The sequence below is a fragment of the Corallococcus sp. AS-1-6 genome (assembly GCF_020037015.1).
In the GTDB taxonomy this organism is placed as follows: Bacteria; Myxococcota; Myxococcia; order Myxococcales; family Myxococcaceae; genus Corallococcus.
On record NZ_JAIQDE010000014.1, the window covers coordinates 1 to 114002 of the forward strand.

99 protein-coding genes and 2 tRNA genes (1 of these 101 running past the window's edge) are annotated in these 114002 nt (G+C 71.0%); 27 read left to right on the top strand and 74 right to left on the bottom strand.

Annotation, left to right across the window (positions count from 1 at the left end; translation table 11 throughout):
• Both K8612_RS39600 and K8612_RS20220 read right to left on the bottom strand, forming a co-directional pair.
• The coding region (locus K8612_RS39600; protein ID WP_223763488.1) for an AMP-binding protein at positions 1–332 on the bottom strand (332 nt) is incomplete at its 3' end.
• Between the two features lie 137 nt (positions 333–469).
• Positions 470–2713: a TIGR02266 family protein gene (locus K8612_RS20220; protein ID WP_223763489.1), complete on the bottom strand. Its 2244-nt coding sequence runs from the start codon at positions 2711–2713 to the stop codon at positions 470–472.
• A 164-nt stretch (positions 2714–2877) separates the two neighbouring features.
• Here K8612_RS20220 and guaB point away from each other — a divergent pair, with 164 nt between their 5' ends.
• Positions 2878–4335, top strand: coding sequence for an IMP dehydrogenase (gene guaB / locus K8612_RS20225; protein WP_223738381.1), 1458 nt, complete (start codon positions 2878–2880; stop codon positions 4333–4335).
• Positions 4336–4432: 97 nt separating this feature from the next.
• Here guaB and K8612_RS20230 read toward each other — a convergent pair whose 3' ends face one another.
• Positions 4433–5020 (bottom strand): hypothetical protein, encoded by a 588-nt coding sequence (locus K8612_RS20230; RefSeq protein WP_223738380.1) that lies wholly within the window; start codon positions 5018–5020, stop codon positions 4433–4435.
• A gap of 124 nt (positions 5021–5144) precedes the next feature.
• On the opposite strand from K8612_RS20230, the gene guaA reads away from it, so the two are divergent.
• On the top strand, positions 5145–6698 hold the full coding sequence (gene guaA, locus K8612_RS20235) for a glutamine-hydrolyzing GMP synthase (protein ID WP_223763490.1): 1554 nt from the start codon (positions 5145–5147) through the stop codon (positions 6696–6698).
• 18 nt (positions 6699–6716) lie between these two features.
• Here the strand turns inward: guaA and K8612_RS20240 are convergent, their stop codons facing one another.
• The 3 genes from K8612_RS20240 to K8612_RS20250 all read right to left on the bottom strand — a co-directional run bounded on the left by K8612_RS20240 (position 6717) and on the right by K8612_RS20250 (position 10650).
• Positions 6717–7499: a phytanoyl-CoA dioxygenase gene (locus tag K8612_RS20240; RefSeq protein WP_223763491.1), complete on the bottom strand. Its 783-nt coding sequence runs from the start codon at positions 7497–7499 to the stop codon at positions 6717–6719.
• An 80-nt stretch (positions 7500–7579) separates the two neighbouring features.
• Positions 7580–9673, bottom strand: coding sequence for a S46 family peptidase (locus K8612_RS20245; protein WP_223738375.1), 2094 nt, complete (start codon positions 9671–9673; stop codon positions 7580–7582).
• A 200-nt stretch (positions 9674–9873) separates the two neighbouring features.
• Positions 9874–10650, bottom strand: coding sequence for an AraC family transcriptional regulator (locus tag K8612_RS20250; protein ID WP_223763492.1), 777 nt, complete (start codon positions 10648–10650; stop codon positions 9874–9876).
• A gap of 104 nt (positions 10651–10754) precedes the next feature.
• Between K8612_RS20250 and K8612_RS20255 the strand changes: the two genes are divergently transcribed.
• Entirely contained in the window at positions 10755–11594 is an 840-nt protein-coding gene (locus K8612_RS20255) for an MBL fold metallo-hydrolase (protein ID WP_223763493.1), read from the top strand.
• Positions 11595–11606: 12 nt separating this feature from the next.
• On the top strand, positions 11607–12929 hold the full coding sequence (locus K8612_RS20260; RefSeq protein WP_223763494.1) for an amidohydrolase family protein: 1323 nt from the start codon (positions 11607–11609) through the stop codon (positions 12927–12929).
• A 209-nt stretch (positions 12930–13138) separates the two neighbouring features.
• On the opposite strand, the gene K8612_RS20265 is transcribed toward K8612_RS20260, so the two are convergent.
• The 5 genes from K8612_RS20265 to K8612_RS20285 all read right to left on the bottom strand — a co-directional run bounded on the left by K8612_RS20265 (position 13139) and on the right by K8612_RS20285 (position 24687).
• Positions 13139–14884, bottom strand: coding sequence for an acyl-CoA dehydrogenase family protein (locus K8612_RS20265; RefSeq protein ID WP_223763495.1), 1746 nt, complete (start codon positions 14882–14884; stop codon positions 13139–13141).
• Positions 14881–15636 carry a thioesterase II family protein gene (locus tag K8612_RS20270; RefSeq protein ID WP_223763496.1) on the bottom strand — a complete coding sequence of 252 codons (756 nt, stop codon included), beginning with the start codon at positions 15634–15636 and terminating at the stop codon, positions 14881–14883. The genes K8612_RS20265 and K8612_RS20270 overlap by 4 nt, the downstream gene beginning before the upstream one ends.
• Positions 15633–18611, bottom strand: a complete 2979-nt coding sequence (locus K8612_RS20275) for a type I polyketide synthase (RefSeq protein ID WP_223763497.1) — start codon at positions 18609–18611, stop codon at positions 15633–15635. The genes K8612_RS20270 and K8612_RS20275 overlap by 4 nt, the downstream gene beginning before the upstream one ends.
• Positions 18608–23686, bottom strand: coding sequence for a non-ribosomal peptide synthetase (locus tag K8612_RS20280; protein ID WP_223763498.1), 5079 nt, complete (start codon positions 23684–23686; stop codon positions 18608–18610). The genes K8612_RS20275 and K8612_RS20280 overlap by 4 nt, the downstream gene beginning before the upstream one ends.
• A gap of 227 nt (positions 23687–23913) precedes the next feature.
• Positions 23914–24687, bottom strand: coding sequence for a DsbA family protein (locus tag K8612_RS20285; RefSeq protein WP_223763499.1), 774 nt, complete (start codon positions 24685–24687; stop codon positions 23914–23916).
• Between the two features lie 95 nt (positions 24688–24782).
• Between K8612_RS20285 and K8612_RS20290 the strand changes: the two genes are divergently transcribed.
• Entirely contained in the window at positions 24783–25622 is an 840-nt protein-coding gene (locus tag K8612_RS20290; protein ID WP_223763500.1) for a LysR family transcriptional regulator, read from the top strand.
• Positions 25623–25667: 45 nt separating this feature from the next.
• Here K8612_RS20290 and K8612_RS20295 read toward each other — a convergent pair whose 3' ends face one another.
• Both K8612_RS20295 and chrA read right to left on the bottom strand, forming a co-directional pair.
• Complete coding sequence (locus K8612_RS20295) at positions 25668–25967, bottom strand: hypothetical protein (protein WP_223763501.1); 300 nt, start codon at positions 25965–25967, stop codon at positions 25668–25670.
• Between the two features lie 122 nt (positions 25968–26089).
• Complete coding sequence (chrA, locus tag K8612_RS20300; RefSeq protein ID WP_223763502.1) at positions 26090–27253, bottom strand: chromate efflux transporter; 1164 nt, start codon at positions 27251–27253, stop codon at positions 26090–26092.
• A 310-nt stretch (positions 27254–27563) separates the two neighbouring features.
• Here chrA and K8612_RS20305 point away from each other — a divergent pair, with 310 nt between their 5' ends.
• Positions 27564–28121, top strand: coding sequence for a hypothetical protein (locus K8612_RS20305; protein ID WP_223763503.1), 558 nt, complete (start codon positions 27564–27566; stop codon positions 28119–28121).
• A 3-nt stretch (positions 28122–28124) separates the two neighbouring features.
• Here the strand turns inward: K8612_RS20305 and K8612_RS20310 are convergent, their stop codons facing one another.
• The 14 genes from K8612_RS20310 to K8612_RS20375 all read right to left on the bottom strand — a co-directional run bounded on the left by K8612_RS20310 (position 28125) and on the right by K8612_RS20375 (position 41732).
• Entirely contained in the window at positions 28125–29006 is an 882-nt protein-coding gene (locus tag K8612_RS20310; RefSeq protein ID WP_223763504.1) for a DUF3014 domain-containing protein, read from the bottom strand.
• 69 nt (positions 29007–29075) lie between these two features.
• A complete protein-coding gene (locus tag K8612_RS20315) occupies positions 29076–30140 on the bottom strand; it encodes a hypothetical protein (protein ID WP_223738361.1) in 1065 nt (354 codons plus the stop codon).
• Between the two features lie 11 nt (positions 30141–30151).
• Positions 30152–31027 carry a ribonuclease H-like domain-containing protein gene (locus tag K8612_RS20320; RefSeq protein WP_223763603.1) on the bottom strand — a complete coding sequence of 292 codons (876 nt, stop codon included), beginning with the start codon at positions 31025–31027 and terminating at the stop codon, positions 30152–30154.
• A complete protein-coding gene (locus tag K8612_RS20325; RefSeq protein WP_370639874.1) occupies positions 31027–31452 on the bottom strand; it encodes a (deoxy)nucleoside triphosphate pyrophosphohydrolase in 426 nt (141 codons plus the stop codon). The genes K8612_RS20320 and K8612_RS20325 overlap by 1 nt, the downstream gene beginning before the upstream one ends.
• 8 nt (positions 31453–31460) lie before the next feature.
• Entirely contained in the window at positions 31461–32600 is a 1140-nt protein-coding gene (locus K8612_RS20330) for a PQQ-binding-like beta-propeller repeat protein (protein ID WP_223738359.1), read from the bottom strand.
• 46 nt (positions 32601–32646) lie between these two features.
• Positions 32647–33456 carry a tol-pal system YbgF family protein gene (locus tag K8612_RS20335; RefSeq protein WP_373692121.1) on the bottom strand — a complete coding sequence of 270 codons (810 nt, stop codon included), beginning with the start codon at positions 33454–33456 and terminating at the stop codon, positions 32647–32649.
• A 98-nt stretch (positions 33457–33554) separates the two neighbouring features.
• A complete protein-coding gene (gene der / locus K8612_RS20340; RefSeq protein ID WP_223738357.1) occupies positions 33555–34964 on the bottom strand; it encodes a ribosome biogenesis GTPase Der in 1410 nt (469 codons plus the stop codon).
• Positions 34965–35034: 70 nt separating this feature from the next.
• Entirely contained in the window at positions 35035–35988 is a 954-nt protein-coding gene (gene era / locus K8612_RS20345) for a GTPase Era (protein ID WP_223763506.1), read from the bottom strand.
• A gap of 84 nt (positions 35989–36072) precedes the next feature.
• A complete protein-coding gene (locus tag K8612_RS20350; protein ID WP_223738355.1) occupies positions 36073–36630 on the bottom strand; it encodes a peptidylprolyl isomerase in 558 nt (185 codons plus the stop codon).
• Positions 36627–37295, bottom strand: coding sequence for a peptidylprolyl isomerase (locus tag K8612_RS20355; protein ID WP_223763507.1), 669 nt, complete (start codon positions 37293–37295; stop codon positions 36627–36629). Before K8612_RS20355 ends, K8612_RS20350 begins: the two co-directional genes overlap by 4 nt.
• A gap of 67 nt (positions 37296–37362) precedes the next feature.
• Positions 37363–38136 (bottom strand): ribonuclease III, encoded by a 774-nt coding sequence (rnc, locus tag K8612_RS20360; protein ID WP_223738397.1) that lies wholly within the window; start codon positions 38134–38136, stop codon positions 37363–37365.
• Positions 38137–38150: 14 nt separating this feature from the next.
• Positions 38151–39014 (bottom strand): hypothetical protein, encoded by an 864-nt coding sequence (locus K8612_RS20365; protein ID WP_223738353.1) that lies wholly within the window; start codon positions 39012–39014, stop codon positions 38151–38153.
• Positions 39014–40159 (bottom strand): acyl-CoA dehydrogenase family protein, encoded by a 1146-nt coding sequence (locus K8612_RS20370; protein ID WP_223763508.1) that lies wholly within the window; start codon positions 40157–40159, stop codon positions 39014–39016. Before K8612_RS20370 ends, K8612_RS20365 begins: the two co-directional genes overlap by 1 nt.
• A 43-nt stretch (positions 40160–40202) precedes the next feature.
• A complete protein-coding gene (locus tag K8612_RS20375; RefSeq protein WP_223738351.1) occupies positions 40203–41732 on the bottom strand; it encodes an acyl-CoA carboxylase subunit beta in 1530 nt (509 codons plus the stop codon).
• Positions 41733–41949: 217 nt separating this feature from the next.
• Here K8612_RS20375 and K8612_RS20380 point away from each other — a divergent pair, with 217 nt between their 5' ends.
• Positions 41950–42330 carry a YtxH domain-containing protein gene (locus tag K8612_RS20380; protein ID WP_223763509.1) on the top strand — a complete coding sequence of 127 codons (381 nt, stop codon included), beginning with the start codon at positions 41950–41952 and terminating at the stop codon, positions 42328–42330.
• An 85-nt stretch (positions 42331–42415) separates the two neighbouring features.
• Here the strand turns inward: K8612_RS20380 and K8612_RS20385 are convergent, their stop codons facing one another.
• Positions 42416–43192 carry an enoyl-CoA hydratase-related protein gene (locus K8612_RS20385; protein ID WP_223738349.1) on the bottom strand — a complete coding sequence of 259 codons (777 nt, stop codon included), beginning with the start codon at positions 43190–43192 and terminating at the stop codon, positions 42416–42418.
• Positions 43193–43296: 104 nt separating this feature from the next.
• Here K8612_RS20385 and K8612_RS20390 point away from each other — a divergent pair, with 104 nt between their 5' ends.
• A complete protein-coding gene (locus K8612_RS20390; protein ID WP_223763510.1) occupies positions 43297–45285 on the top strand; it encodes a TIM44-like domain-containing protein in 1989 nt (662 codons plus the stop codon).
• A gap of 3 nt (positions 45286–45288) precedes the next feature.
• On the opposite strand, the gene K8612_RS20395 is transcribed toward K8612_RS20390, so the two are convergent.
• The 5 genes from K8612_RS20395 to K8612_RS20415 all read right to left on the bottom strand — a co-directional run bounded on the left by K8612_RS20395 (position 45289) and on the right by K8612_RS20415 (position 51718).
• Positions 45289–46263: a hydroxymethylglutaryl-CoA lyase gene (locus tag K8612_RS20395; RefSeq protein ID WP_223738347.1), complete on the bottom strand. Its 975-nt coding sequence runs from the start codon at positions 46261–46263 to the stop codon at positions 45289–45291.
• A gap of 20 nt (positions 46264–46283) precedes the next feature.
• Positions 46284–47003, bottom strand: coding sequence for a class I SAM-dependent methyltransferase (locus tag K8612_RS20400; protein WP_223763511.1), 720 nt, complete (start codon positions 47001–47003; stop codon positions 46284–46286).
• Between the two features lie 13 nt (positions 47004–47016).
• On the bottom strand, positions 47017–48216 hold the full coding sequence (locus K8612_RS20405) for an aminotransferase class I/II-fold pyridoxal phosphate-dependent enzyme (RefSeq protein WP_223763512.1): 1200 nt from the start codon (positions 48214–48216) through the stop codon (positions 47017–47019).
• Positions 48217–48278: 62 nt separating this feature from the next.
• Entirely contained in the window at positions 48279–49259 is a 981-nt protein-coding gene (locus K8612_RS20410) for a phosphatase PAP2 family protein (RefSeq protein WP_223763513.1), read from the bottom strand.
• Positions 49256–51718 carry an RND family transporter gene (locus K8612_RS20415; protein ID WP_223763604.1) on the bottom strand — a complete coding sequence of 821 codons (2463 nt, stop codon included), beginning with the start codon at positions 51716–51718 and terminating at the stop codon, positions 49256–49258. The genes K8612_RS20410 and K8612_RS20415 overlap by 4 nt, the downstream gene beginning before the upstream one ends.
• Before the next feature lie 431 nt (positions 51719–52149).
• On the opposite strand from K8612_RS20415, the gene K8612_RS20420 reads away from it, so the two are divergent.
• Both K8612_RS20420 and K8612_RS20425 read left to right on the top strand, forming a co-directional pair.
• Positions 52150–53703 carry an aminotransferase class I/II-fold pyridoxal phosphate-dependent enzyme gene (locus K8612_RS20420; RefSeq protein WP_223763514.1) on the top strand — a complete coding sequence of 518 codons (1554 nt, stop codon included), beginning with the start codon at positions 52150–52152 and terminating at the stop codon, positions 53701–53703.
• A 9-nt stretch (positions 53704–53712) separates the two neighbouring features.
• Positions 53713–54888: an N-acetyltransferase gene (locus K8612_RS20425; protein ID WP_223738343.1), complete on the top strand. Its 1176-nt coding sequence runs from the start codon at positions 53713–53715 to the stop codon at positions 54886–54888.
• Between the two features lie 81 nt (positions 54889–54969).
• Here the strand turns inward: K8612_RS20425 and K8612_RS20430 are convergent, their stop codons facing one another.
• Positions 54970–55605: a phospholipid-binding protein MlaC gene (locus K8612_RS20430; RefSeq protein WP_223738342.1), complete on the bottom strand. Its 636-nt coding sequence runs from the start codon at positions 55603–55605 to the stop codon at positions 54970–54972.
• A 66-nt stretch (positions 55606–55671) separates the two neighbouring features.
• Complete coding sequence (locus K8612_RS20435) at positions 55672–57471, bottom strand: TolC family protein (RefSeq protein ID WP_223763515.1); 1800 nt, start codon at positions 57469–57471, stop codon at positions 55672–55674.
• A gap of 223 nt (positions 57472–57694) precedes the next feature.
• Here K8612_RS20435 and K8612_RS20440 point away from each other — a divergent pair, with 223 nt between their 5' ends.
• Both K8612_RS20440 and K8612_RS20450 read left to right on the top strand, forming a co-directional pair.
• On the top strand, positions 57695–58615 hold the full coding sequence (locus K8612_RS20440) for a class I fructose-bisphosphate aldolase (RefSeq protein WP_223738340.1): 921 nt from the start codon (positions 57695–57697) through the stop codon (positions 58613–58615).
• Positions 58616–58791: 176 nt separating this feature from the next.
• Entirely contained in the window at positions 58792–62592 is a 3801-nt protein-coding gene (locus tag K8612_RS20450) for an ATP-binding protein (RefSeq protein WP_306799687.1), read from the top strand.
• 85 nt (positions 62593–62677) lie between these two features.
• On the opposite strand, the gene K8612_RS20455 is transcribed toward K8612_RS20450, so the two are convergent.
• The 5 genes from K8612_RS20455 to K8612_RS20475 form a co-directional block, all read right to left on the bottom strand.
• Positions 62678–62750: transfer RNA gene (locus K8612_RS20455), tRNA-Ala, on the bottom strand.
• 67 nt (positions 62751–62817) lie between these two features.
• On the bottom strand, positions 62818–63216 hold the full coding sequence (locus K8612_RS20460) for a hypothetical protein (RefSeq protein ID WP_223738338.1): 399 nt from the start codon (positions 63214–63216) through the stop codon (positions 62818–62820).
• 59 nt (positions 63217–63275) lie between these two features.
• Positions 63276–64655 (bottom strand): RsmB/NOP family class I SAM-dependent RNA methyltransferase, encoded by a 1380-nt coding sequence (locus K8612_RS20465; protein ID WP_223763516.1) that lies wholly within the window; start codon positions 64653–64655, stop codon positions 63276–63278.
• Positions 64656–64664: 9 nt separating this feature from the next.
• Positions 64665–65336 (bottom strand): response regulator, encoded by a 672-nt coding sequence (locus tag K8612_RS20470; protein ID WP_223763517.1) that lies wholly within the window; start codon positions 65334–65336, stop codon positions 64665–64667.
• Positions 65337–65427: 91 nt separating this feature from the next.
• Positions 65428–65513 (bottom strand) — tRNA-Leu (locus tag K8612_RS20475).
• Positions 65514–65612: 99 nt separating this feature from the next.
• Here K8612_RS20475 and K8612_RS20480 point away from each other — a divergent pair.
• From K8612_RS20480 to K8612_RS20495, 4 genes are all read left to right on the top strand, one after another.
• Positions 65613–66359 (top strand): M48 family metallopeptidase, encoded by a 747-nt coding sequence (locus K8612_RS20480; RefSeq protein WP_223763518.1) that lies wholly within the window; start codon positions 65613–65615, stop codon positions 66357–66359.
• 544 nt (positions 66360–66903) lie between these two features.
• Positions 66904–67860: a diguanylate cyclase gene (locus K8612_RS20485; protein ID WP_223738334.1), complete on the top strand. Its 957-nt coding sequence runs from the start codon at positions 66904–66906 to the stop codon at positions 67858–67860.
• A 26-nt stretch (positions 67861–67886) separates the two neighbouring features.
• Positions 67887–69623: a two-component system response regulator gene (locus K8612_RS20490; protein WP_223763519.1), complete on the top strand. Its 1737-nt coding sequence runs from the start codon at positions 67887–67889 to the stop codon at positions 69621–69623.
• A gap of 95 nt (positions 69624–69718) precedes the next feature.
• Complete coding sequence (locus tag K8612_RS20495; RefSeq protein ID WP_223738332.1) at positions 69719–70600, top strand: hypothetical protein; 882 nt, start codon at positions 69719–69721, stop codon at positions 70598–70600.
• Positions 70601–70708: 108 nt separating this feature from the next.
• On the opposite strand, the gene K8612_RS20500 is transcribed toward K8612_RS20495, so the two are convergent.
• The 17 genes from K8612_RS20500 to K8612_RS20575 form a co-directional block, all read right to left on the bottom strand.
• Complete coding sequence (locus tag K8612_RS20500; RefSeq protein ID WP_223763520.1) at positions 70709–71302, bottom strand: HdeD family acid-resistance protein; 594 nt, start codon at positions 71300–71302, stop codon at positions 70709–70711.
• Positions 71303–71483: 181 nt separating this feature from the next.
• Positions 71484–72365, bottom strand: coding sequence for a tRNA (adenosine(37)-N6)-dimethylallyltransferase MiaA (gene miaA / locus K8612_RS20505; protein ID WP_223763606.1), 882 nt, complete (start codon positions 72363–72365; stop codon positions 71484–71486).
• A gap of 72 nt (positions 72366–72437) precedes the next feature.
• On the bottom strand, positions 72438–73274 hold the full coding sequence (locus K8612_RS20510) for a hypothetical protein (protein WP_223763521.1): 837 nt from the start codon (positions 73272–73274) through the stop codon (positions 72438–72440).
• Positions 73271–73396: a hypothetical protein gene (locus K8612_RS38960; RefSeq protein WP_255651269.1), complete on the bottom strand. Its 126-nt coding sequence runs from the start codon at positions 73394–73396 to the stop codon at positions 73271–73273. The genes K8612_RS20510 and K8612_RS38960 overlap by 4 nt, the downstream gene beginning before the upstream one ends.
• A gap of 51 nt (positions 73397–73447) precedes the next feature.
• The gene (locus tag K8612_RS20515; RefSeq protein ID WP_223763522.1) at positions 73448–76474 is read right to left on the bottom strand and encodes a PQQ-binding-like beta-propeller repeat protein; all 3027 of its coding nucleotides are present in this window, start codon (positions 76472–76474) and stop codon (positions 73448–73450) included.
• Between the two features lie 13 nt (positions 76475–76487).
• Positions 76488–77066: a hypothetical protein gene (locus K8612_RS20520; protein ID WP_223763523.1), complete on the bottom strand. Its 579-nt coding sequence runs from the start codon at positions 77064–77066 to the stop codon at positions 76488–76490.
• A complete protein-coding gene (locus K8612_RS20525; protein WP_014397086.1) occupies positions 77063–77377 on the bottom strand; it encodes a PqqD family protein in 315 nt (104 codons plus the stop codon). Before K8612_RS20525 ends, K8612_RS20520 begins: the two co-directional genes overlap by 4 nt.
• Positions 77374–77784, bottom strand: a complete 411-nt coding sequence (locus tag K8612_RS20530) for a S24/S26 family peptidase (protein WP_306799688.1) — start codon at positions 77782–77784, stop codon at positions 77374–77376. Before K8612_RS20530 ends, K8612_RS20525 begins: the two co-directional genes overlap by 4 nt.
• 171 nt (positions 77785–77955) lie before the next feature.
• Positions 77956–79218: a histidine--tRNA ligase gene (hisS, locus tag K8612_RS20535; protein WP_223738393.1), complete on the bottom strand. Its 1263-nt coding sequence runs from the start codon at positions 79216–79218 to the stop codon at positions 77956–77958.
• 26 nt (positions 79219–79244) lie between these two features.
• Positions 79245–80087 (bottom strand): archaetidylserine decarboxylase, encoded by an 843-nt coding sequence (asd, locus tag K8612_RS20540; protein WP_223763524.1) that lies wholly within the window; start codon positions 80085–80087, stop codon positions 79245–79247.
• Between the two features lie 31 nt (positions 80088–80118).
• Positions 80119–80793: a hypothetical protein gene (locus tag K8612_RS20545; RefSeq protein WP_223738326.1), complete on the bottom strand. Its 675-nt coding sequence runs from the start codon at positions 80791–80793 to the stop codon at positions 80119–80121.
• 102 nt (positions 80794–80895) lie between these two features.
• Positions 80896–81627: a metallophosphoesterase gene (locus K8612_RS20550; protein WP_120526312.1), complete on the bottom strand. Its 732-nt coding sequence runs from the start codon at positions 81625–81627 to the stop codon at positions 80896–80898.
• Positions 81628–81634: 7 nt separating this feature from the next.
• Complete coding sequence (locus K8612_RS20555) at positions 81635–81973, bottom strand: TIGR02266 family protein (RefSeq protein ID WP_223738325.1); 339 nt, start codon at positions 81971–81973, stop codon at positions 81635–81637.
• Between the two features lie 163 nt (positions 81974–82136).
• On the bottom strand, positions 82137–83066 hold the full coding sequence (locus K8612_RS20560; protein WP_223738324.1) for a PfkB family carbohydrate kinase: 930 nt from the start codon (positions 83064–83066) through the stop codon (positions 82137–82139).
• A gap of 127 nt (positions 83067–83193) precedes the next feature.
• Positions 83194–84723, bottom strand: coding sequence for an MlaD family protein (locus K8612_RS20565; protein ID WP_223738323.1), 1530 nt, complete (start codon positions 84721–84723; stop codon positions 83194–83196).
• A gap of 119 nt (positions 84724–84842) precedes the next feature.
• Complete coding sequence (locus tag K8612_RS20570) at positions 84843–85580, bottom strand: ABC transporter ATP-binding protein (protein ID WP_304503921.1); 738 nt, start codon at positions 85578–85580, stop codon at positions 84843–84845.
• A 35-nt stretch (positions 85581–85615) separates the two neighbouring features.
• Complete coding sequence (locus K8612_RS20575) at positions 85616–86431, bottom strand: ABC transporter permease (RefSeq protein ID WP_223738321.1); 816 nt, start codon at positions 86429–86431, stop codon at positions 85616–85618.
• 235 nt (positions 86432–86666) lie between these two features.
• Here K8612_RS20575 and K8612_RS20580 point away from each other — a divergent pair, with 235 nt between their 5' ends.
• From K8612_RS20580 to K8612_RS20590, 3 genes are read left to right on the top strand one after another with little or no spacing between them, the layout of a single operon-like run.
• Positions 86667–87236, top strand: coding sequence for a hypothetical protein (locus K8612_RS20580; protein WP_223738320.1), 570 nt, complete (start codon positions 86667–86669; stop codon positions 87234–87236).
• A 45-nt stretch (positions 87237–87281) separates the two neighbouring features.
• Complete coding sequence (locus K8612_RS20585; protein WP_223763526.1) at positions 87282–88685, top strand: hypothetical protein; 1404 nt, start codon at positions 87282–87284, stop codon at positions 88683–88685.
• Complete coding sequence (locus K8612_RS20590) at positions 88682–89521, top strand: hypothetical protein (protein ID WP_223763527.1); 840 nt, start codon at positions 88682–88684, stop codon at positions 89519–89521. The genes K8612_RS20585 and K8612_RS20590 overlap by 4 nt, the downstream gene beginning before the upstream one ends.
• A gap of 9 nt (positions 89522–89530) precedes the next feature.
• On the opposite strand, the gene K8612_RS20595 is transcribed toward K8612_RS20590, so the two are convergent.
• Genes K8612_RS20595 through K8612_RS20620 form a run of 6 tightly spaced genes read right to left on the bottom strand, consistent with a single transcriptional unit; the run spans position 89531 to position 96357 of the window.
• The gene (locus tag K8612_RS20595) at positions 89531–90232 is read right to left on the bottom strand and encodes an RluA family pseudouridine synthase (protein ID WP_223738317.1); all 702 of its coding nucleotides are present in this window, start codon (positions 90230–90232) and stop codon (positions 89531–89533) included.
• Positions 90229–91722, bottom strand: a complete 1494-nt coding sequence (locus K8612_RS20600) for a pitrilysin family protein (RefSeq protein ID WP_223763528.1) — start codon at positions 91720–91722, stop codon at positions 90229–90231. The genes K8612_RS20595 and K8612_RS20600 overlap by 4 nt, the downstream gene beginning before the upstream one ends.
• A gap of 5 nt (positions 91723–91727) precedes the next feature.
• Positions 91728–93068 (bottom strand): pitrilysin family protein, encoded by a 1341-nt coding sequence (locus K8612_RS20605; RefSeq protein ID WP_223763529.1) that lies wholly within the window; start codon positions 93066–93068, stop codon positions 91728–91730.
• Between the two features lie 27 nt (positions 93069–93095).
• Complete coding sequence (locus tag K8612_RS20610; RefSeq protein WP_223763530.1) at positions 93096–93755, bottom strand: response regulator transcription factor; 660 nt, start codon at positions 93753–93755, stop codon at positions 93096–93098.
• 5 nt (positions 93756–93760) lie between these two features.
• Complete coding sequence (locus K8612_RS20615; RefSeq protein ID WP_223763531.1) at positions 93761–96037, bottom strand: serine/threonine-protein kinase; 2277 nt, start codon at positions 96035–96037, stop codon at positions 93761–93763.
• Positions 96034–96357: a hypothetical protein gene (locus K8612_RS20620; RefSeq protein WP_223738312.1), complete on the bottom strand. Its 324-nt coding sequence runs from the start codon at positions 96355–96357 to the stop codon at positions 96034–96036. Before K8612_RS20620 ends, K8612_RS20615 begins: the two co-directional genes overlap by 4 nt.
• 86 nt (positions 96358–96443) lie before the next feature.
• Between K8612_RS20620 and K8612_RS20625 the strand changes: the two genes are divergently transcribed.
• Entirely contained in the window at positions 96444–98138 is a 1695-nt protein-coding gene (locus K8612_RS20625) for an HAD-IG family 5'-nucleotidase (protein WP_223738311.1), read from the top strand.
• A gap of 1 nt (position 98139) precedes the next feature.
• On the opposite strand, the gene K8612_RS20630 is transcribed toward K8612_RS20625, so the two are convergent.
• The 5 genes from K8612_RS20630 to K8612_RS20650 all read right to left on the bottom strand — a co-directional run bounded on the left by K8612_RS20630 (position 98140) and on the right by K8612_RS20650 (position 102477).
• A complete protein-coding gene (locus K8612_RS20630) occupies positions 98140–98922 on the bottom strand; it encodes a class I SAM-dependent methyltransferase (RefSeq protein WP_223763532.1) in 783 nt (260 codons plus the stop codon).
• Positions 98923–98935: 13 nt separating this feature from the next.
• On the bottom strand, positions 98936–101098 hold the full coding sequence (locus K8612_RS20635; protein ID WP_223738307.1) for a diguanylate cyclase: 2163 nt from the start codon (positions 101096–101098) through the stop codon (positions 98936–98938).
• Positions 101095–101376 carry a septum formation initiator family protein gene (locus K8612_RS20640; RefSeq protein ID WP_223738306.1) on the bottom strand — a complete coding sequence of 94 codons (282 nt, stop codon included), beginning with the start codon at positions 101374–101376 and terminating at the stop codon, positions 101095–101097. Before K8612_RS20640 ends, K8612_RS20635 begins: the two co-directional genes overlap by 4 nt.
• Before the next feature lie 82 nt (positions 101377–101458).
• Entirely contained in the window at positions 101459–101986 is a 528-nt protein-coding gene (locus K8612_RS20645; protein WP_223763608.1) for a TlpA disulfide reductase family protein, read from the bottom strand.
• Positions 101983–102477, bottom strand: coding sequence for a Fur family transcriptional regulator (locus K8612_RS20650; RefSeq protein ID WP_223738305.1), 495 nt, complete (start codon positions 102475–102477; stop codon positions 101983–101985). The genes K8612_RS20645 and K8612_RS20650 overlap by 4 nt, the downstream gene beginning before the upstream one ends.
• Positions 102478–102715: 238 nt before the next feature.
• Here K8612_RS20650 and K8612_RS20655 point away from each other — a divergent pair, with 238 nt between their 5' ends.
• The 4 genes from K8612_RS20655 (at position 102716) to K8612_RS20670 (ending at position 105379) form a co-directional block, all read left to right on the top strand.
• Complete coding sequence (locus tag K8612_RS20655; protein ID WP_223763533.1) at positions 102716–103954, top strand: hypothetical protein; 1239 nt, start codon at positions 102716–102718, stop codon at positions 103952–103954.
• A gap of 23 nt (positions 103955–103977) precedes the next feature.
• Positions 103978–104298 (top strand): FmdB family zinc ribbon protein, encoded by a 321-nt coding sequence (locus tag K8612_RS20660; protein ID WP_223763534.1) that lies wholly within the window; start codon positions 103978–103980, stop codon positions 104296–104298.
• Positions 104299–104364: 66 nt separating this feature from the next.
• Positions 104365–104568, top strand: coding sequence for a hypothetical protein (locus K8612_RS20665; protein ID WP_120530714.1), 204 nt, complete (start codon positions 104365–104367; stop codon positions 104566–104568).
• 55 nt (positions 104569–104623) lie between these two features.
• Positions 104624–105379 carry a hypothetical protein gene (locus K8612_RS20670; protein WP_223763535.1) on the top strand — a complete coding sequence of 252 codons (756 nt, stop codon included), beginning with the start codon at positions 104624–104626 and terminating at the stop codon, positions 105377–105379.
• A gap of 4 nt (positions 105380–105383) precedes the next feature.
• On the opposite strand, the gene K8612_RS20675 is transcribed toward K8612_RS20670, so the two are convergent.
• Positions 105384–106115: a PHP domain-containing protein gene (locus tag K8612_RS20675; RefSeq protein WP_223738301.1), complete on the bottom strand. Its 732-nt coding sequence runs from the start codon at positions 106113–106115 to the stop codon at positions 105384–105386.
• Between the two features lie 57 nt (positions 106116–106172).
• Positions 106173–106448 carry a hypothetical protein gene (locus K8612_RS20680; RefSeq protein ID WP_043321624.1) on the bottom strand — a complete coding sequence of 92 codons (276 nt, stop codon included), beginning with the start codon at positions 106446–106448 and terminating at the stop codon, positions 106173–106175.
• A 251-nt stretch (positions 106449–106699) separates the two neighbouring features.
• Here K8612_RS20680 and K8612_RS20685 point away from each other — a divergent pair, with 251 nt between their 5' ends.
• From K8612_RS20685 to K8612_RS20695, 3 genes are all read left to right on the top strand, one after another.
• Positions 106700–106894: a hypothetical protein gene (locus tag K8612_RS20685; protein ID WP_014397120.1), complete on the top strand. Its 195-nt coding sequence runs from the start codon at positions 106700–106702 to the stop codon at positions 106892–106894.
• A gap of 100 nt (positions 106895–106994) precedes the next feature.
• Positions 106995–108383: a sigma 54-interacting transcriptional regulator gene (locus K8612_RS20690; protein ID WP_223763536.1), complete on the top strand. Its 1389-nt coding sequence runs from the start codon at positions 106995–106997 to the stop codon at positions 108381–108383.
• A 138-nt stretch (positions 108384–108521) separates the two neighbouring features.
• On the top strand, positions 108522–108998 hold the full coding sequence (locus tag K8612_RS20695; RefSeq protein ID WP_223738299.1) for a hypothetical protein: 477 nt from the start codon (positions 108522–108524) through the stop codon (positions 108996–108998).
• Positions 108999–109001: 3 nt separating this feature from the next.
• Here K8612_RS20695 and K8612_RS20700 read toward each other — a convergent pair whose 3' ends face one another.
• From K8612_RS20700 to K8612_RS20715, 4 genes are all read right to left on the bottom strand, one after another.
• Positions 109002–109967, bottom strand: coding sequence for a hypothetical protein (locus K8612_RS20700; RefSeq protein ID WP_223763537.1), 966 nt, complete (start codon positions 109965–109967; stop codon positions 109002–109004).
• A gap of 237 nt (positions 109968–110204) precedes the next feature.
• Positions 110205–110891, bottom strand: a complete 687-nt coding sequence (locus K8612_RS20705; protein WP_223763538.1) for a hypothetical protein — start codon at positions 110889–110891, stop codon at positions 110205–110207.
• Positions 110892–110925: 34 nt separating this feature from the next.
• Complete coding sequence (locus tag K8612_RS20710; protein WP_223738296.1) at positions 110926–112740, bottom strand: metallophosphoesterase; 1815 nt, start codon at positions 112738–112740, stop codon at positions 110926–110928.
• On the bottom strand, positions 112716–114002 hold the 3' portion of the coding sequence (locus K8612_RS20715; RefSeq protein WP_223763539.1) for a GMC oxidoreductase. 489 nt of this gene lie beyond the right edge of the window; only the last 1287 of its 1776 coding nucleotides appear in the window; its start codon lies off the right edge, out of view — the gene reads right to left on this strand; the stop codon is at positions 112716–112718. Before K8612_RS20715 ends, K8612_RS20710 begins: the two co-directional genes overlap by 25 nt.

Below are 114002 nucleotides of genomic sequence, written 5' to 3' on the forward strand. Positions count from 1 at the left end.
TGGATGATGGCCCGCAGGCGGGGCAGGGTGCGCTCCAGCCGCATCGGGTCCGGCGGATACGCCGGCACCGCCACCGCCCCCGCGTACAGACACCCGAAGAAGCCCGCGATGTAGTCCAGCCCCGGCGGGTACAGCAGCAGCACGCGCTCGCCTTGCGCTCCACGCTCACGCAGCGCCGAGGCGATCCGCCGTGCGCGCACGTCCAAATCGAACGCGCTCCAGACGACCTCCTCTCCGTCATCTCCCAGGAATGTGTAGAGCGGCGCGCGGCCGGACGGCGTTTGGGCAAGCTTCAGCAGAACGCCAGGAAGGCATTGAGGGAGGTCGGTCACGGGGGGGGCCGTCCAGTGTCGAAAAATTTCGACACTTCATAGCAGCCCGACTCCTCAATTCCTCAGGCACTCCCGGTGATGAATCACAGGAGACCCTCGATGCCAGCCCACTCGGGAGGCAGGGACCCGTCACGCCCTCAAGCGCGTCCGAACAGTCCCTTCAACCACCCCATGAAACCTTTCTGCTTGGACACGACAGCGGCATCCGGCGCCGCCTCCGGAACGACCGGCACGGACGCCGCCACCCTGCGCGCCGCCGCGACCGCGTTCCCCGGAGTCACGACCGGAGGCACCGGCGCCGCGGCCACGGACTCCTCCTGCGCCAGCCGGGCCTTCACCGCCTCCGGCGTATCGCGGGTGGTGAACGTGCTGACGACCTCGCGCCCCGTGGTGCCTTCCTTCGCGGTCACCTTGAGCAGCGATTCGTTGTTCACCTCGAACGTCACCGTCACCTGCACCGCGCCGCGAGGCTTCTTCGGCAGGCCCGCGAGCCGCAGCGTGCCCAGGTACTCGTTGTCCTGCGCGCGCTCGGAGTCACCCTGGAAGACGGTGAGCTCCAGCTCCGTCTGCCCGTCCCGGTGCGTGGAGAGCGTGTAGCTCTTCACCGCCGGCAGCGACACGTTGCGCTCCAGCACCGGCTTGAAGCGCCCACCCGGCAGCCCCACGCCAATGGCCATGGGCAGCACGTCGATGAGCACCACGCCTTCCAACTGCCCCAGGCTGTGCGCCAGCAGCGCCGCGCCCAGCGCCACGGCCTCGTCCGGGTGCACGCCCTTGCTGGGCGGCTGGCCGAAGAACTTCGTGATCTTCTCGTGCACCAGCGGGAAGCGGCTCTGCCCACCCACGAGGATGACCTCGTCGATGTCCTGCGGCTTCAGCCCCTTGGCCTGGAGCACCTCCTCGCAGACCTGGACCGTGCGGTCCACCAGCCCCTCCGTCAGGGCGATCAACTTCTGCCGCGTGAGCGTGACGTCCAGGTCGTACGGCTTGTTGTCGATCATCGTGATGAAGGCCACGTGCACCCGCATCTCCGAGCGCTCGGACAGGGCGCACTTGGCCCGCTCCGCCGCGTCGTTGATGCGCTGCAGGGCCACCCGGTCCCCCTGGAAGGCGCGGCCCGTCTGCCGCTCGAACTCCTGCAGGAGGTACTCCACGATGGCGTTGTCGAAGTCGATGCCCCCCAGGAACGTGTCGCCGCCGGTGGAGATGACCTCGTAGACGGTGTCGTTCAGCTCCAGCACCGACGCGTCGAACGTGCCGCCGCCCAGGTCGTACACCAGCACGCGCTGGTTCAGCTTCTTGCCGTAGCCGTACGCCAGCGCCGCCGCCGTGGGCTCGTTGAGGATGCGCTCCACGTACAGGCCGGCCAGCTTCCCCGCCTCGCGCACCGCGTGCCGCTGGTTGTCGTTGTAGTAGGCGGGCACCGTGATGACCGCCCGGGAGATGGGCTGGCCCAACTGGTTCTGCGCCACCTCGCGCACCTCGCGGAGGATCAGCGCGGAGATCTGCTGGAGCGAATAGATGCGGTCACCCAGCCGCACCGCCGCCTCGCCGTTCTGGCCCGCGGCGATCTCGTAATGGAAGCGGCCCTTGATCTGCCCCACGATGGGCGACGCGTACGGCCGGCCCACCAGCCGCTTGGCGCCGTACACCGTCTGGCGCGGGTTGGTGAGCATCTGCCCCTTCGCGGGGTGGCCCACCACCAGCTTGCCGCGCTGGTTGAACGCGAGGATGGAGGGCACCGTGTTGTGGCCCTCGCGGCTGGGCAGCACCCCGGGCTTGTTGCCGCGCACGAACGCGGCGCACGAGTTCGTCGTCCCCAGGTCGATGCCGATGACGGGCCCCGTCCGGGGCGGCTCCTCGATGTTCAGCCCCAGGGACGCGTCCGTCACCATCTCCAGCGCGGGCGCGGGGGCCGCGGCCGGGGCGTCCATCCGGGCCGGAGCGCCAGGGTCCGCGGCCACGGTCGGGGGCAGGGCAGGGGCCGCCGCCGGGGCAGGCACGGTGAAGTCCGGGGGGCCCACGCCGTTGGGCACGGGCGGCACGTCCGACTGGGCGTGCGGGAGGATGGCGACCGCGGCGTCCAGGAACCGGCGGGTCGGGGGATCCGCCTCCCCGAACTTCAGCCCCATGCCGGAGATGCCCTGGCCCTGCTGCCCGGTGACGAAGTGGACGATGGCCGCCGTGTAGAGGAGCCGGTCGCCGCTCGCCAGGCGGAGGTCCAGGGTGACGGCCGTGCCCGGGGGGCGCACGGCCTTGGCGCGCAAATAGATGCCGCCCCGGGTGATGTTGCCCCCGTATTTCGCGAGGAACTCCTCGGGGGTGGCGAAGGGCAGCTTCACCACCAGCCCGACCGCCCCCGCTTGATTCAATTCCGCCAAGGCCCGGTCCAAGTCCCAAGAAGTGTTGGTGGGGCGCCGAGTATCACCTGAAGTCCCCGGGAACGGGCGGCAAAAAACCTTCTTCCGTTGCGCGGCAGCCGCGCAAACCGTATGGACACGCACCCGCCGGGCGCTGGTGCCCCGCGGGGCCTCCGGGAGCCCCCATGTTGAACCCCGATATCCGGCTGGCCCTCACCTTCGACGACGTGCTCCTGCTGCCCGGTGAGAGCGCCGTCACCCCGCGTGATGCCGACCTCACCACCCGCCTGACCCGCAACATCCGGCTGAACGTGCCCCTGCTGTCCGCCGCCATGGACACCGTGACGGAGGCGCGGACCGCCATCGCCATGGCGCAGGAGGGCGGCATCGGCGTCATCCACAAGAACATGACGCCCGAGCAGCAGGCCCTGGAAGTCCTCAAGGTCAAGAAGTTCGAGAGCGGCATGGTGGTGGACCCCATCACCATCGACCCGAAGGCGCCGCTCGCCCGCGCGCTGGAGCTGATGAAGGTCCACGGCGTGTCCGGCGTGCCCGTGGTGCAGGGCAAGCGCCTGGTGGGCATCCTCACCAGCCGCGACGTGCGCTTCGAGAAGAACCTGTCCCAGAAGGTCGAGGACGTGATGACGACCAAGCTCGTCACCGGCCGCGAGGGCATCACCCAGGACGACGCCACGAAGCTGCTGCACGAGCACCGCATCGAGAAGCTGCTCGTCGTCAATGAGTCCTACGAGCTCAAGGGCCTCATCACCATCAAGGACATCGAGAAGCGCCGCACCCACCCGTACGCCGCCAAGGACGCCAAGGGCCGCCTGCTCTGCGCCGCCGCCGTGGGCGTGTCCGCGGACCGCGAGGCCCGCATCGACGCGCTGGTGAAGGCGGGCGTGGACGTCATCGTGGTGGACACCGCGCACGGCCACTCGAAGGGCGTCATCGAAGGCGTGCGCGACACGCGCAAGAACTTCAAGGGCTTCGACCTCATCGCCGGCAACGTGGCCACCGCGGAGGGCACGCGCGCCCTGATTGAGGCGGGCGTGGACGCGGTGAAGGTGGGCATCGGCCCGGGCTCCATCTGCACCACCCGCGTGGTGGCCGGCGTGGGCGTGCCCCAGGTGACGGCGGTGGATGACTGCTCCCGCGAGGCGGACAAGCACGGCATCCCCATCATCTCCGACGGCGGCATCAAGTACTCGGGCGACATCGTGAAGGCGCTCGCCGCGGGCGCCAGCTCCGTGATGATCGGCTCGCTGTTCGCCGGCACGGAGGAGTCCCCCGGCGACGTCATCCTGTACCAGGGCCGCAGCTACAAGAGCTACCGGGGCATGGGCAGCCTGGGCGCCATGAAGCAGGGCGCCAAGGACCGCTACTTCCAGTCCGACGTGGAGGCGGTGAAGCTGGTGCCGGAGGGCATCGAGGGCCGCGTCCCGTACAAGGGCACCCTCTCCATGAACGTGCACCAGATGCTGGGCGGCATCCGCAGCGGCATGGGCTACGTGGGCTGCGCCACCATCGAGGAGCTGCGCACGAAGGCCAACTTCGTCCGCATCACGTCCGCCGGGCTCAAGGAGAGCCACGTGCACGACGTCATCATCACCGAGGAAGCGCCCAACTACCGGATGGAGTAGGGCCTCCACCGCCCCCAGGCCTCACCGTCACCGGGAGGCTTCGGGGGGCAGGGGTGTCTCCCCCGGCCAGCGCGCCGGGGGAGGGGACCGCGGGCGGCTACTTGCCGCGACGCTTGCCGCCGCCCGTGGACGAGTCCTCGGCGGGGGCGGCCGTGGTGGACACGCGCTTCTCCGCCGCGTTGACGCGCTGGAGGAGCGACTCGCGGTCGTCCGGGTCCAGCGTCTCGATGGCCTTCTTCAGGGTGCCGAAGTCCAGGCGGGCCACCGTGACGGTGTTGCCCCCCTTGATCTCCTGCACCGTGGGCACGTCCACCAGCTCGCGCAGGTAGGTCTCGAACTCCACCCGGACGTCCGCGGTCTGCTGGATGCAGGTGTCCTTGGCGTTGACCAGGCTCTGGCTGCCCTCGCGGTAGCTCAGGTCCGGGTTGCGGGCCATGGCCTCCTCGAAGGTGTGGGTGCGGTCCTTCAGGGACGAGTACAGGTTGACGTAGTCCACCAGCCGGTCGGACTCAGGCCGGTTCACGTCCCGGGCCTTGTTCAGGGGCGCGGTGGTGTCGTCGCAGGTGAGCTTGGAGAGCTGTTCGACCCCGGGCGCGTCCTTCACCGCGACGCTGCGGGTGTCCCGCTCCAGGCGTTCGTCGGAGGTGATCTCCTTCACGCACCCCGCGGAGGACAGGAGGAGCATGGCTGCTGCAGTGGAAGCGGACAGGCGGCGCACGAACAATTGACGGCCTTTCAGCGTTGATTTCCCGAAGTTTGTAGCGATAAGGGCCCCCACCCGTCAACGACGCCCCCTGGGAGAATCGCCGGTGGACCTGCACTCCGAGAAGATCCTGATCCTTGATTTCGGGAGCCAGTACACCCAGCTCATCGCCCGCCGGGTGCGCGAGCTGGGCGTCTACTGCGAGATCCACCGCCCGGACCTCCCCGCCGCCGACATCCGGCAGTTCGCGCCGAAGGGCATCATCCTCTCCGGCGGGCCGGCGTCCGTGGAAGCGCCCGGCTCCCCGCGCTGCGACCCGTACGTCTTCGAGGCCGGCGTCCCGGTGCTGGGCATCTGCTACGGCCTCCAACTGATCTCCAAGCTCCTGGGAGGCCGCATCGACCGGAGCGCCCACCGCGAGTTCGGCAGCGCGGCGGTGGAGGTGCTCGCCGCGCGGGGCCCCTTCGCGGAGTTCCGCCCGGGCGACCAGGTGCAGGTGTGGATGAGCCACGGCGACCGGGTGGACGAGCTGCCGCCCGGCTTCGAGGCCATCGGCCGCAGCGGCAACTCGCCCTTCGCGGCGGCGGCCCACAAGACGAACCCCTGGTACGGCTTCCAGTTCCACCCGGAGGTGGTCCACACGCCGCAGGGCAAGGCCATGCTGCGCGCCTTCCTCTTCAACGACTGCAAGGTCACCGGCTCGTGGACGATGAAGGGCTTCATCGACGAGGCGGTGGAGACCATCCGCAAGCAGGTCGGCGAAGAGGGCCGCGTCATCTGCGGCCTGTCCGGCGGCGTGGACAGCTCCGTGGCGGCGCTGCTGCTGCACCGGGCCATCGGCCCCCGGCTCCAGTGCATCTTCGTGGACAACGGCGTGCTGCGTCAGGGCGAGCGGGCGCAGGTGGAGGCGCTCTTCGTGGACCGCTTCCACGTGCCGCTCAAGACGGTGGACGCGCGCGAGCGCTTCCTGTCGAAGCTGGCCGGCGTTACGGATCCGGAGCAGAAGCGGAAGATCATCGGGCGGGAGTTCATCGCCGTCTTCGAGGAGGCCTCGCGCGACGTGCAGGACGCGGGCTTCCTGGCGCAGGGCACGCTGTACCCGGACGTCATCGAGTCCGTGTCGTGGAAGGGCCCGTCCGTCACCATCAAGAGCCACCACAACGTGGGCGGCCTGCCGGAGCAGATGAAGCTCAAGCTGGTGGAGCCCCTGCGCGAGCTCTTCAAGGACGAGGTCCGCGCGCTGGGCCGCGAGCTGGGCCTGCCGGACGAGATGGTCTCCCGCCAGCCGTTCCCGGGCCCGGGCCTGGCCATCCGCGTGCTGGGCGAGGTGAACGAGAAGCGCCTGGACCTGGTGCGCCGCGCGGACACCATCGTGCAGGAGGAGATCCACAAGGCCGGCCTGTACAAGGAAGTGTGGCAGGCCTTCGCCGTCCTGCTGCCGGTGCAGAGCGTGGGCGTGATGGGCGACGAGCGCACCTACGAGTCCACCTGCGTGCTGCGCGCCGTCACCAGCGTGGACGGCATGACGGCGGACTGGGCGCGCATCCCGTTCCCCATCCTGGAGAAGATCTCCTCGCGCATCACCAACGAGGTGCGCGGCATCAACCGCGTCGTCTACGACATCTCCTCCAAACCGCCCGCCACCATCGAGTGGGAGTGAGGCGGTAGGGCAGGGGGCTCACGTCACCGCGCGCCGGATGGCCTCCTCCACCGGCGACGTGTCCTCCGGGAGCCGGGCCAGGCTCAGGGGCTCCCGGGGCAGCAGCGGCGGCTGCGCCATGAAGCGCGGCCGTGTTCCCCAGTGCGGCTGGGCCGAGTGCACGAGGAAGGGGTGGCACAGGTACACCGTGCCCGCCTCGCCCGTGGCCAGGACCTCCCGCCGGTGGGCGGACTCCGCGAAGCCGTTGGCCGCGAGCTGACGCAGCGTCAGGCCCGCCTCGCCGGCCGGGCCCAGCAGCCGGGCGATGTCCTGGTGCGAGCCCACGCGGATGCGGGTGGGCGCGTCGTCGTCGCCCACGTCGGAGAAGAGGAAGAGCATGAGCAGCGCCCGGCCCCTGGAGGCGACGTTGGCGCGCCAGTCCATGAAGTCCGGCTTGTCGAAGTCGAAGCTCACGTCGACGTGCCACCCCGCGTCGCCCGGGTCGGCCCCCGGGTTGTCGGGGGTCGGGAAGCGCACGGGGAAGGTGCCCAGGGCCCCGGGCGGCAGCCACCGGCCGGCGCCCACGAGCGCGTCGTAGGCCGCGTGCAGCACGGGCGTGTTCGCGGCATCCACGAAGGGCTTCTGGGCGTACATGCCCAGGCGGATGACGGGGCGGGTCCAGGTGGCGGGCCGGTCCGGCTCACACCCCGTGTCCCGCCAGAGAATGGCCCGGGCCTCGTCCGCGACCTGGCGGGGGAAGGCCCCGTCGAGGCGGAGGAACCCGTCCCGCATGAACTGCTCGGCGCGCGTGTCGTACGGCATGGGCGCACGCTACCAAGAACAAGAGGCTGCCCGGTTCGCACCGGACAGCCTCTGGGGACTTCAGGACTCCGGCGGGAGGACTACCCCGCCGGGTTCGCCTTCACCGGCGCGACCTTGGTGCTGCCGGGGCGCAGCTCTTCCAGGACGCGGTTGGCGCCGTAGATCTTCTGGAGCGCCTCGATGATGGCCTCCGAGTGCACGGCCACCGTGCGGTTCACGGACTCGTCGAAGCCGTACTCACCGCCCAGCGACTGGATGTTGCCGTCGAACACCAGGCCGACGACCTCGTGGTTCTTGTTCACCACGGGCGAGCCGGAGTTGCCGCCGATGATGTCGTTGGTGGTGACGAAGTTCATCGGCGTGGTGCCGGTGATGACCTTCTCCGACTTCAGCCACGACTTGGGCAGCGCGTACGGATCCTGGCCCGTGGCGTGCTCGAAGGTGCCGGACATCTGGGTGATGGGGGCGACCTGCTGGCCCTCGTCCATGTAGCCCTTCACGGAGCCGAAGGACACGCGCGGGGAGAAGGTCGCGTCCGGGTACTGGCTGGTGCCGTAGATGTCGAACTTCGCCTTGGCGACGAGCTCGCTGTTCTTCTTGATGACGGACTCGACGTCGTCCTCGAACTTCTTGCGGATGGCGCGGGCGTCCGCGTCCGTCAGGACGGCGAGCTGGACCATCGGGTCCTTGGACGCGTCCACGGCCTTCTTGCCGCCGTCCCAGAGCGCCTTGCGCGCCTTCGGGTCGAAGAGCTTCGTGCCCTTCACCACGCGGGTGGCGACCTGCTCCGGGGACTCCTTGCCCAGCACCTTCTTCACGAACGGGTGCTTGGCGCCCAGCTCCTCACGCATCTTGGTGAGGCCGAACGTCAGGCGGGCGATCTCCAGATCCGCGTAGATGGGCGCGGGGCTGAAGAGCTGCGCCTTGAGGGCGGGCAGGTTGGCGTCGTTGAACTCGCGCAGCCGCTGGCCGTTGTCCTTGGGCAGCTCGTCGCCGGCGCGCACCAGCGCCCGGGCGGTGTGGAACAGGCTGGCGGACAGGCCCTGCCCCTGCTCGATGAAGTTCAGGTCCTTGCGGATCGTGAGCAACTGGGCCTCCGCCTTGGCGATCTCATCCCAGGCGGCGGCGTACTTCTTCTTCAGCTCGGGGTTCGCGTCGACCTTCTTGCGCAGCTCCTGCTCCGCGGCGACCTTGGAGGCGAAGAACTTCTTGTCGAGCAGCGCCTCGTGGCGGCCCTTGGACGCCTTCAGGCCGTTCTCCACGCCGAACAGCAGGTTGCTGGAGATGCGCTTCTGCTCGGGGCCCCGCTTCTGGAACTCGGTGAGCATGCCGCGCAGCTCGGAGAGGTACATGAGCGTCTTGGGCATGGACACGTCGCGGGTGTACTCCAGCTCCGCGATGGTCAGCGCGCGCGAGGTGCGGCCCGGGTTGCCGGCCACGAACGTGAGGTCGTTCTCCTTGGCGCCGCCCTCCGACCACTTGAAGTAGTCCGGCGTCTTCACCGGCTGCTTGTCCTGGTAGACGCGCACGAACGTCACGTCCAGGTCGTAGCGGGGGAACTCGAAGTTGTCCGGGTCACCGCCGAAGAAGGCGATGGCGTGCTCCGGGGCGAACACCAGGCGCACGTCCTGGAAGCGGCGGTACTTGTACAGGTTGTACTTGCCGCCCTGGTACAGCGTGACGACGTCACAGCGCACCTTGTCGTCGCCGTTGGAGCAGGCCTTCTCCGCCTTGGACATCTCCGCCTTCAGCGTGTCCGAGTACTGCTTGCCGGTCAGCGACGCGGTGGCCTTGTTGAGCTGCTCGGTGATGTCGGTGATCTCGACGAGCTGGTTCACCTCCATCGCCGGGCACTGCTTCTCCTCGCCCTGCGTCTTGGCGTAGAAGCCGTTGGCCAGGTAGTCCTGCTTCGCGGTGGAGAGCTGCTCGATGCAGCCGCGCGCGCAGTGGTGATTGGTCATCACCAGGCCGTCCGGCGACACGAAGCTGGCCGAGCAGCCGCCGGCCAGACGCACCGCGCCCAGCCGCAGCTTGTCCAGCCACTGCTGATCCGGCTGGAAGCCGTACTTCTCCTTCACCTTGGCGGCGGGGAAGTTGTTGTACGTCCACATGCCTTCATCGGCGAGCGCCGGGGCGGCACCCACGAGGGCGGCGATGACGACCAATCGCTTCATGAATGGGATCCTTTCGGGCCGCGGGACGGACACCCGCGGGGACGGGGGCGTTTGTGAGGGATGGCCTGACAACGGTCAAGCTGGGAAAACGCCCGCGATAGCCGCAGAACGTCCGAGCGCCCGAACGATTCCCTGGGACCCCCACCGGGCAGGCGCTTTTCCCACCCGCCCCATCCCGACGCAGCGCGTCCGGGCCCGCCTCAGGCCGCCCGTGCGCGCAGCCACGCGCCCGGCGTGGTGCCCAGCACGGCCCGGAAGTCCGCGATCAAGTGGGCCTGATCATAGTAGCCAGTACCCGCGGCGATGCCCCCCCAGTCCGGCCGGGCGCCCTGGACCCTGGAGGCCTGGAGCGCGCGCTGGAGGCGCACGAGCCGGGCGTAGGCCTTGGGACCCATGCCCAGCACGTCGTCGAAGGCGCGGCGCAGGTGCCGTTCGCTCACGCCGAGCGTGCGGGCCAGCTCCGCGACGCGGGGGAGCTCCCCGGCGCCGGTGAGCAGGCGGATTCCGCGCCGCACGAGGTGCGCGGCGGCGGGTTCGTAGACGTCGTCCCGGTGGAGCCGGTCCACGAGCGCGGCCTCGAGCGTGCGCAGGCGGGCCTGGGAGGAGGGGGCCTCCGCGAGCGCTTCGCGGAGCCGGGCGCCGTCCGCCTTGCCCCAGAGCGTGTCGATGGAGAGCGCGCGGTGGGCCAGCTTCGACATGGGCAGGCCGAAGAAGGGGTAGGCGCCGCCGGGCTTGAACTGGATGCCCAACGTGTCAGGCGGGACCTCCGAGGGTGCCTTGCGCACCACCTGCTCCCGGGGCCCCAGGGCGTGCACGTCACAGGTGGTGGAGGTGACGCGGACCACCAGCTCCACGGTGCCGTCCGGCATGCGGACGTAGTCGCCCGGGGACGGGCCGCGCCACAGCACGCGCGCGCGCTGGATGAAGCGGGACAGGTCGGCCCGGGGGGCCAGCGCGGTGTCAGCCGGAGCGGCCATGCGGGGAAGCATGGGGTGGACGGCGCCTGGCTTCAACCCGGGCCCGGGCCGGATGGCCGATTCCTCCAATCGGGCGCCGCGTCCGGTCCGTAGCTTGCCGGGCCATGCGAATCCATCACCTCAACTGTGGAACCCTGTGTCCCGCCAGCGCCCGGTTCGTCACGGGCTCGGGCGGCCTGTTCGAGCGGGCCCGGATGGTCTGTCACTGCCTGCTGCTGGAGACGTCCCGGGGGCTGGTGCTCGTGGACACGGGCCTGGGGACCCGGGATGTGGGGGACGCGGCAGCGCGGCTGGGACAGCGCTTCGTGAGACGGAACACGCCCCGGTTGGATCCGGCGGAGACGGCGCTGGCCCAGGTGGAGCGGCTGGGCTTCCGGCGCGAGGACGTCCGGCACATCGTGCCCACGCACATGGACCTGGATCACGTCGGCGGGCTGGCGGACTTCCCGGACGCGCAGGTCCATGTCTTCGCGGACGAGCACGCCGCCGCCATGACGCCGCCCCAGGCCGGCGCGAAGTTCGGGTACCGGCCGCTCCAGTGGGCGCACGGACCGAAGTGGCACCCCTACGCGGTGGACGGTGAGCGCTGGTTCGGCTTCGAGGCGGTGCGGGTGATTCCGGGCCTGGACGCGGAGGTGCTGCTGGTGCCGCTGACGGGCCACACTGCGGGCCACTGCGGCGTCGCGGTGAAGGGGGCCGAGGGCTGGGTGCTGCACGCGGGGGACGCGTACTTCAGCCACCGTGAGGTGGACCCGGTGGCGCCGCGGAGCCCGTGGGGGGTGGCGCTGTTCCAGCGGCTGAGGTCCGTGGACAACGCCGTGCGGCTCCAGAACCAGGAGCGGCTGCGGGCCCTGGTGCGAGCGCACGGACACGAGGTGAAGGTGTTCTCCGCGCACTGCGCGGTGGAGTTCGACCGGATGCGAGCGGGAGGAGGCACGGCGTAGCATGGCGGGACCTTGCGACGCGTTCTGCTCTTCGGCTCCCTCCTGTGGTCGCTGTCCTCCGCCTCCGCCGCCGAACCCGCCCGGGTCCAGGTGTTGAAGGCCGCCCGCCTGTTCGACGCGAAGGCGGGGAGGGTCGTCACCCCGGGGGTTGTGGTGGTGTCGGAGGGCCGGGTGGTGGGGGTGGGCCCGAAGGCGCCGGTGCCGGAGGGCGCGAGCGTCGTGGACCTGGGCGACGCCACGTTGCTGCCGGGCTTCATGGACGCGCACACGCACCTGACGGTGGAGCCCGGCCCGGACTGGAGGAAGGACCTCATCGACAGCTTCCAGCGCACCATCCCCGAGCAGACCCTGGACACGCTGCCGTGGGCCCGGGCGACGCTGATGGCCGGCTTCACCACCGTGCGCAACCTGGGCGCGGAGGACTTCATCGACGTGGGGCTGCGCAACGCCATCGCGCGAGGCATCGTGCTGGGGCCTCGCATCCTCGCGGCGACCTCCAGCCTGAGCTCCACGGGCGGGCACTGTGACTACGGCAACTCGTTCCGCAAGGGGCTGCTGGCCCACGACGCGAGTCCCGGCGTGGCGGATGGTCCGGACGCGCTGCGCGCCAGGGTGCGCGAGAACGTCAAGTATGGCGCGGACGTGATCAAGGTCTGCGCCACGGGAGGCGTGATGAGCCTCAACGCGGACCCGGACGCGCCGCAGTTCACCCAGGCGGAGCTGGACGCGGTGGTGGACGAAGCCCACGCGCACCGGCGCAAGGTGGCCGCGCACGCGCACGGCGCGGAGGGAGCGAAGCGAGCCATCCGGGCGGGAGTGGACTCCATCGAGCACGGCACGCTGATGGACGATGAAGGGGTGGCGCTGATGAAGCAGAAGGGCACCTGGTACGTGCCCACGGCCTTCGCGTTCTTCGGAGTGAAGGAGCTGGCGGACCAGGGCAAGCTCCCGCCGGACACGGTCGCCAAGTTGCGCGCGGTGGACCGGAGGCGGGAGCACGTGTTGCGCAAGGCGATCTCCCTGGGCGTGCGCATCGCCTTCGGCACGGACGCGGGCGTGTTCGCCCACGGGCGCAACGCGGCGGAGTTCGCGCAGTTGGTGGAAGCAGGGCTCACGCCAGCGGAAGCCCTGCGCACCGCCACGGTGAACACGGCGGAGCTGCTCGGAGTGGCGGACAAGCTGGGAACATTGGAGCCGGGGAAGCTGGCGGACGTCGTCGCGGTGCCGGGCGACCCGGTGAAGGACATCCGGGTCACGCAGAAGGTCTTCTTCGTGGCGAAGGAGGGCGTCATCCACCGCAACGACACCGCGACCGGAGCAAGCGCCGCGCCGTAAGGTTCACGGTCCCAATCACCGGGCCAACCGTTCGCGTCACGTGCTGAGCCAGCAAGGCCCCGGGCCGAGGGCACCGCGAACCTGTCCGACTGTCGGACAGGTTTTGGCGCAGGGTGCTCCCAGCGGGCGGGCTGGCCCGTGTGGGGTCAAAGAAGCTTGTCCTCCACTGAGGGCGACATGGCGGCTGTTTGCGCAGCGCGCCATGGGGCTCACTTTGGGATGAGGACGTCGCTCAGCAGGAAGTCGAGCGTGTCCCCGGACAGCCAGCGTCCGCTCACGCTCGCGAAGTCCGGCTCCGCTTCGGCGTCGGCCTGGCGCCAGAGATCCTCCAGGCGGTAGCGCGCGGCGGTGCAGTAGATGTCCGCCAGTGCGTCGGCTTGAGGTTGGCTGCGTGAAGCCAGGGCCGACGCGAGGGCCAGCGTGACGGACATCGTGAACAGCTCGTTGCAGAGCTGGTTCATCAGGATGAGCGTCCGCTGCTTCGCGTGCAGGACTCCCACGTCAGGGTAGCGTCGCGACAGGTCCAGACTTCGCTTCGCGAGCCGATGCACCTCCCGGGCCGTGTGCTGGAGGTGGTCGCGGTTGCGCGGGGACAGGTGCTCCTCCACGGGCATCGGGACCGGGGGCGACTCCAGCTCCGCCGCGTGCGAGGCCGACGGGTAGTAGAGGGAGAACAGGCCTTCTCGCGCGGCCTTGTGATCCACCAGGAAGTCCACGCCTCCCGCGACCCGGAACGCACGGGCATCGCGCAGCGTGCGCTCCAGGGGAACGGGCGTGGCTCCACGAGCGGCCTTGCTCTCGGACGTCTCGTAGCCTTCGGCGGCGAGCAGCGACATCGTCCGGTCCGTGATCCGCGCGCAGCTCAGCGACGCGATGTTCTTGGCCGCCACCTGTTCGAACCAGCGCAGGGGCAGCGTGTCCGCCGTCACGCCCGTGAGGCTCCAGCGGGCCACGCTCTCCATGGCGAAGACCTCCGCCGCCGTGGCGGACACCTGCCGCTGGATCTCGTCGAAGTCACCGAGCCTGCGCCCCTGCGCGAGCCGCCGGTGGAGGAACCCCCGCGACCACTCGAGGCACTTCTTGGAGAGCGCCAGCGACGCGGCCACGATGATGTACATGCGGCCCAGGGCGCTGAGCGGCTCCAGCAGCGGCGTGTTCCGCCAGTGCTCCTGCGACATCGCGAGCATCCGCTCCTTCGGCACTCGCACGTTGTCGAAGCTCAGCGCGGCGATGGGCAGTCCTCGCAGGCCCATCAGGCTGTGCTCGGCCCGGACGTGGAAGCCGGGGCTGGTGGTCTCCACGAAGAAGAGGCTGATCTGCTCCCGGCCGTCCTCCTGGAGCGTCGCGGTGACGTTCAGCAGATCCGCGATGGACCCGTTGCCGATGAAGACCTTCTCCCCGTTGAGCACATAGGCCGCTCCGTCCTCCGTGGGCACGGCGGTGGTGGACGCTCGCCGCACGGAGGCGCCGATGGGCTCGGTGTCGGCCCAGCCGGAGATGACCCCGTCGGCGACGCGGCCCCGGACGTAGTCCTTGAGGGGACCGTCCTGCACGGCCTCGATGATGGCGCCCGCTCCCAGGCCACTGTGGATGGCCAGCGTGTAGCCCACCGGCAGGCACACGCTCATCACGGCCTCGATGACCCGGAAGGTGTTCAGCATGGAGAGCCCCCGGCCGCCCAGCTCGCGATCCACCGGGAGCTTGTAGTAGCCGCGTGAACGCAGGGCCTCACGCAGCTCCGGCGGAATGCGGCCCGTGCGTTCGATCTCGTCCGGATCCACGTGCTCGCGGAGGAACTGCTCCACCTCCGCGATGACGGCGTCGCCCTGCCGGCGCTCCTCGGCGTCCTGGTCGGGGAATGCGCGGACGAGATCCCACCGGAGCTTCCCAGCGAAGAGCTGGCCCAGGAAGCCCTCGCGGCTGCGGGTGGCGGGGTGCAGTGGCTCGTGGCTCATGGGTTCGGCGTCCTTTGGGAGAGGGGCTCCGCGATGAGGCCCAGGAGGGTGGACTTCGGTTCAGGGTCCCGAAGGTAGAAGTGCCCACCGGGCAGCAGGTGGAGCGCGAAGGGCCCGGAGGTGTGGAGGCTCCACGGCTCCAGCTCGGCGCGGCTCAGGTCGTCCTGGGTTCCGCCCGTCACGGTCATCACGCAGGGGAGCGGGGCGCGGGCCTCGTGCCGGTGGGACTCCACGAGCAGCAGGTCGGCTCGCAGCCCGGGGAGGATGAGCTCGCGCAGCTCTTCGTCCTCGCGCAGCTCGTGGATCAGCTCGCCGTAGGTGGGCTCCAGGGCGGCGAGGAGTCCGGCCTCGTCCAGGTGGCTCGCGGGGATGCCTCGCGGAGGGAGCTGTGGGGCTGGGGCCGCGGAGAGGAACAGCGCCGCGGGAAGCGCGCGGCCCAGGTCTCGCAGACGACGGGCCGTCTCGAAGGCCACGAACGCGCCCAGGCTGTGCCCGAAGAACGCGAAGGAGGATCCGAAGTCCACGGCATGCACCAGCGCGTCCACCAGTTCGTCCAGCCGGGTGAACGGCGCTTCCTCCGCCCGAGCCCCACGGCCGGGCAACTGAACGCCCCAGACCTCGATGTCCGGGAGCAGGTCCGCCCAGCGGACGTACTCGCCCACGGAGCCGCCGCTGTGCGGGAAGCAGTAGAGGCGCACGGTGGCTTCCGGACGCCGGATGCGGCAGGCGAGCCACGGAGAGGTCGAGGTCATGCCGGGGACGACTCCGCGATGAAGCGGGTCAGACGCGCCACGGTGGGCGCGCGGAAGAGGGCCTTCACCTTGAGGGGCGCGGCGACATGCGGGCGCAGCCGCGCGATGACCTGCGCCGCCATCAACGAGTCGCCACCCAGCGCGAAGAAGTTGTCGTGGAGCCCGACCCGCGCCAGCCCCAGGACCTCCGCGAACGCGATGGCGACACGGCGCCCGAGCTCGTCCTCTGGCAGCTCCGGCACCTCCAGGGCTCCAGTGTCGGGCGGAGGTGCCACCGTGGAGTGGATGGCCGGGCTCACCCCGGTCGCAATGGTGGTGGGCGCTTCGACGAGGTAGCGCTGACGTTCGAACGGATAGGTGGGCAGAGGCACCCGGCGACGAGGAGCGCCCCCATGAAGTCCCTGCCAGGAGATCGCGACGCCCGCGCTCCACAGGCGCCCCGCGGCGGTGAGCGCGCTGACCGCATCGGATGTGTTGTCCGAGGGATGGGGGAGGGTGGCCACCGTGAGGTGCGGCCCCGAGCCCGGGTTCTGGCGCGCCAGCGTCGCCAGGGTTCGTCCGGGTCCGATCTCCAGGAACACGGCGGGCGGACCCGCGAACAACGTGTCCAGCGCGTCGCCAAAGCGCACGGTGTGACGCAGGTGCGCGGCCCAGTAGGCCGGGTCCACGGCCTCCTCCGCGGTGACCGCCACACCCGTCCGGTCGGAGATCCACGGGAGCTGGGGAGGACGCCGTTCGACGCGCTGAACGCAGGCGGTGAACTCGGCCAGTGACGGCTCGACGAGCGGCGAATGCCCCGCGCCCGGAATGCGCAGCAGCCTGGACTCCACACCGCGCGCCGTCAGCCGCGCCTGAAGCGCTTCGATCTCCGCCACCGGGCCCGAAACCGCGCACTGCGCGGGCCCGTTCACGGCCGCCAGCGCGAGTCCTCCGTGCAGCAGGGGCGCCAGCTCCGACTCGGGCAACGGCACGGCCAGCATGGCCCCCGCGGGCAGGCTCGCGAGGATGCGCGAGCGCTCCAGGACCAACCGCAGCGCGTCCTCCAGACGGAACACCCCGGCCACCGTGGCCGCCGCATAGGCCCCCAGGCTGTGCCCCACGACCGCCGCGGGCTGCACACCCCAGCGCTTCCACAGCCGCGCCACCGCGTACTCGATGACGAACACGGAGAGCTGACCGGTGACGAACTCGCCCATCCGGGCGGACGCCTGTTCCAACGCGGCGGCATCCGTGGGCTCCGGATGCAGCACCGTCCCCAGGTCGAACCCGAGGAGCGGCGTCAGGTGCGCACGGCATGCGTCCACGGCCTCGCGGAACGCGGGCTGGGAACCGTACAGCTCCCGCCCCATGCCCACGTGCTGCCCGCCGTGGCCAGGGAACATGAACACCACCTGGCGCTCACGGGCCTCGGCGTTCGGGGTGCCGTCCTGTTCCGACAGGGCGCGAAGGACCTCCGAGGTGTCCTGGCCCACCGCGAACGTCCGGTGCTTGTGCGCGGTGCGTCCCATCTGGAGCGTCCAGGCGACGTCCCCCAGCTCCACCTCCGGATGCGCGCGCAGGTGACCTCCGAGCCGCTCCACGGCACGGGTCAGAGAAGCGGGACCGTGGGCCGACAGCACCAGGAGCTGCGGCGTGCGCGACCGCTCGGGGGCGGGCAGGGTGGGTGCCTCTTCCAGCACGGCGTGCGCGTTGGTTCCGCCGATGCCCAGCGAGCTGACGCCGGCCCTTCGCGGGTGGCCGCCGGTGTCCCAGTCCCGCAGCTCCGTGTTCACGCGGAAGGGGCCGTGCTCGAAGTCGATCTCCGGGTTGGGCCGGTCGAAGTTCAGGCTCGGTGGCAGCTTCCCGTGCTCCAGCGCGAGGACCGCCTTGATGAAGCCCGCCACGCCCGCAGCCGCGTCCGTGTGGCCGATGTTCGTCTTCACCGAGCCCAGCCAGCAGGACCGGGGCTCGCGTGCGCCGAAGGCCTTCGTCAGCGCGGCGACCTCGATGGGATCTCCCAGCCGCGTGCCGGTGCCATGCGCCTCCAGGTAGCTGATGCTCGCGGGGTCCACGCCCGCGGCATGCAGGGCGGTCTCGATGACGCGGGACTGGCCCTCCACGCTCGGCGCGGTGAAGCCGATCTTCCCGGCGGCGTCGTTGTTGACGGCGGTGCCCCGGAGGACGGCGCGGATGGTGTCCCCATCCTCCAGCGCATCCGCGAGCCGCTTGAGCACCACGATCCCCGCGCCGTTGCTGCCCACCGTGCCCTGAGCCCGGGCGTCGAACGCGCGGCAGCGGCCGTCCGGGGACAGCGGCCCGCCCTCGCTGAAGTGGCCGAACCGGGGCGGAACATGCACTGACGCGCCTCCCGCCAACGCGAGGTCGCAGTCCCCCGCGAGCAGCGCCTGCGCGGCCAGGTGGATCGCGACCAGGGACGTGGAGCACGCGGTCTGCACCGTGACGGCCGGCCCGCGCAGGCCCAGCTTGTAGGCCACGCGGCTGGTGAGGAAGTCCACGCCCGTGGCCAGCCGGAGCTGCCAGTCACTGGCGCCCGCCAGCAGGTCCCTCCGGGCCCGCAGCGCGGACAGGTAGTCCGTCTCGCTGCCGCCCGCGTAGACGCCAATGGCGCCCCGGTAGCGGGCCGGATCATACCCCGCGTCCTCCAGCGCCTCCCGCGCGCACTCGAGGAACACCCGGTGCTGCGGATCCAGCATCAGCGCTTCCTGCGGTGAGACGCCGAAGGCCTCCGCGTCGAACCGGTCCGCGTCCGTGACCAGACCGAACGCGGGCACCGCCTCGCCCACGGCGCGCTCGGTGGGGGGTTCGGCGCAGTGCTGACCGTCCGGACCGAAGAAGGTGATGGACTCGACGCCGCCGGCCAGGTTGGACCAGAACTCCGCCGCGTTGGCCGCACCGGGAAGTCTGCACGCAAGCCCCACCACCGCGAGGTGCGCCGAGCGGTCCTCATCCTCCATCGCATCGAGGGACGCGCTCACTCCACTTCCTCCCGCGAGCGGTCCGACGACAGCCGGCCCTGACGGCCCAGCAGGCGCGCACGTCCACTGCGCCGTTGCTCCTGGCGCTGCGCCTGCGCGGCCTCGGCCTCTCCGCCATCGTCGCGGCCCTGGAGGTGACCCGCGAGCGCGCGGACGGTGGGGAACTCGAACAGCGTCACCATGGGCACGTCATGGCCCATGCGGTGCTTCAGCAGGTACTGCACCTGGGCCAGCAGCAGCGAGTGGCCCCCGAGGTCGAAGAAGTTGTCCTCCGCGCCCACGTGCTCCAGGCGCAGCGTCTCGCACCAGATGCCGGCGATCCGCCGTTCGTACTCGTTCGCGAGCGGGACCCGAGGCGCCTGGGTGCCGGGCGTGGGTTCGGGCAGCGCCCGTTCATCCACCTTGCCGCCGTGGGTGAGGGGCAGCGCCTTCAGCTCCACGTAGGCGGCAGGGATCATGTACGCCGGCAGCTCGCGCGACAGGTGCTCACGCAGCCGCGCCGGTGTGGGCAGGGGCTGACCCGCGTGGGGCACCAGGTAGCCGACCAGTTGGGGTGCGCCACCGGGAGGGCTCCACGCGCGGACGTGCGCCTGCGCGAGCCCCGGATGCGTGCGCAGGCGGACCGCGACCTCCGCGGGCTCCACGCGGAAGCCCCGGATCTTGAGCTGCGCGTCCATGCGCCCCAGGAACTCGAGCCTCCCGTCCGGACGGAGCAGGACCCGGTCGCCCGTGCGGTACATGCGCGCGCCCGGGTGTGCCGCGTAGGGGTCGGGGAGGAAGCTCGCGGCGGTGAGGTCCGGCCGGTTCAGGTAGCCGCGCGCCACACCGGCCCCGCCGATGAAGAGCTCTCCCATGACGCCCGTGGGGACAGGTTGCAGCTCCGCGTCCAGGACGTAGGCCGTGGTCCCGTCGATGGGCTGGCCGATCGCGGGCAGAGACCCGCCGGGCTCCTCGAGCAGCACCTCGCAGGAGGTGGCCGTCACGGTCGTCTCGGTGGGGCCGTACTGATTGAACAGCCGCCACGGCAACCCGGGCACGGGACGCGCGTGGAGCCGATCACCTCCCGCGAGCACCGTGCGCAGTTCGCACGACGCCGGCCATGGCAGGGCCAGGAGCCGCTCCGCCAGGGCGGTGGGCAGGTCCGTGAAGGTGATCCGCTCGGAGAGGAGCCACGCCTGGAGCCGCTCCGGGGACAGGCGCACGTCCTGTCCGGGGACATGCAACGTCGCGCCCGCGGTGAGGGCAGGCCACAGCTCCGCGACGGACGGATCGAACGCGGGCGAGTAGAGCAGCGTGGTGCGGCTGTTCGCCGTCAGTCCGAACGCGCGGCGGTGCCACCCGACAAGCTGGGCCAGTGCGCCGTGCTCCACCACCACGCCCTTGGGCACGCCCGTGGAGCCCGAGGTGTACATGACGTACGCCCGCTGTCCGGGCCTCACCTCCGCGGGCAGACCTCCCCGGGGCGTGCCGGGGCCATGGAAGGACTCGATGCGCACGCGCTCCACCGTGGCGGGGAGTCGCTCCGCGAGCGGCCCCGTGGTGACCACCTGGCGCACGCCAGCGTCACCGAGGATGAGCGCGATCCGCTCGGCGGGATGCTCCGGATCCAGGGGCAGGAAGGCCGCACCGGTCAGCATCACGCCCAGCTCGGCTGTCACCAGGTCGGCGCCGCGAGGCGCGCAGACGCCAATGATCGCCTCGGCGCTCGCGCCTCGCGCATGCAGATGCTCCGCGAGCAGCGTCGCGCGCCGGACGCACTCCGCGTAGGTGAGGGTGCCTGCCTCATCGCGCACGGCCACGGCGTCAGGGGTCCGCGAGGCCTGCGCCAGGACCTGCTGAGGCACGGGCGGATCCGCGCTGACGGGCTTCGCGGAGCCGTTCGCCAGGAGCCCCTGTCGCTCCGCGTCCGAGAGCATCGGCAGTCGTGACACCGGCATCCCGGGGCTGGCCACCGCGGCCTCGAGCAACCGGAGGAAGTGCGCGGCCATCCGCTCCATGGTCGAGCGGTCGAACAGGTCCCGGTTGAACTCCCAGATGAGCGAGATGCGCGCGTCACCGCGCTCCTTGTCGCCCAGGTGCCGGCCCGCGTGCGGAATGGCGACGACGTCCAGGTCGACCTTCGACGAACCGTTGCCCCGCTCGAAGATGGTGCACGACGCATCCCCCAGCCGGGGGCTCCGGACGGCGGAGTCGTGAAAGCTGAACATGGCCTGCACGAGCGGATTGCGGCTGGGGTCGCGCTTCACGCCCAGGGCTTCGATCAGCTTGAGGAACGGATACGTCTGATGCTCGGCCGCCGCCACGGTGAGGTCCCGCACCTGACGGACCAGCTCGCGGAACGACGGCGCACCGGAGACGTCACACCGGAGGACCACGGCGTTGACGAACATGCCGACGACGTTCTCGATGTTCCGGACACCCGCCCGGGCCGCGAACGCCGAACCGATGCACAGGTCCTGCTCGCCGGTATAGCGATGCAGCAGCGTGGCGAAGGCGGCGAAGAGGGCGTTGAAGAGCGTCACGCCCTCCCGCTGGCAGAACGCGCGCAGGGCGCCGGGCAGGGCGGGCGGCAGCTCCAACCGGAGCAGGTCGCCGTTGAAGGTCTGCACGCGGGGGCGCGGATGGTCGGTGCGCAGCGGCAGGACCTCCGGAGCCCCCGCCAGCCGCTTCCGCCAGAAGTCGAGCTGGGCCTTCATGGCCGGACCCTCGAGCGCCTCGCGCTGCCACGCCGCGAAGTCGCGGTACTGCACCGGGAGCTCCGGGAGCGGCGAGGGCTCTCCGCGCAGATACGCGTTGTAGAGCGCGTCCAGCTCCCGCATCAGCACGGAGAAGGACACGCCGTCGTGGACGACGTGGTGCTCCACGAGGACCAGCTCGTGATCATCCGGAGCCAGCCGGACGACGGTCCAGCGCGCGAGCGGCGGCTCGAAGAGGGACAGGGGTCGCCGCAGCTCCTGGCGCAGGGCCTCTTCACGCCGGTGTTCCCGCTCGGCCGAGGGCAGTCCGGACAGGTCGATCAGCGGGACCTGCACTGGAGTCACAGGGAGGACGCGCTGCCACGGCCGGCCGTCGATCTCCTCGTAGGTCGTCCGCAGCAGCTCGTGGCGCCGGGTGATCTCCGTCAGCGCGCGTTCGAGCACCGCCAGGTCCAGCCCACCCAACACGCGGAGCGTCGTCTGCGCCTGGTAGGAGATGCTGCCGGGGGACAGCTTCTGGAGGAACCAGACCTGCTCCTGCTGCACGGACAGCGGTGCCCGTTCAGGGTCCGCGACGCGGACCACGGGCGGCAATGCGTCCTTCGCGGGAGCGGCCCGGCGCGGCTCCAGCAGGTTCGCCACCTGGGAGACCCGGCGGTGCGCGAAGAGCTCCGTCAGCGACAGCGGGAGCCCCAGCACCTCCGCGACTCGCGCGGTGATCCGCGTGGCCAGCAGCGAGTGGCCACCGAGTTCGAAGAAGTCGTCCTCGATGCCGATCCGCTCCAGGCGCAGCTCCTCCTGCCACACCTGCACGAGTCCATGCTCCAGCTCCGAGCGGGGCGCGACGTAGGCGCTGCTCCGAGTCGCGTGGGCGTCAGGCGAGGGAAGCGCCTGGAGGTCGACCTTGCCGGTGGGGCCCAGGGGTAGGGCGTCCACGACGATGAAGGTCCGGGGGAGCATGGCCTCGGGGAGCCAGGCCCGGAGGTGCTCGCGGAGCTGCTCCGTTCCGGGGACGGCCCGAGCGTCCTTGGGCGCGAACCACGCCACGAAGAAGACGTCCTGGCCTTCGGTCCCATCGGTGCTCCGCGCCAGGACGTGCGCGGCCCCGACGTGCGGATGGGTCAGCAGCGCGGCGGTGATCTCCGCGGGCTCGATGCGGATGCCTCGGACCTTCACCTGCCGGTCGGAGCGGCCATGGAACTCCAGCGAGCCATCTGGCAACCGGCGGCCCAGGTCCCCCGTGCGATACAGCCGTTCGCCGCCAAACCGGGAGAAGGGATCCGGAATGAAGCGGTCCGCGGTCAGGTCCGGCGTGCCCACGTAACCGCGAGCCAATCCGGGGCCGCCGATGAACAGCTCCCCGGTCTCGCCATCCGCCATGGGTGTCAGATCCGGACCGAGGACGTGCACCTCCACGCCGCCGATGGGCCGGCCGATGGACGGCAGCCGTTCAACGGCCGATGCGTCACCGGGAGGGACGACACCGGACGTGCTGTAGATGGTGCACTCGGCGGGGCCGTAGCCGTTCACGAGTTGGAACGGCAGCCCGGGCCCGGGGTGCAGGTGCAGCCGGTCGCCGCCGGTGAGGATCAGGCGCAGGGCACAGGACTCGGGCCAGGACAGTGGGAGGACGCGCTCGGCCAGCGGCGTGGGCAGGAAGACGCAGGTGATGTCCCGCGCCAGGAGCCAGTCCTGCAGCCTCTGGGGCGACAGGCGGGTCTCCTCGTCGGGCGGCAGCTCCAGCCGAGCCCCCGCGGCCAGTGACGGCAGGAGCGTCATGACGAACGCGTCGAAGCTGGCCGAGGCCACCACGCCAATGCGATCCGCGGGCGACAGGCCGGACGCGCCGAGGTGGTACCCGGTGAAGGCGGACAGCGCCCGGTGGCTGATCATCACGCCCTTGGGCAACCCGGTGGAGCCCGAGGTGTGGATCACGTACGCGAGGTGATCCGGCTGAACGGTGACGCCCGGGTTCACGTCCGGGAACGCCTGGAGCGCCAGGGCCTCGGGAGCCAGGACCTGGAGGCCGTCCGCCGCGAGCCGCTCCACGACCGGCCCCGTGCCGATGACGAACCGGGCCCCCGCGGAAACGGCCACGTAGCGCAGGCGTTCAGGAGGGGAGGACGGGTCCAGGGGAAGCCAGGCCGCTCCGGCCTTGAGGACGCCCAGGACGGACGCGACCAGCTCCGCGCTTCGCGGAAGGCAGACGCCGACGAGGACATCCGGTCCGGCGCCCCGGGCGATCAGCGCATGGGCCAGGCGGTTCGCCTGGGCATTCAGCGCGGCATGGGTGAGAGAGCGGGCCCGGGAGGCGACGGCGATCTGGGAGGAAAGTTCGGTCGCTCGTCGCTCGACGAGCTGGTGGACGGGGGGCAGCAAGAATCCTCCAACCGGCGCCACGCCCGTCCTAAGAGAATCAGGCGTTTAGCGGAGCTAGGCCGTTTTCAGGATTTTACATGACCCGGTGAAACACCGTGAGACATGTCCCCTCACCAAGCAGTGCGGATCCACCCTGTTGGGTCGCCCTCAACGCAGCCAGGGCAGCTTCGTGACCGGCAATGTCGCGGCTTCGGAGAAGGGGAGCAGCCAGGCGCGGCGACTGAGCTTCACGCCTCGGACCGTTTCGTCGCCCGAGCGAGCGCTTCGACCATGCGCGGTCCGGTCGCGAAGCCGCTCGCGAGCACTTCGAGGCCGGCGCCGCCACGGTAGAGCACGGTGGGAAACCCGCTCACGCCCAGGGCCCTGACCGCCTGGAACTCGTTCGCCGTCGCCCGCTTCGCGTCCGCGTGGTCGAACCGGTTCAGGAACGCCCTGAAGTCGAGGCCGTGCGCGGCGCAGATGCTTTCGTAGAAGGGCGCCACGGTCGGGTCCTCCGCCTGGGCGTAGAACTTCCGCTGGATGGCGGCAAACACCTCGTACACTCGCGTCTCGGGTCCCGGTAACTCCGCGAGCATCTCGCGCATGACGAGGAACGCGCGGCACGCAGGCTCCGTATCGTAGTTGAACGCCGCCCGGTCGAGGAACCGGGTGGAGAACGGCTGGCCAGTGCGCGCGGCAACCTCTTCCCAATGGTGGCGCAGGAAGCCCTTGAACCGCTCGTTCCAGGGATCCCCGCCTCCCGCACGGAGCCCGCCCACCAGGACGCGGAAGGGGATGCCCCTGCGGTTTGCCTCCGCCTCCAGTTGGAGAAAGCCGGGCGAGCCTCCCCAGCACCAGGAGCACATCGGGTCCCCCACATAGATCACCTCTCCCACGGGCCCCTCCGCGTTCGGCCCGGCCCTCTTCGGGGCCGCGCCGGGGAGCGCGCATGCCCCGGTCTCGGGATCACACAGCGCCTGCGCGTCAGAGGGCGTCTCGTTCTCGTTTCTGGGGGGCTTCATGGCCAGCTCCTGGTGACGGTCGTTGCCACGCCCGGAGAGATAGCCCCAGCCCCCTGCGTTGACGACTCGCGTAGACGCGCACAGCATGTGCGTTCATGCACATCGCCTGGGACGACCTGCAGACCGTGGAGGCGCTGGTGCGCACGGGGAGCGTCGTGGGCGCGGCGCGCGAGCTCTCGCTGCGCCACTCGTCCATCTCGCGGCGTGTGGACGCCCTCGAGCGCGCGCTCGGGGTGCCGCTCTTCCTGCGTGGGGCGACGCTGCGCCCGACACCGCTCGGGCTCGCCATCGCCGAGCGCGCGGGCCGCATGCGCCCCCTTGCCGTGGATGTGGGGGGACTCATCGAGGAGCAGCGCCGGGCGCGCGCAGGCCAGATCGTCATCACCACGAACGAAGTGCTGGCATCCCTGCTGTTCGGCGCGCTGCGCACGTGCGGCTTCACACAGCGGGTCCAGGTGCGCATCTCCGAGAGCGAGCTGGCGCTGGAGCCCGGGGTGACGGACCTGGCCTTGCGTCCGAGTCACACGCCGGGCGGGGCGCTGCGGGGCCAGCAACTCGGGAGGCTGCGGCTCGGAGTATTCCGGGCGCGGGCCGCCAGGCCGGCCCCGGCGGCCTGGGTCCTGCCATCCGAGAACCTGCGCACCCGATCCTCCATGCGCTGGTGGAAGGCGGTCCCCGAGGACGCGGAGGCCCTCGTGGAGTGCGACACGCTGCTCGGCATCAGGGACGCTTGCGTCGCGGGCCTGGGGCGGAGCGTGCTCCCGGCGCTGCTCGCCGAGGGGGACCCGCGACTGGTGCTGGAGGAGAAGCTCCCGGGCGGCCCACCGGTATGGCTGCTGTCCGCCGCCACCCGGCGCGCAGACGCGGCCCTCCGGAGGGCTCGGGAGTCACTCTCGGAAGCCCTCCGGAGCGCCCCGGGCGTGTGGGAGGACTGAGGGCCTCGTTCAGCCCGGGCCCCCAGCCGACGCCCGGTCCGCGATTCAGCTTTCCGCGCTGGCCTCCGGATGCTCTTCGCTGCACACCTGCGGGACGTCATCAGCCTGGAGTGCTTCGCCCGGCATCACCGACGCCGAAGGCTCGGTGGGGGCGAAGACACCCGAGGCGCACTCGACGATGTTCCAGTCCGCGCACGTGGCCCACCGGTTGTGGAAGGCACACGGGTAATCGCAGGTCTTGTCCCAACAGATGTCATCGCACTGCGGCGGCAGGGCCAGGGCCGCGGTGGGTGCGAGGGTGAGGACCGCCGAAACAGCCAGCAGAGACTTCATCAGCTTGGGCATGTTTGCTCCGTTCGTGTGCACTGCGACCCCCAGGTGGATGCCCTTCCATCAGGAATGGGAAAGGCAAACATCCGGAGGGCCCAATTCTTAGCAGGAAAAACGGCGCCGGTTGGGCCATCGCTTCACAACAAGGACCGCAACAGCCCGGCGACAGCACCGCCCAGCACCAGCCAGGCCGAGTTGACCCGCCAGCGGAGCAGCAACGCGGCTCCGGCCACGGCCAGGGCCACCGTCCAGCCATCCACCAGGGCCGCGCGTCCCAGTTGCCAGGTCACCACGGCCATGAGCGCCAGCGAGGCCGCGTTGACGCCGTCGAGCACCGCGCCCGCGGTCCGCGACCGGCGAAGCCTGGGAATCAGAGGGCCGCTGAGCGCCACGAAGACGAAGGCGGGCAGGAAGATGCCCAGCGTCGCGAGACCGGCGCCGGGGGTTCCACCCACCAGGTAGCCGATGAAGGTCGCGGTGGTGAAGACCGGGCCCGGCGTGAACTGGCCCACGGCCACCGCGTCCAGGAGCTGGGCCTCGGTGAGCCAGCCCCAGCGTTCCACGAGGTCCGCCCGGAGGAAGGCCAGCAGGACGTAGCCGCTGCCGAACAGGACGCTGCCGACCTTGAGGAAGAACAGGAAGAGGCCGCCAAGGCTGAACGGCACGGCGGCCGTGGCAGCCATGGCCGTGACACCGTGGAGGGCGAACGGCGTCAGCGCGACCGTCGACCTGGACGCGGGGGACGCCCGAAAATGGGTCCAGGCCGCCAGGGCGCCACCGGCCAGGGCCAGGATGAGCAGCTCGTTGGCGCCAAGGGCGCTCGCCACGGTCGCGGCAATGGCCACGGCGACCCGGGGGCGCGTCGTCAGGGCCGTCTTGCCGAGTCCCCAAAGGGCCTGGAGGACCACGGCCAGGATGACGGGCTTCACGCCGTACAACAGGGCGTCGACTTGCGGCAGGGTGCCAAAACGCACGTAGGCCCATGCCGCCGCGAGCGTCAGGAGCATCGCCGGGACGATGAAGCACACGCCGGCGACGATGAGCCCTGGCCAGCCCGCACGCCGGTGGCCCAGGTGGATGGCCAGTTCGGTGGAGTTGGGACCGGGGATGAGGTTCGTGGCGCCCAGCAGGTCGAGGAACTCTTCACGGGGCAGCCAGCGGCGGCGCCGGACGACCTCGTCTTCCATCATGGCGATGTGGGCAGCAGGGCCCCCGAACGCCGTCAGCCCCAGCCGGAGGAAGACCCGCGCGATCTCACCAAGCGAGCCCCGGGCAACGTCGTGGGAATGCGTTGAGTCCATGCGCCGCGGGAGCCTCGTGATGAACCGGAACCGACGGAATCGCGGCGGATGGTGCCACGGCGCCAGGGAGGGGATGGGCCTCGATGAACCCCACCCAGGACCCCAGAGGCTCAGTTTACATAACGCTTCTTATCAGACGCTTCGACCAGGGGTTCCCCAAGGATTCCAGGCGCTTCCCCGGCCACCCAAGTCCTCCCTGGACGTCCGCGCAACCGGCCCATCCCCGGCCCGTCGGCCACCAACCTCCGGCCGCCACGCCGTGGAATCTCGTGCTTCCCGAGTCCGGGTCCGGAACGTACCTTGCCGCCCCATGCGCCTCTTCCGACGAACCGGACTCGCCGCGCTGTGCGGCCTCACCGCGGCCCTGCTCACGGGCTGTCCCGAAAAGACGTCCCAGGCCCCCGTGGATGGCGGCGTCACCGGCGCCACGGCGGCCCCGGACTCGGGCCCCGAGGCCGTGGCCTTCACGCTCCAGTACCAGGCGCCGGATGGCGGCTCCGCGCTCATCCCCCTGGCCCTGGAGGAAAAACCGCTCGTGGAGCCCACCTCCGACCTGGAGCTGCGCAGCACCCTGGGCCTCAAGAACTACCGCGTCCGGCTCATGGACGAAGCCGACCGGGCCATGGTCTCCGACGACTCCGTGTCCGAGGCCGATGACGGCCTCGTGTACCGCATCCACCTGCCGCAGCCCCTCAAGACCGGCTACTCGTACACCCTGGTCGTCGACTCGCAGACCGGATCGTCGTTCCAGGACTCGCGCGGCCGCGACGTCGAGGACCTCCGGGCCTCGTTCCAGATCATCGGCGACAAGGAAAAGCCCAAGCCGCCTCCGCCGCCCGCCAAGGGCGGCAAGAAGCGGTCCAAGTAGCCGTCATTCCTGGGTTTCTGACTGCCCCGGCGCCTGATCCGGCAACGGCTCGGGCGTGGCCGGCGCCGGGGTCGGCAGGTTCAGCGCCGTGCGCAGCTCCCGCAGCTTCGCCTGGATGAGCCGCATGTTCCCCGGGCCCATCCGCAACAGGTGCTTCTGGGCCTTGCTCAGCCCCTCCAGCTCCGGCGACGCATAGACATACAGCGCGCCCTTGGGCTCCACCTCCACCGGCCCCTTCGGCACCGGCACCGCCAGCAGGTGCTGGATGGCCCGGCCGAACGCCGTCTCGAAGCCCTGGTCCGGCGGCGCGATCTCCCGGTACGCCTGGTCGATGAGCGGCTTCAGCTCCCGGTACATCATCGCCGCGCCGGACGCGTCCAGCGACCCCAGCACCCGGGCCACCAGGTCGTAGCGCGCGTAGCTCTGCGGCGCGATCTCCGAGCGCCCGTTCGCCCCGGCCGCGCCCACCTGGAACGCCCCCACGGGCGCCATGAACGACAGCGACGCCCGGGGGCTCTCACCGTCGGCGATGTTGCTCACGGACGCGGTGAACCGGCGCGCCAGGTCGCGCTCCTGGAGCCACTTCGCCAGCTCCGGGTCCACCGACAGCTTGCCCACCAGGTCGCGGATGCGTCCGTCGCTCTCCGGCAGCGACACCTCCGCGGGCACCTCCGCCACGCCCGCGTCCACCACGGGCGGCGCCGTCACCACCGGCGGCGCCTCCGACTGGCGCCTCAAGCCGAAGTACGAACCCACCACCCCCACGACCATCAGCGCGACCAGGATGCCCAGGACCTTGCCCCGCGACGGAGCCTTCGGCGGCTCGGCCTCCGGCGGCGGTGGGTTTCCTCCAGGGGCCGGGTTCACGAAATTCGGATCACTCATGGTCCCGGACCTTACAGACAGGCCTCCGAGCCATTCCACGCGCGCGTGAACAATCCACGCCGTCTGTGTTCACCGCTCGGAGAGGACCTCGTCCGGCAGGCGCCAGAGCTGGCCATCCTCCGGCGACAGGAGGAAGCCGCCAGGCAGCAGGTGCACCGACGTGACAGCCTCCGTGGACAGCGGCAGCTCCCACGCGCACACGGGCCGCAACGTGAGCGGGTCCAGTTGAAGCAGGTACCACTCCCCCGCCTCCAACAGGTCCTCCACCGCCACCAGCACTGCGTGCGCCATCACCAGGCCGGTGTACCCCGTGGCGAGCGTGCCCTGTTCCGGCAGCAGGAACTCCGCCGCCAGCGTGGCCTCCGGGTACGTCCAGCGCCGCACCCAGGTGCCGCCCACGCCGATGAAGCCCGAGCCGTCCGGAAGGAACCCCGCCGGATAGAACGGCGCCTCCACCGAAGCCACCGCCGCGCCACGCACGAGCCCCGTGTCCCCACGCTCCACGAACGTGAGCCACGTGCCCTCCTGGCCCAGGCTCACCGACACGCCCATCACCGGCAGGCGCGGATGCGGCATCCATTCGTGCAGCCCGTCCAGGTCGTCCTCGCCCAGCGCCGGCGTGTCGAGTTGGAGCCCCGCCTCCGTCCCCGCCACGTCCGATAACGTTCGGGCATCCAGGACGCGCACCGCCGCCCGGCCGTCCTGGAGACCGCTTGCCCAGAGGCCCTCGCCGGTGACGTCGAACCCCAGGGCCTGCGTGTGCCGCGTCCAGGCCCGCGCGGGCGTCTCCACCGGACCGCCCTCCGGCGCCCGGCCCACCACCTCGATGCGCCCAGGCCCCAGCACCGCCGCGCACCGGAGCGACGGATGCAGCGCCACGAGCCCCGTGGCCCGAGGCAGCTCCAGCGCGCGCCCCGGAGGCCAGGACTCCCGCGCCTCGAGCACGGCCAGGCGCCGCGTCCCCAAGGCCAGCCCCACCGCGGCGCTCGAGCCCGAGCCCGTGGGAGGCAGCACGAAGCCGTCGCCCGCCCACTCCGCGTCCGTCACCGGCAGCGTCGTGACGCGGGTGAGCGCCACGCGGCGGCTGGGAATGCCCCACGGCGTGCCGGGCCTCGGCCGGCCAATCCAAGGCACGACCTGGCCGCTCAGGAATCCTGCTCCATGGCCCGCACGCGCGCGAGCGTGTCCACGTCGCGCTCGGTGGGGCCCAGCTCCAGGAGCAGCCGGCTCACGTCGTACAGCAGGTCCCCGCGCTCGAAGACCTTCAGCCGGGGGACGTCCAGGTTCAGGTCGTCCGCGCCCTTGTTGTACGTGAGGTCCATCAGCGACCGGAGCTGGAACGAGTCATAGAGGTTGTACTCGACCAGGTAGCGCAGGGCCTCCACGTCGCCGCGCCGCAGGTACGCGCGCCACAGCAGCACGGCGTCGTAGCCGTTGACGCCCTTCAGGTGCGGCGGCCGGCCCACGCCCAGCTTGTCCTCGATCTCCTTCAGCCCGCCGCCCATCCCCAGCCGCCGCGTGACGAAGCGCAGGTCGATGTGCGCCTCCGGCACCGGGAAGTTCTTCTCGCCGAAGTAGTCCCTCAGCACCGGCACGTCGAAGCACGAGCCGTTGAACGTCACCCACAGCCGCCGCTTCCCCAGGGCCTCCGGCAGCGCGTCCATGTTCCGGCCCTGGATGAAGACGCGCAGCCCCGCGGCGTCGAACAGGCTCACCACCGTGGGCACCTGCGTCTTGCTGCCGTCCGTCTCGATGTCGAAGTAGACGGCGTCGTCCTGGAACTCCGGGAACAGGCGCCAGTGCTCGCGCGGCGGCACCATGCGCGCCAGGTCCTTCAAGTCGCGCCGGGCCAGCGCCGCCCGCGCCTCCGCGATGCGCTCGCGGGCCACCGTGTCCGCCTTGCGGCTGATGACGATGCCGCCGTCCGGGAAGTCATCCCAGGTCCGGATGCCCTTGGACCACAGGTCCTTCTCGCGCCACGGCCCCACGCCGGGGATGAGCTGGAACGTGTGCAGCAGCATCAATCGAGCGCACCCAGCCTTCCCGCCAGCAGGTCGTCCAGGAGCGGCACGTCCGCCTCGCAGAACGGCAGCGCCTGCATCTCCGTGGGCGTGTGGAACGCGAGCTGGTGCGCGCCCAGCGGCTTGGGCTCACCGGACACCAGCGTGGCCGCGAACAGCACCAGCTCCACCGTGAGGTCCGGGTACGTGTGCCGGCCCTCCCACAGGCGGCGGCCCACCGACAGCTCCACGTCCAGCTCCTCGCGGCACTCGCGCGCGAGGGCGGCTTCGTCCGTCTCGCCCGCCTCCACCTTGCCGCCGGGGAACTCCCAGAGGAGCGCGCGGCTCCCACCGGGGAGGCGCTGCTGGACCAGGTACCGCGGCCCGCCGTCTTCCGGACCGGGCCGGGGAATCAGCGCGGCCACCACCCGAACCGTCCGGGGCACGGCGCGCGTCACCCGCGCGGCCCCTTCTTCACGTCGTTCAGGTCCAGCGCGTACAGGTACGCGTTGTTGGACAGCACGTACACCCTCGAGCCCACCACGAACGGCGGCGCGGTGATGCCCACGCCCGGGTTCCACGCCATGCGCGACCTGCCCGTCGTCGGGTCCACGAACAGCAACGCACGCTCGTTGGGCACCAGGAGCATCCCCCGGGCCAACACCGGAGCGAGCGCCGTCCTGTCCTTGAGGGGGAGCGACCAGATGAGCTTCCCCGTCTCCCCCAGGTAGGCGTCCACGCGGCCGTCACCGGTGGCGAACAGCACCTCGCCGCGCGACAACAGCGACGTCAGGCCGCCCACGCTGGTGTTCCAGATGACGGCGCCGGAGTCCGCCTCCAGGGCGTACAGGCCGTTCTTGTACGACGCGACATACAGCCGCCCCGCCGAGTCGATGGCGGGCGTGGTGTCCACGTCCAGGAACTCCGTGCCCGCGCCCGACAGGGACTTCTCCCAGACGACGGCGCCGTCCTCCACCTTGAGGGCGACGAGGAAGCCGTCGGAGAAGCCGACGTACGCGGTGTCCTGGTCCACCCTCGGCGCGGAGGCGCCCCGGATGGTGAAGCCGGACGGCGGGTCACGCCGGTACTGCCACACCCACGTGCCGTCCGTGGCCTTCACCGCGAACACCGTGTCGGTGTCCGTGGACACCAGCACCAGGCCGTCCGCGAGCACCGGCACCGTGGCCAGGGACTCGTTGGTGGCGTACTTCCACTTCACCGCGCCGGTGCGTCCGTCCAGCGCGTACAGCACGCCGTCACCGCCCGGCACGTAGACGACGCCCTCGCTGACCAGGCCGCCCGCGAGCGCCCGGGCTCCGGTGCGCAGGGACCAGGACACCTTCCCGTCCGGCCCCACCGCGCGGACGTAGCCGTCGCGCGTCTGCACGATGACGTTCCGGCTCTCCGGGTCGTACACCGGGGAGGCGGGCTCGCGCGGCGAGTACTCCAGCAGCGGGACCTTGTCGACGAGCCCCGTCCACCAGTCCACCCGGAAGTAATCCACCGGCGGCTGACGGGGCGCCGCGGGCAGCTCCGGGTTGCCGTACAGCGGCGCCGTCGCGCACCCGGCCAGGAGCCCTGCCCCGGCCGCCATTCCCACCCACCGCTTCCACCGAGCAAGCCGCATGGTCATGAGCGCGCTACGGCTGCCCCGCGTCCGTGTCCGTCGCGGCGGGCGGCGCCGGCGTGGGCACCTTCACGCCCTCCGCGGCCAGCACCGCCATGCGCTCGGTGGCCTGACGGGCCGCGGCGCTGTTCGGGTGGTCCGTGGGGATCTTGGACAGCACCTGCGCGGCCTCGTCCTTCTTGCCCTGGAGGATGAGCATGCGCGCCTTGTGGTACGCGCCCATGCCGACCAGGTACTCGCCGGTGTCCGCCTTCTCCATCGCCTCGAAGGAGGTGATGGCCTGGGCGTAGTCGCCCTTGGCCTCGTAGGCGTAGCCCTGGCCCTCCAGCGCGCTCGCGCGCAGGGCGTCGTTCTCCGGGGCGCCCTTGAGGAAGACGTCCAGGGACGCCAGGGCGTCGTCGTTCTTGCCCAGCCGGAACTCGGCCTTGGCCTGCGGCAGGGCGGCCGTGGTCGCCGAGCGGGTGCCGCCGTGCTCCTTGCGGAAGGCGGCAAGCTGCTTCACGACCTCCTCGTCGCGGGCCTGCACCGTGGGGAACGGGGGCTCCGAGGCGGAGGGGTCCACCGGGTCCACGCCCGTCACGGGGCGCTCCAGGACGGTGAGGGCCTGGCCCAGGGCCATGGCGGCCTGCTCCTCGCCGCGCTTGGACACTTCACTGGCGATGCCCACGCCCACCGCGCCCAGCACCAGCACGCCCGCGCCGATGGCGAGGAACTTCTGGCGCTGCATCAGCCAGTCCCGCGCGTCCGCGCCCACCTTCTGGAAGGCGTCCGGCTGACGAAGCTCCTGCTGGCGAATCTTCTCGGTCTTCTGCTGGGCCACGATGAAGGGACCTCTCTCCGGCTCGACGGTGCTCTTCGCTCTGCTGGGAAAGCGGCGCACTGTAAAGAGCGCCCGCTGGGAGTGTCAACGCGCGAGCGCGGTCAGTCACGCCCCGCGCGCTTCCCACCCTTGCCGCCCTTCCCCGCCAGGTGCGGGTTCTTGCGGGCTTCGCGCTTGGCCTTGCCTGGCCGCTCGCGGAAGAGCAGGCGGATGGGGACCCGCAAATCGAACGTCTTGCGGATCTGGTTGGTGATGTACCGCTTGTACATGTCCGGCACGCCCTGCGGTTCGTTGCAGGTGAGGGTGAAGGTCGGCGGGGCCGCCGCCACCTGGGCGATGTAGTACAGGCGCAGCGGCTTGCTCTTCACGATGGGCGCCGGGTTGTTGTCCACCATGTAGTCCAGCAGCTTGTTGAGCTGGGGGGTGGGCGCCCGGAAGCGGAACTGCTTGGCCAGCTCCACCGCCACGTCCACGACCTTCTCCACCTTGGAGCCGTGCAGGGCGGACGTGAAGATGACCGGCGCGTAGCCCACGAACTTGAGGGCGATCTTGAGGTCCTCGCGGAAGGCCTCCTGGCGGCGCTTGTCCTCCGCGATGAGGTCCCACTTGTTCACCACGATGACCAGCGCGCGGCCCCGGTCCATGGAAAGGCCCGCGAGCTTCGCGTCCTGATCCACCGCGGGCTCGGTGGCGTCCATCAGCAGCACCGCCACGTCGCTGCGCTCCAGGACCTTCAGCGCCGCGATGACGGAGTACTGCTCCACCTGGTGCGCGATGGTCTTCTTGCGCCGGATGCCCGCGGTGTCCGTGAGGATGAGCGGGTTGCCCTTGTACGTGACCTCCGAGTCGATGGGGTCGCGCGTGGTGCCGGCGACGTCGCTGGTGACGACGCGCTTCTCCTTGAGGATGGCGTTGACCAGCGTGCTCTTGCCCACGTTGGGCCGGCCGATGATGGCCACGCGGATCTTCCCGTCGTCCGGCGGCGCCTCGGAGTCCTCGCCCTCCTGCTTCTCCGGGAGCTTGGACACCACGGAGTCCATCAGGCTGCCCATGCCCAGGTTGTGCTCGGCGGACATGGCGTTCACGTCGCCCAGGCCCAGGCGGAAGAATTCGCCGGCCAGCGACTGCATCTGCCCGGACTCGTTGTCCAGCTTGTTGGCCGCCACGACGACGGGCTTGCCCGCCTTGCGCAGGTAGTTGGCGACGGCCTCGTCCGCGGTCGTCATGCCCGCGCGGGCGTCCACCACGAAGATGATGACGTCGCACTCCTCCACGGCGAACTGCGCCTGCTCGCGCACCTGCTTGAGCAGCGTGTCCTTCTCACCGGGGACGAAGCCGCCCGTGTCGATGAGGGTGAAGGCGCGGCCCTCCCACTCCGCGTCGGCGTAGTGCCGGTCGCGGGTGACGCCGGGCTGGTCCTCGACGAGCGCGATGCGCCGGCCCACCAGGCGGTTGAACAGCGTGCTCTTGCCCACGTTGGGGCGACCGACAATGGCGACCAGCGGCTTCATGGAGTCTCTTTCGACGGCGACGACGACTTCGAAGGCAACGACGTCTGCGGCACGGACTTCAGCGGCGACATCACTCGTAACCCAGCTTCCTCAGGCCCGCGGCGCGCTCGCTCCAGCGGGCCTCCACGCGCACGCGCAGGTCCAGGTACACGTGCGCGCCCAGCAGGCGCTGCACGGACTTGCGCGCGTCCGTGCCGATGAGCTTCAGCATCTGCCCCTGCTTGCCAATCAGGATGGCCTTCTGGCTGTCGCGCTCCACGTAGATGGACGCCGCGATGCGGATGAGGCCGCCCAACTGGCCGGGGGGCGTACCCGGGCGCGGCTCGCGCTCGGACTCGTCGAACACGTCCACCAGCACCGCGGTGGAGTACGGGATCTCCTGGCGGCAGTGCCGCAGCACCTGCTCGCGGATGTACTCCGCCACCAGCACGCGCTCCTGCTGATCCGTGAGCATGTCCTCCGAGAAGAGGGGCTCGCCCTCCGGCAGGTGGCCCAGCACGACCTGGAACAGGTGCTCCACGCCGTCCTTCTCCCGCGCGGAGATGGGCACCACCTCCGCGAAGGGGAACTCCTGGCCGTAGAGCGCGATCAGCGGCAGCAGCTTCGACTTGGGGATGGAGTCGATCTTGTTGATGACCAGGAAGGTGGGCTTGCCCACCTTCTGCAGCCGCTCGAGGATGGCGCGGTTGCCCGGCGTCACGTCCAGCGTCTCGCCCTGGGGCGGCTCGATGAGGAAGAGGACCAGGTCCACCTCCTCGGCCGCGGAGAGGGCGGCCTCCACCATGTAGCGGTTGAGCTCTCCCTTGGCCTGGTGGATGCCGGGAGTGTCGATGAACGCCACCTGCCCTTCCGGGCGCGTCACCACGCCCAGGATGCGGTTGCGGGTCGTCTGGGGCTTCGGCGAGACGATGGCGATCTTCTCGCCCGTGAGGACGTTGAGCAGCGTGCTCTTGCCCACGTTGGGCCGGCCGATGAGCGCGGCGAAGCCAGCGCGAGGGGTCTTCTTCTGGGACTGGGAGGCCATACTTCCGGAGGTGATCGGTGGGCCTTCCGACTGCGACGGGAAGGCCCCGGGGGAACTGCCAGGGTACGGCGGCGGCGGACTGCCTTAAGACGGCCGCGCCGTGGAGATGGTCAACGTCTGGATGCGCACGTCCCGGCGGGGACGGTCGTTTGAATCCTTGGGAAGCTCGTTGGCGATGCGGTCCACCACGTCCTGCCCCTCCACCACCTCGCCGAAGATGGTGTACCGGTTGTCCAGGTGGGGCTGCGGCGCCGCGGTGATGAAGAACTGACTGCCGTTGGTGTTGGGGCCGGTGTTGCCCATGGCCAGCACGCCCTTCTTGTCGAAACGCCGGCCACCCTGGAACTCATCCTCGAAACGGAAGCCCGGGCCGTTGTTGCCCCGGCTGGTCGGGTCCCCGCCCTGGATCATGAAGTCCTTGATGCAGCGGAAGAAGAGCGTCCCGTCGTAGAGCGGGCGGCCGTGCTGGGGCTGGAACGTGATGGGGTCCGTCCACGGCTTCTCCCCCGTGGCCAGCCCCACGAAGTTCTCCACCGTCTTGGGCGACTCCTTGGAGAACAGGCGCACGACGATGCGCCCCTCCGTGGTCTGGAAGGTGCCGAACAACTCCGTGCCCGCGCGGGCCTGTTCCATGAAGCTCATTGCGGGGGGCTCTTGGGGGCGGCGGGCTTGGGCGCGGACGGCTTCCTGGGCGCCTTTTCACTCAGCGTCATCGTCTCCAGGACCACGGGCGTCTGCGGGCGGTCCTGCGCGCTGCGCGGCACGTTGCCGATCTTCTCCACCACGTCGTAGCCGGTGACGACCTCGCCGAAGATGGTGTGGCGGCCGGTGAGGTGCACGGGCGTGCCGGTGGTGATGAAGAACTGGCTGCCGTTGGTGTTGGGGCCCGCGTTGGCCATGGCCAGGATGCCCGGCTTGTCGAAGCTGCGGCCGCTCTGGAACTCGTCCGCGAAGCGGTAGCCCGGGTCGCCCCGGCCGGTGCCGGTGGGGTCGCCGCCCTGGATCATGAAGCCCGGGATGACGCGGTGGAAGACGGTGCCGGCGTAGAGCGGCTTGCCCTTCACGGGCTCGCCCGTCTTCGGATCCGTCCAGGTCTTCTCCCCCGTGGCCAGCCCCACGAAGTTCGCCACCGTGTTGGGCGCGTCCTTGGAGAAGAGCTTCACGGTGATGACGCCCTGGCTCGTCTTCAGGGTCGCGTAGAGGTCCTTTCCGGCCTGGACCTTCTTCGTCCAGGGCCCCGCGGCGGGCTCGGCGGCCAACGCCGCGACGGCGGCCAGCGCCACGGTGATACCGAGAAGACGGTGCATACGGGACAGCCTCCTGGGCAGGAAAGCGCGGACCCTACCCCCCACCCCCCTCCCGCTCCAAGGGCTTTCACGCCGGAGGGTCGTCCGGGGAAGGACCTCCCGGGACGGGCGCCACGACAGCCGGGGATGCCACGACAGCCGCCTCCGCCTTCAGGCGCTCCAGCGTGGTGCGCGCGGCTGCCTGCTCGGCCTCCTTCTTGTTCCGGCCGGTGGCCCGGGCGTACACGGCCTCCCCGATGCACACCTCCACCTCGAACACCTTGGCGTGCTCCGGGCCCGTCTCCGACACCACGCGGTAGCGCGGCGACAGCTTGAGCTTCTCGTGGGCCAGCTCCTGGAGGAGCGTCTTGTAGTCCAGGCGGCCCGCGCCGGAGGCCACCTCCTCCACCAGCTCCCCGAAGACGCGGTCCACCAGGGCCAGCGCCGGCTCCAGGCCGCCGCTCAGGTACACCGCGCCCAGCACCGCCTCCAGCGCGTCCGCGAGCAGCGAGTTCTTGTCGCGGCCTCCGGACTGGGACTCGCCCCGGCCCAGAAGGAGCAGCTCGCCCAGGCGCAGGCTCCGGGCCACGCGGGCCAGGCCCTCCTCGTGGACGACGCGGGCGCGCATCTTGGTGAGCTCGCCCTCGGGGACGCCGGGGCAGCGGTCCATCAGCCGGTGGCTCACGGCCAGGTCCACCACGGCGTCGCCCAGGAACTCCAGGCGCTGGTTGTCCTTGAGGTTCTGGTCGCGGTTCTCGTTGACGTACGTCTTGTGCGTCAGCGCCTCCAGGGCCAGGTCTCGCTTGGAGAACTGCACGCCCAGGCGTGCCTCCAGGGCCTGCACCCGTTCGGCCAGGGTCATCTTCTCCACGCGGCTCACTCCTGGGGTGCGTCCGGGCCCACGAGTCGCACGGCCTCCGGCGCGACCTTCAGCAGGTCCGCCACCAGTTGCACGACGCCGGGGAACTCATCCAGTTCGAAGCGGCCCGCCCACACCTTGCCCTGGGTGCCCGCCAAGAGGCCCCGGAAGGTGCGCCCGGCGATGCGCGCGGCGGCGAAGCGGAAGGCCTTGCCCTCCACCTGCAACTGCGCCAGCAGCTCCAGGCTGCTGCGCGGCGGCACCAGCGACTGCGGTCCGAACTTCTCCACGATCTCCACGAAGCGCACCGGCTCCGCGCCGGCCGCCACCTGCGGCGCGCGCGGCACGGGCTCCCCGAGCAGCGCGCCCAGGTAGCCCGTCAGCGCGGCCTTCTCGCGGAACTCGGACAGCTCGATGACGTGCCCGGCGGCGGTGGCCAGCTCCTCCCGGCCACGGATGGCCTGGGCGATGCGGAAGTTGCCCATCCGGTCCGCCACCAGCTTCACCGCGAGCTGCCCCTCCCGCACGTTCGTGGACAGCTCCAGCGACTGCGGATCCACGTCCGCGGGCAGGCCCAGCAACTGCAGCTCCTCCGAGCGGCGCTGCAGGTGGAAGACGTGGTCGCTGAAGGTGTCCAGCAGCAGCGCTTGCATCTCCTCCGCCGCGTCGATGGCGGACAGGAGGATGGGCGTCATGCCCACCACGGCGGGCGGCGCGATGGGGATGAGCCGGTCCCCCATCACCTGGAAGGTGATGTCGGTGATGAAGTCCCTGGTGATGGGGTTCACCAGGGACGCGGCCTCCAGGTCCAACACCACTTCGACGCCGGACGGCTCCTCACGGACCTGGAGCCCCAGCTCACGCAGCCGAGCGGTATCCATCAGGCCCCTTTGAAGGTCTCGCGGGCGATGATGGTGCGCTGGATCTCGCTCGTGCCCTCGCCAATCTCACAGAGCTTGGCGTCGCGCAGGTAGCGCTCCACGGGGAACTCGCGCGTGTAGCCGTAGCCGCCGTGGATCTGCACGGCCTTGTTGCAGCCGCGCATGGCCGCCTCCGACGCGAAGAGCTTCGCCATGGAGGCCTCCTCCGAGTACGGCTGCCCCGCGTCCGCGAGCCGCGCCGCCCGGTACACCAGCAGCCGCGCCGCCTCCAGCTCCGTCTTCATGTCCGCCATCATCCAGCGCAGGCCCTGGAACTCGCCGATGGGCTGGCCGAACGCGGTTCGGTCCTTGGAGTACGCCACCGACTCCTCCAGCGCGCCGCGCAGGAGGCCCACCGACAGCGCGCCGATGGTGATGCGGCCCTTGTCCAGGATCTTCAGCGTGTCGATGAAGCCGCGGTCGACCTCGCCCACGATGGCGTCGTCACCGACCTCCACGTTCTCCAGGATGAGCTCGGCCGTGTCCGACGAGCGCATGCCCAGCTTGCCGTGGATGGAGCGCTGGCTGAAGCCGGGGATGCCCTTCTCCAGCACGAAGGCGGTGATGCCCTTCTGGCGCTTCTCCGGCGACGTGAGCGCAAGCACCACGAACACGTCACCCACCGTGCCCTGGGTGATGAACATCTTCGCGCCGTTGATCACCCACTTGTTGCCCTTCCTCACGGCGGTGGTGCGCATGCCGGACGCGTCCGAGCCGGATCCCGGCTCGGTGAGGCCCCACGCGCCCAGCCACTCACCGGAGGCGAGCTTGGGCAGGTAGCGCTGGTGCTGCGCCTTGTTGCCGAAGACGCGCACGTGGCTGGTGCCCAGGCCGTTGTGGCTGGCCACCGTGAGCGCGAGCGAGCCGTCGTAGCGGGCGATCTCCTCCACGGCCACCGCCACGGCGAGCGAGTCCATGGCCGCTCCGCCGTACTCCTCGGAGACGAGCATGCCCAGCACGCCCAACTGCCCCAGCTCCTTCACCACCTCCATGGGGAACTTCTCGTCCTTGTCCCACTCGCGCGCGTATGGCTTCACGCGGCGTTCGCAGAATTCACGGAGGGAGGCCTGCAGGGCGCGGTGGCTTTCAGGAAGTTCGAAGTCCATGGTCAGGTGCGGAATCTAGAGCGTGAATGACGGGTGGGGAACTTCAGACCGGGTGGACACCGTGCTTCTTCTCCGCACGGGGCTGGAACCGGTCCGCATACAGTGAATAACGCTGCATCAATTCCCCGCGCAGGGAGTCGCCGGGGACCACGGCGTCGATGATGAGCTCGCTGGCCAGCTTGAAGATGTCCACGTCCTGCTTGTACTCGTCGCGAAGCTTCTGGACGAAGGCCGGCCGCTCGGCCTCCGGCAGCTCTTGAATCTTGTTGAAGTAGACGGCGTTCACCGCCGCCTCCGGGCCCATCACGGCGATCATCGCCTGGGGCAGCGCCAGGGTGGCCTCCGGGGCGAACCCGGGTCCGCTCATGGCGTAGAGGCCGGCGCCGTACGCCTTGCGCACCACCACGCAGATGCGCGGCACGCTGGCCTCCGACACCGCGGAGATCATCTTCGCGCCCGCGCGGATGATGCCCGCGCGCTCCACCTTGGTGCCGATCATGAAGCCCGGCACGTCCGCCAGGTAGAGCAGCGGGATGTTGAACGCGTCACACAGCCAGATGAACCGGGCCGCCTTGTCCGCGCTGTCCACGAACAGCACGCCGCCCTTGTACTTGGGCTGGTTCGCGACGATGCCCACCGGGCGGCCGCCAATGCGCGCCAGGCCGGTGATCAGCTCCTGCGCGAAGAGCTTCTTCACCTCGAACCAGCTTCCCTCGTCGATGAGCTCCGCGATGAGGGCGTGCATGTCGAACGGCTTGTTCTGATCCGGCGGGACGATCTCATCCACGCGCTTGCCGCTGTGCTTGGGCGCCTTCACCTCCACCTGGGGCGGGGCCTTGGAGAAGTTCTCCGGGAAGAAGGCCAGGTACCGCTTCGCCGCGGCGATGGCCTCCTGTTCGGTCTTCACCAGCACGTCCCCCACGCCGGACACGGAGCAGTGCATCTTCGCGCCGCCCATCTCCTCCAGGGTGACCTTCTCGCCGATGACCATCTCCGCCATGCGGGGGCTGCCCAGGTACATGGAGGCGTTGCCCTCCACCATGATGACCAGGTCGCAGAACGCGGGGATGTACGCGCCGCCCGCGGCGGACGGGCCGAAGAGCAGGCAGATCTGCGGGACGAAGCCCGACAGGTGAACCTCGTTGTAGAAGATGCGGCCCGCGCCTCGGCGGCCGGGGAACATCTCCACCTGGTCCGTGATGCGCGCGCCCGCGCTGTCCACCAGGTAGAGCAGCGGGCAGCGCAGCGCCTTCGCCGTCTCCTGGATGCGGAGGATCTTCTCCACCGTGCGCGCGCCCCAACTGCCCGCCTTCACCGTGGAGTCGTTGGCCATGATGGCCACCGCGCGGCCATCAATGCGCGCGACGCCGGTGACGACGCCGTCGGAGGGCAGCTCCGGGTCCAGGTTGTTGGCGAGCTTGCCGTCCTCCACGAAGGAGTCCGCGTCCACGAGCAACCGGATGCGCTCGCGCGCGAAGAGCTTGCCCGTCTCCGCGTTCTTCGCGTGGTACTTGGGCGCGCCGCCCTTCTCCACCTGGGAGAGCTTCTCGAGCAGTTTCTGATCTGAGGACATGGCCGCCGTCCCATACCAAGAAACCCCTGGCCTGGCTGCCTTCTTGCCGCGCCAGCCGCCAGCCGTGCCGTCCAGCGGACGACGCATGGGGCCACGGCGGAGCGCTTCGGGGGGTGTCGCATGGGGCTTCCCTGCCTACCTTCATGTCGCACGGGGGGTGTGCACCCAGGCGGGCCACGAACCACCCCGTGAACCGCATCCGGCCCAGGAGGGACCCATGTTCAGAGCGAAGAAGGCGACGTGGCAGGCGAAGGCTTTGGCCAAGAGCAAGCTGTACCGTCAGTTCCTGGCCCACCAGTTGCTCGACCAGCTCCCCGAGTACGCGGACAAGGCCGGCAAGGTGGCCCGGAAGTCCTGGGACCGCTTCGACCCGGACGACGCGCTGCGCTATGTGGGATTGACGACGTACAAGCCGGCGCGCGCGGGCCTGGGCGGCCTGGGGGCGTTCCTGCTGGGCGCCGCCGCGGGCAGCGTGGTGGCCCTGCTGCTGGCCCCCAGCCGCGGCACGGAGCTGCGCACCACCGTCAAGGACAAGGCGATGGGCTACATCAACAAGCAGGGCGTGAACATCGGCGGGGAGAAGACCGCGAGCGCCTGATGCCCGGCTGAAGTCGTGACGCAAGCAGGGGCAGCACGGCCCGCGGGCAACCGCGGGCCTGCCGCCCCTGTCGCTTTCGGGAGGCTCAGCGGCCTTTATAGACAGGGGGACGCTTCTCCGCGAAGGCGCGGAGCCCTTCCAGCCGGTCCTCCGTCTTGAGCACCTCCTCGTACTTCTTGAGCTCCAGCGCCAGCGCGTCCTCCAGCTCCAGGCCGGTGCCCTCGTCGATGGCATGCTTGGCGGTGGCCACGGCGACGGGGGCGTTCTCCACCACGGCCTCCGCGAGCTGGAAGGCGACCTCCAGCAGGTGCCCTTCCGGGGCCAGCCGGTTGACCAGGCCGATGGTGAAGGCCTCCGCCGCGTTCACGCGCCGGGCGGTGAGGATGAGGTCCTTGGCGCGCCCGGGGCCGATGAGCCGCGCGAGCCGCTGGGTGCCGCCGCCGCCGGGGATGATGCCCAGCTTCACCTCCGTGAGGCCCATCTCCGTGGCGGGCGAGGCGACGCGCAGGTCGCACGCCAGGGCCAGCTCCGTGCCGCCGCCGAAGGCCGCGCCGTTGATGGCGGCGATGAAGACGCAGTCGCTCTTCTCGATGGAGCGCAGGGTGACGCGCAGGCCGTTGAGGAAGGCGCGCACCTCGTCCTCCGACATGGTGGTGCGCTCCTTGAGGTCCGCGCCCGCGCAGAAGGCCTTGTCGCCCGCGCCGGTGAGGATGACGGCGCGCACGGCGCGGCCGGAGGACACGCGGGACACGAGCGCGTCCAGTTCCTGGTGCATCGCGCGGCTGATGGCGTTGCGGCGGCTCTCCCCGTCGATGGTCCAGATCTCGATGGCCCCTCGGGCCTCGACCTTGAACTCCGGCATCTTCGCTCCCGGTGACGGGCCGCGGTGGGCGGCCCGCGTGAATGGCGCGCAGCCTGAAACCTGTTCACCCGACTGGCAAGCCGTAAACGGATAGGATCCTGCCCATGCCTTCGTGCTCAACGACGAAACGCCCGTGGCGGTGGCTGCCCGGCCTGCTCACCGTGTCCGCCCTGCTCGTGCTCGCCCTGCCGCTCGTGGCCCTGGCACGCGGCGGTGGAGGCGAGCACTACACGTCCGGCCGGGACCGCGGCAACGGCGGTGGCGGAGGCGACGGCCTGCCCCTCTGGCTGATCTTCGATCTGATCCGCCTGCTCTTCCTCTACCCGAAGGTGACCGTCCCGCTGCTGATCATCGCCGGCGGAGCCTGGTGGCTCTACAAGCGCAACCTGCACCCGGACGCCACCACCCGGCGCGCGTTGGATCAGCGTGAGGCGGAGGCGCGCACGGAGGTGTCCGGCCGCGACGTGCAGGGCTGGGTGAACGCGCTGAAGCTCAAGGACCCGTCCTTCGAATTGGAGCCCACGCTGGAGAAGGTGCGCTGGCTCTTCCTCGATCTGCAGAAGTCGTGGTTCCGCCGGGACATGACGCCGGTGCGCCCCTTCCTGTCGGACGCGACGTGGCAGCGCTTCAACGTGCAGTTGGCGCTGATGCAGGCGCAGGGCGTGCGCGACGCGCTGGCGGACATGAAGGTGCTGGACGTGCAGCTCATCGGCCTGCACCAGACGCAGTGGTACGACAGCATCCACGTGCGCGTGCGCGCCAGCATCCGCGACACGGACGTGCCCGCGAACCAGACGGACGCGCAGGCCATGGCCGCGGCGAGCAAGGTGGCCCCGGAGGTGTTCACGGAGGTGTGGACCTTCGTGCGCAAGCCGGGCGCGCAGACGCGCATCGGCGAGGACCTGTTCCAGGGCAAGTGCCCCAACTGCGGCGCGCCGTACAAGGGCGGCGCGTCCAACACCTGCGAGTTCTGCGACGCGGTGGTGAACTCCGGCAACTACGACTGGACGCTGTCTGAGATCACGCAGGGCGTGGAGCACGTGCGCCACCACAAGCAGGTGGACGGCCTGATGCAGGCGCGCGAGGCGGACCCGGCGCTCAACCTGGAGATGCTGGAGGACCGCGCGTCGCTCCTGTTCTGGAAGTGGATCGACGCGCAGAGCCGCAACGAGCCGCAGCGCCTGTCCAAGGTCGCCAACGCGGACGCCCTCACGAAGCTGGACGCGGAGCTGGGCCAGTTGGCGAAGCAGGGCCGCCGCCGCGTCTTCCTGGAGTGCGCCGTGGGCGCGGTGGACGTGCGCGCGCTGGAGGTGCACCCGGAGTCCTTCGACGAGGCGCAGGTGGAGATCCGCTGGAGCGCCCGCATGGGCGTGGGCCCGGCGAACGAGCGGCCCCCCAGCCTGCCCACGGTGCCGCAGCGCTGGGTCTTCACGCTCCTGCGCCGCCACGGCGCGAAGACGAACACGGACACCGGTATGTCCACGGACCGCTGCCCGCAGTGCAACGCGCCCACCACCAACAGCGCGGCCAACACCTGCGAGTTCTGCGGCACGGTGCTGGGCAACGGCGAGCGCGACTGGGTGCTCGCGTCCGCCCTCCCCTTCGAGTCCTGGAACGTCCACCACGCGCAGCGCACGTCCCGGAACGTGGCCCGCTACCAGGAGGCCCGCCGCGCCGAGCGCGGCACCGTGGCGCCCCCGCCCGTGGACGTGGGCGGCCATGCCGTGGGCGACGGCGACGGCGACCGCGTGGTGACGGACGTGAAGGAGCGCGAGCGGCTGCTCTACATGATGGCGTCCATCGCCGCCGCGGACGGTGAGGTCTCCAACGCCGAGCGCCGCCTGCTCAAGCTGTGCGCGGAGCGCTGGAGCGTGTCGTGGGCCAACGTGGAGATGGCCCTCAACGCCGGGCCGCAGCTCTTCGAGCGCCTGGTGCCGCGCGGCAGCCCGGAGGCGGAGGTGTTCCTGCGCCACATCGTGGAGATGGCGCTGGTGGACGGCCGCATCGACCGCAAGGAGCGGCGGATGCTGCAGATCGCCGCCCAGCACCTGGGCCTGGAGGAGAAGCTCCCGGCCCTCCTCGGTGACCACTGAAGCTCAGGTCTGCGCGCGGCGGGTGGCCTTCTTGTCCCGCTCGCCGAGCGCGGCCTGGAGGTACTTGCCCGCGAGCTTCCGGCCGATGAGCTCCTGGGCGATCTCCCCGGCCTCCACCAGCTTGTCCAGGTCGATGCCGGTGTCCACGCCCATGCCGTGGAACATGAAGACGGCGTCCTCGGAGGCCAGGTTGCCCGCGGCGCCCGGCGCGTAGGGACAGCCGCCCAGCCCGCCGATGCTCGCGTCGAACGTGGTGACGCCCGCGGACAGGCCGACGAGCGCGTTGGCCAGCGCGGTGCCGCGCGTGTCGTGCAGGTGCAGCGCCAGGGTGTCCACCGGCATGTGCTGGAGCAGCGCCGCGAGGATTTCCTCCGTCTGCCGGGGCGTGCCCACGCCGATCGTGTCGCCCAGGCTCAACTGGTAGATGCCCGCGTCCACCAACTGACGGCAGATATCCACCACGCGCTCCACCGGGACGTGGCCCTCGTAGGGGCAGCCCCACACGGTGGACAGGTAGCCTCGCACGCGCATGCCGGCCTTGCGGGCGGCGGCCGTCACCTCCTTCGCGCCGGCCAGCGCCTCCGCGATGGTCTTGTTGATGTTCTTCTTGGAGTGGGCCTCCGACGCGGAGATGAACACCGCGGCCTCCTCCAGGCCCGCCGCCTGCGCGCGCTCCAGGCCCTTCAGGTTGGGCACCAGCGCGGAGAAGACGACCCCGGGGCGGCGGCCCACCAGCTTGAGCAGCTCCTCCGCGTCCGCCAACTGGGGGATCCACTTGGGTGACACGAACGACGTCACCTCGATGCGCTTCTCCCCCGCGGCGACCAGGGCGTTGATGAGGCGCGCCTTGTCGCGGGTGGGCAGCGTGCGCAGCTCGTTCTGCAGGCCGTCGCGGGGGCCGACCTCGTACACGTCGACCCGGCGGGGCAGTTGCCCCAGCAGGCCGACCCGCGTTCGCGATGTCTCTTTCGGATCCACTGGACGTGTCCCGGGCGCCGTCACCGGCGCCCGGCTCCCACGATGAGGTCGGTCGACTCGGGTGTCACCGGCGCGCCATCCAGACCGCCGTGCACCCACTCCACCGAAAAGCCCGTGCTTTCCAACAGCCCCTTCAGTTCCGCAAGAGGATAGTAACGAAGCGTGTACGCCGCTCGCAGGACGCGACCGTCAGGCAAGGTGAGCTGACGCTGCCCGACATCCCTTCCACGCGTCGCGTCGAAGCGGCTCTCCTCCTCCAGGAGACTCCCATCCGGTAACCGCTCGCGGAACGACGCGCCCGGACTTCCGGCCAGCCGCTCGTAGGGCACCGTCTGGAACACCAGCCGTCCGCCGGGCTTGAGCGCCCGCGCCACCTGGCGCAGCACCTGGACGTGCTCCGCGTCGCTGAAGGCGAAGAGTGTCGAATACCAGGCGTAGGCGCCCCCCAGGGTCGCGTCCTGGAAGGGCAGCGCCCGCAGGTCACCCCGCACGGCGGGAAAGCCGGGGCGGCGCAGGCGTAAGGAAAGCGGATCCAGCTCCAGGCCCACCACCCTGCCCGCGAGCGCGCCCGCCGCGTTGAGCCGCGCCGCGTGCCGGCCGTGGCCGCAGCCCAGGTCCACCACCGGGCCCTCCACGTCCGCGAACGCCCGGGACAGGTACTCCCCTTCCCGGGCCGTCACCGCCTCGGAGAGGAACGGCAGCGTGCTGCGCAGGTACAGCTCCCCGAAGAAGTCGCCCACGGCCGTGCGCGCCTCAGCGCTCGAGGGCGGGCAGCTTCTCGCGCAGGCGGCGCACGGCTTCGTCCAGCACGCCCTCCGTCTTGCAGAAGGCGAAGCGCGCGAAGCGCTGGCCCAGGTGCCGGTGCTCCGGGCCGTAGAAGACGCTGGGCGGGATGCCCGCGACGCCCACCTCCGTCACCAGGTGCCGGCAGAACGCGACGTCGTCCTCGAAGCCGTAGCCGCGGATGTCCGCGAGGATGAAGTAGCTGCCCTCCGGGGAGAAGGCCTGGAGCCCCGCCTCGCGCAGGCCCGTGAGCAGCCGCTCCCGCTTGGCGGTGTAGAGCGCCGTCAGCTCCTGGAAGTAGCTGTCCGGCAGCCGCAGCGCCACGGCCATGGCCGCCTGGAACGGCGACGCGGTGGCGAAGGTGACGAACTGGTGCGCGCGCTGCACCGCGTCCCGGAGCGGCGGCGGCGCGATGATCCAGCCGATCTTCCACCCCGTCAGGCTGAAGGACTTGCCCGCGCTGCTCACCGTCACCGTGCGGTCCGCGAGCACCGGCACCGTCGCCGCGCGGAGGTGCTTCGCGGGGGCGAAGACGATGTGCTCGTACACCTCATCCGCCAGCACCTTCACGTCGTATTCGGCGCAGAGGTTGCCCAGGAAGTCCAGTTCCTCGCGCGTGAAGACCTTGCCCGTGGGGTTGTGCGGCGAGTTGAGGATGAGCAGCCGCGTCTTGGGGCCGAAGGCGGCGCGCACCTCGTCCCGGTCGAACCACCAGGTGGCGTGCTCCGCGTCCGGCGGGCGCAGCGGCACGTAGCGCGGCGTGGCGCCCACGAAGGCGATGTTGGCGTCGTACGAGTCGTAGAACGGCTCGAAGGCGACCACCTCGTCGCCCGGGTCCACCAGGCCGAGGATGACGTCGAGGATGGCCTCCGTCGCGCCGCTGGTGACGGTGACCATGGTGTCCGGGTCCACGGCGTGGCCGTGGAAGCGCTGCGCGTGCTCCGCGATGGCGTTGCGCAGGTCCTTGGCGCCCATGCCGGGGGCGTACTGGTTGACGCCGCCCTGGATGGCCTTCCACGCGGCCTCCTTGACGGCGTCCGGCCCGTCGAAGTCCGGGAAGCCCTGCCCCAGGTTCACGGCCTGGTGCTTCAGGGCCAGCGCGCTGAACTCGGAGAAGACGGTGGTGCCGAAGCGGGAGACGCGTTGCGCGAGCACGGGCCGGCGGGACATGGGTCAGGCCTCTGGAGGCCAGCGCACGTCCACCCCGAACCCCGGGGCGACCGGCTGGCGGTTCAGGGCCGGACGATAGCGTCCGCGGGCACGGAACGCGCGCCCTGTTCCACCGCGCGCTGCCGGGCGGACCGGGACAGGGCCAGCGCCAGCCCCGTCACCACCAGCACCAGGGGGACCGCGCAGATGAGGTCGATGGCGTAGTGGAACCGCCCCGCCAGGGTGGCGAAGATGAGCCCCATGCCCGGCAGGAGCATCACCCAGAAGAAGCGCCGGGCGAACCGGAACGCGTAGAAGAGCACCACCAGCATCACCCCGGTGTGCCCGGACGGGAAGCAGTCCCGGGTGTACACCGGCGTGCGCATCATGGACTCCAGAAGCGGCGTGAGGATCCACCCCTGGGTGGCCGGACTGTCGAACGCGCCGATGAGGAAGTACCGGGGCCCCACCGCGGGCACCAGCGAGTACGCCGCGTAGTTGAAGCCCAGCAGCAGGCCCAGCCCCAGCAGGTACTCGTCGAAGCCGGGCGTGGCCCCCCTGCCCCGGGCGTACAGGTAGACGCCCAGCAGCAGCGGCCAGAGGAAGTGCCCGTAGTAGCAGAGCATCAGCACGTCGTTGGCCCAGGGCGGCACCACGTGCGCCAGCGCCACCGCGGCCTGGAAGCCGAACAGCTTCTGATCCACCGCGACGAGCTGCGCGTCCTTCAGCACCGGGTTCACCCAGTCCACGATGGGCCCCAGCCACCCGTGGGCCAGCGCCGACACCGGAAGGAGCCAGAAGTCCGCCACGATGGTGATGAGGTGGTAGCGCGGGAAGCGCGCCTCCAGCATGCGCATGGCCGGCAGGCCCAGCGCGAAGAAGAGGAAGAGGAGCGCGTTGCGGCCGGAGTGCGGCGCCCAGCGGGCCGGGCCCACGCACACCAGGGCGGCCACCGAGCAGGCCACCATGAGGACGAGGTCCACCTGCCGGAAGCGCACGAGCGCTTCGCCGGACGACGTCACGACGGGCCGCACGCGGCCTTCGCTGAATGACCAGATGCTCACGCCGATTTGCGCTCCCCCGGCGACTCGGCCGGCAGCTCGCCGGCCCCCCCGAGATTGAGGCTCCGCACCACCGCGCCCGACTCCGGCGCCACCGCGGACCGCCGCCCCTTCCACCGCTCCAACAGCGCCAGCATGGCCGGGAAGAACACCGTCGTTCCCAGGAAGGTGCTCACGACCCCCAGCAGCGCAATCTGTCCGATGCTGCGCAAGCCCTGATGGTTGGCCACGAGGAGCGCTCCGTAGCCCGCCGCGTTGGACAGGGTGGCCACCACCGCCGCGAAGCCGGTGTTGCGCACCACCCGGCCCAGCGACCCGGGGCCCTCCTCCTCGTACCGGTGGAACAGGTGCACCGAGTTGTCCACCGCGATGGCCAGCAGGTTGGGCAGCACCACCGCGTTGATGAAGTTGAGCTGGACGTCGAAGAGGTACATCCCGCCCGCCAGGCACGTCATGCCCAGGAAGAGCGGGCCCGCCACCAGCAGCGCGCGCTTGAGGCTGCGCAGGCTGGCGAGGATGACCAGGAACACCACCACCGCCGCGGACCAGAGGATGAACGGCCCGTCCCCGCGCACCAGCGAGAAGATGCGCGCGGCGATGCGGTTGCTGTCCAGCACCGCCAGGTCGATGCCCTTCGCCTTCGCCCCGGCCACCACCTCATCCAACTGCCCCGCCCAGCGGTGCAGGTCCTGCGTGTCGTAGTTGGACACGGACGGGAACAGCAGGAGGAACATCCCCTTGCCGTCCAGCGCCTCGAAGCGGCGGCGCGCCTCCACCGGCAGCTCCTCCAGGCCGTAGGGCTTCGCGTCCACCATCTGGCGCAGGTCCTTCACGCGCGGGTCCTCCTGGGCGGACCTCGGCAGCCCGTCCAGCAGCGTCCGGATGCCGCCCATCTCCGCCTCGTGACCCGCCACGTCGGAGGGCACCAGGTCGCTCAACGACGCGGTGCGAAGGAACACGGAGTCGGCGCCGTTCCTCGCCTTCACCTGGGCGATGACGGCCTCCACCTCGCGGACCTGCTCCAGCGTGTCCACGGCGAGGATGGCGGGGTTGAGCGGCGAGCCGATCTGCTCCGTGATGTGGTCGTCCAGCCGCGACGCCGGCGAGTCCCCCTTCAGGTTGCGCAGGTTGGTCTCGAAGCCCAGCCGGGTCGCGATGCCCACCGAGTACGCCGCGAAGCCCACCACCGACAGCGCCACCGCGACGATGACGCCCGTGGGCCAGCGCCGCCACTCCTTCGCCGGGGCCTGCTCCACGACGGGCGCGGCGGGCTGGGCGGTGGACGCCGCATCGCGGCGGTACGGGCGGATGCGCTCCGCGATGGCCAGCAGCGACGGGCCCAGCGCGTACGCGGACAGCACCGCCATCAGCACGCCCACGCCCGCGAGCAGGCCGAACTGCTGGAAGGCGTGGAACTGCGCCAGCACCAGCACGAAGAACGCCGCCGCGTTGGTGAAGGCGGACGTGAGCGCCCCGCTGAAGGTGCCGCGCACCGCCGCCGTGAGCGCCTCCTTCACGCCGTGCCGCTCGCGCTCCTCCCAGTAGCGCATGGCCAGGTGGACGCCGTACTCGATGCCCAGGCCGATGAGGATGGCGACGAGGAAGCCCGTCACGATGTTGAGGTGGCCGATGGCGCCCTGCGCGAACGCGAACGTCAGCACCAGCCCCACCATCACCGGCACGCCCACCACCGCCAGCGCGGAGATGCGCCGGGTGGCCAGCAGGATGAGCCCCACGGCGATGAGCGCGGACAACAGGCCCGCGTTGGACAGGTCGCGGCGCATCACCGCGTCCTCCTCGATGCGGTTCTGGAAGTTGCCCGTCGCCTCCAGCGTCACGCCCGGGTACTGCTCCGCCGCCAGCTTCCGGCCGGTGTCGAACACCGTGGCCACGAAGTTCCGCGCGAACTCCAGGTCCCCCGCCGTCCCCGACGGCTTGATCATCAGGTAGACCTCGGTGCCCTCCTTGTTCGCCAGCGTCTCCGGCAGCGCCGTGTCCGGGGTGTGCTTCCGGGCGATCTCCTCGAAGGTGGGCGGCGCCACGTCCGCGCCCAGGTCCACGAAGAGGGGGCTGGCGCGCTCCTTCTCGTACTGGACGCGGGCCTCCAGGTCCTGGCGCAGCGAGGCGACCTCCGCCGTGGGCAGCAGAAGCAGGCCGTGGCGGCGGAAGAAGGCCACGTCATAGTGGTGCTCGACGTAGCGGACCGTGGGCAGGGCCTCCAGGCGCTTCTGGAACTCCGTGGCGTAGGCCTTCAGGGCCTCCGGGGCCGCCCCCCTGGCCATGATGACCAGGTAGCCGTCTCCGCCCGCCTTCTCTGACACGCGTGTCAGATCCCGGACCTCCGGGGCGCCCTCCGGGAGCAGCTCCACGAACGACCCGCGGAACTCCAGGCGCGAGGCGAAGAAGCCCGCGGCGGCCGTCACCAGGGCGGCCGCGAGCAGCACCTGCCAGGGGCGCGACATCGCTGCCTGGATGAAGCCCTCGAACCACCGCCGCCGTCGCGCTTGAGACACCGTCCGCTCCTCTGATGCCAGCCGACGAAGCAATAAGCCGGCCATGATCCAGGCCCCCGGAACAGACGGCCGCTCGGAACCCATTCCCCGTGTGAACCCGTGTGCGCCATTGGCGCTGAAGCATCCACTGGCGGACGCAGGTCCGGGGGCGCGGCGTGCCACCATTGCGGCATGACTGTCAAGGCGCGCCCTGACACGGATGCCCCACACCGGGTGAGATGGAGCCGTCCCCGCCTTGACAGTGCGGATTTCCCTCTTTATTGACCCCCTCGCGTCGTCCCCCTGGGTGTTCGCGCGGCCGGGCAATCCGAACCTGGAACGTGCCCTGCACATGGAAAGCGGCTCGGATCCACACCCTCCGACGCGTAAGAAAGACCACCATGAGCGACGTGTTCGACAAGTGCCGTACCTGGAAGGACTACCGCATCGCCAAGGCCACGGGACTGTACCCGTACTTCCGGGCCATCGAGGCGTCGCACGGCGCCACGGAGGTGGAGATCGAGGGGCGGCGGGTCATCATGGTGGGCTCGAACAACTACCTGGGCCTGTCGGCGGATCCGCGCGTGAAGGAAGCGGCCATCAAGGCGACTGAGAAGTTCGGCACCACCTGCTCCGGTTCGCGCCTGCTCAACGGCACGCTGGCGCTGCATGAGGAGCTGGAGGCGCGGCTGGCGAAGTTCCTCAACCGCGAGGCGGCCATCGTCATCTCCACCGGGTTCCAGACGAACCTGGCGCTGGCGTCCATCCTGGGCCGGCACGACATCGTGTTCAGCGACCGCGCGAACCACGCGTCGCTGGTGGACGGCGTGCGCCTGTCGTTCGCGACCGAGCGCAAGTTCCGCCACAACGACATGGATCACCTGGAGCAGTTGCTCGCGGCGGCGGAGCCGGGCGCCGGGAAGATCATCGTCACGGACGGCGTGTTCTCCATGGAGGGCGACGTCTGCAACCTGCCCCGCATCGTGGAGCTGTCCAAGCAGTACAACGCCCGCGTGATGACGGATGACGCGCACGCCATGGGCGTGCTGGGCGAGCTGGGCCGGGGCACGTCGGAGTACTTCGGGCTGGAGAAGGACGTGGACCTGGTGATGGGCACGTTCTCCAAGAGCTTCGCGTCGCTGGGCGGCGTGCTCGCGGGCCCCTTCGAGGTCATCAACTACATCCGCCACAAGGCGCGCTCGGTCATCTTCTCCGCGTCCATGACGCCCGCGTCCATCGCGGCGGCGCTCAAGGCCACGGAGATCATCGAGGCGGAGCCGCAGCGCCGCGAGCGCCTGCTGGACATCGCGGAGAAGATGCACAACGGCTTCCGCGCCATGGGCTTCGACACGGGCGTGTCGGTGACGCCGGTGGTGCCGGTGCACATCGGCGACCAGGTGAAGTGCTTCCGCTTCTGGCGCGCGCTGCACGAGGCGGGCGTGTTCGCCAACCCCGTGATTCCGCCTGCGGTGGAGGCGGGCCACGCGCTCATCCGCACCAGCTACATGGCCACGCACACGGACGCGCAGTTGGATCAGGTGCTGGACACCTTCGAGAAGATCGGCCGCAAGCTCAACGTCATCCCGGAGACGCGCCCCACGGTGTACGAGCCGGTGAAGATCGCCCGGCCGGGCAGCGCGGTGCGCAGCAACAAGGCGAGCGAGACGTGGGCGGCGGGCAGCGCGGGCCTGCTCGCGGACAAGGGCTTCAGCCTGGACCAGTTGTCGCGGATGTCGTCGCGGGAGATGGCCGGGAAGTTCTTCGACGCGGTGGAGCAGCTCACCTGGCGCGCGGCGAACCTGCAGCCGGAGGACCTGCGGCGGCTGGGCGGCGCGCCCAAGAAGCTGTGGGAGAAGCGCAGCGAGCTGGGCGGTGTGCTGCTGGAGAAGGGCGCGCAGCTCTTCATGCGCAACGGCAGCGACGGTTCCGACGGCAACCCGGCCGAGAGGAACTGAGCCCCACCCATGGCCCACCCCGCCCCGCACGAAGCGTCCTCCCCTCCCTCCATGCCCTCCGACGTGCAGGTGACCCCTGTGCGCGGCGCGGCGGACCGGACGGCGTTCATCCGGCTGCCGTACTCGCTCTACCGCGACGACCCCAACTGGGTGCCGCCGCTGGAGATGGAGCGCCGCGACTTCCTGGACCCGAAGAAGAACCCCTTCTTCGACTACGCGGAGGTGGAGCTGTTCCTCGCGCGCCGCGGCCAGGACGTGGTGGGCCGGGTGGCGGCCATCAAGAACCCGCGCCACATGGAGTTCCACGGCACGAAGGAGGGCTTCTTCGGCCTCTTCGAGTGCGTGAACGACGCGGGCGTGGCGCGGGGCCTGCTGGACGCGGCCAGCGCGTGGCTGAAGGCGCGCGGCATCGACACCGTGCTGGGGCCGGCCAACTTCTCCTCCAACCAGGACTGGGGCCTGCTCGTGGAGGGCCATGAGAGCCCTCCCGCGCTGATGATGCCCTACAACCCGGCGTACTACGCGGGGCTCCTGGAGACGTGCGGCTTCACCAAGGCGAAGGACCTGTGGGCGTGGGAGCTGTCGTCCTCCACGCCGCCGCCGGAGAAGGTGGCGCGCATCGCGGAGAAGATCCGCCAGCGTGAGGGCGTCACCGTGCGCGCGGTGAACCTGAAGGACTTCCCCGCGGAGGTCGCGCGCATCAAGGAGATCTACAACGCGGCCTGGGAGAAGAACTGGGGCTTCATCCCCTTCACCGACCGCGAGTTCGACCACATGGCCAAGGAGATGAAGGCCATCGTGCGGCCGGAGCTGCTGCTCATCGCGGAGGTGAAGGGCGAGCCCGTCGCCTTCTCCATGACGCTGCCGGACGCCAACGCGGCGTTCAAGGCGGCCAACGGGCGGCTCACCACCTTCGGCCTGCCCATTGGCCTGGTGAAGCTGGTGCTGGCGTCGCGCAAGCTCAAGCGGCTGCGCCTGCTGACGCTGGGCATCAAGGAGGGCTACCGGCGCCGCGGCCTGGACGCCATCCTCTACCTGGACACCCTGCGCACCGCGAAGGAGCTGGGGTACACGGGCGGCGAGATTTCCTGGACGCTGGAGGACAACCACCTGGTCAACCGCGCCATCGAGTCCATGGGCGGCAAGCGCTCCAAGACGTACCGCGTGTACCAGCGGCCCGTCTGACGTCCTCCGGAAACACTTCCGCCCGGGCGCTTCAAGGCACCCGGGCGGAGGGAAACACCGCGAAGCTGTTAGCGCCCTGCCCTACTTCGCCTGCGGCGCGGCGCCCGAGCCACCGGCGGCGGACTCCTTCACGGAGGCCGCGCTGGTGTTGGCGTTCTCCTTCTCCAACTGGGCGCGCTTGGACTTGAGCGTCGTCAGCAGGCCGTCAAAGCCCTTGGTGGAGAGGATCTTCTTGAACTGGCCGCTGTAGGTGTCCACCAGGGACACCTCGTCGGTGATGACGTCGTAGATGCGCCAGTCGGACTTGGGCGTGGCCTTGTAGAGGCGGTAGTTCACGGGCACCTGGTCCGTCTTCACGGTGAGCTCGGTGTCGACCGTGGCCTCGTTCCCCTGCACGCTCTCCTTGCCGTACTTCACGTCCGCCTTCGCCTGGCCGATGGCCTTCTGGGCGTACGAGGCGCGCAGCAGGCCCGTCATGGTGTCGGTGAACTCCTTGCGCTGGGCGGCGGTGAGGCCGGCCCAGGCCTTCTCACCCAGGGCGCGCTTGGCGAGCTCCTGGAAGTCCACGAAGGACTCCACGACGTTCGCCAGGGACTGCACGGTGGCGCCAGGGGCGTTGGCCGCCTTCTGCACGGCGGCGTTGCCGTTCTTCACCACGTTGAGCGGGCTCACGGGGGCGGCGGCGAGCAGCGTGGCGGCAAGCAGGGAAGCAATCATAGGGATGAAGCTCCGGGTTGAAGTTCAGGTGTGACGACACCTGTGAGGACTGGCAGCCTGAAAGGGTTATTCATCCGCCCCGGGGACGGCACCGGTGACGCGGGCGAGTGACGCGAATCCGACGCGCACGTCGTGCCAGCTCTTGCCGCGCTCGGCGGAGGCCTGGGCCAGCGCGGTGAAGGCGTCCACCAGCTCCCGCGTGTCGCCGGTGCCCAGGTCGAAGGCGGCGTAGGCGGCGGTGGCCCAGCGCTTCGCGTTCTTCTCCGCCTCCGTGAAGGACTTCGCCCGCGCGTAGGCCGCGACGAGCTGGCTCTGCGCCTGGGTCACCTCCAGCCGGATGCCGGCCTTGAGCGTCTGTTCCTGCGCGTGCATCTTGTCCAGCTCCGCGCGGGCCTGCTCCAGTTGCGCGTCCTTGATGGGGATGTCGAAGGTGCCCCGGATGACCAGGCCCAGGCCCGCGGTGCGGTCGTTGAAGGGGTCGTACGCGAAGGGGCTGCGCTGGCGCGTGGCGCTGCTCGTCCAGCGCACGTCGTAGTAACCCGCGAGCCCCAGGTCCGGGTAGTAGCTGCGCTCGCGAATGATGACCTCCTGCTCGCGCGCGATGATGCCCGCGGCGATGGCCTTCAGCTCCGGGCGCCGCTCGTTGGCCTGCTTCAGCGCCGTCTCCAGGTCGGGCACGTTCACGTCGCCCTGGAGCGGCAGGTCCTCCTCCATCACCTCCACCTGCTCGTCCGGGCCCACGCTGGCGAGCAGCCGGATGGCGGTGAGCGCGAACTGCTCGCCCTGGATGGCGGTGGCGCGCTGCGACTCCACGAGCTGACGGAAGTACCCCAGCTTGTACGTGTCCAGCTTGGACACCTGATCCGAGTCCTCCTTGAGGAGCGCGTCGATCTTGTCGCCCGCGTCCTTGAGGCGCTTGGACACGTCCTCCAACTGCTTCAGGCCCGCGCGGGCCAACTGGTAGCCGTAGTACGCCTGGGCGGCCTGGAAGCCGGCCTCCGCGCGCACGCGCTCGCGCAGCGCCGCGCCCACCTTGGGGCCCTGCTCGCCCGCCTTCTCCAGCGCGGAGAGCTTGCCGAAGGTGTACAGCGGCAGCACCGCGTTGCCGGTGGAGAACACCGTGACGCCCACCTTGCCGAAGTTCCAGTCGCCCTCCAGCGACGCCTCCGTGGTGGGCGGGCCGCCCAGTCCGTTGTTGCGGGCCTCGGGGACGGGGCCGCCCGCGCCCAGGGTGATCTCGAACCGGGGGAACCAGGCCCAGCGGGCCTGATCATAGAGCGCCTGGAACTTGCGCAGCTCCGCGGTGGCCTCCGCCACGCGCGCGTCCTGCGAGCGCGCCCGCGCCACCAACTGGGCCAGGGTGATGGGCCCCTTGGGGGCCTTCGCGCCCTCGGGGGCGCCATGGGCCCGGGCCTCCTCCGGAGGGCCCCGGGGAATGCCCGGGGTGAGGTCGCCGCGCGCGCCGTCGCCCGAGCCGGGGGAGATGGGAGACGTGCCCAGCTCCGTCGCGCCCGGGGTGGCGGCGGCGGGCTTGGGCGTGCCGGCGGTGGCGCCCTGGGCGGCGTTGCCCGGCTCGGCGGCCGGGGCGGGGTTCACCGCCGCGGGGCCGGGCAGCGGCGCGCGCGTGCCGGGGGTGGGGTTGGCGGCGGACGAGCCGGTGCCGGTGGGGCCGGGGGCCGGGGTGGTGCCGGGCGAGGGGGTGGGCACGGTGCCCGGAGACAGGTTGCCGGGCGAGGGAGACGCGGTCCCCGGCGCCCCTGTTCCCGGGGCATTCGAGGGGGCCGTCGTGGGCGAGATCTGCGCGCCCGCCACGCCACCGGTGAGCATCATTGCCACTGCGACGACCTTGCCGACTTCTCTGCCCATGCTGTGGTCCGCCTCGTGTGCGGCCGGGCATATCCGGAAGCCCGCGACGGTGCAGCATTTCTGTGCACCTTGCCGGGGGGCCGGATGTCGGCTTCCCTCCAGTCGGCTCGCGCGTAGAGGGCGTGACAGTCGGCGACATTCCGTTCAGACAATGCTTTGTGGGCGCGGGCAGGGAACGCAGAATCCCGCGCCGGTTTCGACGCCTTCCTTCAAGGAAAACCCCATGGCCTACACCGACCGCGTCAAGCAGATCCTCTCCTGGTATCCCTCCGACAACCCCGGCACGCTGACGAACCTGGCGCGCCTGCTGAACCACGGCACGCTCGCCGGCACGGGCAAGATGGTCATCCTGCCGGTGGATCAGGGCTTCGAGCACGGCCCCGCGCGCTCCTTCGGTCCCAACCCCGCGGGGTATGATCCGGACTACCACGCGCAGCTCGCCATCGAGTCCGGCTGCAACGCGTACGCGGCACCGCTGGGCTTCCTGGAGGCCGTCGCGGGCAAGCTGGCCGGTGAGATTCCCCTCATCCTGAAGGTGAACAACTCCGACACGCTGGCCAAGACGGCCGCGCCCATGTCCGCGGTGACGTCGTCCGTGAAGGACGCGGTGCGCCTGGGCTGCGCGGCGGTGGGCTACACCATCTACCCGGGCTCCGCGGCCCGCAACGAGCAGTACGAGGACCTGCGCGACATCATCGCGGAGGCCAAGTCCTATGGCCTGCCCACGGTGCTCTGGGCCTACCCGCGCGGCGCGCTGTCCAAGGAGGGTGAGACGGCCATCGACGTGGTGGCGTACGCGGCGCAGATCTCCGCGCAGTTGGGCGCGCACGTCATCAAGGTGAAGCCGCCCTCGGATCACCTGGAGCAGGCGGAGGCGAAGAAGGCCTTCGAGAAGGCGAACATCCCCACCAAGACGCTCGCGGACCGCGTGCGCGAGGTGGTGCGCTCCGCGTTCAACGGCAAGCGCATCGTCATCTTCTCCGGCGGCGAGGCGAAGGAGACGTCCGCCCTCATGGAGGACATCAAGCAGATCCACCAGGGCGGCGGCTTCGGCTCCATCATGGGCCGCAACGCCTTCCAGCGTCCGCACGACGAGTCCATCAAGCTGCTCAAGGACGTGATGAACGTCTTCGCGGGCAAGTAGTCCCCGCGCGGTCCTCCGCGGCGTGGCGCCCTTCCCGGCCTGGCTCTTCGCGGGACGGGCGCCCTGCTTCGCGAAGCGTTTCGCCGTGAACGCAGGCGGGCTGCCAGGGGCTGGAGCGGCCGGCTTCCCATGCTCGTCCCCTGGCCTCCCCCAAGGGCTTCGATTACGCAACGGGGATGAATCACGGTTCCAGGACGTCCGGTGAGCACGGCGCGAACGCACCCGCGCCGCCGCCGGACGACGCCGAACGCGCGGCGGCCCGCGAGGTGCTCGCCGGGGGCGGCGAGATGGGCGCCCTGATGCGCTCCATGGACTGGTCCAGCACGCCGCTCGGTCCGGTGTCCTCCTGGCCGCAGTCCCTGCGCACCATCGCCAGCGTCTGCCTCACGTCCGGCTTCCCCATGATGGTGTTCTGGGGGCCGCTGGCGGTGAAGCTCTACAACGACGCCTACCGGCCCATCCTGGGCCACAAGCACCCCTTCGCCATGGGGCGGGCCGGGCGCGAGGTCTGGGCGGAGATCTGGGATCAGATCGGCCCGTGGGTGGAGCAGGTCCGCCGCGAGGGCCGCGCCCTCATGACGGAGAACCAGCGCCTCTTCGTCGAGCGCAGCGGCTTCCTGGAGGAGACCTACTTCACCTTCTCCTACAGCCCCGTCCGGGACGAATCCGGGGCCGTCAACGGCGTGCTCGACACGGTGGTGGAGACCACCAGCCAGGTGCTGGACGCGCGCCGCCTCCGCACGCTGCAGGAGGTGGCTTCACGCGCGGGCGGGAGCCTCCGCGTCCATGACGCCTCCACGCGCGGAATGGAGGCGCTCGCCACCAACCCCGCGGACCTCCCGTTCGCGCTGCTCTACCAGGTGGAAGCGGGCGGCACCCGGGCGCGGCTGGCGGGGCGCATGGGCCTGGAGGGGGACGGCGCCTTCTGTCCCCAGCAGGTGGACCTGGAGCCGGGCGCGGCCGCCCCCTGGCCGCTGGCCCGGGTGATCCGCTCCGGGCAGGCCGAACAGGTCCGGGGACTCGAGGCCCGCTTCGGTCCCTTACCCCTGCGGCACGGCGTGCCGCAGCCGGGCTCCGCGCTCGTCCTGCCCATGGCCCGCCCCGGCGAGCCGAACCCCACCGGCGTGCTCGTGCTGGGCATGTCACCGCGGCTGCCCGCGGATGCGTCGTACCGCTCCTTCCTGGAGCTGGTCGCCGGCGGACTGGACGCGGTCATCGCGGGGGCGCGCGCGCACGAGGACGCCCGGCGGCAGGCGGAGGCCCTGGCGGAGCTGGACCGGGCGAAGACGGCCTTCTTCTCCAACGTCAGCCATGAGTTCCGCACGCCGCTGACGCTGATGCTGGGGCCGCTGGGGGACGTGCTCACGGACGTGGAGCACCCGCTGGAGCCCACCCACCGCGAGCGGCTGGAGCTCGTGCAGCGCAACAGCCAGCGGTTGCACAAGCTGGTGAACAGCCTGCTCGACTTCAGCCGCCTGGAGGCGGGCCGCATGCGAGCCACCTTCGAGCCCACGGACCTGGGCCCGCTCACCACGGGGCTCGCGAGCGCGTTCGACTCGCTGGCGAGGAAGGCGGGGCTGCGGCTCCAGGTGGACTGCCCTTCCCTGTCCGCCCCCGTCTGGGTGGACCGCGATCTCTGGGAGAAGATCGTCCTCAACCTGCTCTCCAACGCCTTCAAGTTCACCTTCCACGGCGCCCTCACCGTCCGGCTCCGCGAGGGGGACGGCCGGGTGGAGCTGTCCGTCAGCGACACGGGCACGGGCATCCCCGCCCCCGAGCTGCCCCGCGTCTTCGACCGCTTCCACCGGGTGGAGGGCGCGCGGGGGCGCAGCCATGAAGGCAGCGGCATCGGGCTGGCGCTCGTGCGGGAGCTGGTGGAGCTGCACGGCGGCCGCGTCTCCGTGGAGAGCACGCTGGGCCAGGGCAGCACCTTCACGGTGTCCCTCCCTACCGGCACGGCGCACCTGCCGCCCGAGCAGTTGAGGGCCGTCCCGCGAGAGGGAGTCCAGGCCCCGAATCCGGAGGCCTTCGTCCAGGAGGCGGAGCAGTGGCTGACGGCCGCGGAGAACGCGCCCGCGCCCGTCCCGGAGGCACCCCCGGGGGTCGTGCGGGGGCACGTGCTCGTGGCGGACGACAACGCGGACATGCGCGACTACGTGCGGCGGTCGCTGGAGGGGCGCTTCCAGGTGACGACCGTGGCGGATGGCCGCGCCGCGCTGGAGCTGGCACGGGAGCACCCGCCGGACGTGATGCTGTCGGACGTGATGATGCCGGGGCTGGACGGCTTCGGGCTCCTGCGCGAGTTGAAGGCGGATCCGCGCACGGCCCACGTCCCCGTCATCCTCCTGTCCGCGCGCGCGGGCGAGGAGGCGAAGGTGGAGGGCCTCACCGCCGGCGCGGACGACTACCTGGTGAAGCCCTTCGGCGTGCGCGAGCTGGTGGCCCGCCTGGAGGGGACGGTGAACGCCGCGCGGGCGCGCGCCCAGCGCGAGGAGCTGCTCCAGGCGCTCAAGCTGTCGGAGACGCGCTACCGGCTGGCCACCCGGGCCACGAAGGACGCCATCTGGGACCTGGACCTGAGCACCCAGCAACTGACCTGGAGCGAGGGCATCCACACGCTCTTCGGCTACCCGCCCGGCACGGTGTCCTCCGGCCTGGACTGGTGGACGGAGGCCGTCCACCCGGAGGACCGCGCGCAGGCCACCGAAAGCCTCCACGCCATCGCGGACACGCCCGGCGGCAGTGACTGGCGCGCCGAGTACCGCTTCCGCAAGGCGGACGGCACCTACGCCCAGGTGGAGGACCGCGGCTGGGTGGTGCGAGACGCCTCCGGCACGGCGCTGCGCATGGTGGGCGCCATGCAGGACGTCACCCAGCGCAAGGCCGCGGAGGACGCCCTGCGCCGCAGCGAGGAGGAGTTCCGCACGCTCGCGGAGGCGCTGCCGGAGGCCGTCTTCGTCACCGCCCCGGATGGCTCGGTCACCTACGTGAACGGCGTGCTGACGGAGCAGACCGGCGTGAGGGCGGAGACGCTGCTGGACCGGGGCTACCGGCAGGTCATCCATCCCGACGACCTGCCCCTCAGCGGCCAGGCCTGGGTGGAGGCCCTGAAGCGCGGCGACCGCTACCAGGCCGAGCACCGGGTGCGCTACCGGGACGGCCTGTACCGCTGGCACCTGGTGCGCGCCCTGCCCGTGAAGGACGCGGAGGGGCGGATCATCAAATGGGTGGGCACCTCCATGGACGTCCACGAGCTGCGCCAGGCCCAGGCCCAGCAGCAGCAGCGCGCGGACTTCGAGCAGCAGCTCATCGGCATCGTCAGCCACGACCTGCGCAACCCCGTGAGCGCCATCCTCCTGGGCGCCGCCAGCCTGATGCGCCGCGAGGAGCTGGACGAGCGCAGCACCAAGGCCGTCAGCCGCATCCAGTCCGCCGCGGAGCGGGCCCACCGGATGATCCGCGACCTGCTCGACTTCACCCAGGCGCGCCTGGGCGGCGGCCTGCGCATCCAGCGGCGCCCGTCGGACCTGCACGAAATCGTGGACGGCGTGCTGGAGGAGATTGAAGCCACGCACCCGGACCGGGAGATCCGCCGGCGCCGGAGCGGCAGCGGCCTGGGCGTGTGGGATCCGGACCGGCTGGGGCAACTGGCCCAGAACCTGGTCACCAACGCGCTGAAGTACAGCCCCCGGGACACCGCCATCCAGGTGGAGACCCACGGCGGGGACGACGCCGTGTCGCTGTCCATCCACAACGAGGGGGCGCCCATCTCACCGGAGCGGATGAGCCGCCTCTTCGAGCCGCTGCAGCGCGCCAGCGGCGAGGTGGACCACAGCAGCCGGAGCATCGGCCTGGGGCTCTACATCGTGAAACAACTGGTGGAGGCCCACAGGGGCATCATCACCGTGACGTCCACCGCCGAGGAGGGCACCACCTTCACCGTGCGGCTGCCCCGCGACCTCCCGGCGAGCCTGTAGCGAGGGCGCGGCGGCCTCCGGCGCCGGAGGCCGCAAAAGCAAAAGGCCCGCGAGATTTCTCTCGCGGGCCTCTCTCACTTCAGTGTGGAGCTAACCGGGATCGAACCGGTGACCTCTTGAATGCCATTCAAGCGCTCTCCCAGCTGAGCTATAGCCCCGTCTCTTCTGCTGCGTGCTGCCCGGCCCGCCGTGGGGAGCGGTCCGTGCCGTGAGGCGGCGCGACTTCTACGGCTTCTTCGTCCCGGACGCCACAACTTTTTGCGGCTTCGCGACGGTTTTTACCTTCAAACGGTCCGCCACCTCTTCTCCTTCCCGGAGCAGGTCGGTGAGGGACGCGGCATGATCCGCCGCCGCCTTCTCCGCCGCCGCGATGTTCTGGAGCAGGCGGGCGAAGTTCGCGGGCAGCTCCAGCCGGCCTGCCTGGACGGCCTGCCAGACGGCCTCGCCCAGCTCGCGGTGGGTCTGCTCCTTCTTGTCCTTGAGGAAGGCCGCCTTGCCGTTGGCCCGCGCCAGCTCCGTGTTGCGCTCGACGGCCTCCCGCAGCCTGGCCAGCTTGGCCTCGGCCGCCTGGAAGGCTTCGTTGATCTGCCGCATCACTTCCGCCTGCTTCGGATCTGCCGCCACGGCTGTCACCCTCGGGAGAGAGAAGGTCTTTCGTGCGTAACGTGGCGGCTCGCCGACTGTCAACCCGCCTTGCGGACCAGCCGGGCGGCGAAGAAGCCCCCGCCGGGGACCCGGGGCGGCAGGGCCCGCAGGTAGGGGCCGTCCACGCCCACCTGGAGCTCCGCGGGCCACCCCTCCCCCACCGGCTCCAGCGCGAAGCCCGGGTGCTTCTGGAGGAAGCCCTCCACCACCGCGTCGTTCTCCTCCGGGAGCACGGAGCACGTGGCGTAGACGATGCGCGCCCCGGGCTTCACCTGCGCGGCCACCTCCGCGAGCAACTGGGACTGCGTGGCCTGGAACTCCGTGATGGCCTTCGCGGACAGCTTCCACTTCTGATCCGGCTCGCGCGCCAGGGAGCCCGTGCCGCTGCACGGCGCGTCCACCAGCACCACGTCCACGTCCCCCAGCGGCACCGGGTGCGGGAACGCCACCTGCTTCAGGCCGAACTCGCGCACCCGGTCGCGCGCGTCGGAGAGCCGCCGCTTGGAGCGGTCCCCCGCGAGCACCTTCCCCTTCGCGCCCACCAGGTCCGCGAGCCCCAGCGTCTTGCCGCCGGCCCCCGCGCACACGTCCGCCACCGTCAGCCCCGCCAGGGTCGCCCCGGGAGGCAGGCACGCCAGGACGATGAGCTGGCTGCCCACGTCCTGCACCTGGAGCCGCCGGGCCTTCATCGTCCGCGACTCGAAGATGCGGTGGCTGGAGTCCGAGACCCGCAGCGCGTCCGGCGCGCAGGGCACCGCCTCCGCCGCCACGCCCTCCTCCGCCAGCGCCGCGAGCACCGCGTCGCGGGTGCCCGGGGGCCGCGCGCGGAAGTGCAGCGACGGCTCCTCGTCCAGGGACGCCATCAGCCCCGCGAGCGTTGCCTCCGGATACACCTGCGCCAGCCGCTGCGTGAGCCAGCCGGGGAACGAGTACCGGGTGGCCAGCCGCTCGACGACGGCCTCCGCGCCCTCCGCCGCCGCGGGCTCCGCCAGGGGTTTGGTGGCGAGCCCCTCCAGCACCGCGTCATGCAGCGTGCGCGGACGCACCGGCCCCGGCAGCTTCACCTCCGGCCCGATGCGCGCCCAGCCCTCGCCACAGAAGAGGCGCCGCCAGAGCGTGTAGCGCACCAGCGCCTGATCCTCCGTGAGCGCGTGCTTGCCCGGGGAGTGCCCCAACTGCCGCGCCGCCAGGTCCAACAGCCGCGTGTGCCGGGACAGCTCGCGCGCCGCCAGGGCCACGAAGCGCCGCTCCTGCCCGCCCAGGCCCTCCGCCTCCCGCAGCGCGGTGGCGAGCGCGGCCTTCAGCGGCTCACCCTTGAGGACGGCGATGTGCGTCTCCACCGCCGCGGTGGCCGCGCGCCGGGACGGACGCCCCAGACGTGACGGCTCATGCGGCGTGGGCCAGAGGGGAATGTCCACGGATGACCTCTACGCCTGGCCGCGCAGCGGAACGCACACGGCCAGCGCACCGGCCCGCGTCTTCACCCGGGGCGACGCGCCCTGGGCCAGGAACAGGTAGCACGGCGCGGCATAGCGCTCGCCGTCCAGCTCCAGGTCGCCCTCCAGCACGAGGACCCCATGGGCGGACTGGGAGCGGTCCCACGGGAAGGACGCCTCCGGCGCCAGCCGCAGCCAGGTCCGGGCGCTGTCCGGCGCCGAACCCGCCACACGCACTCCGAGTGATACTTCAATCCACTCAGGGGAATCCCCGGCCAGGGGCTCCCGGGCCGCGGCGACCACCTGGCGCTTGAGCTCCAGGAAGCGCTCCACCAGCCCCAGGATGTCGTCCACCTGGAAGGGCTTGATCAGCAGCGCGTCCGGCACGGAGGGGTGCAGGACCTGGGCGACCTCATCCGGGCCGGCGGCGCTGACGATGGCCACCGGGTAGCGCTGGCGGCGCGCGGCCTCCAGGATGCCCCGGCCATCCGTGTGCCCCCCGGCGATGCGCATGTCGGTCATCACCAGCTCGAAGCGGTCCGCCGTCAGGGCGCGCAGCGCTTCGTCGAGGGTGCCCACCGCCCGCACGTCCGCCAGCTCGGAGACCAGCTCCCCCATTCCCTCCCGGAGGCTCGGATCATCCTCGACCAGCAGGACCTTCATCGCATCTTCCAGCGCGGGGACCAGGGGAGCGCTTTCACGTTCGGGCAGCCCGGGAGGATGGCATCTCGGGCGCCGGGTCTGCGTTTGAAGATGGCCCTCCCCGGACTCGAACCGGGACGCGGGGTCAGCCGCAGCGGATTTTGAGTCCGCCTCGTCTACCAATTTCGACAGAGGGCCCCTTGGGTGTGAGCGAGGCGGCCGAACGTATATCGCGCCTTCGGTCCGTGTGCATCCGAAGATTGCGGCTGTCCACGCACACCGCTAAAGGGGCAGCGCATGTACAACCTCCTCATCTCCCTGGCCGTCGGGCTGGCGGTCGGCGTGCTGGTGAAGTTCGCCGGCGGCTTCTCCTGGTGGGCCGGCATCGTGCCCGGCGTCATCGTCTTCTTCGCCACCTACATCGTGCTCGCCCGCCGGGTCTCCACCCGGGTCCAGGCGCTGATGACGACGGTGCAGAAGGATCTCCAGGGCCAGCCCGCCACCCAGAAGGAGGCCCAGGGCCGCGTGGACCGGGCCGTCCAGACGCTGGAGCAGGGCCTGGTCTGGGACAAGTGGCAGTTCCTGATCGGCCCGGAGCTCCACGCGCAGATCGGGATGCTGAAGTACATGGTGAAGGACCTGGACGGCGCGAAGCCCCACCTGGAGAAGGCCAGCGGCCGCAACTACATGGCCAAGGCCATGGAGGGCGCCCTGCACTTCCGCCGCAACGACGTGCCCGCCATGAAGACCTCCTTCGAGGCCGCGGTGAAGAGCGGCAAGAAGGAGTCCATCGTCTGGGCCGTGTACGCGTGGTGCCTGCTGCAGCTCAAGGACAAGGACGCGGCCCAGCGCGTGCTCGCGCGCGGCGTGGAGCAGAACCCCTCCGACGAGAAGCTCAAGGGCAGCCTCGCCCAGTTGCAGAACGACAAGCGCCTGAAGATGAAGCCCTACGAGCCGCTCTGGTGGCAGTTCGGCCTGGAGGCGCCGCCGATGATGCCGCCCCAGGGTGGCGGGCGCCGCGTGCAGTTCACCCACCGGCGCTGAAGTCCCGGTGGAAGTGATGGCCCGGCGCCACTGCAATGGCGCCAGGGCCCGCTTCCGCCGCCTGCCGTGACCCCGTCGATGGCGCCGCCCCGCGCGGCCCGCCTCCGGGGGTTCCCGACGGATCCGCCGCTCCCTCCCACCCCGGGGCCCTGGCTCCCAGGGCGGCCCGCGTCCGGCAATTCCTACCGTGCGCTCGGGACCCACGCTGCAACGTCTTCCGGCTGGCTTGTTGGCTGTCTCGTGGGCCCCCATGCAACCCCCTGAAAAGAGGCCGTCGCGCGAGTGAGGCGCGGGGCACACGGCTTGCTCCCGGGCAAGGGCACGCGGGCGACCGGGGCGCAAGGTTCCCAAAGCCCCCGCGGAGGCGGACGGGCTTGGCAGCCGGAGGTCTCGGGTGAAGTTTGGATGGGTGGGTGGGTGCTTGCGGAACGAGGCGGCGGCGGGTGCGCGTGGGGCGCAAGGGCGTGGGGAGCACCTGGAAGGGCGTGGGGCCCGAGACTTTCGGCCTGCCATTTCGGGACAGGCGAGCGGAGCGAACCAGTTCATGGAACGGCACGGCCGCAGCAGTGAGCGCGCGCTCCTGCTCATCATCGAGGACGACACCGGCGTGCGCGAAGGCCTGATGGACCTGCTCGCCCCGCGCTTCGACGTGCTGGCCGCCACGGACGCGGACGCGGGCGTGGAGCTGGCGCGCGAGCACCGCCCGGACCTGGTGCTCCTGGACCGGTTCCTGCCCTCCGGGGATGGGCTGGCGGTCCTGGAGACGCTCCAGGGCGACGTGCGCACGGAGACGGTGCCCGTCATCTTCCTCACAGGGGACGCGGACGAGGCGACCCTGGAGCGATGCCTGGAGATGGGCGCCGTGGACTTCATCCACAAGCCGGCGAGCTCGCGCGAGTTGCTCGCCCGCATCGACCGCGCGGTGCGCCAGAGCGAGCAGCAGCGCAAGCTCCAGGTGCTGGCGCAGACGGACGCGCTCACGGGCCTGGCGAACTTCCGGGCGCTGTCCGTGCGGCTGGAGGACGAGTTCAAGCGCGCCCAGCGCTACGGCTACGCGCTGAGCGTGGTGGTCATCGACCTGGACCACCTGAAGGCCATCAACGACGGCATGGGCCACGACGTGGGCAACCGCGCCATCCTGGCCCTGGCCACGCTGATGCAGGGCAACCTGCGCGAGTCCGACTTCGCGGCGCGCTTCGGCGGGGACGAGTTCGTCGTGCTGCTGCCGCACCAGACGTCGCTGGAGGCCGCGGTGTTCGCGGAGCGCCTGCGCTCGGAGCTGCGCGGCGTGAACGTGCAGCGCGGTGACGGGCGCCCGGCGCCCTTCGGGTTGAGCATCAGCGTGGGCGTGGCGGACCACACGGCCGACTCCCCGCGCGAGAGCACGGAGGCCTTGCTGAAGGCGGCGGACGCCGCGCTCTACGAGGCCAAGCGGGAGGGGCGCGACCGGGTGGTGGTGTACGGCCAGTCGATGCACTCGACCGCGGCACAGCGGCACTGACGGCGGGACGGGAACGAGGGCGCGCGATGAGCGGGACCAGCAAGCTGGCGAGTGGTTCGAGGGTGGCGATCGTCGGCGGCGGCATCGCCGGGGCGGGGCTCGCGGCCTCGCTTCTCTTCAACGGCCGCGCGAGGGGCGTGGCCCTGGACGTGCGCGTCTACGCGGGGGGCACCGAGGAGCGCACCGCGCCCCCTGCCCTGCTCACGCCGGAGTGCCGGTCGCGGCTCGCCGCGCTGGGCTGCCGGATACCGCCGGAGTGGCGCGCGCACGAGCTGCGCGGCGTGGAGGTCATCTCCCAGGGCGAGCGCGAGCTGCTGCCCTGCGCGGCCGGCGGGCTCTGGGTCGTGGATGGCTGGCCCCGGGGTGAAGGCGGCCTGGACATGGTGCGCCACGTGCTGTCCACGGCGGCCAGCGCGCAGGGCGCCCGGTTCGTGAACCGCCACGTGGAGCGCGTGGAGCGGCAGGCGCCCGCCCCGGACGCGCCCGCGGCGGTGCGCAACGCGGGGCCCCTCGTCGTCCGCGCGCAGGGCAGCGGCGAGCGCTTCCACGCGGTGGCGCTGGCCGCGGGCGCGGGGCCGCTGCTGGGGGACGCCTTCTTCAAGGGCTTCAAGCCGGCGCCGTCCATGCCGGCGGTGCAGGCGCGCATCCAGGGCGGGATGCCGGGCCGCGACCTGGCGCCGGTGGCGCGGCTGTGGGTGGCGCCGCTGCCCTCCGTGGACGCGCTGTTCCTCATCCCGGGCGCGTCGTCCGTGTACGCGCTGGCGTTCGGCGCGGCGGTGACGCCCGCGGACCTGTGCCAGGTGCTGATGATGGCCGCGCGCGACGGCCTGCTGGACGAAGGCTTCGAGCTCACCGCGCTGGAGACGACGCGCCTGCCCTTCGGCCCCGGCCGCACGCTGGTGGCGCCCGGGCAGTTGGTGGTGGGCCCCGCGGCCTTCGGCCACCCGCTGCAGGTGGGCCTGTCGGAGACGCTGGCGTCGTGCAGCCGCGCCGCGGTGGCGCTGCTGGATGGCGGGCTGGACGCGCCGTCGCTGGAGCGCCGCTACGTGCGCGACGGGCTGGGCGAGCTGATGGAGGACGCGGCGGCGGGAGCGCGCTCCCTCACCTGGCTGCGCCGCGCGGGCAAGCGGGCCCCGGCGGCGTTCGTCGCGGCGCGCGCGAAGCACTCGGCGGGCGGCGTGTACGGCGGCGGCGTGCTGGGGTTGAGCTCCCCCACCCCGCTGGGCCTCCTGTCCGCGGCGCGCTGGTCGGGCGTGCGCGAGGTGGTGGGCTCGTGGCTGCGCACGCCCATCGAGCCCGTGCCCACGCTGGTGCCGGAGGTGGAGCCGGACCTCTACTACGTGGTGGACGACGACGCGGACACGCGCGAGGCGCTCACGCTCCTGTTGGAGAGCACCGGCGCGCGCGTGGTGTCCTTCGCGGACGAGCTGGCGCTGTTCTGCGCGGTGGCGCGCCGTCCGCCCACCGCCATCCTGCTGGACGTGGTGCTGCACTGGGTGGACGGCCTGCGTCTGTGTGAAGGCCTCAAGCAGCACCCGCTCACCCGCGACACGCGCGTGCTGGTGATGAGCGGCCTCAACCGTCCGCACGTGCGGCAGCGCGCGCTCGACGCGGGCGCGGAGGCCTTCCTGCCCAAGCCGGTGAACCCGGATCGCCTCCTGTGCCAGCTCACCGGCCGCGTGCCGGACCCGCTCGGCGCGCCGCGCGACGTCATCCGGCCTCCAGTCACGGAAACATTTGGCGAAGACCGTTTTGCGTCCTGAAACCCACCTGCACGCAACCACGATCACATCGACGGGATAATCCCTACAAAAGCATGAAGCCTCGCACTTCATGCTCCACCAAAAGGGAGTCCCTCATGTTCGCCTCGAAGCTGCCGCGTCTCACGCAGACGACGTCCCGGTTGTTCAAGCACGCGCCGGAGCTCAAGCGCACCTTCTCCACCCAGGTGCCGTCGCAAGAGGATCAGTTGCTCAAGGTCCGCGCGGAGAAGAACCGCGTCAAGCACCAGCAGCACGACCTCATGAGCGACATCATGAACGCCGAGGACCGGCGTCACGGCGGCAACAACCAGCTCGCGCCGCGCATCCGTCCGGACGTGCCGCTCACGCGCCGGGACAACTTCCCCTTCAACGAAGTCCAGCCGAAGTACGAGACGCCGAAGTCGGCCATCGACCGCGACGGCAAGCTGCAGCCGGTGGACGCGAAGGACCGCACGGTGACGCTGACGGCGCACGTGGACGGCGCGAAGGAGACGAAGGCCCACTCGCCCTTCACGTCCTTCAGCGGCGTGCCCGTGGGCGTGGATGGCAAGGCCGTGGAGCAGAAGCTCGTGGACAACCCGGACTACGGCCAGAGCCGCATCGTCCACAACCCGGCGCTCGACGCGAAGGGCGGGGACGTCTTCGACCAGTTCGACATCCAGCGGGACATCCGCACGTCCACGCACCCGGGCCTGGACGAGACGGCCGTGAACCGCAGCCAGCCCGGCACGCCGGTGTGGCAGCCGGAGCCCCACGAGCGGCCCATCCTCGCGGACGTCGGCGTGGACCCGACCAAGCCCCACTTCACCTACCGCGAGCGCGCGATGATGAACTCCAAGCGCGATCAGGAGTACCTGGTGCGCGGCACCATCCACGACTTCACGCTGGAGCGCCCGGACGCCAACGGCGACCTGAAGCACGTGCCGCGCGATCAGTTCGCCGACCAGTTCGACGACGCGCACAAGAAGACGAAGTAGCCCGCGAACCGGTCCGGCGCCGAGCCCCCGCGCCGGACCCGCTCCGCCGGGATTTCACCCACGGATATCCTTCAATCACCGTGGGTGAAATGCGGTCAGTCCTGGCGCTCAGGCCTCCACGTGGTGCAGGCCCCGCCGCAGGAGGAGCGAGCCGGACATCATGGAGATGCCCCGGAAGAAGACGGCGAGCCCCACCAGCGTGCCCACCAGCCACACGGAGGACGCGGGCCACCGGGCCATCACGCCGAGGCCCAGGACCAGGGAGATGAGGCCGTAGGCCAGGTCCCAGCCCCACTGGAAGTAGCGGTCCATGACGGAGGTGATGACGTGGAAGAGGCCGCTGGCGAAGAAGTAGCCGGCGATCAGCAGCGTGAGGGACGCAAGCCCCGCGGCCGGGTACATGACGGTCAGGATGCCGACGACGGTCGTGAGGATGCCGCCGAGCATGAAGGACCAGAAGGCGCTGTGGCTCTCCTTGCGTGAGCGGATCCCCGCGGCGATCTCCAGGACCCCGCCAATCACCAGCATCATCCCCACGAAGAAGACGGTGACCATGCTGGTGAAGAACGTGGCGCCCAGCAGCACCACCCCCGCGATTGCCGTCAGCAGGCCCAGGATGAAGGGAGCGCCCCACATGGCCGAGGCCCCCCTGGGAGGACGGTCCGGCCGGGTCTCCGGCGCACGTTCGACGTTCGTTCGCATGGCGATCTCCACGGTGATGGCTGCCCGCCTCGGGCCCTCGGCCGCCTGCCGGTCCGGGAGTGGACGGGGTGGGGGTAGCGCTTCCTCGTGGAAGATGGGCGCGCGACCGGGCGCGAACAATCGCCTCCCACCCACGAAATGAGGCGGGACGGCGAGCAGGGGCCAGGGTGGCCCACCGCGCCTAGAGGGCAGGACGGGTGTACGGCGGCGACAGGAACACCGCGCCGGGCTCCTTGCGGAACCAGGTGAGCTGCCGCTTGGCGTAGCGCCGCGTCTCCCGCGCGGTGTCGGCGATGGCTTCTGCTTGTGTCATCCGGCCCTCCACCACGGCGCGGGCCTGCACGTAGCCGACGCTGCGCATGGGTGCCGCGTCCGCGTAGCCCTGCTCCAGCAGGGCGCGGGTCTCCTCCACGAGTCCCCGCGAGAAGAGCGCCTCCGTGCGCGTGTTGATGGCGGCGTAGAGGGACTCGCGCGGCGGGTCCAGCACGTAGAGCTGGAAGGGGTGGCGGTCCGGCGCGAAGGCGTGGGCGCGGCGGAACTCGGACGCGGGCACGCCCGTCTGCGCGTGGATCTCCAGGGCGCGGACGACGCGCACCAGGTCCTGGGGAGGCAGCTTCGCCGCGGTCTCCGGATCCACCTCGGCCAGCCGGCGGTGCACGGCCTCCCTCCCCTGCTCCGCCGCGAGCGCCTCCAGCTCCGCGCGCAGCGAAGGCAGGGCGCCGGGCGCGTCCACCACGCCGTGCAGCAGGATGCGCAGGTACAGGCCGGTGCCGCCGACGACGAACACCGGCCGGCCCCGCGAGGCGATGTCCGCGATGGCCACGTCCGCGAGGCGCTGGTACCCGGCGGCGGAGAAGGGCTCGAGCGGATCCACGCAGGAGACCAGGTGGTGCGGCACGGCGGCCTGCTCCTCGGCGGAGGGCTTCGCGGTGCCGATGTCGAAGGCGCGGTACACCTGCTGCGAGTCCGCGCTGACAATCTCCCCGCCCACGGCGCGCGCCCACTCGATGGCCAGCGCCGTCTTCCCCGACGCCGTGGGCCCAGCGATCACCGTCAACGGCACCCGCGTCTCAGCCACCAGCGTCCGCCTCCCGCACCCGCTGTAGCGCAGCCGCGAGGCAAGCGCGAGCCCCCGCTACGCCAGCCGCGCCCGCACGACCTCCGCCGCGCTGGCATCCCGCGCGAACATGAGCCGGGCGGTCTCCACGGACGACAGCACGCGTCCGGCCGCGCCCACCAGCGCTCCCCGGCCCGAGGGCGTGGGCTCGGGCAAGAGCGCGTTGAGCAGCAGCACGCGAGCCACCTCCCCTGCCCCCTGCGCCTCCCACCGCGACCCCGCGTCCCAGCCCAGCGTGCCCACCGCGACGAGCGCCGCCTCGGCGGTCCGGGCCGGCACGTTCCAGGGCGTCCCCGCGGCCCGCCAACCGCCATCCTCCACGGGCCACACAGCGACCAGCTCGTCCGCGAGCACCGCCCCACCCGCCTCGCGCCACAGCCCGCCCAGGGTGCTCTTGCCCGCGCCGGAGTGCCCCACGAACAGCGCGGCCCGGCCTCCATGCACCAGCCCCACGCCGTGGAGGAGCAGCCCGCCGCGCTTCGCCAGCGCGGACGCGAGCATCACCTTGATCACGTTCTCCACCGGGTAGCGCCCGGACCCGACCACGTCCGCGTGGCACCGGTCCTCGGAGAGCACCGCCGAATACCCGGCGCCCTCCACGCGCAGCGTCCCCGCGTCACCGGGCACGAGCCGGGGCAGCTCCTGCACAGTGGGCGGAGCACGGGGACTGGGAGGGTTCCGCATCACCAGCCGGGCATCGGGAGCCACGGCCTCCGCAGCGAGGAACGCGCCGAACACGTGCCGGAGTGGACCGGCGAGCGCGTCATCCTCCACCTCGAGCGCCACCGTCCACCCGGCCAGGGTGATCCGGAGCGCGCCGTCACGGGGACCCGGCGCGGGGTCCCCGCCGTTCACGGCATGCACTCCGATTCGCCGGGGATGGTGCACATGGACAACTGCGCCAGCGCGACGAAGGGCTGCTCCCACAGGATGGCGGGAGGCACGTACACGGCGGGCGCCGCCGGCGGCTTCGGCACGGAGGGACCCGCTGGAGGCTGTGAAGGTCGTTGGCTCACGTGATGGCCCACCTAGAAGGGCACCGGGAAGGCACAGATACGACCATCCCCGGTACCGACATGCAACCGGCTCACGGTGTGATCGATGGTCGGAGTGCCGATGGTCTGCGCCGGGGCCACGGTCACCTGCCCGGAGTCCGTCCCCGTCTCCAGCTCCAGTTGGTGCACCTTGCCGTCCGAGCCGCCGACGTAGATGCGCGCCACCCCGTTCTGGTTGAGGGTGAAGGAGCCGGCCGGGCCCTCGATGGGCGTGGACCACAGCATCACCGGCACGTTGGTCGCGTCCATCTCATAGCGCTCCACCCTGCCGTCCGCCGTGCTCACCACGAAGCCCCGGCCCAGGGGCCGCGCGAAGTGGGTGAACGCCCGCGCCGTGGTGGGCCGCACGGCGACCGTCCAGGCCGTCGCGAACGTGGCCGGGTTCACGCCGTACACCCGGCCATCATTGGCGGTGACCAGGATCTGGTTGCTCGTGGCGTTGCGGACCACGCCGAACTCCAGGTCCCCCAGCGACAGCCGCGCCACCTCCGCGCCCGTGAGGCTGTTGAGCACGCGCAGCGTGGCCGTGCTCGTGCCCGAGCGGGTCGGCACGTAGAGCCGGTTCGTCGTGTAGTCCACCAGCATGCCGCCGCTCACCATGCCCAGGTCCCCGGGCCGGTAGCGCCAGATGAGCGCGCCCGTGGCCGCGTTCAGCGCGACCACCTGGTTCTGCGCGGACGTGTTGCGCGTGGCGAAGATGGCCAGGTCCACGTTCGAGTACGTCGTCCGGTACTCCGGGTTCGCGTAGTCGAGCAACTGCGTCACCGGGAACGAGCTGATGTTCCCCAGGCCCAGCGTGGTGTTCCTCCACAGGAACTCACCCGTGGCGGTGTTGATGACCGCCGGCACGCCGCTCTGGTCGCCAACGACGATCCACTGCTGCCCGGGCCGGCCCAGCAGCGGCACCACCGGGAAGCGGCTGGCGATCTTGCCCGCCATCTTCACCGGCCGGAAGCGCTCCGCGCCGTCCTCGGACGGGTTCGTGGTGTTCGTGAGCGTGGCCACCACCGAGTCGTTGAAGGAGCTGAAGATGCCCACGCCCAGCTCCGTCACGGGCTGCAGCGTCGTGTCCAACCCCACCGAGTAGCACCACAGCGGGTTGCCCGCCACGCGCGCCCGGGGGGTGGCCAGCAGGCCCACCGAGGTGGGCTGGTTGCCCGGCCCGTACCGCAGCTCATCGTCCGCGTTGAACACGCGGTAGACGTACGTCGTGCCGTTGGTGACGCCCGTGTCCGTCATGGACGACGCGGAGCTGAACTCGTCCACGTACGCCACCGTCGCGTTGCCCAGCACGTCACCCACCGCGTAGCGCGTGCCGCTGGTCGGCGCGGTGTTGGGCGTCGCCCCTTCGGCGCGCAGCACCAGGGTGCCGCCGTGGTTGAACGGGTTGTCCCAGGTGAGCGTCACGCTGCCGTCGCGGGCCACGCCCGTGAGGCGCCCCACGTCCGGGGAGGCGGTGACCGCGAGCAACGTCATCGTCGCCTCCACGCGGATGCGCGGATCGTTCCAGCCCTGGTTCAGCTCCAGGCGGTGGCGGAACGCCGTGTCCGCGGGGACGGCGGTGAAGCCCGAATAGGTGATGCGGAAGGTGGCCTCGCCGCCCACAGGGATGCCGGTGTCCGACGCCCAGATGTAGCCGCCCGCCTCCGTGAAGACGCTCCAGTCCCCGAACGCCTGCGGCCCCGACGCGGCCACCGCGAAGTAGTTCACCGCGGGCTTGAACAGCTTCACCTCGTAGATGGGCAGCGTGCCCCGGTTCTGCACCGTGTACGCCACCGTCACGCCCGTGGCCGCCGTGGACATCGTCTCCTGGCTCAGCCGCACGCGGTGCTCCACGATGCGGCCCTTGCGCGCGGTGACGGCATCCCCCGCCACCGCCGAGCCGTTGAGCGTCCCGTCCACCTGCGCCTGGAACTGGTAGCGGGCGCCGGGTGTGCCGGACACCTGGTAGCGCCAGGTGAACTGCGCGGAGGCGCCCGGAGCCAACTGCGCCACGCTCTCCGGCGACGGGCCGGACACGAGTGACGCCGCCGCGGTGCCCAGCAGCACCGGCACGCGCGGCCGCACCTGGGTGTACGTGTTCGTGGTGGAGGTGTTGAGCACCGTCAGGCGCAGCGTCACCTGATCACCGGGGAACGCGTCCACCAGGTCCATGTCCGCCGCGGCGACCAGGGCGCCCACGTCCGCCATGGGCGAGTCCACCAGCGGCGCGTTCGCGCCGGTCGCGCGAGCCCGGACGCGCGCGGCCACGGCACCGGCGGCGGTGGGCCGCAGGGTGACCGCGATGACGCCCGCGGCCTGCACCGCCACGGGCACGTTGCCGGTGGGGAGCTTGCTCACGGTGGTGAGCGGCACGCTGGTCGTGGAGGCGGGGTTGTCCACGACCACCGAGGACGAGCCCGTGCCCCGGTTCTCCACCACCACGCGCGCCACGGTCGTGCCGTTGACCGCCAGCATGCGCGGCGACAGCGTCACGTTCGCCGCCAGGATGCCGCGATTCCACGGCGTCATGGTGCCGACGTTGTACGAGTAGGTCGTGCCGTCACACTGGTCGCGGGCATACGTCCCCGTGACGAGGCGCTCGGTGGAGCTGTCGTTGGAACGGTTCGACGGCCCCACCACGCTCAGCACGAAGCGCGCGGACTCATTGCGCGCCAGGCCACGTCCCTCGTCCACGCAGCCCCACGTGGACTGGAAGGTGATGCGCCGCTCGTTGGAGTCGAGGTACTCGACCTTCCAGTGCGGGTTCTCCTCCGCCGGCAGGCCGCCCAGGAGCTGGTAGCCCGCGGGCAGCACGAAGGACACCTCCGACAGGCGGGCGTCGGTCGTGGCCTGGGTCGTGTTCGTCACCTCCAGGACCAGGTCGGACGCATCCTCCATCACCACGCGGGCGACGGTCTCCCCGGCGGAGGGGACGGGGCGCACGGTCCAGGTCCGGTTCTGGGAGAAGCCCACCGCGGGCAGCAGCACGGCGACGAGCGCGAGGATGCGGACGTTCATGGCGGGCCTCACGTCACGGCTCCAGGGTGAAGGACGTGGAGGCCAACTGCACCCCGTCCAGGAAGAAGCGCACCTGCCAGGTGCCCGTCATGCGCGACATGGACACCGGCGTGCCCGCCACCGGCAGCGAATAGCGCAGCGTTCGCGTCTCCTCCGGCGGTGCCTCCACCGTCGCGCTCCGCTTCTCGTACGGACGCCCGCCCGGCGCGATGAACTCCACGTCCACCACGCCCTTGTTCCGCACGCCGCTCACCACGAAGTCCACGTCCACCTGCTGCACCTCGGACAGCGGCGTGGGCTCCGCGCCCGCGCCCACCACCTCGGCGCTCCCGGTCGGGGGCGGCAGCGCCACCGGCGGCGGCACCTCCTCCCCGCCCTCGTCCGGAGGCGGCTGCTCACCGGACGGAGCCGGAGGCGGCGGCCGGGCCACGCTCCCGCCACCGGCCAGCACGTCGGCCGGATCCACGGGAGTGACGGAGCCGCCGCCCTGCCCCGGCTTCATGGCAGCCGGCGGCGGCAGGGGGGACACCCCTTCCGAGCACGCCGACAGCACCATCGCACCCGCCAGCACGGTCACGAGCGCACGCATCATGTCTCCTCCAGGGGCGCGGCACCGGCCGGCGCGCGCACTTCGTCCAACAGACCTCGCCGCTGAAGCTCCTCCAGGAAGCGCAGCGTGTCGGTCAGCACCGGACCGACGTCGGTCGAAAACTCGGAAGCCACCTGCTCCGCCACCGCCCGGGCCGTGCGCTGTCCGTCGCACAGCGCCCAGATGCGCGCCGCCGTCGGGTTGAGCCCGCGCAGCGTGCGCCCCTCCGCGTCCAGCACCAGGAAGTCCGCGCCAAAGCCCTCCCCCGAGGTCCCCGCACGCCGCCGGGGAACGCTGCCTTCCTGGAAGCTCATGCACGGCCCGTCCTTCCCAGCCACGCGGCCACCTGGCGCTTCAGCGTCGCGCGCCAGCGGCCCAGGCGACGGGGCCCCACGTCCCAGCGGTCCATCTCCAGCAACGCGCCGCCCCGGCGCACACGCCGCGCACGCCCGAGGATACGGACGAGCGGCAGCGGCGGATCTTCCACCCCGCCATTGTCCCCGCGAAGCGCGCAGACGCTGCCGTCGCACCAGCGCACCCGGTGCAACACCAGCGAGGACTCGAAGCGCGCCAGCACCACCTCACCCGGGCGCGGCGCCTCCACCAGCGGCTCCACCTCCGCCACGTCCCCCGCACGCAACGACGGCCACATGCTGTCCCCGGCGACAGGGATCCAACGGAGGCCATCGATCATGGAGACGGGCTGGGGAGCGCTCGACATGGAGGATGGAATGTACTCCAACCTCTCAATGTCCGCGAATCTACGCAGCCTCAATCCCCCAGCGATTCCCAGGACTTACGATGCTTAACACCTTTACTTCCAGGCTTTCAGGGAAGACAGGCCGCCCCCCTCCCCTCCGGCCGGGCGCGTCATGCCGGAGGGGCTCCTGGATCAGGCCGTGGGGGCTGGAGCCGGGGCGTCCGGCTGCGCGCGCACGGTGGCGGCGACGCTGTCGAGCGCCACGGGCACGGGCTCACCGCCCGCCATGGGCTTGAGCTTCGCCTGGCCGGTGGTGCGCTCCTGCTCGCCCAGCACCAGCGTGAAGCGGGCGCCGGACTTGTCCGCGCGCTTCATCTGGCTCTTGAGGCTGCCGCCGCGCGTGTCGAAGTCCACCTTGAGGCCCTCGCGGCGCAGGCGGCTGGCGAGCTTGAGGCCCTCGTCCTGCGAGCCCTCGTCCGCCACGGCGATGAACAGGTCCGGCCGCTGGGTGAACGTCTTGCCGCTCTCCTTCAGGAGCAGCACCAGCCGGTCCAGGCCCATGGCGTAGCCCACCGCGGGCACGTCCGGCCCGCCCAGGCCCTTCATCATCTTGTCGTAGCGCCCGCCGCCGCCCACCGTGCTGGCGGTGCCCAGCGCGGGGTGCGAGGCGATGAACTCGAAGACGGTGCGCGTGTAGTAGTCCAGGCCGCGCACCAGCCGGTGGTTCACCACGTACTTGATGCCCAGCACGCCCAGCTTGCGCTGCAGGTCCGTGAAGTGCGCGCGGCACGGCTCGCACAGGAACTCCAGCACGTTGGGCCCGGCCGCGGCCACCGCCTGGCACTTCTCGTTCTTGCAGTCCAGGACGCGCAGCGGGTTGCGCTCCAGCCGCTGCTGGCAGTCCGCGCACAGCTCTTCCCGGTGCGCCTTCAGGTACTCCACCAGCTTCGCGTGGTACGCGGGCCGGCAGTTGTCGTCGCCCAGCGAGTTGATGTTCAGGGTGACGTCCGTGAGGCCCAGGGCCTCCAGGAACTGCACCACCACGTCCATCAGCTCCGCGTCCTGCGCGGGCTCCTTCGCGCCGTAGGCCTCCGCGCCAATCTGGGAGAACTGACGGTAGCGGCCCGTCTTCATCCGCTCGTAGCGGAACATGGGCCCCATGTAGAACCAGCGCGACACCGGCTCCTGGTTGTTCACCGAGTGCTCGATGTACGCGCGCGCCGCGGGCGCGGTGCCCTCCGGACGCAGGGACAGGCTGCGGCCGCCCTTGTCCTCGAAGGTGTACATCTCCTTGCCGACGATGTCCGTCTCCTCGCCCACGCTGCGCACGAAGAGGGCCGTGTCCTCCACCATGGGCGTGCGCACCTCGCCGTAGCCGAAGCGGCCGAACAGCGTGCGCGCGGTGGACTCCACGAACTGCCACACTTCAATCTCGCCCGGCAGAAGGTCGTTCATCCCCTTCACGCCGTTGATCTTCTGGCTCACGTGATGACTCCGATACGCGTGCCCATGCGCACCACCGCTTCCGGCTGCATGCTGTCGTCCCAGCGCACGCGGCCGGGCTCGAAGCAGAGGATGACGGTGGAGCCCATCTCGAAGCGGCCCAGCTCGCCGCCCTTCTCCACCGGGATGCCCGCGCTGTAGCGGTGCACCTTGCCGGGCTGGCCCACGTGCGTGGTGATGTCCTCGTAGGACGCCTTGATGCGCGACACGCAGGTGGCGCCCACCTTCACCACCGCCACCTTGCCGGCCACGGTGTCCAGGTACGTCACGAGCCGCTCGTTCACGCAGAACAGCGACTGCTTGTTCTTCACCGACGCGGGGTTCACCGGCCAGAACTCACCCGGGATGTACGCGTACCCGGTGATGGTGCCGCCCAGCGGCGAGTGGATGCGGTGGTAGTCGCGCGGGGACAGGTACACCGTCGTCCAGGCGCCGCCGTGGAAGGGCTTCGCCGCCTGCGCGTCCCCCAGGAGCTCGTCCACCGTGTACTCGATGCCCTTGGCCTGCAGGCAGCGGCCGTTGTCCGCGTAGCCCACCTGGGACACCCGGCCGTCCACCGGGGACACGACGACCTTCTCGCCGGGGTCCACCGGGCGCAGGCCCGGCTTCAGGCCGCGGGTGAAGAACTGGGCGAAGGTCGGGTACTTCTCGAAGGAGTGCTCCGCCTCCTCCATGTCCACGTTGTACGCCTTGGCGAAGGTGCGCATGGCCCAGTGGTGCACCGGCGCGGGCGCGGGCAGGCGCGTGGCCAGGCCCACCGCGGAGGACACCGCCGACTTGGGCAGCACGCGCATCAACTTCATGAAGGTCTGTTCGTTCATCGAAGGTCGTCAGCTCTTGAAAGAGAGAGGTTCAACGCCCGCCGCCGTCCGCGGGCACCGTGCCGCCGTCCTCATAACGGCGCACGGTCCGCATGGCGCTCTTGGGTAACAGCGCCAGCACACGGCCGTCTTCAACCACCACCACGGAGTCCCGGTGGCTGGGGTACCCCAGTTGGCAGGACGCCCGGTCGCTGAGCTGCCAGGTCTCCCGCATCCCCCGCCCCTCCACCGTGACGGGCGTGCCCCGGCCGAAGCAGCCCTCGAAGCCGGCCACCAGCTCGGAGGCCGGGGTGCCCATCTGGGGCCCGGCGATCGCCCCGGCGTCCCCCGGCCCGGCGTCCACGGGCTCGGCCGCCACGGGCTCGGCCTGGCGCGGGAAGTCCGTGGAAGAGGGGTCCATCGTGGGCAGCGCGCCGGCGTTGGCCACCGCGCGGCGCTGCTCGTCGAGCGCCGCCTGCATGCGGGTGCGGCCCGCCTGGATGCGCTGGAGCAGGTCCTGGGACGCGGCGGAGTCCACGCTGTCCGCGGGCACGCGCTGCAACTGCGCTTCAATCTCTCCGATGGACGGGTCCAGGTACGCGTCGTCCAGCTTCTGGGCGTAGAGCGACGTCCACCGGCGGCTGGCCTGCTCGAACTCGGGCGAGGGCGGCGCGGGCGAGCGGCTGCAGCCGCTGACGAACAGGAAGGCTGCGAGGCCAAGGCCCATGAAGGGCCGCATCGGACGGGGGACCTGGGGGCGCACGGCCCCGGTTTATGCCACCTTCCGTCCGGCCGCGCCCCTTTTCCGCACGGGGGCGGCGGGCCTGCCCTACACGCCCAGGAACAGCCGCTTGCCGAAGTTGAGCGCCAGGTCCGCGTCGAAGATCTTCTGCGCGGAGGTCTCGATGTCGTACTCCACGCGCAGGTACTCCACCGTGCGCGCGTCCGTGTCGCAGATGACGAAGCAGGCCCGGTTGTCGTAGTCGCGCGGCTGGCCCACGCTCCCCACGGACACGATGTACTTGTAGCCCTTGCGCAGCACGAACTTCTGCGCCACCACGTCGTTCACCTCGCCGTTGCCAATGGCGAACGCGCGGCACAGGTGGCTGTGGCCGATGAAGGTGACCTCCGGCAGCTCCGCCACGTACGGCGTCAGCTCCCGCGCCTGCTCCAGCGCGAAGATGTACTCGTACGCCTTCGGGTCGATGGGCGACCCGTGGCAGAAGCCCACCTCGCCGATGCGGTACGTGTACGGGAGGCTTCTGAGCCAGGCCAGGTTCTCGTCGGAGATGACGTTGGCGCTCCAGTCGAGCGCGTGCCGGGCGGCGTCGTAGTAGTACGAGTAGTCCATCCGCCCCGCCACCGCCGCGTCGTGGTTGCCCAGCAGCGTGATCTCCGCCACCGAGCGCACCAGGTCACAGCACGGGTTGGGGGACGCCCCATAACCGACGATGTCCCCCAGCGACACGAAGCGGTCCACCTTCTGGTGCTCCGCCACCCTCAGCACCTCCGTGAGGGCCTCGATGTTGGAGTGGATGTCGGAGATGACGGCGATGCGCATGGGAACCCTAGGGGTGGGTTTGCTGCTGGGAGATGATGCGCCGCAGACTCGTCAGCGCGTCCGCGTCCAACGCTTCGAATCTCAGGCCCATGCCCGGAGGGCGGCCGGCGGGCTGCTCTTCCTGCCGCAACCAGACGACCGTGGCCTGCGCCTGCAACTGCGTGTCCGTCGCCTGCTGCGTGAGCCGCACCTGCGCCCGCGTCCCCGCCGCCAGCGGGGTGCTCGTCCTCACGAAGAGGCCTCCCTCGCTCAGGTTGGCGATGCGTGCATACAGGGTCACGTTCTCACCCTCGCACCAGCAGCGCAGAAGGGTGCCGACCCGCGCGTGCTTTCGATTCTCGCTCAACCGGGGGACCTCCCGACGTGGCACCTTCACTGTCCACGCCGGCGCTGAAAAAGGACGTCCGCACCGGATTTATTCATCCACTGCGTCCGGTCGAGCCTAGGGAGGGTGGGTGCGGCCCGTCAAGTTCCACACCGGGCTGTCCCGTCCCCGCGTCGGCGCTCCCCTACCCGCCCAGCGGGCCCAGGTCGTCGAAGTGGGTGAGCTTCTTGAACTCGGTGAAGCGGGCGTGGATCTCCGGGCGCTGCACCTCGCGCAGGCGCTCCAGGCTGAACTTCTCCACGGTGAAGGACGCCATCACGCTGCCCATGACCATGGCCTTGCGCAGCACCTGCTGATCCACCTTGCCGGCGCCGGAGCTGGCCAGGGTGCCCATGAAGCCGCCCGCGAAGGTGTCACCCGCGCCGGTGGGGTCGAAGACCTCCGACAGGGGGAAGGCCGGGCAGGCGAAGATGTGGTCCTGCTCGAAGAGGAGCGCGCCGTGCTCGCCGCGCTTGATGACCACGCGGGACGGGCCCATGGCCAGGATGGCGCGGGCGGCCTTCACCACGTTGTGCTCGCCGGAGAGCTGGCGCGCCTCCGCGTCGTTGATGAAGAGCAGGTTCACGCGCTGGAGCGTCTTGAGGAGCGCGGGGCGGCTGCCCTGGATCCAGAAGTTCATCGTGTCCGCGGCCACCAGCTTGGGCGCCTTCACCTGATCCAGCACGCGCGACTGGAGCTCCGGGTGGATGTTGCCCAGGAAGACGTAGGGCGTCTCGCGGTAGGCGGCCGGCAGGTTGGGCGAGAAGGCCTCGAAGACGTTGAGCTGGGTGTCCAGCGTCTGCGCCTCGTTGAGCTCCCAGCCGTACTTGCCCTTCCAGCGGAAGGTGCGGCCGGACTCGCGGGTGAGCCCCTCCAGGTCGATTCCGCGCCCGCGCAGGAACTGCAGGTGCGCCTCCGGGAAGTCCTCGCCAATCACCGCCACCAGTTGCACGGGGCTGAAGAAGGACGCGGAGGTGGAGAAGTAGGTGGCCGAGCCACCCAGCACGTCCTCCTTCTTGCCGAAGGGCGTTTCCAGCGAGTCCAGCGCGATTGAACCGACGACGAGCAGAGACATGGAGGCTTCTTCCTGGGGGTGACCCGGCGCGGGTACGGCTTCGCGTCAGGGCACGGCGCATTCCAGGGGAAACCCCGTGCCCGTGCCGGGTACGACACCTTCCCGGCAACGTCAAGGGGACAACGGTCTAGAACGCCGGGACGCCCGTGGTGGCGATGAGGGCCTTCAGGTCGTCGTCGGTGAAGAAGAAGCCCGCGCCGAAGAAGAAGTCGCGGCCGGCGATGAGGCGCCGGGTGGCCGCGTCCCGCTGCTTGGCGTTGAGGATGTCGTCCATGCCCGCCATGACGAACAGGTGGTCGAACGCCTGGGCGCGCAGCGTGGCGCGCAGGCGCGGGTAGCGCAGCTCGTCCGCAGTGAAGTTGAACGCGTCCATCTTCAGGGTCAGCGCGTCGTCGAAGAGGTGCAGGTCCGCGCCCACGCCGCCCGTGGATTCGATGAGGCCCACGCGCAGGGTGGTGAAGTAGTAGCGCTTGGCGAACTGGAGGCTGACCTTGAAGGACTCCCGGGTCACCTTCTGCGTCTGGATGACCGGGTCCCCGTCAGACGGCGGGTTCGTCTGCACCACCTGCGTGCTGACGGAGCCGCGCGGGTCGTCGATGATCTCCAGCAGGTAGTACTTGTCCGGCTTGGGGATGAGCCGCAGCGACAGGCCGTTCTTGGACGCGCCCTGGGCCACCAGGTAGCTGCTGAACAGGCCCACCTCCGTCTGGAGGGTGCTGAGGCGGGTGGCGAACTCGCTGACGTCCGTGACGGCCTCGCTGAGGCGCTGGCCCAGTTGCTCGTCCGTGAGCAGCGCGCCCGCGGCGCCCTCGCCGTCCTTCACCTTGCGGGTGATGTCCTCCAGGTTGGCCAGGGTGTTGTCCAGCCGGCCCAGCGTCTGCTTGAGGCTGGAGACGCTCTCCTTGAACTCCCCTTCCCCGCTGCCCACGATGTTCTTGACGGTGCCCAGCACCTCGCGGACGTCCTGGGTGATGCGCTCCACGTTGGTGACGATGCGCGTCACCTCCGCGCCGTTGCCCTGGGTGATGGCGCGCACGTCGGAGGACACGCCCTCCACGTTCGCCATGATGGTGTCCAGGCGGTCCGTGTTGCGGCGCACCGTCGCGTCCACCGAGTCCGACAGCCGGACCAGGTTCTCCACGATGCGCTCCAGGCTGCCGGCGCCCTTCTCGCCGCCCAGCACCTCGCGCAGCGCGCCCGTCACCTGCTGGATGTCGGAGGTGATCTGCGACAGGGACTCGAAGACGGCCTCCACGCCCTGCGTGTCGATGACGCGGCGGATCTGCCCGCCGTTCTCCAGCTCCGGCGCCTGCTCCGTGCCGGGGTTCAGGTCCAGCAGGTAGTCGCCCAGGAGCGACTCCGAGCGCTTGGTGACCGCGGCGTCCTGGCGCAGGTCCACGCCCTTGCGAATCTTCAGCCAGATCTTCGCGCGGGTGCCCTCCAGGCTGATGTCGCTGATCTCGCCCACGGGGATGCCGGCGATCTGCACCCGCCCACGGACCGCCAGGCCGGACGCGTCCCGGAAGTAGGCCCACACCTGGGTGGAGTCACGGTCGCTCAGTCCGCCCTTCTTGGCGAACAGCACGAACGTGATGAGGAATCCTCCGGCGGCGAGGACCAGCAGGCCAACACGGAAGGGCGTGACGAGCTTCTTCACCTGATGTGACTCCGAGCGCTACCACCGGCCGCGCGCGACTCTAACGATTTGCATGCCGGGTGCCAGCTTTTCATGAAGGGCTGGAATCCTTGGGGGACCGGATTCCCTACCCGAAATGCCTAGTTCTTGCCGAACCACGTCTGGAGGAAGACCTGGACGGCCGGGTGCTGGGACTCCCGCAGCTTCTCCGGCGGGCCGTACTCCACGATGACGCCCTTGGACAGGAAGGCGATCTGGTTGGCCACGTTGAAGGCGGACGCGATGTCGTGGCTGATGACCACGCTGGTGACGCCCAGCTCCTTCTGCGCGGTGAGGATCATGTCATCCACGGAGTCCGTGGTGATGGGGTCCAGGCCGGTGGTGGGCTCGTCGTAGAGAACGACCTTGGGGTCCAGCACCACGGCGCGCGCCAAGCCCACTCGCTTGCGCATGCCGCCGGACAAGTCCGCGGGGAAGCGGCCCTCCACCTCTCGCTTGAGCCCCATGAGGTCCAGGCGCTTCCTCACCTGCTCGCGGATCTCGTCCTCGGACAGCTTCGTGTGCTGGCGCAGCGGGAAGGCGACGTTCTCGAACACCGTCATGGAGTCGAAGAGCGCGGCGGCCTGGAACACCATGCCGAAGCTGCGGCGCACCTGCTGCAGCGCCTCCACGCTCATGGGGACGATGTCCTGCCCGTCGATGATGACCTTGCCGCTGTCCGGCTTGAGCAGGCCGATCATGTGCTTCATCAGCACCGTCTTGCCGGAGCCGGAGCCGCCCAGGATGACGCAGGTGCTGCCCGCGGGCACGGTGAGGTTGATGCCGGTGAGGACCTTGTTGCCCGCGAACGTCTTGTGCAGGTCCACGATGTCGATCATGGCCCGCTCGGAGCCGGGCGCCGTCGCTGAGCTCATCAGTGCATCAACATGCCGACGATGAAGTCGAGGATGAAGATGGCCAGCGCGCTCGAGACCATCGCCTCCGTGGTCGCCTGGCCCACGCCCTTGGCGCCGCCGGAGGCGTTGAAGCCCTTGTAGCAACAGATGAGGGCCACGGAGAGGCCGAAGATGGCGCCCTTGAGCAGGCCCTCGTAGACGTCCGCCGGCGCCATCCACTGCTGGGTGCGGGACAGGAACGTGCCGGGGGAGATGCCCAGGCCGAAGACGGCGACCACGTAGGCGCCGCTCATGCCCGTGGTGTTGAAGAGCATGGTGAGCGCGGGGACCATGAACAGGCCGGCGAGCACCCGGGGCACCAGCAGGTACTGCACCGGGTTGACGGCCATGGTCTCCAGCGCGTCCACCTGCTCGGTGACGCGCATGGTGCCCAGCTCCGTGCACATGGCGGAGCCGGCGCGCATGGTGACCATCAGCGCGGCGAACACGGAGGCCAGCTCGCGCGTGAGCGTCAGGGCCACGGTGGGGCCCACCAGGCTCTCCGCGTCGAACAGGGCGAACGCCGTGGACGTCTGGAGGGCGAACACCATGCCGGTGAAGGTGCCGGTGAGCCCCACGATGAAGATGGAGCCCACGCCCACGAAGTCCAACTGGGTGAAGAGGTTGTGCAGCCGGAACGGGCGGCGCACGCTCCAGCGGAAGACGTCCAGGCCCAGGGCCACCACGCCGCCAATGCTGCTGACGACGTCGATGAGGCCCTTGCCGAGGCCCTCCACCGACTGGATGAAGGCGCCGGTGAACCGGTTGGGTTTGCTGGGGGTCTCGGTGGTCATGCGTTCAGGCGGGCGACTCTACGTGCTCCGGACGGCGGCACAAGGGAACTGAGCGCGGGCCCATCCCACCCCCACCTCCATCGGTTGGTTGGCCGGAGGGCTCCCACGCGGCGCGCGGGTGGGATGCGATGGGACTTCCTCCGCCTGGGGTCGGCCGTTATGTTGCGCGGCCCTTTTACTTCCACGTCCGGCGCGCCCCTTGCGGGGAGTTGCCGGGCCAGAGCGACACGACAGCATGGCTACTCAGAAGGTCGGCGGCGAGGTGGATGCCCAGTGCACCCGCTGCAAGATGAACCTGGCGCACACCATCCTCGCGATGGTGGGTCCGAAGATCGTGCGCGTCCGCTGCAACACCTGCGGCGGGGACCACGCGTTCCGGGGCGCCGCGGGCGTCACGGACCGTCCCACCAAGGCCTCCACGACCCGCGCGCCCCGCGCGGCCTCTTCCAGCGGCGGCAGCACCCGCGCGGAGAAGGTGGTCATCTCCTTTGACGAGCAGCTCGCGGGCAAGGACATCGCGAGCGCGCCCAAGTACAGCCCCAAGGACACCTACAAGGTCGACCAGGTGCTCCACCACCCGACGTTCGGCGTGGGCCTGGTGACGGCGGTGCGCGGCGACAAGGTGGACCTCACCTTCCGCACGGACACCAAGACGCTGGTGCACGGCCGTGGCGGTCCGCCGACGGACAAGCCCGTCTTCAGTCCGCCGACGAACAAGCACACCGGCCCCGCGGACAAGCCCCAGGCCGAGCCCCCTCCGGAGGCGGACCTGGCCGCTGAGACTTCCCTGCCTTCCGGGGATTGACCCGGAGGCCGGAGCGGCGGTCAACTGGGGCGCTGGGTCTCCCGAATGCGTCCGCCGCTCCCTCTCGCTCTCTGCCTCCTGCTGCTGGGTGCCGCCGTCGCACGGGCGGCTCCGCCGGAGGTGGAGGCGACGCCCGGGCGCGTGGTGCTCGGGGAGGACGTGGTCGTGGAGGTGCGGGTGCGGGTGCCCAAGGGCGCCGGCCCCGTGCGCGCGGCGGCCTCCTCCGGCACCTGGGAGCGGACGCGGGTGGAGGGCGGCGCCGAGCGCGTCTTCCGCTGGACGCCTCCGCCGGTGCGCTACCCGCTGTGGGCGGTGCTCTCGTTCTGGGTGGAGGACGGCCGCGCGCCGGAGGTCACCACCGTGCGGCTGCCGCTCCTGGGACGCACCACGCTGGACGTGTCCACGGCGCCGGGCGCGGAGGTGGTGGTCGCGGTGGGCGAGGCGCGCTTCGGCCCGGTGAAGGCGGACGGGCACGGGCGCGCGCAGGTGCCCGTGGAGGTGCCGCCGGACGCGACGGAGGCGCGCGTGCTCGCGACCCGGGGCACGCTCACCACGGATCGCCGCGCGCCGCTGGAGGTGCCCGCCGTGCGTCCGCTCGTCGCCGCGCTCACGCCGGATCCGCTGCCCGTGGAGGGCGGCGGCTGGCTGATCATCGCGGGCGCCGAGGAGCGGGTCCCCGCCTCGGCGCTGAGCGTGGAGGCGGAGGGCGCCGACGTGAAGCCGGTGGATCCGGAGCGCGCGCGCTACACGGTGCGCCCGCGCGCGGACGCGACGGACGTGTCCGTCACCGTGCGCTGGAGTGACGCGCCCGCCGGGGACGCGGTGCGGCTCCAGGGCGCGGTGAAGCCCGCCGACGCACGGCCCGCGGACGTGGTGCTCATCCCGGACGCCCCTGCCCTCTTCCCTGGGCACGGGGTCCAGGTCCCGGTGCCGCAGCCGTCGCTGTTCCTCCTGGGCGGCGCCGCGTTCGCGAGCGGCGCCAACGGGGGACCGCTGCTGGGGCTGGGCGTCACCGTGCCGCTGCCGCTGTGGCGCTGGCGCGTGGCGGCCGAGGCCGAGGCGGGCCTTCGTCACGCGAGCCTGGACGGACAGCAGGCCGGCACGCAGGTGCGCTCCCGCGTCTGGGGGATGCCCCTGCTTTTGTCCGCGCGGGTCACCCTTTTCCAGCGTGGTTCCTTTCAACTGGACGGCCGTGCAGGCGGCGGAGTGCTGGCTTTGAGCCATCACCTGTCGACGAAAGCCATTGAGGCCGGTGCCGTCTTTCCTGACGCCTTGGATGAGCGCAGAGTGCGCGCCATGGGATTCCTGGCCGCACAGGGCGCGTATGGCTTGGGCCGCTGGAGCGTCCTCACGGAGGTGCGCGCGGCCCTGGCGCCCGTGGAGACGCCGTCGCTGCGCGCCGAGCTGGGCGGCGTGTCCGTGTCCGCGGGGCTGAGGTTCGTGCCGTGATGCGCGCGGGCCTGGCCACGGTGGGGCTGGCGGTGCTGGCGTGGGCCTGCTCGGGCGACCCGGCGGCGCTGCCCGACCCCACCATCGTCAGCGTGGAGCCCGCGACGCTGCCGGTGAACACGAGGGACGAAGACGTCACCGTGCGGTTCGACGCGCGCTACAGCGTGGCCGTGGACTACGGCGCGAAGAAGGTGGACGCGCGCATGGGCTCCGGCCGCGTCTGGGTGGATGAGCTGGAGGCGACGGTGTCGAGCTTCGACCCGGCGGGCGTCGCCATCGTGACGGTGCCCCGGGGGCTGGGCGCGGGCTCGCACGCGGTGCGCCTGCGACTGGAGGACGGGCGCGAGGCGGTGGCCGATGACGCCCTCACCCTGCGCCCCGCGGGACAGGAGGTCATCGACCCGCCCCCGGCGGAGGACGGAGGCGTGCTCATCCTCACGGACGCGGGCCCCATCTCCAGCGACTTCGACGGCGGGGTCGACACCACGGACGGCGGCCAGCGGGTGGACGCGGGCCCCGGGCCGGACGAGCCGATGCGCGAGGGCGACGTCACGGGCTTCAGCTTCGACGCCATCGACGGCACGCGCGTGAGCCGGACGCCCTTCGTCATCACGGTGCGCGCCCTGGGGCCCCGGGCCGGGCACTTCCAGGGCTCGGTGGAGCTGAGCGCGTCGCGCGGCACGGTGACGCCCTCCAAGATCGGCCCCTGCGAGGTCGGCGTCTGCAACGCGTACGTCGTCATGGACGCGCCCGCGGGCAACGTGCGCCTCACCGCGCTGAACAGCTTCGGCGCGACCGGCGAGTCCAACACGTTCCGGCTGGAGCCCGCCAGGTAGCGCCGCGCCTCACCCCGCCGCGCGCAGCAGCTCCAGCGTGCGCCGCATGTCCTCGGGCAGCGGCGCATCCACCCCGCGCGCTGGCAGCCCGGGCAACGCGGGCCACTCCACGCGCGCGGCATGCAGCGGCGTCCGGGCCAGCACCTCCGCGGTCCCCTGCCCTCCCAGGTCGCCCTCCGTGAGCGGCGCCTCGCGGCCGTACTGGTGGTCCACGAGCAGCGGGTGCCCCAGGGACAGCAGGTGCACGCGGATCTGATGCGTGCGGCCCGTCAAAGGCTCCGCCTCCACCAGCGACGCGCGCGCGAAGGTCTCCACCGGGCGCACCCGCGTGCGTGACGCCTTGGCGTCCGGCTCCTCCGGCCTGGCCACGCGCATGCGCCCCTTGCGGCCGGCGACGAGCGGCGCGTCCACCATCCGGGGCGCCTCCAGCCGGCCCTCCACCAGGGCGCGGTAGCGCTTGCGCACCTTGCCCGTCTCGAAGGCCTGGGACAGCGCGCGGTGCACGGCCGCGTCCAGCGCGAACACCAGCGCGCCGGACGTGTCGCGGTCCAACCGGTGCACCACGTAGACCTTGCGGCCCAGCGAGGCCTCCAGCGTGTCGCGCAGGGACGCGCCGCCCTCGCGGCCGGGGATGACGAGCACCCCGGCCGGCTTGTCCACCACCATCACGCCCGCGCCCTCGAAGAGGACGCGGGGAACGTCTCCGCTCATTCGTAGTCCGACGCAGGCACGACGGTGATGGGGCCCAGCCCTTCCAGCAGCGGCTTCACCTCCGACGCCTTGCCCAGCACCACGATGACGGGCCGGTCCGCGAAGGCGTACTTCCTCGCGGCCGCGGCCACGTCCTTCGGCGTCACGGCGCGCAGCCGGTCGCGGAACTTCTCCACCCAGTCGTCGCCCAGGCCGTGCATGCGCATGTCCGCGATGACGGAGGCCACGGACTCGTTGGTCTCCGTGCGCAGCGGGTACAGGCCGGCCAGGTAGCTCTGCGCGTCCTTCAGCTCACGGGGCTTGAGGCCGCCGTCGCGCACGCCGTGGATCTCCTTCAGCGCCACGTCGATGATCACCCGCGTGGACGCCGTCTTCGTGAACGTGGACAGCGCGAAGATGCCTGCCGCGCTCATCGTGTCGAAGTAGGAGCTGACGCCGTAGGTGAGGCCCCGGTTGACGCGGATCTCGTTCATCAGCCGCGACGTGAAGCCGCCGCCCAGCGCGATGTTCATCGCCGTGGCCGGGAAGTAGTCCTCGTGGCCCAGCCAGAAGCCGGGGCCGCCCAGGCGCACCTGGGACTGCGTCTGGTCCGGCTTGTCCACCAGCAGCACCGTGCCGGCCTTCGCCAGCGGCTCCTGCCTGCGGGGCAGCATCGGCTCCGCGTCGGGGCCGCCCGTCCAGCCGGCGAAGGCGCGCTCGGCCTCCGCGGCCACGGTCGCCGGGTCGAGGGCGCCCACCACCGTGAGCAGGGAGATCTTCGGCCCCATGCACTCGGCGTGGAAGCGGACCACGTCGTCGCGGGTGAAGGTGGACACGGTGCGCTTGTTGCCGCCCAGGTCGCGCCCGTACGGATGGTCCCCCCACACGGCGCGCGTGAAGGCGCGGTCCGCGATGGAGGACGGATCATCCAGGTCGTTGGCGAACTGCGCCAGCGCGCGCTCGCGGGCGTCCGCGACCTCCTTCTCCGGGAACGTGGGCTCGCGCACCACCTGCCCCAGCACGTCCAGCATCGCGGAGAAGTGCTCCGCCGGCGTGGTGAGGTAGACGGACAGCACGTCCTCGTTGACGCCCGCGTAGAGGCTGGCGCCCACGAACTCGATGGCTTCGCTGATGCCATCCGCGTCCATGCGCTTCGTGCCCCGGCGCAGCAGGCGCGCGGTGAAGTCCGCCAGGCCGTCCTTGCCCGGCGGATCCCACACGCCGCCCGCGCGCATCACCAGCCGCACGGAGACCAGCGGCAGCGGCCCGCGCTCGGCGGCGATGACCCTCAGGCCCGTGGACGTGGTGCTCTCATGCAGCGCGGGCAGCTTCAGCTCGCCGGTGGCGGCGGACTTCGGCGCCTGCGCGGCCTTCACCAGCTTCTTGGCCCGGGCCGGGACGGCCTTCTTCACCTGCGCGACCTTCTTGCGCGCGGCGGTGGCCTGCTTGCGCACGGCCTTGGCGGCCTTGCGGACGGTGTTCTTCACTTTGGCGATCTTTCGGGAGGCCATGGGGTTCAAGCCTCCGCCGCTTCGTCACCGGCCTCGTCGGCGCCGGCTTCGGGATGGAGGGTGACCACCGAGCGGCGCTCGGGGGCGAAGTACTTCGCGGCCACGGCCTTCACCTGCTCCGCGGTGACGGACGCGTAGAAGGTCGGCAGGGACAGGCCCTCACGCCAGTCGCCCAGCAGGGCCTCGTAGTGGCCCAGGGCGTGGCCCCGGCCGCTGTTGGTGGACAGCTCCCGCAGGTGGTCCGCGCGCAGGTTGTTCTTCGCCTTCTGCAGCTCCTTGTCGGAGACGCCCTCGCGCGCGAGCCGCTCCAGCTCCGCGTACAGCAGGGCCTCCACCTTCGCCGCGTCCGAGTCCGGCTTGAGCTCCAGGTAGAACAGGATGGTGCCCGGGTCGATGCGCCAGCTCCAGTCGAGCATCACCGACACGGCGGCCTTCTGGTCATACACCAGGGACTTCACCAGCCGGCTGCCCTCGCCCTTGGTGAGGATGTACTGGACCACGTCCAGCACCAGCGTGTCCTCGTTGCTGGCGGCGGGGCCTCGGAAGCCGATCATCACGGACGGCGACTGCGCGGGGTGGCGCACCACGGCGCGGCGCTCGCCCTTCTGCTCCGGCTCCGCGTTGAGCACCGGCGCGGGCGTGGGGCCGCGCGGGATGTTCCCGTAGTACTTGCGCACCAGCGCGAGCGTCTTCTTCGGGTCGATGTCCCCGACGATGTAGAGCACCGCGTTGTTGGGCGCGTAGTACGTGCGGAAGTACTCCTGGCAGTCCTCGCGGGTGATGTTCTCGATGTCCGCCATCCACCCGATGACGGGCCAGCGGTACGCGTGCGCCTTGTAGACGAGCGTGCCCAGCTCCTCGTCCATCATGCCGGGGATCTCGTTGTCCACGCGGACGCGGCGCTCCTCCATCACGACCTGGCGCTCGCTGGCCAGCGTCTGGTCGGAGATGCGCAGGGAGCGCATCCGGTCCGACTCCAGGTCGAGCACCGTCTCCAGCGCGTCCGCGCTGAAGTCGTCGTAGTACACGGTCATGTCATTGGACGTGTACGCGTTGGAGCGGCCGCCGTTGGACTCCAGCGTCTTGTCGAACATCTTGGGGCCGTACTTCTTCGCCCCGTTGAACATCATGTGCTCGAACAGGTGGCTGATGCCGGTGATGCCGGGCCGCTCGTTGCGGCTGCCCACCTGGAAGAAGGTGTAGAGGCTGACCACCGGGGCCTGGTGGTTCGCCAGCAGGCGGACCTTGAGGCCGTTGGGCAGCGTTGCCTCGTGAACGTCGAAGAGGGCGGCGAGGGTGGGGTCCACCGCGCGCACGGCGGTGGACCGCGGGGATGCCTTGGACATAGGTGCCACACCGTAACCACGGCGCGGCTAGAGATCCACGACACCTTCACGCAGGGCCATCACCACCGCGTCCACGTGGGAGTTGACGCCCATCTTCCGGTAGATATGCGACAGGTGCGTGCGCACCGTGCGCCGCTCCAGCGTCATCACCCGCCCCACCTCCGCGTTGGACAGGCCCTTGGCCACGTACCGGAGGACATCCAGCTCCACGGCCGTCAGCCCCCAGGGCAGCTCGGCGGGCTTCTTGGCGGGTTTGGCCTGGACGGACTGGAAGTAGTTCCAGAAGCGCCGGGCGATGATGGGCTCCAGCACGGTGCCCCCGTCCATGACCTCCTGGATGCCGGAGCGGATCTTCTCCGGCCCCACCCGCTTCACCAGGTAGCCGGACGCGCCGGCCTGGATGGCCTCGTAGACCTTCTGCTCGTCCTCGAAGGACGTGAGGATGAGGATCTCCACCTCCGGGGCGCGGCGCTTGACCTTCTGGGTCACCTGGATGCCGTTGAGGCTGGGGAGCTCCAGGTCCAGCAGGACGAGCTGCGGGCGTTCACGGACGATGTCGTCCACCGCCTGTTCGCCGTCCTGGGAGGTGCCCACGACCTCCAGCTCCGGAAAGGTGCCCAGCACCTTGACCAGGTTGCGCAGCAACTGGGGCTGGTCCTCGACGACGAAGATGCGCGTGCGCTCCACGGAACTCACCGCCTGGTGGGGGGAGGCTGGAACTGCTCGTCCAGCTTCTGGTGCTGGCCCCGCGAGAAGCGGAGCTGGAAGTCCTTCTGCTCGCCGGTGGAGATGGCCACCACGCGGATGTCGCGAGTGCCCACGCGGACCGGGTGGTTCACCAGCGGCGTCGCGCGGCGCACCTTCGCCCCGTCGATGAAGACGTTCGCCGGCAGGTTCGTGCGCAGCGTGAGGAACGCGCGCTGGTTCTTGGGAGGAACGGCGGGCTCGGCGGTGTCCTCCGCCGCCTCCTCGTCCTCGATGTCCCGCGCCCCTGGATTGAGCGGCGGCGCGGGCGGCGGAGGCGTGATGGGCTTGAGCGCGGACGGGTTCGCGGGCGTCTGCGTTCCGTTCGCCACCGGGGCATTGGGATCGTAGCGGGGCAGCTCCGGTTCCTGCACGGGCTCCAGGCCCAGCCGCCACGCGGCGACGGAGAACATGAACAGGCCCACCAGCGCGATGCCGCCCGCGATGAAGAGCAGGCGCTTGCGGCGGGTGCCCGCGTCCACCGCGTCCATGCGCGGCGTCTCCACGGTGTCGAAGCGCTGGTGCACCGGCACGTGCCGGTCCGACGGGGCGGGCTCGGCCATGTCGGAGCGCACGCGGCCCTCCGCCTTCGGAGGGGCCATGCGGCGCTCCGAGCGGGGCTCGGCGGGAAGCGCCTCCGTGGGTTCGGCGCGGCCCCGGCGTGGCCCACCCGCGTCGGCGGCCACGGGGGCCGGCGAGGGCGCGCCACCGCCAGCAGGGAGGACCGCCGTCTCCTGGCCGGGAGCCCTGCCCCCTGCCCCCTTCGCGGGACGCAGGGCCGGGCGCTTCGCCGGTTCTTCTTCCGCGCCCACGGGCTGGCCGGGGCGCAGGGCCGCGCGGCGGCCGGAAGGAGGAACAGGTTCATCCCCGCCCAGCGGTGGGCCGGGGCGCAAGGCGGCGCGGCGGCCGGTGGGCACGGGCGGCTCGTCGTCACCGAGGGCCGGGCCGGAGAAGTCCTCGATGACCTTCACGCGAGGATTGCGCCCGGCTCGCGCGGACGCCGGGCTGTCCGGGCGGCGGGCCTTCTGCGCAAGGACTCCCGGCGGCGCGTCCCAGCCCTGCTCCAGCGGCCCCGCGGGTGAGAGCTCGGTGCTCCGCGGTTCGCCTTCCGGCCCGGGCTCGTCGTCCAGGGGCGCGTCGTCATCCGGCGCGTAGTCCTCGGGGCGGAACTCCTCGAAGCCGGGCGCGGCCTCCTGCGTCTCGGCGGAGGCCTCCTGCTCCGAGGGCGCGCGGCTGTACGGCGCGCGCTGGACGATGGAGGCCTCGTGCTCCTCCGCGTGCAGGTCGTCCATCTCCGCGCCGGAGACGGGCTCCAGTTGGAAGGGCTCCGCGAACGGCACGGGCCCGGGGGCGGCGATGCTCACCTCGTTGGGGAACAGCTCCGACACGAAGCGCGCCACCTCCTCCGCGCCGGGCAGGCCGCCGCCCGCGGAGAGGAAGTTGCGCAGGGCCTGGGCGAACTCACCGCACGAGCGGAAGCGGCGCTGGGGCGCCGGATCCAACGCGCGCATGATCGCCGGATCCAGCCGCGAGTTGATCCGCCGGTCCAGCCGGCTGGGCGGAGGCAGCGCCTCGCGGCGGGTGCTCACGCCGCTGCCGGGCACCACGGCCTCGCGCAGCGTGAGCAGCTCGTACGCGATGGCGCCCAGCGAGTACACGTCCGACGCCTCCGTGGGCGACTCACCGCGGGTGACCTCCGGTGCCCGGTACGCGCTGCGGCCCCGGTGCGCGAACGTGCGCTTGAGCTGGGGCACGGACAGGAGCGCCTGGAGCGCGCCGAAGTCGCAGATGGCCGGATAGCCCTCGCGCGCCAGCAGCACGTTGCCGGGGGTGATGGCCCCGTGGACGACGCCCGCGTCGTGCGCGAGCTGCACGGCCTCCAACAGTTGGATGACGATGGACAGCGCCACCGTGGGCGGCAGCAGCACCTCCTTCGTGTTGAGGCGCTGGAGCGCGACGCCCAGCGTGAAGCCGTCCACGTCCTCGCGCACCACGGCGAGCCGCTGGCGCACGAAGCCCACGTCCACGACGTGGAGGAGGCCCGGGTGGCGCACGGGCTGGAGCCGCCGCACGGTCTCCGCCAGCGCGCGGGCATACGCGGGGTCGGAGGTGCGCGGCAGGAAGAGCTTCACCGCGACGGGGAGGGTGGGCAGCAGCAGGGACTCGTACAGCTCCGCGAGGTCCCCCGCCTCCGTGCGGCCGACGAGCCGGTACGTCCCGCTCATCGTTGCTTCCGGGGCGTCTTGGGCCCGTTGGCGCGGCGGCGCGACACGGCGGCGAACATGAAGCCGCACCACACGCACGACTCACCGCGCCGTCCACGGGGCAGCTCCAGGGTGCAGCCGGGGCAGCGAGGCCGGGGCCTGGCGGTGCGGACGGTGGCGGCGGAGACGCTGGCCCGGGTGCGGACGGGAGGCGGCTTGCGGGCCTCCAGGGCGAGCCGGGCCTCCAGACGGCGCACCCGGTCCTCCAGCGCGGTGATGCGAGCGGCCAGGCGCGCGTGGAGGTCCTCGGCGGTGGCCGGGGATGGACGTGGGGTGCGCATCGTTGGACGGGAGCGTGCCAGCCCCGTGCGAAGCCCGCAAGGACGCGGGCGAAGGGGCTTGGGCGCGTGTTATGTCTTGAGGTCCCGTGTCGCCCCTACTCTCCCCTGCCAGGCCCATCCCGGGCGGACCCTCCGAGGATCCGCTGCACGGGAGCTTCCGTTCCTCCATCCGCCGCGAGCACGCCGACGACGCGGCCCGTCGGGCGAGGGATCTGCTCACCGACGAGGTGCTCGGCCGGCTGCTCACCACGCCGCGTGAACTGGTGGACCAGGTGCCGCACGCGCGGGACGTGTTCGTCAACCGCAACCTGCGCATGGACCACATCGAACTCATCGGGTTCGACATGGACTACACGCTGGCCATCTACCACATGCGCCGGCTGGAGCAGTTGTCGTTCGACATGACGCTCGCGAAGCTGATCAGCGAGTACGGCTACCCGCCGTTCGTGGGCGGCCTGCTCTACGACCACCACTTCGTGATGCGCGGGCTGGCGGTGGACCGGGTCAACGGCAACGTCCTGAAGATGGACCGCTTCGGTCACGTGGGGCGCGCGTACCACGGCCTGCGTCCGCTGAAGCGCGACGCGTGGAAGGAGCTGTACCGCAACAAGCGCGTGCGGCTGCGCAACCCGCAGTTCGCGTGGAACGACACGCTCTTCTCGCTGCCGGAGACGTGCCTGTACTCGGGCATCATCGAGCTGATGGAGTCGCTGGGGCACACCGTGAACTACGGCAAGCTCTACGACGACATCCGGGAAGCCATCGACACGGTGCACCGGGACAACTCGCTCAAGCGGGAGATCCGCAAGGACCTGTCGCGCTACGTGTTCCTGGATCCGGAGCTGGGGCCGGCGTTGCACAAGCTGCGCTCGGGCGGGAAGCGGCTGTTCCTGCTGACGAACTCCGCGTGGGACTACACGAACGCGGTGATGCGCTACCTGCTGGAGGGGCAGTTGGCGGAGTACCCCAGTTGGCGCAACTACTTCGACTTCGTGGTGACGGCGGCGGGCAAGCCGGCCTTCTTCACGGAGAACCGGCCGTTCCTGGAGCTGGACTCGTCCACGGAGGCCGGCAAGGTCGTGGGCGAGGCGAAGTCACTGGAGCGAGGCACGGTGTACTCGGGCGGCAACCTGGCCCAGTTCGAGGAGTTCACCGGCTACCGGGGCGAGCACATCCTCTACGTGGGCGACCACATCTACGGCGACATCCTGAAGTCGAAGAAGTCGTCGCTGTGGCGCACGTGCATGATCGTCCAGGAGATTGAGGACGAGATCACCTACACGGACGCGCGGCGCGAGGAGATCGTCACGCTGTCGGAGGTGGAGCTGACGCGCGCGCGGCTGGACGACGAGGTGAACCACCGCAAGACGGTGTTGAACACCCTGGAGCGCAGGCTGGAGCGCGAGGCGCTGTCGGGGCCCGAGCGCCAGGAGGTGGAGGAGCTGCGCAAGAAGGTGAAGGCGGAGCTGGAGAAGCTGCGCCGTTCGTTGAAGGAGACCAACGGCATCGCGAATACACTGGAGCGCGACGTCGAGGAGGGCTTCAACCCGTACTGGGGCCTGCTGTTCAAGGAGGGCAACGAGAACAGCCGCTTCGGCTACCAGGTGGAGCAGTACGCGTGTCTCTACACGAGCCGCGTGTCGAACTTCCTGCACCACTCGCCCATGCAGTACTACCGCTCGCCGCGCGACCTGATGGCGCACGAGCAGGCGGGAGCGCTGTCGAGCAAGATGTCCCCCATGGGCAGCGAGGGCCCGCCGAAGGGGTCGGAGAAGGAGTAGCTCAGGGAAGCGCGGGCAGCCGCCCCCAGATGACGTCGCTGAAGCGCGAGGTGGGCTCCGGCTGGATGCCCACCTTCTTCAGGTCATCGGTGTGACGGGCGCCCTTTACGACGACCCACCGGCGAGCGACGCGCCTCCCCTCCTCCACCGCTTCAGGGGTGAGGGGCGCGTGCTCCGCGAAGCGGCGCAGGACGTCGAAGGCGGGCTGGGCCTTCTTTGGCTTGGCGAACATCGGGTCGAAGAAGACGACGTCGAAGGACTTCGAGGGCAGCGTCTTCAGGTACGCGTGAGCATCCGCGTGGAGCACTTCAATGGCGCACGAGTCCGCGCCCCGGTCGTAGCGCTGGAGCCCCTCCGCGGCGACGATGCACAGCGGCAGGCTCTTCTCCAGACCCACGACACGGCCCGTGGGCCCCACGGCAAGCGACGCCACCAGCGCGTCTTGAGCCAGTCCCAGGGTGCAGTCGAGCACGGCGTCGCCCGGAACAATCTCGGCGACCTTGAGGAACGCATCGTCGCGCTGGCCCTGGCGAAGCCGCATGCGCCGCAGGTGCGCCATGCCCGCGTGGAAGCCGAATGAACCCTGAGGCTCCCACAGCGTCACGCCATCGCCGCCCACGACGAGCAGCGCCTCCACCCTGGTGCCCAGCCAGGGCGCGATGCCCTCACTGGAGCGGCGCGAAAGGAACGGCAGGTTCCACCGCTGCGCCACGGCCCGCGCCTCGCGCACCGTGGCCGCATCCGTCTTCGTGCTGGTGGTGACGGCGAGGGGAAGGGCCGGCATCGATACCGCCGCCCTACTCCGCGACCGCCGCCAGCTTCCGGCCACCCTGCATCTGCGCCACCGTCACGGACTGGTTCCGGCCGTTGCGCTTCGAGTGGTACAGGCACTGGTCCGCCAGGTCGATGAGCTGCTGCTTCTCCATCGCGTTGTCCGGGAACGTCGCGATGCCCAGCGACATGGTGATCCGCAGCGGGCCCATCTCCGTCTGGAACACCTCCGCCATCACCGCCTCGCGGATGCGCTCCGCGATGATCTTCGCGCCCTGCGAGTCCGTCTCCGGCATCACCATCACGAACTCCTCGCCGCCGTAGCGCGCGACGACGTCCGTGTCCCGCGCCAGCGTCTTGATGATGCGCGCCACGCCCTTGAGCACCTGGTCGCCCGTCGGGTGGCCGTAGGTGTCGTTCACGCTCTTGAAGTGGTCCACGTCCGTCAACATGATGGAGCACTTGCGGTTGTACCGCCGCGCCTGCGCCAGGATGTCGTCCGCGCGCGACTGGAACGTGCGGTGGTTGAGCAGGCCCGTGAGCCCGTCCGTCGTCGCCATCTTCTCCATCTGCTCGTAGAGCTGCGCGCGCAACACCGCCTGCGCCGCCTGGATGGCGATGACCTCGATCATCCGCAGCACGTCCTGCTCGAACGCCGCCTTCTTGCGCGACCCCGCCACCAGCGTGCCCAGGATCCGGTCCCCCGCCACCAGCGGGAAGATCTTCAGCGCGCCCAGGCCGCGCACCTGCGTCTCCTCGTCGAAGATGACCTGGCGGTCCATCGCCTTGATGTCCCGCCCCGGCAAGGGCGCCCCGTAGCGCACCACGTTCGCCACCAGGCCGTTGTTGTCCTGGAACGTCTGGCCCTCCAGCGCCTTGCCCTGCGCCGTCACGCCCGTCATCCGCGCCACGCGGTGCACCCGCTTGCCCTCGTGCTCCGACACCAGCGTCACCGCGCAGAAGTCCAGCCCCGCCAACTGCCGCGTCGCCTCCAGCACCGCCACGAACACCTGGTCCGGGCTGCCCGCGCGGTTGAGCTCCTCAATCGCCCGGAAGAACCGGTCCTTCTCGTCGCGCGTCTTGCGGATGTAGCTCATCACCCGCTCCACCTCGATGGAGCGCAGCACCTCTCCCGCGATGGTGGTCAGCATCTTCTCGTCCTGGTCCGTGAACGGCTCGTTCTTCAGCTTGTCCGCCACCAGCACGCCGCGCACCAGCCCGCTGCCCTCCAGGATGGGCACCGCCAGCAGCGCCTGCACCGTGGGACCGCCGCTCTCGTAGTACGTGACGCCCTTGAGCCCCTGCGGCGAGTTCATCCGCACCGGCGCGCGGCGCTTCAAGACGCCGCCGATGATGCCCTCGCCCGCGTTGAACTTCTCGCGCTGCACCCGCTCCGAACCCGAGCGGCAGTCGTACAGCTTCAGGCTCCGGTCATCCGACGTGAGCAGGAACGCCGCGCAGGTGTCCGTGCGCAGGCCCGTCTCCGCGATCTCCAGCGCCGCGTGCACCGCGCCCTCAATCTCCTTCACCGACGCGACCAGCCACTTCTCGTCGGAGTTCATCCCGCTGAAGCTGTCCTGCGTCCCGGAGGACACCAGCCGGAAGGTGCGCGCGCGCTCCTCCACCTCGCGGATGCGCTTCTGCACCGCGTCCGACTCCGCCCGCTTCGCCACCAGCATCCGCGCGGACAGCACCAGGTGGTACAGCCCCGCGAACAGCGCCAGGAACAGCGTGTGCGTCAGGAACCCGGTGACGTTCACCACCGGCCCGCCCAGCGTCACCAGGCCGTCGTACACCAGCGCCACGCCCAGGAGCGTCATGCCCGCGTTGCGAGGCAGGAACGCCACCAGGAACGCCATCAGGAGGTAGACGATGGGGAACAGCTCCCCGCCGCCAATGGCCACCACGATGAAGGCCGCGGAGATGAGCCCACCGCCCAACTCCAGGTCGTCGCGCAGGTCGATGACCGCGCCCACCGAGGAGCGCATGGCCCGGCGCCACGCCGCCATGCCGATGCCGACCAGCAGCCCCATCACCAGCGCCGCCTCCGTCCACCCCAGCGTGTGCAGGCCCCGGAAGCCGCCGCGCGCCAGGTGGACGAACGTGGCCAGCGCCACCGTCGCGGGGATGGCGCGGAAGAACGCGCGCATGAGCTTCGCGGGAGAGGGCACCACGGACAACGAGGTCATGGCGACTCCAGGTGGAAGACGATTTCGCCCGGCTTCACGTAGCCGAGCTCCTCACGGACCGACTGCTCCAGCGCCGCCGGATCCTTGCGCAGCGCCGCGATCTCCTTGCGGAGCGCGTCGTTCTGCGCGGCCAGCGCGCGGTTGCGCTCGTCGAGCGCCTCCACGTCCTGGCGCAGGCGCAGGTAGCGCCGGAAGCCCTTGGCGTCCGCCACCGAAGCGAGGCTCAAGGCCACCGCCACCACCGCCGCCACCATCAGGAGCTTTCGCCGGGACGTCATGAGCGCCGGCGAAGGTACCAGCGGCCCCCCTGCCCGCAAGAATTCCGCTCCAGCCCTGTAGCACCCCGGGCGGGGGCTTGAATCAGTCCGCCTTCAGCAGCTTTTCAATGGCCTTCGCCACGTCCGCCTGGCCTTCAATCCCCTGCCACGCGGCCACCGCGCGGCCGTGCTTGTCCAGGAGCACCGTGCTGGGCAGCGCCCGGATGCGGCCGAAGGCGCTCTGCCCCGCGCGCATCCGCTCGTCCGACAGGAGCACCGGGTACGGGAAGGCGTAGTGGTTCGCGAACGGCCCCAGCACCCGGCCCTCGTCGATGTCCATCCCCACCGCGACGACCTGGAAGCCCTGGGGACCGTAGGTCTCCTGGATCTGCTTGAGCGTGGGCAGGTCCGCCAGGCACGGGAAGCACCAGGTGGCCATGAAGGACACCAGCACCACCTTGCCGGGGAGCTGGCGCGGGTCGTACCGCGTGGGCCCCACCGACGGCAGCCACAGCGCCCGGTAGAACGCGGGCCCGGCGTCCACCGGCCCGCCGTGGGCGCACGCGCCCGTGAGGGCCAGCACGCCCAGCGCCACCGCGCCCAGGAGCGCGCGCCGTCGCACCGGACTCAGGCCTCCGACCCCGGAGGGCCACCCCGGAGCTGGCACTCGCGGCACAGGCCGTACAGCTCCATCTTGTGCGACGTCACCGTGAAGCCGTGCTTGCGCGCCACCGCGTCCTGGAGCGTCTCGATGCGGTCGTTCTCGAACTCCACGATGGTGCCGCAGCTCGTGCAGATGAGGTGGTCGTGGTGCTCGCGCCCCGCCGCCGCCTCGTAGCGCGTCTGCCCGTCACCGAAGTTGCGCGCGTGGGCCAGGCCGCACTCGTTGAGCAGCTTCATCGTCCGGTAGACGGTGGCCACGGACACCTTGGTGTCCTGCTCGCGCACCTTGTTCCACAGCTCCTCCACGGACAGGTGGCCGCCCACCTCGAAGAAGGTGTCGATGATGAGGCTGCGCTGGCGCGTGCTCTTCAGGCCGTGCTGGGCCATGTAGCGCGCCAGCACCTCGTCCTTGTCCTTGTCCGCGTGGGAATGGGAGTGGCTGTGGTGGTGGGTCGTCATCTGCAATCTCTGGAGCACCCCATGTGTTGGGGTGGGGATGCCTGCTCCCGCAAGACAATCTGGCCGGGCCGCCCGGGCGAGCGCCCGCTCCCCCGCTGACTACCACGGAGTCCGGCGTCTTCGACTTGCGCCGCGCGTGGGCTGTTTACATTGAGGCCGGACTGGCTCATTGACACCTGTCTGGCCGCGAAGATAAGGGCATCCGCCCTCGTAAACGAGCAATTTTCCGAACCTTTCCATGATCAGTCCCTGGCAGAGAAGACGGCAGCCCGATGACGTACCCACCCCGGTGGCGGTGGCGGTGTCGGACTTCTGCCGACGCGCGAAGGCTCCGGCCCCCGCACAGCAGGTCCGCGAAGCGCTCGCGCTCCTCACGGAGGAGGAGGACTTCCGGGTCCGCGCCCTCACGGATGGTGAACCGGAGACCTCTCCCCTGGGTCCCTTCGCGGTGGTGGACATCCTGCGCGGCGTGACGCCGGCGCTCGCGGCCCAGCGCCAGGAGTGCGGCTACTACGACGTGGCGCAGGAGCTGGCCCAGGTGCGCGAGGAGAAGACGCCGCCCCCCGCGCCCGCCCCCACGACGCCCGTGTTCGCGCTCCCCACCCCTCCTTCCGAGGAGACGGACGCGAAGACGGGGCGCCGCAAGAGCGCCAAGGCGGAGGCCGCCGCCGTCCAGGAGCGCATCGCTCCGAAGAAGCGCACCACCGACGCGGACGACGCCGACACCGCCGCGCCCGCCCAGGCCCCCCAGGCCCCGCCAGACGAGGAGGCCCCGCGCTTCCTCAAGCGCGAGCTGCCCCGCCCCCGCGGCCGCTTCACCCGCGTGGAGGCCCAGCGACTGTCCTTCTTTGAACTGACGCGCGCGGAGGGCAAGGAGACGCTGGAGGCCGCCATCGAGGCCACGGAGCACCGCTACTCCCTGCTGCGCACGCTGGAGCACCGCTACAACGGCCCGCGCGGGGAGCTGACCCAGGTCGACATGGAGAACGTGCTGCGCCAGCACGGCATCATGGAGACGCTGGAGGCCCGCGAGCGCCACAACATCGAGACCGCCTACGCGTCCCAGCGCGGCGCCGCCGGCCGGGTGGCCTGGGCGCTCGGCCTGTCCCCCAGCGAGCTGCAGCGGCTCACGCACGCGCTCAAGCTGGAGGAGGCCGTGGAGGCCCTGCGCGAGCGCTTCCGCAACGAGGTGCTGGCCACGGGCCACCTCACCCACCGGTTGGACCTGCTCGGCCGGGACAAGTACCTGGTGGACCTGGGCATCCAGAAGCGCTTCGCCGACGCGCTCCGCAAGGAGCTGGAGCGGCTGGCGAAGGACGCCCTGCCGGACGCCACGGATCTCCACTCGCTGGCCAACGTCGTGGGGCGCAAGCACGGCGCGCCCGCGGAGCTGGTGACGCGCGCCTTCGAACGCCTGAACCTGACGGAGGGCCTGCGCAAGCAGCTCTCCGCCCAGGCTCAATCTCCTTCGCACTGACCCACCGACGAGGTACCCACCCCATGCCCATCTACGAGTACGGCTGCTCGGCCTGTGGAAAGACCATCGACGTCCTGCAGAAGATGTCCGACCCGACGCCCCCCGCCTGCACCGCGTGCGGCGCCCAGGGCACGCTGAGCAAGCAGGTCAGCCGCTCCAGCTTCCACCTCAAGGGGGGCGGCTGGTATTCGGACCTGTACGGCTCCACGAAGAAGGACGGCGGCGGTTCGTCGTCGTCCTCCTCTTCGGCGTCGTCGTCCGCGGCGTCGAGCAGCACGAGCGCGGCGGCCAGCGCTCCCGCGGCCGCGCCGAGCACGCCGGCCGCGTCCGGCGACAAGTCGTAGCGCCCGCGCTCCACCGCCCCCGGCTGAAAATTCGCTGGGGGCGCGGGGAGGCCGCACACTTGACGCGTGCCCTTTCCTCCCTCGAAGCGTCCCCCCCGCCACTGCGCGCTGTGCGGCCATCCAGAGCTGACGGATGCGCGGGGGCAGGGGCGGTTCCTCCTGGTCGCGGACCCGCATGGCCGCGGCCCCGTGTGTCCTCCGCAGCGCGGCTGCCGCAACGGCAAGCTCGCGGCGACGGACACGCCGGCGCTGACGCAGGCCATCCGCTAGGCTAAGCAGACACCCGCAGGCGCGCGCCGTCCCACCCCGCGCGCCTCCAGGTGCCATGCCGCGTTCCTTCCGCTCCCTGTCGTCCCGTCTCCTGGTGCCGCTCGTGGTCGCGGCAGCCGCCGCCGGCTGCGCGTCCGCCACCCGCATGTCCCCCGAGGATCGCGCCTCCCTGGACCGGAGCCTCAGCGGCCCGGACGCGGAGCAGTACCTGCGCGTCTCCGCCTACCTGACGCCCTTCTTCGGGGACGCGTCCAAGCGGCTGCTCACGCCCTACCCTCCGGAGGACGTGCGGCTGGTGGACGACACCCAGGGCAAGCCCATCAACCCCGGCCCCATCCAGGCCATCCTCCCCGCCGGCTCGCGCGTGCGGATCTCCAAGGTGGAGTTCCCCACCGCGTGGGTCGTCACCGAGCGCGTCCTCTACTCGCCGCGCACCTGGCCGTGGGTGTACGTGACGGTGGAGGGCGCGCCCGCGGGCGAGCAGGTGGTGCTGGTGCTGCCGCCGAACCTGGACCGGCCGGACGCGTTCCGCGCGGAGCTGGGAAACACCCTGTCCCCCCACCCGCTGACGGAGCAGCTCAACGGCTTCAGCGCGGCGGTGCGGGAGGCCGTGCGCACCAAGAAGCTGGTGCCGGACATGCCCGCGGACGCGGTGCGCATGGCCTGGGGCCCGCCGGAGTCCGTGCGCCGCACGCTGGAGGGCACCGCGAAGAACGAGGAGTGGCGCTACACCGGCGAGCGCCGCAAGGCGTTCCTCAGCGACGGCAGGCTGGTGCGCGCGGAGGAGGCGGGCAGGTCCGTCCTGCCCTGAGTCCCTAGCGCCGGCCGCCGCGGCGGTGCTGCTTCTTGCCGCCGCCACCGCCCTTGCGCTGGGCCTGGGCCTCGCCGGGCCGGGTGAGGCGGGGCAGCTCCCCGGCCATCACCGGCCAGTAGTCGCCCTTGAAGAGCTCCTCCACCAACTGGGCCTGGGTGAGCACGTCGCGCTTGAAGAAGGTGGCGCCGCGGCCCATCTCGTCCAGGGAGCCGCGCGCGTCGCTGCCGCCCACGCAGGGCACCTTGAGGACCTCCGCGGCCTCCACGGCCAGGTCGTTGGCCGTCTGCTTCACCTTGGCGTTGTAGCCCTCCACCGCGCACAGCACGCCGGACAGCGAGCGCACGTAGTCCATGGCGGGGTTGGGCACGTCGCGGTCGAAGGGGCGGGCCGCGACGATGGCCGCTCCCAGCGCCTTCACCTTGGGCAGGCACTCGGCGGCGCTCCAGGGCTTCTCCCGGTTGCTGCCCCACATCTGCACGGGCTCCGGCGCCAGCTCCGGCTTCGGGAAGAAGCACAGGTACTGGCCCCGGTCCGTCACGAGCTCCAGGCCCACGAAGACCTTCACCTTGGACTTCGCGCCGATCTCGAAGAGCTCGTCGCAGCCGTCCTGGGTGTTCGTCTCCGTGAACGCCACCGCGTCCAGGCCGAACAGGGCCGCCCGCTCCAGCACGGCGCGCGGCTCCAGGTCGCACCCCTTGGACAGGTGGGAATGGGCGTGTAGGTCGATGAGCATGGGCGACGCGTGCCTAACAGGCCTCCCGGGGCCTGTCGAGCCCGCGCGCACAGGCCCTCAGGCGTACGCGTAGGACTGGAAGTTGCCCTGCTTGGCCTGGCTGTTCTTCTCCTCGTACGTGCGGATGAGGTAGCCCATCAGCATCAGCGAGGACGTGTTCTCCAGCACCCGCGACGGATCCTTCGAGATGAGGTTCGCGCTGTAGTTCAGGAAGAACTGCGCCAGCTCCTCGCCCGCCTCCTTCACGATGAGGGCGTTGAGCGCACTCGGCTCCATGGTGCGGATGGTGTTGATGAAATCCACCGCCAGGTCCTTCTTCGTCTTCATGTCCACGGTCCTGCCCCCTCTTTCCGCCCATGCCCCTGGAGCCGGAAATGGCCCCGGGCCCCGCCCCAATCCAAGAACCGGGTGCGACCGGGTGAACCTATGCATGCCGGTCCACCTGCAAACCCCCACCCCTCGGCGCCCCCCCGCTCCCTCACGGATCACGACCGGGGGTCCGCAGCATTTTTGACACCCCGAAACGGCGTGTGCGATAACCCCCGGTCAAGCCTTTTCTCACCACCCACAAGGAGTGGCAGGCGATGTTCACGGGCGTGAAGGTCTTCTCCGCGACGAAGGCCAAGGAGCGGGAAGAGTTGGGTGAGAACGTCACCCGCTGGATCAAGAGCAACGCGGACCTGGAGATCGTGGACCGGGTCGTGTGTCAGTCCTCGGACAACGAGTTCCACTGCTACACGCTGGTGCTCTTCTACAAGCACGCGAAGCCGCCGGCCTGACCGCCGCGGCAAGCCCTGGACTCCTCCCGGGCCCGTCCTCTTCCGGCCACGCGCCTTCCGGTGCGTACGGGGAGGCCGGGCCTTTCTGTTTCCGTATGTTATGGTCCGCGCCGTGGCGCGCTTCGGGGACGACAGCGGGGAGGAGGACCGACAGTTGCGCACGGACGCCCTGCCGGCGATCCGCTCGGCGCGGGTGCGGGTGCGGCTGGTGGTGCTGTCCGGCCCGGACGCGGGCCAGAGCTACCCGCTGACGCCCGGGCGCTACCGGGTGGGCGCGGACGCCGGCTCGGACGTCATCCTCGCGGACCGGGCGGTGTCTCGCAGCCACCTGCTGTTGGACGTGCGCGAGGACGGCATCCAGGCGGTGGACGTGGGCTCGCGCAACGGCTCGTTCTGCGAGGGCATGCGCTTCACCACCCTGGAGGTGCGCCCCGGCGCGGTGCTCACGCTGGGCACCACGGAGCTGAAGCTCGTCCCGGAGGCGGAGAAGGCGCACGCCCTGCCCCTGTCCAACCGCGAACGCTTCGGCAACCTGGTGGGCCAGAGCCGCCGGATGCGCGAGGTGTTCACCCTGCTGGAGCGCGTGGCCCAGGGCGAGTCCGACGTGCTCATCCAGGGCGAGACGGGCACCGGCAAGGAGCTGTGCGCGGAAGGGCTGCACCTGCACGGCGGGCGCTCCAAGGGGCCCTTCGTCATCGTGGACCTGGCGGGCGTGGCGCCGCAGTTGCTGGAGTCGGAGCTGTTCGGCCACGTGAAGGGCGCCTTCACCGGCGCGCAGGCGGACCGGGCGGGCGCCTTCGAGCGCGCGCACGGCGGCACCCTCTTCCTGGATGAAGTCGGGGAGCTCCCGCTGGAGGTGCAGCCCCGGCTGTTGCGCGCGCTGGAGCGCCGGCAGGTGAAGCGGGTGGGCGCCAACGACTACCGCTCGGTGAACGTGCGGGTGGTGGCGGCCACGCACCAGGACCTGGAGGGCGCGGTGAAGGCGGGCCGCTTCCGGGGAGACCTGTTCCACCGGCTCGCGGTGCTGCGCGCCACGCTGCCGCCCCTGCGCGAGCGGCCGGAGGACATCCCGCTGCTCATCGACACGGTGCTGGAGCGCATGGGCAAGCCGCCCAGCGCCCTGTCGGACCAGACGCGCGCCCTGCTGGCCCAGTACCCGTGGCCGGGCAACGTGCGGGAGCTGCGCAACGTGGTGGACCGGGTGGTGAGCCTGGGCGAGTCCGCGCTGCCGGAGCTGCCGGACACGCCTGCCCCGCGCCCTGCCCTGTCGCCGGACCTGGGCCCGGAGGACACGCTGCCGCTGGCGCTGGAGCTGCCCTTCAAGGAAGCGAAGGAGCGCCTCATCGAAGGCTTCGAGCGCGACTACCTGCGCACGCTGCTCGAGCGGTGTGGCGGCAACGTCTCCAAGGCGTCGCGCGAGGCGGGCATCGACCGCGTCTACCTGCGCAAGCTCCTGCGCAAGCACGGGCTGGTGTCCGGCCCGGACTGACGGCGGTCCCCTGCCCCCACTCGCGGTCGCGGTCCCCGTGGCCCGGGTGACACTGGGGCGGACCTCCCTGCCGGGGGTGGTTGTCGGACCGGGTTTCCGCCCCATCTTGGGAGCACCAACGCTCGCGAGGTGGGTGCCATGCGCCAGGGATGGGGGAGGTGGCTGTTCGCTGGAGGGCTCGTGCTGGGCGTCACTGCGTGCCAGTCGCGGGACGGGGCCGTCGCGGAGAGCGGTATGGTGCCGCGGCTGACGGTGCTCCAGCCCGGGCCGGCGGTTCCCACGGAGGAAGGCACCGGCGGCAGCGGGAGCGCGGGCGCGGCGGTGGCGTCCGAGAGCGTGCCGGACTTCTACGGCACGGTGACGCTTTCGGGCTCACGGGGCTTCACGGTGCGCGATGACGACGGCGTGGAGCGGCCGTTCGTGGTGGCGCCGTCCACGCGCATCCTGCGCGACGGCAAGCGCGTGGCCCGCGCCCAGCTCCGGCCCGGCGTGCTGGTGCACACGACCTACGGCGAGCGGCTGGGGACGTGGGTGGCCACGGACGTGGAGATCTACTCCGGCACGCCGTCGCGGGACCTGACTGCGGCGGCGACCGTCACTCCGGTGAAGCGCTGAGCGTCAGTAGACGGCGAGCGCCTGCGGCAGGTGGTAGCTGACGATGGTGAGCACGGGGATCTTCGGGCCCTCGTCCTCGTCGTCGGTGGTCATGCCGGAGGTGACGCGCAGGCCGTCGAAGCGCGCGAGGATGACGTAGTCGCGGCGGGTCTCCAGGAAGGGATCCGGCGCGGCCAGCCGGCCCAGGGCTTCGCGGCCGGTCTCCTCGGAGAGGTTGTCGTAGGTGCGCTCGGAGGCGGACTGGGTGGTGCTCTCTCGGGTGAAGATGGAGCCGCCCACGCGGCCCTCGCCGGTGAGCGCCGTGCGTCCGCCCAGGTCGCCGGAGGACTCCATGACGGTGTCGGTGTTGTACGCGACGCCGACCTCGCGGCGGGAGGCCACGGACTGGAGCCCCTGCTCCACCAGCCACAGCGTGGGGCGCTCCCCTTCCGAGCGCTGGTCGGCCACCTGCGCGCGCAGGAGCACGTAGCGGCCGCGGTAGGTGTCCGGCTGGGCGACGGCGGACGCGAGCGAGAAGATGGGCACCTTGCGCGCGTGGAGCAGGCGCAGCTCGCCCTCCACGCTGCCGCCGCGCTGGGCCACCACGCGGGCGATGAGGTTGGCGGCGTCCGGACGCACGCGCAGGTCCTCCGCCCACGCGCTGCCCAGCACCGCGCCCAGTTGCGTGAAGCCGGGGGCCTCCGCGCACACCTTCAGGGCCAGCCACGCGTCGTCGCGAGAGGTCGCCTGGAGCCGGCGGGCGGCGGTCTCGCACGCGGCGGGCGTGGGGTAGCGGGCCAGGAAGGCGCGGGCGTCATGCGGCGACGCGGGCGGCTCCTCCGCGGCCACGGAGTGCCGGGGCGCGGGGGCCGGCGTCTTCGGAGGGGGCGCGTCCGTGAGGGCGCGGTCCTCCAGCGCGACGTGGGAGTGCGAGGCACCGCAGCCGGTGGCGAGCGCACCCAGGAGGGTCAGCAACGGAAGACGGGGCATGGCGCGGGGCTCCTTGAAGTGCGACAGCGCGGCGGACTGGTACGGCGGAGGCTCCGCGCGATGGGGCTGCGCGGAACGGTGAAGCGCGACGGACTGGATGCGCGATGAAGCTGCGCGGGACGGTGAAGCGCGGCGGACTGGATGCGCGATGAGGCTGCGCGGGACGGTGAAGCGCGACGGACCGGGAGACCTGCGTGCCCGACCGACGGGGCGTGCCCCCGGAGCGCGGTGGACGCGCTACAGCGAGGCGGAGTCGGCGTGCTGGCTCGGGCGCGGCGGCGCCTGGCGCGGAATGGACGCGGAGGCGGGCAGCATCAGGGAGCACGCGTCGTGGCAGCGCTCGTCCATGCACGCGAGCGTGGTGGGCCCCGCCTGCTGCCGCGACACGGCCGCGTAGCAGCTCTCGCCGTTGCCGGGGCACTGGCTGCGCGCGGCGCACTCACAGCAGGTGGAGGCCACGGAGGCCATCAACTGCACCTCCTGGAGCACGGAGGACAGCGCGCGGTAGCAGGCGCGGGCCGCGGGCGCGAAGCGGCCCCTGGCATCCACCACCGGCGTGTTGCCTTCGATGCCGCAGCGGCCCACGACGTCCGCGTACTTGCGCTCGCAGACGGCGACGAGCTTGGGGTCGGGCATACCGTCCCGCGCGTTGCTCACGGCCTCCGAGCAGAGGGCCCGCGACGCGTCCTTCAGCAGCTTGATGTTCGCGGACTCCACGTCCGCGTTCGCGCCCTTCGAAGGCGGCACCTCCGCCTCGAACACGCACTCCTTGCCCGCGCGCAGCGTGTCGATGGTGCACGACCACGCGGTGGGAGACGCATCCACGAGCGGGGGCGCGCCCAGCGCTTCGGGAGGCAGGGACGACGGCGCGGGGCCGGACGGCGCGGCGCCGAGGATGAGCAGGGACAAGAGCATCGCCTTCATGGGGATGGCAGCGTAGGACTTTGGCCCGCGCCGCTCAAACCGCTCCGCCAGGAGGATGTTCGTCCACCATCATGCCCGGGGGTCCCGGTGGACCGGTCTCCCGCCGCCCCGGAAGCGCCTTCGTCCGGCCGATGACGATGGGCGGCTCGATGAGCCGGGGCGGTGTCGCCCGCGTGTCCGCCGGGTCCGGCACCCACACCGGCTCCTCCGGAGAACGCCCCCGCTTCCACCGTCGCGGCACCCGCCGGAACCCCACCGGGTACACCGTGAGATTGCCCGTCTCGTCGAAGTGGAGCCGCAGGAAGTTCTTCCAGTCCGGGATCGACAGCGCCGAGAACGCCTCGTTGGGGTGACAGGAGAACACGTTGAGCGACAGCAGCAGGTACACGCCCACCACCAGCGGCCCCACCAGCGCACCGCCGCCGAACAGCAGCAGCCCGCTGAAGAAGTCCCGCCGCAGGCTCCACTGGAGCTCCGCCGCCAGCGGCGAGGCGACGGCGGACACGCCCCACGTGAGCAGCAGCGCCACCCCCATGTGCGCCAATCCATGCGCCACGCCGGCGGCCTTCTTCCAGAGCGGTCCCCTCCGGCGGTCCGCGAACGCGACCGCGCCCAGCACCACGCCGGCCCCCAGCACCATGGAGCCCGTGCTCTGCAACGCCGCGTTGATGAGCTCCCGGAACGAAGGCGCGCCCACCGCCCCCTCGTTGAGGTTCGCGGCCACGCCCCAGCCCAGCAGCGTGTAGACGGCGCCCATGAACACGCCGAACCAGGGGTTGATCGCGGTGAACAGCAGGTTGCGCCAGGTGAGCCACTGCGACGTCCGCCGCGACGGGTAGCTCGCCTTCTGCACGAAGCCGCCGGGACTCTGGTCCACCTTGGGCAGGTGCGTGGGGTGCAGGAACGCCCCTCCCCCACCCGCGATGATCTTCTGCCGTCCGTCCGCGTTCTCGTGCCGCCGGTAATGGTGCAGGTCCCCCGCGAGGAAGACGCTCACCTTCTTGCCCAGCACCTCCTGCTCCAGGAAGTCGATGTTGTGGTCCAGGAAGCCGCGCCCCGCGTGAGGCACCACCTGCTGCTTCACCCACGCGGGCTCCGCGTTGCAGAGGATGATCCGGTCCGTGCCGTGGATCCGCGCGGCCACCTTCTGGAAGAACTCCACCTGCGGCGCGTCCAGGTCGGACTCCAGTTGGAAGTCCGTGCCCAGCAGCCACCAGCCGTGCGGCAGCCTCAACGCGAAGTAGCTGCGCTGCTGCTGCGTGCGCCAGCCATTGGAGCGCCGGCCCTGGCAGAACAGGCGCGTGAAGGACACCAGGCCGTCATACCAGTCATGGTTGCCCGGCACCGCGAACAGGTGCGGCCGGTGCCGCCGCTTGTTCAGCGCGTCCTCGTACGGCACCACCGTGCGCGCCTCGTACTCGTCCACGCTCGCGGTCGGATACACCTCGTCCCCGCCGAACACGAGCACGTCTCCGCCCCGCGTGACATGCGTCGTGCCGGACTCGTCCGTGAGCGCCAGCTCCGGCGCCATCACCGCGGACGCCACCGCGTAGGTGGAGTCCCAGCCGTCACCCAGGTCCGCCACGTAGTCCAGCCACAGCTCGTCTCGCGGATGGCCGGTGTCGTCCACCGAGTAGTCGAACGCCAGCGGCTGCGGCCGGGACACCGCGTCCAGGAGCCGCCGGTCCGCCTGCTTTCCGAACGTCCCGGACAGCAGCGCCTTGATGCCCGACTTCGCGAGCACGGCCGGGTCGTACCAGGACACCATCTTCCGGCCCGGAGGCGTCTGGGGCTCGGGCTCGACGCGCTGGCCCGGGATGCGGCTCACATCGGAGGCGCGGACGGCCATGGCCCCTCCTCCGCTTCCCGCCACGTGCGTCCGCGCGTGCCCCGGCGGAACGAATCGATGATCGAATCCGCGAACCGGTCCGCGAGCGCCGCGATGGTGAGGCTCGGGTTGGGCCCGACGGGGCCCGGCATCATCGCGCCGTCGGCCACGTACAGGCCCGGGTGGCCGAAGGCTTCACCCGTCGCGTCCACCACGCCCTCGTCCGGCCCGCGCCCCATGGGGCAGCCGCCCAGCGGGTGCACCGTGATGACCCGGCTCAGGTAGCTGAGCGGGTTCTGCAGCAGCCTCCCCTCCAGCGTCCGGGCGATGTCCGCCATCGACTGGCGCACCTGATCGAAGTACTCGCGAGACCCGCTCATCCGCCAGTCGATGGCCAGCATCCCGTCGTCCGTCAGCCGCATGTGGCCGTTGGGGAGGTCGCGCCCCATGCCCAGCAGCGGCAACGACGTCGCGGAGCCCAGGCAGTCCCCCAGCAGCTCGGCGATGTCCTCGCTCACGTCGGAGTCGTGCGCGTGTCCCGTCCACCCGCGAATCAGGCGCCACGCCAGCTTGAGGCCGCGCTCCATCAACGGCACCTGCCGCGCGCCCTCGTAGAGCCAGTTGACGAACTCCGGGTAGCCCGCGTCCTCGATGTAGTAGCCCCGGCCGGTGCCGCCCTCCTCCTGGCCGCGGAAGTGCAGCGCGCTGGTGATGACCGGCCCGTGCCCTCCCTCCAGGATGCGGGGCAGTTGCTTGCCGGTGCTCGAATCGTGGCACTGGCGCATGAAGCCCAGCAGGTCCCCGTTGCCGCAGAAGCGCGTGCCCAACTGGCCGCTCAGCCCGGGGAAGTTCCGCCGGTTCTTCAGGAGCAGGAACGGGGTGCCGAACGTGCCCGCCGCCAGCACCAGCCGGTCCGCCGTCACGGTGCTGCGCGGCAGCAGGGACTTGGGGCCTTCGCGCGGCACGTCCTCCGGCGTGTCCGTGTGGTCCAGGTACCGCACCACGTAGCCGCCCCCTTCCGAGGGCCACAGCTCCGTCACCTCCGCGAGCGTGCGCAGCTCCGCGCCCGCGCGCTTCGCCGCGGACAGGTACGTGTAATCGAGCGTGTTCTTGCTGCCCGAGTTGCAGCCGATGTCGCACTCGCCGCAGAGGTGACAGGTGGTGCGCGTGCGGCCGTGGAGGTTGGGGTGCTCCTCGCGGATGGGCTCGCCCGGGACGGGCACCTCGCCGGGGTTGCCGAACGTCACGGCCAGCGGCGGAAGCTGCCAGTCGTCCGCGTGGCC

What these genes read in the sequence shown, in the direction of transcription:
- K8612_RS20385 (WP_223738349.1), bottom strand. Translation starts at nt 43,192, where the DNA reads ATGCCGGAGTTCAAGGTCGAGGCCCGAGGGGCCATCGAGATCTGGACC.
- K8612_RS20365 (WP_223738353.1), bottom strand. Translation starts at nt 39,014, where the DNA reads ATGGATACCGCTCGGCTGCGTGAGCTGGGGCTCCAGGTCCGTGAGGAG.
- K8612_RS20695 (WP_223738299.1), top strand. Translation starts at nt 108,522, where the DNA reads ATGCGCCAGGGATGGGGGAGGTGGCTGTTCGCTGGAGGGCTCGTGCTG.
- K8612_RS20530 (WP_306799688.1), bottom strand. Translation starts at nt 77,784, where the DNA reads ATGTCGAGCGCTCCCCAGCCCGTCTCCATGATCGATGGCCTCCGTTGG.
- K8612_RS20375 (WP_223738351.1), bottom strand. Translation starts at nt 41,732, where the DNA reads ATGTCCTCAGATCAGAAACTGCTCGAGAAGCTCTCCCAGGTGGAGAAG.
- K8612_RS20585 (WP_223763526.1), top strand. Translation starts at nt 87,282, where the DNA reads ATGCGTCCGCCGCTCCCTCTCGCTCTCTGCCTCCTGCTGCTGGGTGCC.
- K8612_RS20240 (WP_223763491.1), bottom strand. Translation starts at nt 7,499, where the DNA reads ATGCCGTACGACACGCGCGCCGAGCAGTTCATGCGGGACGGGTTCCTC.
- K8612_RS20250 (WP_223763492.1), bottom strand. Translation starts at nt 10,650, where the DNA reads ATGGCCGCTCCGGCTGACACCGCGCTGGCCCCCCGGGCCGACCTGTCC.
- K8612_RS20355 (WP_223763507.1), bottom strand. Translation starts at nt 37,295, where the DNA reads ATGCACCGTCTTCTCGGTATCACCGTGGCGCTGGCCGCCGTCGCGGCG.
- K8612_RS20635 (WP_223738307.1), bottom strand. Translation starts at nt 101,098, where the DNA reads ATGACCTCGTTGTCCGTGGTGCCCTCTCCCGCGAAGCTCATGCGCGCG.
- K8612_RS20470 (WP_223763517.1), bottom strand. Translation starts at nt 65,336, where the DNA reads ATGAAGGTCCTGCTGGTCGAGGATGATCCGAGCCTCCGGGAGGGAATG.
- K8612_RS20420 (WP_223763514.1), top strand. Translation starts at nt 52,150, where the DNA reads ATGAGCGACGTGTTCGACAAGTGCCGTACCTGGAAGGACTACCGCATC.
- K8612_RS20310 (WP_223763504.1), bottom strand. Translation starts at nt 29,006, where the DNA reads ATGAGTGATCCGAATTTCGTGAACCCGGCCCCTGGAGGAAACCCACCG.
- K8612_RS20295 (WP_223763501.1), bottom strand. Translation starts at nt 25,967, where the DNA reads ATGCCCAAGCTGATGAAGTCTCTGCTGGCTGTTTCGGCGGTCCTCACC.
- K8612_RS20435 (WP_223763515.1), bottom strand. Translation starts at nt 57,471, where the DNA reads ATGGGCAGAGAAGTCGGCAAGGTCGTCGCAGTGGCAATGATGCTCACC.
- K8612_RS20705 (WP_223763538.1), bottom strand. Translation starts at nt 110,891, where the DNA reads ATGAAGGCGATGCTCTTGTCCCTGCTCATCCTCGGCGCCGCGCCGTCC.
- K8612_RS20285 (WP_223763499.1), bottom strand. Translation starts at nt 24,687, where the DNA reads ATGAAGCCCCCCAGAAACGAGAACGAGACGCCCTCTGACGCGCAGGCG.
- K8612_RS20560 (WP_223738324.1), bottom strand. Translation starts at nt 83,066, where the DNA reads ATGTCTCTGCTCGTCGTCGGTTCAATCGCGCTGGACTCGCTGGAAACG.
- hisS (WP_223738393.1), bottom strand. Translation starts at nt 79,218, where the DNA reads ATGAACGACCTTCTGCCGGGCGAGATTGAAGTGTGGCAGTTCGTGGAG.
- K8612_RS20290 (WP_223763500.1), top strand. Translation starts at nt 24,783, where the DNA reads ATGCACATCGCCTGGGACGACCTGCAGACCGTGGAGGCGCTGGTGCGC.
- K8612_RS20600 (WP_223763528.1), bottom strand. Translation starts at nt 91,722, where the DNA reads ATGGCCTCCCGAAAGATCGCCAAAGTGAAGAACACCGTCCGCAAGGCC.
- K8612_RS20575 (WP_223738321.1), bottom strand. Translation starts at nt 86,431, where the DNA reads ATGACCACCGAGACCCCCAGCAAACCCAACCGGTTCACCGGCGCCTTC.
- K8612_RS20670 (WP_223763535.1), top strand. Translation starts at nt 104,624, where the DNA reads ATGCCGCGTTCCTTCCGCTCCCTGTCGTCCCGTCTCCTGGTGCCGCTC.
- K8612_RS20230 (WP_223738380.1), bottom strand. Translation starts at nt 5,020, where the DNA reads ATGCTCCTCCTGTCCTCCGCGGGGTGCGTGAAGGAGATCACCTCCGAC.
- rnc (WP_223738397.1), bottom strand. Translation starts at nt 38,136, where the DNA reads ATGACCCTGGCCGAACGGGTGCAGGCCCTGGAGGCACGCCTGGGCGTG.
- K8612_RS20690 (WP_223763536.1), top strand. Translation starts at nt 106,995, where the DNA reads ATGGTCCGCGCCGTGGCGCGCTTCGGGGACGACAGCGGGGAGGAGGAC.
- K8612_RS20615 (WP_223763531.1), bottom strand. Translation starts at nt 96,037, where the DNA reads ATGAGCGGGACGTACCGGCTCGTCGGCCGCACGGAGGCGGGGGACCTC.
- K8612_RS20660 (WP_223763534.1), top strand. Translation starts at nt 103,978, where the DNA reads ATGCCCATCTACGAGTACGGCTGCTCGGCCTGTGGAAAGACCATCGAC.
- K8612_RS20580 (WP_223738320.1), top strand. Translation starts at nt 86,667, where the DNA reads ATGGCTACTCAGAAGGTCGGCGGCGAGGTGGATGCCCAGTGCACCCGC.
- K8612_RS20620 (WP_223738312.1), bottom strand. Translation starts at nt 96,357, where the DNA reads ATGCGCACCCCACGTCCATCCCCGGCCACCGCCGAGGACCTCCACGCG.
- K8612_RS20320 (WP_223763603.1), bottom strand. Translation starts at nt 31,027, where the DNA reads ATGCTGCTGCACACGTTCCAGCTCATCCCCGGCGTGGGGCCGTGGCGC.
- der (WP_223738357.1), bottom strand. Translation starts at nt 34,964, where the DNA reads ATGAAGCCGCTGGTCGCCATTGTCGGTCGCCCCAACGTGGGCAAGAGC.
- K8612_RS20495 (WP_223738332.1), top strand. Translation starts at nt 69,719, where the DNA reads ATGTTCGCCTCGAAGCTGCCGCGTCTCACGCAGACGACGTCCCGGTTG.
- K8612_RS20370 (WP_223763508.1), bottom strand. Translation starts at nt 40,159, where the DNA reads ATGGACTTCGAACTTCCTGAAAGCCACCGCGCCCTGCAGGCCTCCCTC.
- K8612_RS20415 (WP_223763604.1), bottom strand. Translation starts at nt 51,718, where the DNA reads ATGTCGCGCCCCTGGCAGGTGCTGCTCGCGGCCGCCCTGGTGACGGCC.
- K8612_RS20655 (WP_223763533.1), top strand. Translation starts at nt 102,716, where the DNA reads ATGATCAGTCCCTGGCAGAGAAGACGGCAGCCCGATGACGTACCCACC.
- K8612_RS20525 (WP_014397086.1), bottom strand. Translation starts at nt 77,377, where the DNA reads ATGAGCTTCCAGGAAGGCAGCGTTCCCCGGCGGCGTGCGGGGACCTCG.
- asd (WP_223763524.1), bottom strand. Translation starts at nt 80,087, where the DNA reads ATGAACGAACAGACCTTCATGAAGTTGATGCGCGTGCTGCCCAAGTCG.
- K8612_RS20675 (WP_223738301.1), bottom strand. Translation starts at nt 106,115, where the DNA reads ATGCTCATCGACCTACACGCCCATTCCCACCTGTCCAAGGGGTGCGAC.
- K8612_RS20450 (WP_306799687.1), top strand. Translation starts at nt 58,792, where the DNA reads ATGAATCACGGTTCCAGGACGTCCGGTGAGCACGGCGCGAACGCACCC.
- guaB (WP_223738381.1), top strand. Translation starts at nt 2,878, where the DNA reads ATGTTGAACCCCGATATCCGGCTGGCCCTCACCTTCGACGACGTGCTC.
- K8612_RS20595 (WP_223738317.1), bottom strand. Translation starts at nt 90,232, where the DNA reads ATGAGCGGAGACGTTCCCCGCGTCCTCTTCGAGGGCGCGGGCGTGATG.
- K8612_RS20425 (WP_223738343.1), top strand. Translation starts at nt 53,713, where the DNA reads ATGGCCCACCCCGCCCCGCACGAAGCGTCCTCCCCTCCCTCCATGCCC.
- K8612_RS20485 (WP_223738334.1), top strand. Translation starts at nt 66,904, where the DNA reads ATGGAACGGCACGGCCGCAGCAGTGAGCGCGCGCTCCTGCTCATCATC.
- K8612_RS20490 (WP_223763519.1), top strand. Translation starts at nt 67,887, where the DNA reads ATGAGCGGGACCAGCAAGCTGGCGAGTGGTTCGAGGGTGGCGATCGTC.
- chrA (WP_223763502.1), bottom strand. Translation starts at nt 27,253, where the DNA reads ATGGACTCAACGCATTCCCACGACGTTGCCCGGGGCTCGCTTGGTGAG.
- K8612_RS20270 (WP_223763496.1), bottom strand. Translation starts at nt 15,636, where the DNA reads ATGACCTCGACCTCTCCGTGGCTCGCCTGCCGCATCCGGCGTCCGGAA.
- K8612_RS20630 (WP_223763532.1), bottom strand. Translation starts at nt 98,922, where the DNA reads ATGCCGGCCCTTCCCCTCGCCGTCACCACCAGCACGAAGACGGATGCG.
- K8612_RS20545 (WP_223738326.1), bottom strand. Translation starts at nt 80,793, where the DNA reads ATGGGCCTTGGCCTCGCAGCCTTCCTGTTCGTCAGCGGCTGCAGCCGC.
- K8612_RS20650 (WP_223738305.1), bottom strand. Translation starts at nt 102,477, where the DNA reads ATGACGACCCACCACCACAGCCACTCCCATTCCCACGCGGACAAGGAC.
- K8612_RS20520 (WP_223763523.1), bottom strand. Translation starts at nt 77,066, where the DNA reads ATGATGCGTGCGCTCGTGACCGTGCTGGCGGGTGCGATGGTGCTGTCG.
- K8612_RS20605 (WP_223763529.1), bottom strand. Translation starts at nt 93,068, where the DNA reads ATGTCCAAGGCATCCCCGCGGTCCACCGCCGTGCGCGCGGTGGACCCC.
- K8612_RS20440 (WP_223738340.1), top strand. Translation starts at nt 57,695, where the DNA reads ATGGCCTACACCGACCGCGTCAAGCAGATCCTCTCCTGGTATCCCTCC.
- K8612_RS20430 (WP_223738342.1), bottom strand. Translation starts at nt 55,605, where the DNA reads ATGATTGCTTCCCTGCTTGCCGCCACGCTGCTCGCCGCCGCCCCCGTG.
- K8612_RS20570 (WP_304503921.1), bottom strand. Translation starts at nt 85,580, where the DNA reads ATGATCGACATCGTGGACCTGCACAAGACGTTCGCGGGCAACAAGGTC.
- K8612_RS20640 (WP_223738306.1), bottom strand. Translation starts at nt 101,376, where the DNA reads ATGACGTCCCGGCGAAAGCTCCTGATGGTGGCGGCGGTGGTGGCGGTG.
- K8612_RS20350 (WP_223738355.1), bottom strand. Translation starts at nt 36,630, where the DNA reads ATGAGCTTCATGGAACAGGCCCGCGCGGGCACGGAGTTGTTCGGCACC.
- K8612_RS20550 (WP_120526312.1), bottom strand. Translation starts at nt 81,627, where the DNA reads ATGCGCATCGCCGTCATCTCCGACATCCACTCCAACATCGAGGCCCTC.
- K8612_RS20305 (WP_223763503.1), top strand. Translation starts at nt 27,564, where the DNA reads ATGCGCCTCTTCCGACGAACCGGACTCGCCGCGCTGTGCGGCCTCACC.
- K8612_RS20515 (WP_223763522.1), bottom strand. Translation starts at nt 76,474, where the DNA reads ATGAACGTCCGCATCCTCGCGCTCGTCGCCGTGCTGCTGCCCGCGGTG.
- K8612_RS20710 (WP_223738296.1), bottom strand. Translation starts at nt 112,740, where the DNA reads ATGGCCGTCCGCGCCTCCGATGTGAGCCGCATCCCGGGCCAGCGCGTC.
- K8612_RS20700 (WP_223763537.1), bottom strand. Translation starts at nt 109,967, where the DNA reads ATGCCCCGTCTTCCGTTGCTGACCCTCCTGGGTGCGCTCGCCACCGGC.
- K8612_RS20500 (WP_223763520.1), bottom strand. Translation starts at nt 71,302, where the DNA reads ATGCGAACGAACGTCGAACGTGCGCCGGAGACCCGGCCGGACCGTCCT.
- K8612_RS20480 (WP_223763518.1), top strand. Translation starts at nt 65,613, where the DNA reads ATGTACAACCTCCTCATCTCCCTGGCCGTCGGGCTGGCGGTCGGCGTG.
- K8612_RS20390 (WP_223763510.1), top strand. Translation starts at nt 43,297, where the DNA reads ATGCCTTCGTGCTCAACGACGAAACGCCCGTGGCGGTGGCTGCCCGGC.
- K8612_RS20245 (WP_223738375.1), bottom strand. Translation starts at nt 9,673, where the DNA reads ATGAAGCGATTGGTCGTCATCGCCGCCCTCGTGGGTGCCGCCCCGGCG.
- K8612_RS20265 (WP_223763495.1), bottom strand. Translation starts at nt 14,884, where the DNA reads ATGAGCCACGAGCCACTGCACCCCGCCACCCGCAGCCGCGAGGGCTTC.
- era (WP_223763506.1), bottom strand. Translation starts at nt 35,988, where the DNA reads ATGGCCTCCCAGTCCCAGAAGAAGACCCCTCGCGCTGGCTTCGCCGCG.
- K8612_RS20685 (WP_014397120.1), top strand. Translation starts at nt 106,700, where the DNA reads ATGTTCACGGGCGTGAAGGTCTTCTCCGCGACGAAGGCCAAGGAGCGG.
- K8612_RS20380 (WP_223763509.1), top strand. Translation starts at nt 41,950, where the DNA reads ATGTTCAGAGCGAAGAAGGCGACGTGGCAGGCGAAGGCTTTGGCCAAG.
- K8612_RS20255 (WP_223763493.1), top strand. Translation starts at nt 10,755, where the DNA reads ATGCGAATCCATCACCTCAACTGTGGAACCCTGTGTCCCGCCAGCGCC.
- K8612_RS20330 (WP_223738359.1), bottom strand. Translation starts at nt 32,600, where the DNA reads ATGGCGGCCGGGGCAGGGCTCCTGGCCGGGTGCGCGACGGCGCCGCTG.
- K8612_RS20405 (WP_223763512.1), bottom strand. Translation starts at nt 48,216, where the DNA reads ATGTCCCGCCGGCCCGTGCTCGCGCAACGCGTCTCCCGCTTCGGCACC.